Source organism: Polyangiaceae bacterium (assembly GCA_020633205.1).
Classification (GTDB): domain Bacteria; phylum Myxococcota_A; class Polyangia; order Polyangiales; family Polyangiaceae; genus JAHBVY01.
In genome coordinates, this window is the sequence record JACKEB010000010.1 from 115,344 (window position 1) to 230,686 (window position 115,343).

General features: G+C 64.7%; 82 protein-coding genes and 3 tRNA genes. 38 read left to right on the top strand and 47 right to left on the bottom strand.

What is annotated here, in order from left to right:
* Positions 1-94 precede the first annotated feature (94 nt).
* Positions 95-1,822, top strand: a complete 1,728-nt coding sequence (locus H6718_00620; GenBank protein MCB9583866.1) for a serine/threonine protein kinase — start codon at positions 95-97, stop codon at positions 1,820-1,822.
* 140 nt (positions 1,823-1,962) lie between these two features.
* Here the strand turns inward: H6718_00620 and thiL are convergent, their stop codons facing one another.
* Genes thiL through H6718_00635 form a run of 3 tightly spaced genes read right to left on the bottom strand, consistent with a single transcriptional unit; the run spans position 1,963 to position 5,155 of the window.
* Positions 1,963-3,003, bottom strand: coding sequence for a thiamine-phosphate kinase (gene thiL, locus H6718_00625; protein ID MCB9583867.1), 1,041 nt, complete (start codon positions 3,001-3,003; stop codon positions 1,963-1,965).
* On the bottom strand, positions 3,000-4,427 hold the full coding sequence (locus H6718_00630) for a PocR ligand-binding domain-containing protein (protein MCB9583868.1): 1,428 nt from the start codon (positions 4,425-4,427) through the stop codon (positions 3,000-3,002). Before H6718_00630 ends, thiL begins: the two co-directional genes overlap by 4 nt.
* The gene (locus H6718_00635; GenBank protein ID MCB9583869.1) at positions 4,424-5,155 is read right to left on the bottom strand and encodes a gliding motility protein; all 732 of its coding nucleotides are present in this window, start codon (positions 5,153-5,155) and stop codon (positions 4,424-4,426) included. The genes H6718_00630 and H6718_00635 overlap by 4 nt, the downstream gene beginning before the upstream one ends.
* Before the next feature lie 452 nt (positions 5,156-5,607).
* Between H6718_00635 and H6718_00640 the strand changes: the two genes are divergently transcribed.
* Positions 5,608-6,645: a hypothetical protein gene (locus tag H6718_00640; protein MCB9583870.1), complete on the top strand. Its 1,038-nt coding sequence runs from the start codon at positions 5,608-5,610 to the stop codon at positions 6,643-6,645.
* 36 nt (positions 6,646-6,681) lie between these two features.
* Here H6718_00640 and argH read toward each other — a convergent pair whose 3' ends face one another.
* From argH to H6718_00655, 3 genes are all read right to left on the bottom strand, one after another.
* Positions 6,682-8,055 (bottom strand): argininosuccinate lyase, encoded by a 1,374-nt coding sequence (gene argH, locus H6718_00645; protein ID MCB9583871.1) that lies wholly within the window; start codon positions 8,053-8,055, stop codon positions 6,682-6,684.
* Positions 8,056-8,121: 66 nt separating this feature from the next.
* Positions 8,122-9,903, bottom strand: a complete 1,782-nt coding sequence (locus H6718_00650; GenBank protein MCB9583872.1) for a dynamin family protein — start codon at positions 9,901-9,903, stop codon at positions 8,122-8,124.
* Entirely contained in the window at positions 9,900-10,850 is a 951-nt protein-coding gene (locus H6718_00655; protein MCB9583873.1) for a M48 family metallopeptidase, read from the bottom strand. Before H6718_00655 ends, H6718_00650 begins: the two co-directional genes overlap by 4 nt.
* Positions 10,851-11,267: 417 nt before the next feature.
* Between H6718_00655 and H6718_00660 the strand changes: the two genes are divergently transcribed.
* Positions 11,268-13,850 carry a c-type cytochrome gene (locus H6718_00660; GenBank protein ID MCB9583874.1) on the top strand — a complete coding sequence of 861 codons (2,583 nt, stop codon included), beginning with the start codon at positions 11,268-11,270 and terminating at the stop codon, positions 13,848-13,850.
* 64 nt (positions 13,851-13,914) lie between these two features.
* On the opposite strand, the gene H6718_00665 is transcribed toward H6718_00660, so the two are convergent.
* Positions 13,915-14,871 (bottom strand): homoserine kinase, encoded by a 957-nt coding sequence (locus H6718_00665; GenBank protein ID MCB9583875.1) that lies wholly within the window; start codon positions 14,869-14,871, stop codon positions 13,915-13,917.
* A 123-nt stretch (positions 14,872-14,994) separates the two neighbouring features.
* Between H6718_00665 and H6718_00670 the strand changes: the two genes are divergently transcribed.
* Both H6718_00670 and H6718_00675 read left to right on the top strand, forming a co-directional pair.
* Positions 14,995-15,264, top strand: a complete 270-nt coding sequence (locus tag H6718_00670) for a hypothetical protein (protein MCB9583876.1) — start codon at positions 14,995-14,997, stop codon at positions 15,262-15,264.
* Positions 15,265-15,414: 150 nt separating this feature from the next.
* Positions 15,415-15,996, top strand: coding sequence for a DUF4352 domain-containing protein (locus tag H6718_00675; GenBank protein MCB9583877.1), 582 nt, complete (start codon positions 15,415-15,417; stop codon positions 15,994-15,996).
* A 75-nt stretch (positions 15,997-16,071) separates the two neighbouring features.
* On the opposite strand, the gene H6718_00680 is transcribed toward H6718_00675, so the two are convergent.
* The gene (locus H6718_00680) at positions 16,072-16,905 is read right to left on the bottom strand and encodes a slipin family protein (GenBank protein ID MCB9583878.1); all 834 of its coding nucleotides are present in this window, start codon (positions 16,903-16,905) and stop codon (positions 16,072-16,074) included.
* A 266-nt stretch (positions 16,906-17,171) separates the two neighbouring features.
* Here H6718_00680 and H6718_00685 point away from each other — a divergent pair, with 266 nt between their 5' ends.
* Entirely contained in the window at positions 17,172-18,083 is a 912-nt protein-coding gene (locus H6718_00685; GenBank protein ID MCB9583879.1) for a GGDEF domain-containing protein, read from the top strand.
* 74 nt (positions 18,084-18,157) lie between these two features.
* A complete protein-coding gene (hflX, locus tag H6718_00690) occupies positions 18,158-19,930 on the top strand; it encodes a GTPase HflX (protein ID MCB9583880.1) in 1,773 nt (590 codons plus the stop codon).
* Between the two features lie 62 nt (positions 19,931-19,992).
* Here the strand turns inward: hflX and H6718_00695 are convergent, their stop codons facing one another.
* Positions 19,993-20,610 (bottom strand): helix-turn-helix transcriptional regulator, encoded by a 618-nt coding sequence (locus tag H6718_00695; GenBank protein ID MCB9583881.1) that lies wholly within the window; start codon positions 20,608-20,610, stop codon positions 19,993-19,995.
* A 93-nt stretch (positions 20,611-20,703) separates the two neighbouring features.
* Between H6718_00695 and H6718_00700 the strand changes: the two genes are divergently transcribed.
* From H6718_00700 to H6718_00715, 4 genes are all read left to right on the top strand, one after another.
* Positions 20,704-21,465, top strand: coding sequence for an SDR family oxidoreductase (locus tag H6718_00700; protein ID MCB9583882.1), 762 nt, complete (start codon positions 20,704-20,706; stop codon positions 21,463-21,465).
* Positions 21,462-22,547 (top strand): S-adenosylmethionine:tRNA ribosyltransferase-isomerase, encoded by a 1,086-nt coding sequence (locus H6718_00705; GenBank protein MCB9583883.1) that lies wholly within the window; start codon positions 21,462-21,464, stop codon positions 22,545-22,547. The genes H6718_00700 and H6718_00705 overlap by 4 nt, the downstream gene beginning before the upstream one ends.
* A 95-nt stretch (positions 22,548-22,642) precedes the next feature.
* The gene (locus tag H6718_00710; protein MCB9583884.1) at positions 22,643-23,041 is read left to right on the top strand and encodes a hypothetical protein; all 399 of its coding nucleotides are present in this window, start codon (positions 22,643-22,645) and stop codon (positions 23,039-23,041) included.
* Positions 23,042-23,167: 126 nt separating this feature from the next.
* Entirely contained in the window at positions 23,168-23,608 is a 441-nt protein-coding gene (locus H6718_00715) for a hypothetical protein (protein ID MCB9583885.1), read from the top strand.
* A gap of 35 nt (positions 23,609-23,643) precedes the next feature.
* Here H6718_00715 and H6718_00720 read toward each other — a convergent pair whose 3' ends face one another.
* The 3 genes from H6718_00720 to H6718_00730 all read right to left on the bottom strand — a co-directional run bounded on the left by H6718_00720 (position 23,644) and on the right by H6718_00730 (position 27,519).
* Positions 23,644-24,705: a DUF4243 domain-containing protein gene (locus tag H6718_00720; protein ID MCB9583886.1), complete on the bottom strand. Its 1,062-nt coding sequence runs from the start codon at positions 24,703-24,705 to the stop codon at positions 23,644-23,646.
* Positions 24,706-24,814: 109 nt separating this feature from the next.
* The gene (locus H6718_00725; GenBank protein MCB9583887.1) at positions 24,815-25,369 is read right to left on the bottom strand and encodes a hypothetical protein; all 555 of its coding nucleotides are present in this window, start codon (positions 25,367-25,369) and stop codon (positions 24,815-24,817) included.
* Positions 25,370-25,590: 221 nt separating this feature from the next.
* Complete coding sequence (locus H6718_00730) at positions 25,591-27,519, bottom strand: right-handed parallel beta-helix repeat-containing protein (GenBank protein MCB9583888.1); 1,929 nt, start codon at positions 27,517-27,519, stop codon at positions 25,591-25,593.
* Between the two features lie 193 nt (positions 27,520-27,712).
* On the opposite strand from H6718_00730, the gene H6718_00735 reads away from it, so the two are divergent.
* The 4 genes from H6718_00735 to H6718_00750 are packed head-to-tail and all read left to right on the top strand — an operon-like array spanning position 27,713 to position 31,632.
* Entirely contained in the window at positions 27,713-28,351 is a 639-nt protein-coding gene (locus H6718_00735; protein MCB9583889.1) for an RNA polymerase sigma factor, read from the top strand.
* Complete coding sequence (locus tag H6718_00740) at positions 28,341-29,387, top strand: FecR domain-containing protein (protein ID MCB9583890.1); 1,047 nt, start codon at positions 28,341-28,343, stop codon at positions 29,385-29,387. The genes H6718_00735 and H6718_00740 overlap by 11 nt, the downstream gene beginning before the upstream one ends.
* Positions 29,387-30,412 carry a hypothetical protein gene (locus tag H6718_00745; GenBank protein MCB9583891.1) on the top strand — a complete coding sequence of 342 codons (1,026 nt, stop codon included), beginning with the start codon at positions 29,387-29,389 and terminating at the stop codon, positions 30,410-30,412. Before H6718_00740 ends, H6718_00745 begins: the two co-directional genes overlap by 1 nt.
* Complete coding sequence (locus H6718_00750) at positions 30,412-31,632, top strand: hypothetical protein (protein MCB9583892.1); 1,221 nt, start codon at positions 30,412-30,414, stop codon at positions 31,630-31,632. The genes H6718_00745 and H6718_00750 overlap by 1 nt, the downstream gene beginning before the upstream one ends.
* 9 nt (positions 31,633-31,641) lie before the next feature.
* Here the strand turns inward: H6718_00750 and H6718_00755 are convergent, their stop codons facing one another.
* The 3 genes from H6718_00755 to nadB are packed head-to-tail and all read right to left on the bottom strand — an operon-like array spanning position 31,642 to position 34,919.
* A complete protein-coding gene (locus tag H6718_00755; protein ID MCB9583893.1) occupies positions 31,642-32,172 on the bottom strand; it encodes a hypothetical protein in 531 nt (176 codons plus the stop codon).
* A complete protein-coding gene (locus H6718_00760) occupies positions 32,169-33,290 on the bottom strand; it encodes a patatin-like phospholipase family protein (GenBank protein ID MCB9583894.1) in 1,122 nt (373 codons plus the stop codon). The genes H6718_00755 and H6718_00760 overlap by 4 nt, the downstream gene beginning before the upstream one ends.
* Before the next feature lie 21 nt (positions 33,291-33,311).
* Entirely contained in the window at positions 33,312-34,919 is a 1,608-nt protein-coding gene (nadB, locus tag H6718_00765; protein ID MCB9583895.1) for an L-aspartate oxidase, read from the bottom strand.
* 438 nt (positions 34,920-35,357) lie between these two features.
* Between nadB and H6718_00770 the strand changes: the two genes are divergently transcribed.
* The 3 genes from H6718_00770 to H6718_00780 all read left to right on the top strand — a co-directional run bounded on the left by H6718_00770 (position 35,358) and on the right by H6718_00780 (position 37,935).
* Positions 35,358-36,185 carry an electron transfer flavoprotein subunit beta/FixA family protein gene (locus H6718_00770; protein MCB9583896.1) on the top strand — a complete coding sequence of 276 codons (828 nt, stop codon included), beginning with the start codon at positions 35,358-35,360 and terminating at the stop codon, positions 36,183-36,185.
* A gap of 13 nt (positions 36,186-36,198) precedes the next feature.
* A complete protein-coding gene (locus H6718_00775) occupies positions 36,199-37,167 on the top strand; it encodes an electron transfer flavoprotein subunit alpha/FixB family protein (GenBank protein MCB9583897.1) in 969 nt (322 codons plus the stop codon).
* 210 nt (positions 37,168-37,377) lie between these two features.
* Entirely contained in the window at positions 37,378-37,935 is a 558-nt protein-coding gene (locus tag H6718_00780) for a hypothetical protein (protein MCB9583898.1), read from the top strand.
* 7 nt (positions 37,936-37,942) lie between these two features.
* Here H6718_00780 and H6718_00785 read toward each other — a convergent pair whose 3' ends face one another.
* The 8 genes from H6718_00785 to H6718_00820 form a co-directional block, all read right to left on the bottom strand.
* A complete protein-coding gene (locus tag H6718_00785) occupies positions 37,943-38,425 on the bottom strand; it encodes a hypothetical protein (GenBank protein ID MCB9583899.1) in 483 nt (160 codons plus the stop codon).
* Positions 38,422-38,910 (bottom strand): hypothetical protein, encoded by a 489-nt coding sequence (locus H6718_00790; GenBank protein ID MCB9583900.1) that lies wholly within the window; start codon positions 38,908-38,910, stop codon positions 38,422-38,424. The genes H6718_00785 and H6718_00790 overlap by 4 nt, the downstream gene beginning before the upstream one ends.
* Positions 38,911-38,962: 52 nt before the next feature.
* Positions 38,963-39,598, bottom strand: coding sequence for a TIGR02646 family protein (locus H6718_00795; protein ID MCB9583901.1), 636 nt, complete (start codon positions 39,596-39,598; stop codon positions 38,963-38,965).
* Position 39,599: 1 nt separating this feature from the next.
* A complete protein-coding gene (locus tag H6718_00800; protein ID MCB9583902.1) occupies positions 39,600-40,718 on the bottom strand; it encodes an AAA family ATPase in 1,119 nt (372 codons plus the stop codon).
* A 95-nt stretch (positions 40,719-40,813) separates the two neighbouring features.
* Positions 40,814-41,476 (bottom strand): hypothetical protein, encoded by a 663-nt coding sequence (locus H6718_00805; protein MCB9583903.1) that lies wholly within the window; start codon positions 41,474-41,476, stop codon positions 40,814-40,816.
* 105 nt (positions 41,477-41,581) lie between these two features.
* Entirely contained in the window at positions 41,582-42,328 is a 747-nt protein-coding gene (locus tag H6718_00810; GenBank protein MCB9583904.1) for a hypothetical protein, read from the bottom strand.
* Between the two features lies 1 nt (position 42,329).
* A complete protein-coding gene (locus H6718_00815; GenBank protein ID MCB9583905.1) occupies positions 42,330-43,028 on the bottom strand; it encodes a hypothetical protein in 699 nt (232 codons plus the stop codon).
* 143 nt (positions 43,029-43,171) lie between these two features.
* On the bottom strand, positions 43,172-45,025 hold the full coding sequence (locus tag H6718_00820) for a hypothetical protein (GenBank protein ID MCB9583906.1): 1,854 nt from the start codon (positions 45,023-45,025) through the stop codon (positions 43,172-43,174).
* A gap of 553 nt (positions 45,026-45,578) precedes the next feature.
* Here H6718_00820 and H6718_00825 point away from each other — a divergent pair.
* The 3 genes from H6718_00825 to H6718_00835 all read left to right on the top strand — a co-directional run bounded on the left by H6718_00825 (position 45,579) and on the right by H6718_00835 (position 48,281).
* A tRNA-Pro gene (locus H6718_00825) sits at positions 45,579-45,652 on the top strand.
* Positions 45,653-45,851: 199 nt separating this feature from the next.
* Positions 45,852-47,084, top strand: coding sequence for a hypothetical protein (locus H6718_00830; GenBank protein MCB9583907.1), 1,233 nt, complete (start codon positions 45,852-45,854; stop codon positions 47,082-47,084).
* Between the two features lie 48 nt (positions 47,085-47,132).
* Positions 47,133-48,281 (top strand): hypothetical protein, encoded by a 1,149-nt coding sequence (locus tag H6718_00835; GenBank protein ID MCB9583908.1) that lies wholly within the window; start codon positions 47,133-47,135, stop codon positions 48,279-48,281.
* Between the two features lie 69 nt (positions 48,282-48,350).
* On the opposite strand, the gene H6718_00840 is transcribed toward H6718_00835, so the two are convergent.
* Together H6718_00840 and H6718_00845 are read right to left on the bottom strand one after the other, a co-directional pair.
* On the bottom strand, positions 48,351-48,764 hold the full coding sequence (locus H6718_00840; GenBank protein ID MCB9583909.1) for an HIT family protein: 414 nt from the start codon (positions 48,762-48,764) through the stop codon (positions 48,351-48,353).
* A 51-nt stretch (positions 48,765-48,815) separates the two neighbouring features.
* Positions 48,816-49,640, bottom strand: a complete 825-nt coding sequence (locus tag H6718_00845; GenBank protein ID MCB9583910.1) for a TrmB family transcriptional regulator — start codon at positions 49,638-49,640, stop codon at positions 48,816-48,818.
* 136 nt (positions 49,641-49,776) lie between these two features.
* Here H6718_00845 and H6718_00850 point away from each other — a divergent pair, with 136 nt between their 5' ends.
* On the top strand, positions 49,777-50,922 hold the full coding sequence (locus tag H6718_00850; protein MCB9583911.1) for an acyl-CoA dehydrogenase family protein: 1,146 nt from the start codon (positions 49,777-49,779) through the stop codon (positions 50,920-50,922).
* Positions 50,923-51,018: 96 nt separating this feature from the next.
* Here the strand turns inward: H6718_00850 and H6718_00855 are convergent, their stop codons facing one another.
* From H6718_00855 to rpoD, 7 genes are all read right to left on the bottom strand, one after another.
* Complete coding sequence (locus tag H6718_00855; GenBank protein MCB9583912.1) at positions 51,019-52,254, bottom strand: 6-phosphofructo-2-kinase/fructose-2,6-bisphosphatase; 1,236 nt, start codon at positions 52,252-52,254, stop codon at positions 51,019-51,021.
* Positions 52,255-52,471: 217 nt separating this feature from the next.
* On the bottom strand, positions 52,472-53,116 hold the full coding sequence (locus tag H6718_00860; GenBank protein MCB9583913.1) for a TetR/AcrR family transcriptional regulator: 645 nt from the start codon (positions 53,114-53,116) through the stop codon (positions 52,472-52,474).
* Positions 53,117-53,244: 128 nt separating this feature from the next.
* Positions 53,245-54,123: a hypothetical protein gene (locus H6718_00865; GenBank protein ID MCB9583914.1), complete on the bottom strand. Its 879-nt coding sequence runs from the start codon at positions 54,121-54,123 to the stop codon at positions 53,245-53,247.
* A 98-nt stretch (positions 54,124-54,221) separates the two neighbouring features.
* Positions 54,222-54,974: a hypothetical protein gene (locus H6718_00870; protein MCB9583915.1), complete on the bottom strand. Its 753-nt coding sequence runs from the start codon at positions 54,972-54,974 to the stop codon at positions 54,222-54,224.
* Positions 54,971-55,534 carry a sigma-70 family RNA polymerase sigma factor gene (locus H6718_00875; protein ID MCB9583916.1) on the bottom strand — a complete coding sequence of 188 codons (564 nt, stop codon included), beginning with the start codon at positions 55,532-55,534 and terminating at the stop codon, positions 54,971-54,973. Before H6718_00875 ends, H6718_00870 begins: the two co-directional genes overlap by 4 nt.
* A 30-nt stretch (positions 55,535-55,564) precedes the next feature.
* Positions 55,565-56,467, bottom strand: coding sequence for a hypothetical protein (locus H6718_00880; GenBank protein MCB9583917.1), 903 nt, complete (start codon positions 56,465-56,467; stop codon positions 55,565-55,567).
* Between the two features lie 402 nt (positions 56,468-56,869).
* Positions 56,870-58,963 (bottom strand): RNA polymerase sigma factor RpoD, encoded by a 2,094-nt coding sequence (gene rpoD, locus H6718_00885; GenBank protein ID MCB9583918.1) that lies wholly within the window; start codon positions 58,961-58,963, stop codon positions 56,870-56,872.
* A gap of 552 nt (positions 58,964-59,515) precedes the next feature.
* Here rpoD and H6718_00890 point away from each other — a divergent pair.
* The gene (locus H6718_00890; protein MCB9583919.1) at positions 59,516-60,112 is read left to right on the top strand and encodes a hypothetical protein; all 597 of its coding nucleotides are present in this window, start codon (positions 59,516-59,518) and stop codon (positions 60,110-60,112) included.
* A gap of 50 nt (positions 60,113-60,162) precedes the next feature.
* Complete coding sequence (locus H6718_00895) at positions 60,163-61,584, top strand: sensor histidine kinase (GenBank protein MCB9583920.1); 1,422 nt, start codon at positions 60,163-60,165, stop codon at positions 61,582-61,584.
* Here the strand turns inward: H6718_00895 and H6718_00900 are convergent.
* Positions 61,524-62,168: a response regulator transcription factor gene (locus tag H6718_00900; protein ID MCB9583921.1), complete on the bottom strand. Its 645-nt coding sequence runs from the start codon at positions 62,166-62,168 to the stop codon at positions 61,524-61,526. The genes H6718_00895 and H6718_00900 overlap by 61 nt on opposite strands.
* A gap of 246 nt (positions 62,169-62,414) precedes the next feature.
* On the opposite strand from H6718_00900, the gene H6718_00905 reads away from it, so the two are divergent.
* From H6718_00905 to H6718_00945, 9 genes are all read left to right on the top strand, one after another.
* Positions 62,415-64,109: a hypothetical protein gene (locus tag H6718_00905; protein MCB9583922.1), complete on the top strand. Its 1,695-nt coding sequence runs from the start codon at positions 62,415-62,417 to the stop codon at positions 64,107-64,109.
* A 325-nt stretch (positions 64,110-64,434) separates the two neighbouring features.
* Positions 64,435-65,043 carry a response regulator gene (locus tag H6718_00910; GenBank protein ID MCB9583923.1) on the top strand — a complete coding sequence of 203 codons (609 nt, stop codon included), beginning with the start codon at positions 64,435-64,437 and terminating at the stop codon, positions 65,041-65,043.
* Between the two features lie 426 nt (positions 65,044-65,469).
* Entirely contained in the window at positions 65,470-69,231 is a 3,762-nt protein-coding gene (locus H6718_00915) for a VCBS repeat-containing protein (protein ID MCB9583924.1), read from the top strand.
* Positions 69,232-69,278: 47 nt separating this feature from the next.
* Positions 69,279-69,812, top strand: a complete 534-nt coding sequence (locus tag H6718_00920; protein MCB9583925.1) for a hypothetical protein — start codon at positions 69,279-69,281, stop codon at positions 69,810-69,812.
* A 135-nt stretch (positions 69,813-69,947) separates the two neighbouring features.
* Entirely contained in the window at positions 69,948-72,152 is a 2,205-nt protein-coding gene (locus tag H6718_00925; protein MCB9583926.1) for a serine protein kinase PrkA, read from the top strand.
* Between the two features lie 24 nt (positions 72,153-72,176).
* Positions 72,177-73,478 (top strand): APC family permease, encoded by a 1,302-nt coding sequence (locus H6718_00930; protein MCB9583927.1) that lies wholly within the window; start codon positions 72,177-72,179, stop codon positions 73,476-73,478.
* A 42-nt stretch (positions 73,479-73,520) separates the two neighbouring features.
* The gene (locus H6718_00935) at positions 73,521-74,339 is read left to right on the top strand and encodes a TatD family hydrolase (GenBank protein MCB9583928.1); all 819 of its coding nucleotides are present in this window, start codon (positions 73,521-73,523) and stop codon (positions 74,337-74,339) included.
* A gap of 27 nt (positions 74,340-74,366) precedes the next feature.
* Positions 74,367-75,692 (top strand): TonB C-terminal domain-containing protein, encoded by a 1,326-nt coding sequence (locus H6718_00940; GenBank protein MCB9583929.1) that lies wholly within the window; start codon positions 74,367-74,369, stop codon positions 75,690-75,692.
* 77 nt (positions 75,693-75,769) lie between these two features.
* A tRNA-Met gene (locus H6718_00945) sits at positions 75,770-75,846 on the top strand.
* Positions 75,847-75,902: 56 nt separating this feature from the next.
* Here the strand turns inward: H6718_00945 and H6718_00950 are convergent.
* The 4 genes from H6718_00950 to H6718_00965 all read right to left on the bottom strand — a co-directional run bounded on the left by H6718_00950 (position 75,903) and on the right by H6718_00965 (position 79,013).
* Positions 75,903-77,234 carry a serine/threonine protein kinase gene (locus H6718_00950; GenBank protein ID MCB9583930.1) on the bottom strand — a complete coding sequence of 444 codons (1,332 nt, stop codon included), beginning with the start codon at positions 77,232-77,234 and terminating at the stop codon, positions 75,903-75,905.
* A 4-nt stretch (positions 77,235-77,238) separates the two neighbouring features.
* The gene (locus H6718_00955) at positions 77,239-77,994 is read right to left on the bottom strand and encodes a hypothetical protein (protein ID MCB9583931.1); all 756 of its coding nucleotides are present in this window, start codon (positions 77,992-77,994) and stop codon (positions 77,239-77,241) included.
* A 164-nt stretch (positions 77,995-78,158) separates the two neighbouring features.
* Positions 78,159-78,232: transfer RNA gene (locus H6718_00960), tRNA-Ile, on the bottom strand.
* Positions 78,233-78,449: 217 nt separating this feature from the next.
* Positions 78,450-79,013 carry an SUMF1/EgtB/PvdO family nonheme iron enzyme gene (locus tag H6718_00965; GenBank protein MCB9583932.1) on the bottom strand — a complete coding sequence of 188 codons (564 nt, stop codon included), beginning with the start codon at positions 79,011-79,013 and terminating at the stop codon, positions 78,450-78,452.
* Between the two features lie 115 nt (positions 79,014-79,128).
* On the opposite strand from H6718_00965, the gene uvrA reads away from it, so the two are divergent.
* The gene (gene uvrA / locus H6718_00970) at positions 79,129-82,536 is read left to right on the top strand and encodes an excinuclease ABC subunit UvrA (protein ID MCB9583933.1); all 3,408 of its coding nucleotides are present in this window, start codon (positions 79,129-79,131) and stop codon (positions 82,534-82,536) included.
* Between the two features lie 132 nt (positions 82,537-82,668).
* Here uvrA and H6718_00975 read toward each other — a convergent pair whose 3' ends face one another.
* Entirely contained in the window at positions 82,669-83,031 is a 363-nt protein-coding gene (locus H6718_00975; protein MCB9583934.1) for a TraR/DksA C4-type zinc finger protein, read from the bottom strand.
* A gap of 290 nt (positions 83,032-83,321) precedes the next feature.
* Here H6718_00975 and H6718_00980 point away from each other — a divergent pair, with 290 nt between their 5' ends.
* Positions 83,322-84,215, top strand: coding sequence for a hypothetical protein (locus H6718_00980; protein ID MCB9583935.1), 894 nt, complete (start codon positions 83,322-83,324; stop codon positions 84,213-84,215).
* Between the two features lie 28 nt (positions 84,216-84,243).
* Here the strand turns inward: H6718_00980 and H6718_00985 are convergent, their stop codons facing one another.
* Complete coding sequence (locus H6718_00985) at positions 84,244-85,890, bottom strand: N-acetylmuramoyl-L-alanine amidase (GenBank protein ID MCB9583936.1); 1,647 nt, start codon at positions 85,888-85,890, stop codon at positions 84,244-84,246.
* A gap of 200 nt (positions 85,891-86,090) precedes the next feature.
* Here H6718_00985 and H6718_00990 point away from each other — a divergent pair, with 200 nt between their 5' ends.
* The gene (locus H6718_00990) at positions 86,091-87,374 is read left to right on the top strand and encodes a hypothetical protein (GenBank protein ID MCB9583937.1); all 1,284 of its coding nucleotides are present in this window, start codon (positions 86,091-86,093) and stop codon (positions 87,372-87,374) included.
* Positions 87,375-87,523: 149 nt separating this feature from the next.
* Positions 87,524-88,684: a tetratricopeptide repeat protein gene (locus H6718_00995; protein ID MCB9583938.1), complete on the top strand. Its 1,161-nt coding sequence runs from the start codon at positions 87,524-87,526 to the stop codon at positions 88,682-88,684.
* A gap of 66 nt (positions 88,685-88,750) precedes the next feature.
* Here the strand turns inward: H6718_00995 and H6718_01000 are convergent, their stop codons facing one another.
* Positions 88,751-90,019 carry a sigma 54-interacting transcriptional regulator gene (locus H6718_01000; protein MCB9583939.1) on the bottom strand — a complete coding sequence of 423 codons (1,269 nt, stop codon included), beginning with the start codon at positions 90,017-90,019 and terminating at the stop codon, positions 88,751-88,753.
* A gap of 266 nt (positions 90,020-90,285) precedes the next feature.
* Between H6718_01000 and H6718_01005 the strand changes: the two genes are divergently transcribed.
* On the top strand, positions 90,286-91,086 hold the full coding sequence (locus H6718_01005) for an outer membrane beta-barrel protein (protein ID MCB9583940.1): 801 nt from the start codon (positions 90,286-90,288) through the stop codon (positions 91,084-91,086).
* A 195-nt stretch (positions 91,087-91,281) separates the two neighbouring features.
* Here H6718_01005 and H6718_01010 read toward each other — a convergent pair whose 3' ends face one another.
* The 7 genes from H6718_01010 to H6718_01040 all read right to left on the bottom strand — a co-directional run bounded on the left by H6718_01010 (position 91,282) and on the right by H6718_01040 (position 114,723).
* Complete coding sequence (locus tag H6718_01010) at positions 91,282-102,621, bottom strand: tetratricopeptide repeat protein (GenBank protein MCB9583941.1); 11,340 nt, start codon at positions 102,619-102,621, stop codon at positions 91,282-91,284.
* Between the two features lie 643 nt (positions 102,622-103,264).
* Positions 103,265-104,137, bottom strand: a complete 873-nt coding sequence (locus tag H6718_01015; protein MCB9583942.1) for a hypothetical protein — start codon at positions 104,135-104,137, stop codon at positions 103,265-103,267.
* Positions 104,138-104,850: 713 nt separating this feature from the next.
* A complete protein-coding gene (locus H6718_01020; GenBank protein ID MCB9583943.1) occupies positions 104,851-106,953 on the bottom strand; it encodes an AgmX/PglI C-terminal domain-containing protein in 2,103 nt (700 codons plus the stop codon).
* A 118-nt stretch (positions 106,954-107,071) separates the two neighbouring features.
* Positions 107,072-107,326 carry a hypothetical protein gene (locus H6718_01025; protein MCB9583944.1) on the bottom strand — a complete coding sequence of 85 codons (255 nt, stop codon included), beginning with the start codon at positions 107,324-107,326 and terminating at the stop codon, positions 107,072-107,074.
* A gap of 523 nt (positions 107,327-107,849) precedes the next feature.
* Positions 107,850-109,268 (bottom strand): hypothetical protein, encoded by a 1,419-nt coding sequence (locus tag H6718_01030; protein ID MCB9583945.1) that lies wholly within the window; start codon positions 109,266-109,268, stop codon positions 107,850-107,852.
* An 80-nt stretch (positions 109,269-109,348) separates the two neighbouring features.
* Positions 109,349-113,050, bottom strand: coding sequence for a hypothetical protein (locus H6718_01035; protein MCB9583946.1), 3,702 nt, complete (start codon positions 113,048-113,050; stop codon positions 109,349-109,351).
* 11 nt (positions 113,051-113,061) lie between these two features.
* Complete coding sequence (locus H6718_01040) at positions 113,062-114,723, bottom strand: hypothetical protein (GenBank protein MCB9583947.1); 1,662 nt, start codon at positions 114,721-114,723, stop codon at positions 113,062-113,064.
* Positions 114,724-115,343: the final 620 nt, after the last annotated feature.

Genomic DNA, 115,343 nt, shown 5'->3' on the forward strand with positions numbered 1-115,343 from the left:
TTGCCCATCGCACCTCTCCGGGCGCGAGACCTCAGATCGACGGTGCTCATCTTGTGCGACGGCCCGCCGTCTGCAACGCTGAGTCATTCAGCTGATGCAGACGCTTGGGGAAATCCAACCTGGTCAGACCCTCGGTCGCTACGAGTTCCTGGTGCCCATCGCACAAGGGGGCATGGCCGCCGTATGGGCAGCGCGCTTGCATGGGACGCGTGGTTTTTCGAAGACGGTCGCCATCAAGACCATGCTGCCGACGATCAGTGATGATCCGATGTTCGAGCAGATGTTCTTGGATGAAGCCACCATCGCTTCGAACATCCGTCACCCGAACGTCGTACAGATCCAGGACCTCGGTGAGCAGAACGACATCCTCTACCTCGTGATGGAGTGGGTCGACGGCGAACCGCTCAGTGCGATCCGGCGCGCCGCCGCAAAGGAAGGCGGAATCCCACGCAACATCGCGGTGCGTATCGTGGCGGACGCTTGCGCAGGGTTGCACGCGGCGCACGAGCTCAAGGACGAAACGGGCGAGCCTCTAGGCCTGGTTCATCGCGACATTTCCCCACAGAATATCCTGCTCACCTTCGACGGGCAGGTAAAGATCGTCGACTTCGGTGTTGCAAAGGCCGCTGGGCGCAGTGCCGCGGAGACCAACGCAGGTCAGATCAAGGGGAAGCCCCCCTACATGAGCCCGGAGCAGGCGCTGGGCGAGGAAATCGATCGTCGGACGGACCTGTTCGCCCTCGGCATCATCCTCTACCAGCTGACCACCGGCAAGCATCCTTTCCGCGGGGAAAGTGATGTGATCACGCTGCAGAACATCGTTTCCGATCGACCGATCGTCGCGCCCCGAGCGTTCGACAAGGACTACCCTCGCCCCCTCGAGACGGTAGTGATGAAGGCCCTCGCGCGGGACCCCAACGAGCGCTACCAGACGGCGGCAGAGTTCGAAGCCGCGCTCGACCGCGTTTTTCCGCCTAATATGCCGCGCGTGAGGGCCGACGATGTCGGCAAGTTCATCACCGGGCTCCTGGGGGAGCGCGGTGAAAAGCGCCGCGAGGCGCTGCGCGAAGCGATCAAGCAAGCGGACGAGCGAGCGCTGAACAACCAGGAGCGCCTCCAGATGCGCTCGATGCCCGATCTGCTCAGCCAGGTCTCCCTACCTCGTGTGAGTCGCCCTTCGGACGGCGACTCTGTCCCGCCATCGCAGGGCACCTTGGTCGATACGATGACCGTGCAGCTGTCGACACACGCCGGCCTGCAATCGAGCAGCGGGCTCGGCAGCGCACACCCAAGCAGCGGACACATCAGCAGCCTGCCTCCGCCTCCCAGCGGGGAGTATGGCCTCGCGCATGGTACTCCGTACGGAACCGAAACCGCCGCGCCCGCCATCAAGCCGAAGAAGTCTGGCGCGGGCTTGGTGCTCGGGCTGTTGCTCGGCCTTGCGGTGTTGGGCGGCGGCGCCGCGTTCGCCGTCATGAAGCTGCAGCCAAAGGCCGAGGCGCCGCAGACCGCAGTGGCTAACACCGCCGAGACGGCGCCCACCACCGCAGAAACGGGCACCGCTCCGGAAGCGGAGACGGTCGCTCCCGACCCGGCGGCGCCTCCGGGTGAGGACGCTGGCGCGACCCTGAGCGCTGACGAGCTGGAGAAAGAGACGAAACCAGCCAACGCGGGCGGCCAAGCGCCACACGCTGGTGGCGTGGGCAAGGTCAAGCCCGGTCCAGCCGCAACCGCCAGCGCAGCCCCGACTGCAACCACGAAGCCGAAGCCAACGAGCACCAACGGCTTCGTCCCGCCGCCGGTAACCGACCCAGGCTTCTAGCTTATCCGCGCGGATCTTCGAACCACGCTCTCGCAAAACCCCATAGAAGTGAGGGTTTTGCGAGAGCGAGATCTGTTCGAGTTGCGCGCGGGCGCGGTCGTTGTTGATTGGCAGGGTGTTCTTCAACAACCTGCTAGCGGTCACTGACCTGAGAAGTGATCAAAGCCGCCGGTGAGCGGCTTCGAACCACCTGCTTCCACCCAGTGAGCACCGTCACCTGCGCGAACTGCGCCGATGACTTTTGCTTCTGCGGGGCGACGCCGTGAGGGCCCGGCGGCGAGCAAGGCGTAGTCCTCTCCTCCTTCGCAGGCCAACCAAAGCGGGGACACACCCAGGGTTCGCGCAGCCTTCCCCAAGTCGATGCTCAGGGCGGCGCCCAGCGCTTCCGCGTGGATTTCAACACGGACCCCGCTCGCCACAGCCAGGTTGCGCGCGTCACGCGCCAAGCCATCGGACACGTCCAAGCACGCGTGGGCCTTGCCGACCAACCCGCGTCCGGCATCAAGCAGCGCCCGTGGACGACGCCAGGCGCTAACGGCTCGCCTCGTCGCCACAGAGCGGACCGGAGTGGACGCGCTCAACAGTTCCAACCCAGCACGCGCCAGACCGACTTCGCCCAAGAGCCAAAGCTCATCTCCCGGCCGAGCACCGCTGCGGCTCAAGCAACGAGTAGCCTTCCCCAGCACCGTCGTGACCACCGTCAGCTCTGGACCGCGGCTGAGATTGCCCCCAACCACCGGGCACGAAGTCGCCTGGGCGGCCTCTGCCTGGCCTCGCGTCAGGCGCCGCAGCTCCGCCGTCGAGAACCGCTCGGGAAGGGTCAAATGGGCGACGGCGGCCACCGGCGATGCTCCCATCGCAGCCAAGTCACTAATTGCCGCCTGGAAACTTCGATAGCCCACGTCGTCCAGACCGAGCCACTCGCGTCGGAAGTGTGTGCCCTCGATCTGCCCGTCGACGCTCACGACAAGGTTACCAGAGAACCTCACACAGGCGGCGTCGTCGCCGATCCCTAGGGCGACGTGAGCCGCGCCATCTACGCTGGCAAATTCGCGAGTCAGGACCCCGATGAGCTCGGCTTCGGTGGGCGTCGATCGGCTGCCGCGGGGTGCGCGCTCAGTGCCGCGTCGCCGGGTGCCTTGATGCTGGGAGCGCTGTCGCTCACCGCGCGGAACCTTCATCCCGAGAGACTGGCACGGCGCCGCGGTAACGTGACCACGAACTGGGCACCGTGGGGCTCGTTGTCGCGGATGTCGATGCGTCCATCGTGCGCGTCAACGAGGCGCTTGACGATCGAGAGTCCCAGGCCCGTGCCGCCTGCTTCCCGCGTCGAGCTGCCATCTACCTGATAGAAGGCGTCGAATACTCGCTGCTTCTCGTGATCTGGAATGCCGATGCCCGAGTCGGTCACGATCAGGTCCACCGCGGGCCGCTTGTTGCTGAAGAGCACCATGCCGCCACCATCGGCGTCGTCGTTGTCGACATCCATGAAGCTACCATCAGCCGAGAGCTCCACCGTGCCGCCCTCCGGCGTGAACTTGATGGCGTTCTCAGTCAGGTTCAGCAGAACCTGACGCAGGCGCTCTGGATCCGCCCAGATCCCAGGCAGCCCGAGGGAGTCTCGGGCGACGAGGTTCACGCCTTTTTTCCGCGCGGTAGGTTGCAAGGTGTTCGCAACGTCTTGCAGCAGCGGCTCGACATCAATCTCACGGCGGTTGAGGCTCATCGTGCCGCTCTCCAGCTTGGAGAGGTCGAGCAAGCCCATGATGAGCTCGAGCAGCTGTTCACCCTTGTCGTGGATCGTGGTGACGAACTCTTTCTGTTCGTCGGTCATGTCCCCCGCGATGCCCTCCGCGAGCATTTCGCTGTAGCCGATGATGGACGTCAGGGGTGTGCGGAGTTCATGGGACACGGTCGCGAGGAAGTTGCTTTTCAGGCGGTCGAGCTCCTTCAAGCGGTTGTACGCATCCTGCAGCTTCGCATTCTTCTCCTGCAGCTCACGGAAGCTCTCACGCACGCTCGCGAGGTGCATGTTGGTGGTGAGCAGCGCCTTGTGCCCGCTGAACAGGATCAGATCGAGTGCACCCTTCAGGTGACGCGCGATGTGGGCCACCGTGTCGTGCCCGGCGAGGGGCAGCTGACCGAGTAGCGGCTTGAGTTTCGCAAGCTCTAACCCCGGATCGAGCTCCAGGAGCTCCCGTGGAACCTCTCGGTGTTCCGGGGAGCGGAAGGGCCCGAGGATCAGCCGACCAATCTGGCGCCCATCATATTGGATGGCGAACACTTGGTAGACGGCGCCGGTGATGCAGGGTTGGGAGATCTCCCCTTCGACCTTCGGGTCGATGCCCTTGACCCGCTGAACCAGAGCGAGCAGCGCTTCGCGAGATCCCCGGAACTCGTTCAGGTAGGCGTAGATCGCGGGCTGCTCCGAGACGTCGCTGAGCATCACGCCGTCCTCGCTGTAGATGCGCAGCGGAATTCGGAAGAGCTCGTAGAAGCTGTGCACCATCTCGCGTAGGGCACCGCGATCGACGAGGTCCTCGAGGCTCAGCTTCGAATCCAGCGTGAGCTCGTCGAGAGTGCGCTCGGTGGTGCTAGCGCTCATCCCTCGTCCTCCACCGGGCGAAGCACGTCTAGAGCGCCTCCGACCGCGGCCGATAGCACCTCGCTGACGGGCTTTCGCATGCCGAGCTTCTGGTTGACCTCTTCAAGCAGCCCCTGAGTGCTGATGCCGAACTTACCTGTCAGATCGTGCTCGGCGTCGAGGTGGCTCATCGTGAGATGCAGCAGGCCGATGAAGCTCTCCACCACGCCCTCACCGCGAGTGGCTACCGCGAGGTAGACCGGTTCACGACCTTGTGCGGCGAGCTTCGCGATCTCTTCGTCGCTGCGGATGTTCCTCAGATCGCGTTTGTTGAACTGGATGATGAGCGGCATCTGCTTGAGCAGCAGACCGTTCGCCTTGAGGTTCTCTTTCAAGTCCATGAAGGACTCGGCATTGTGCTGAGTCTCGTTCTCTTGACTGTCCGCAATGAACGCGACGCCGTCCGCGCCCTGAACGACCAAGCGGCGGGTTGAAGCGTGAATCACCTGACCCGGGACGGTGAAGACCTTGAGCCGCACGCTCAGGCCCCCGGTACCCTTAAAGGTCAGCGGCAACAGATCGAAGAACAGCGTGCGGTCGTCCTTCGTCTCGAGGGTCATCAGACGCCCGGAACTCTCGGTGTCAGAAGCCTGATGCAACGCCTGCAGATTGGTGGTCTTACCGCTGAGCGCCGGCCCGTAGTACACGAGCTTGACGGTCAGCTCTCGCGCGGCGAAATCCAGTTGCACTCGACGTTCCTCCTACAGGTGCGCTGCGGCCACCTGACGTTACTGTCCAGCGTATCAGGACTCGACCCGGGCGGAAACACGAGCCAGCGGGTTCGGAAACCGTTCGGCGATAACGACCAGCGGATTTTTTGGGGGAGAGTTCATCGAAACACCTCGATAAGTGGAAGTGACGAAAGCGGGAACGCTGGGGGCATGCCGGTTTGCCTGCTGGCGCTGCGTTGCCTGCTGGCGCTGCGTTGCCTGTTAGCGCTGCGTTCAGCCTTTGAGGGTATGCTAGCGACGCTTGAGCGCAGCGAACCGCCGCGTTCTCGCCGCGTCCTCTCGCCGATCTGCCACGCTTTCCTGCTTTCCTAGGCCGCAGTGTTTTCCAATCTCCAAGCTCCCGGCGGGCCAAGCCGCCCCAAACGCTGGCTGCCCGAGCCACGCACCAGGACTTCTGGAGTCGAGGCCGTATGAGCGGAGCGTGGGTGCTGGTGTGGTTGGGAGCGAGCGCGCCGACGCTCGATCAACGCCTGGCCATCGAGAGCTACGAACTCACCCATGGCATAGCGACTCGCGCCCCAGCTGCGGCGCCGCAGTCGAGCGTCCCCTACCCGGCGGCGGTAGCCAAGCGGGTGGAGTCGGGGTTGGAGACCATCCGCACCCTGGTGGGCAGCCTCCAGGACGAAGAAGCCAAGCGCGCCTTGAAGCAAACCAAGTCGCTGTTGCGCAAGCACCCAGAGCTACCCCAGGCGCCTTGGCTGATGGCCGAGTGCCTGCGCCTCGAGGCCAGGTTGCAGTCTCGGACGCCCGACTCAACCGAAACCGTGTGGAAACTCCTGCTCGACGCAAACAACCTCGGAGGTGGCCGCGCGACGGGGTTCGATGAAGCAGGCATTGCCGAGGTGTCAGGTGAACTGCCGTGGAGTGCCCGTGTGCGCTTCGATGTTCCCCGAGGCACCCGTCTCGACATCGACGGAACGCGTGTGGAGGGGGATGCGCGAGGTAGCATCCTCTCGTCGGGCGCACATCATGTGCGGCTGAGCAGAGATGGCAGGCACCTCTACGCTGCGTGGCTGGAGGTCGACGACAAGACGCGACAGATCCCCCTCCCCGTCCCTGAAACGGAGCGCTGCACCCAGGCCGATTTCGTTTCCGCGCGCAATCAGCCAGAGGCGCGCAAGTTCGAGTCCGTGAGCTGCGACCGCTGGCTGATGGCCAGACCCGCTCCTGGTCCAACCCGTGCTGGGCAAATCCAGGTCAGGAGCTGCGAGGGCGAGCTCTGCAGCGGATGGCTGGTTTGGAAGGCGGATCTCCGCCCCGACTTCGCGGGCCCGCCTCAGGTCTTCGATCACGACGCGGGCTGGCCCGACTGGGCCACCTACGTGATCGTCGGGGCCAGCGCGCTGGCCGTCACCGGAGTCGTGCTGTGGCAACTCGGCACCTTCGACAGCGCCGAACCCGGCAAGCAGAAGTGGGTCTACGAGCCACCCGCTGCGCTGACGTTCTGATCCCCGCGGAACCAACCAATCACCTCGCCTATGTGACTAGGCCCAGCGCTGCCGCGCGTCGAAGATCGCCTCTTGCACTCGCGCCTTGGCAGGTCCACCGAAGAGCGCGCGGCGCTCGACAGCCGTTCGGGGATCCAGCGCCGCTGCCACTTCTGGCCCCTCGAGGCTTGGATGCGCCGCTTTCAGCTCGTCAGCTGACAGCGTGGCGAGCTCAACCCCCAACTCCGACGCTCGACGCACCAGCCCACCGACCACGTGGTGCGCCTCGCGAAAGGGCACCCCTTGAGTCACCAAGTAGTCCGCCAGATCCGTGGCCGTGAGGTGGCCGCGCTCCAGTGCACCCTCGAGGCGAGCCCCGTTGAAGCGGGCGGTCTCGATGGCGCCGGCCAACGCATTCAGCGCGATTCGCGCGTTGTCACAGGAGTCGAAGAGCGGCCGCTTGTCGTCTTGCAGCTCGCGCCCGTAGCCAAAACAAAGGCTCTTCTCCAGCACCATCAGGCTCGTGGTGGCTCCGATCAGGAGCGCCGCCTTCCCACGTACCAGCTCGGCGACGTCCGGGTTCTTCTTCTGCGGCATCATTGACGAGCTGGTGGAGAAACCATCGGAGAGCTCCATGAAGCCGAACTCGGAGCTGCTCCAGAGCACGATTTCCTCGCCAATGCGCGACAGGTGCACGCCGAGGATGGCGAGCGCCGCCACCAATTCCATGAGGAAATCACGGCTCGCGGTAGCATCCAGCGAGTTGCGCATCGGCGCACCAAAGCCCAAGCTTTGGGCCACGCCATGGCGGTCGAGCTTGAAGCCGGTGCCAGCTACCGCTCCCGCGCCGAGGGGGCTCTCGTCCATGCGCTGGATCGCGTCCTGCAGTCGACCTCGATCCCGCCACAGCATCTCCTGCCAGGCCATCAAGTGATGCGAGAGGCGGCTCGGCTGTCCGCGCTGCAGGTGGGTATAGGCAGGCATCAGCACGTCTATCTGCTCTTCCGCGCGCTGCAGGATCACTCCAGCCAAGCCATCGAGCGCCTCCAAGATCTCGAGGCCGCGGCGCTTCGCGAAGAGCCTCAAGTCCGTCGCGACCTGATCGTTGCGCGAGCGCGCGGTGTGGAGCTTGCCCCCAACCGGTCCGACGATCTCCACCAAGCGCGACTCGATATTCATATGCACGTCTTCTTTGATCGGGTCCCACTGCATCTGACCGGACTCGATCTCACGTGCCACTTGAGCCAAGCCGTCACGCAGTGCTTGGGCCTCGCTCGCGCTGAGGATCCCCGCGCCTTCCAGGCCGCCCACGTGGGCCAAGGAGCCGTCGATGTCCTCACGCCACAAGCGCTTGTCCACCTCCACGCTCTGGTTCAACTCCAGCATGGCCTGATCTGCCGCCGCCAGGCGGCCACCGCGCGCAACACTCATCGCTCGCGCATACGGGGCACGCCCGGGCGAGTCAATGCGAGACGCCCAGAGAGGCGCCTCGCAGGCTCAACCGGCAGCTACGGGCAGCTCGAGACGAAAGCCCGCTAGCGCCTGCTGCAGCCCGAGCAAGCGCTGAGCGAGGTCGGCGGCTTGCTGAGCCAGTGCCTCGCGATCCCGAGACTCCTCTAGGCGCTCGGCGCGTGTCTTGCGCAGCACCTCAACGAGCTCCACGTGCAGCTGGCGCATGGCACTGACGATCCACTCATCGAGCGCCTTGGTGAAGGCATCCACCATGCCATCCAAGGCTTGAGCTACTTCGTCCGCCGCGCCCTGCAACGCGGCGGGCAACAGCTCCTGCGCGCGGCGCTTGATCTCTCGTTCGGTGCGACCTCGCTGCCACAACGCGAGCGCCGGTGCAGCGACCAAGAGCGCGCCGCCGAGCAGCGCATTGGCGAACAGCGTCCCTAGCCCGACGGTCATTACCGCGAGGATCCCAAAATCATACGCAAAGGTGTCGACCTCCACGTTCGGCGCCCTCAACGATCCACCAAGTGCCTCCGCGAGCTCCGCGGCCTTCAGCGCCTGCTCTTCGCTGAGCAGTGCCACCATGCGATCCGCCAGCCCCTCGAGATCTTGCGCCATGCTGCGCGTCTCGCGCTCCAGAAAGTCGCGGAAGCCCTGCTCGACGAACGCCCCGAGATGCAGGCGCACCTCTTCTCCTGAGGCTTCTGCGAGCAGCACTGGCAAGCGAGCTAGCGTGTCGTCAACGAAATGCTGCAGGTCCTTGCGCGCCCCCGTCTTGATCGCGCCCGCCGCCTCACGGATTTCGAGGCGCCGGTCTTCGATGCTCCGGGCGTTGCCTTCGAGTTCTTGCTCCAGGGCCGTGATTCGTCGCTCGAGCTGCACCAGGCTGAGAGCGCTGCTGCGTCGGCGCGCCTCGACACCATGGCTCAACGCCCCAAGGGCGCGCTGGCCTTCGATCGCCGCGTTGTCCAGCAGGATCTTCCCGCGCTCTTCCGCGAGGAACCGCTTGAGGTAGCCAACCAGCTGCTCGACGTCGCCGCCCCTGCCCGCCAGCGCCTCCTGGGCGCTCACGGCGAAGAGCTTCGGATTCTTGACCAGCTTCTTCAGGCGCCCCTCGATGTAGCCGAGCGCCTGCTCGCGCTCTTCAGGGCTCCAAATATCCGCCTTGGTGACGACGAAGAGGATCTTGTCGCGAGAACGCTCGAGCAGCTGCTGTTCGAGGAAGCGGCGCTCGCTCTCCTTCAACGGTTGCCCCGCATCCAGCAAGAACAGCACGGCGTCCGAGCGTGGGATGTAGCCGTAGGTGATTTCCGCGCGGGTCAGCGACAGATCGTTGACCCCGGGGGTGTCCACCAGGGTGATGGAGCTCTCGAGCAGTGCCGATGGATAGCGAAGCTCGAGGTAGCTCGGCGGCCGATCGCGCACACCGCTGTTGCGAACGTCCTCCGATGTCTCTGTGTCCTGCGCGCTGAAGCGACTGAGCTCAGCGACGTCCAGGGCGCTCTCGCTCCCATCAGCGAATACGAGGCGCGCGCTCGGCTCCTCGCCATGCACCACGTGATGAATCACCGCTGTCGTGGGCGTCACGCCCACGGGCAACAGCTGCTTGCCAAGCAGCGCGTTCACGAAGCTGGTCTTGCCGTGGTTGAACTCACCGACGACCACCAAGTGGAAGCTGCCAGAGCGAAGGCGCTCCATCGCCTGGGCTTCCATCCGCTCCGCGAGGCTGTCCGACCCCACCTCTCGCGCGAGCTTCGCGCCCTCTTCTAGGACACCGAGCAGCTCACCACGGCGAGCCTCGAACTCCCTGAGTTCCTCGCTCATCCGAGCACCTTCACGATTTCTTCGACCTCGCGATCGACTTCTCCGAGGGGTGTGCCTTCGCTGCCGCCACCCTCAGCGGGCCGCATGTGGTTCTGGAAGTAGTCGCTGCCGGCGAACTTGCGCAGCGCGAGCACCCGCTTCGGTAACCATGGGTGGCTCGAGAAGATCTCACTGATGCGACCGACATTGCCCTGCATTTCGCCGTATTGCTCGAGGAACACTTCCACGTCGAGCTCTTCGTAGAGCTTCTTGGAGCCCAGCGCGAGCTTTGCCAAGGCCCGAGTTGCGACGTCCAGGTCCTGACAGCACAGCAGCGCCGCGCGATCGCAGGTTATTTCCGCGCGGCGAGACCAGGCTTGCAACGAGAGGCTCAGCCCGAGGCTGAACAGCGCGCTGAAGCGACCGCCGACGCTCTCGATCATGCGCAGCGCGGTCATGTAAGTCACGTGCTGGTTGTGAATGTGGCCGCACTCGTGGCCAATCACGCTCATCAGCTCGGCGTCGGATAGGTGATCCACGAGCGCCGAGTGCACCATGACGAACGAGTGCTGTTTCGTGCCGTAGGTCGCCGCGTTCAGGTACGGGCTATTCACCACGTACACGCTCGGTGCCGCGATACCGAGGATCCCGGCGCACTCCTGAGTGATGCGATCGACTCGCGGAAACTGCTTTGGGCCGACCTTGACGGCGCCACCGAGTAGACGCCCCAGCTCCAAGTGCCAGAACGCCCGCACCGCCGCCTCCACCGCGAGCTGCATGGGTACAAGCTTGTCGAACACCGCACGGGTCGCTCGATCCGAGACGTAGGCGTAGCCGGGTTCGCTCGGCCCGACTTCCTCTGCGCTCCCGCCGTTCGGTAGCTTTCCGCTGCGTGACGCGATGAACGCGCGAAAGTCGCGCGCTTGCCCGCGCTGGCCATTTGCTTCGCCGTGCTGAGTGTCGCTCACGCGTCCTCCCTCTCGCCGCGGACCCGAAACACCGGAGTCCGACTTGCGCAACGAGTCTAGCTTCGCAGCTGTTCCCACGCCCGCAGAATGGAATCGACGGACTTTCCCTGATGGACTGCGGAAACAAGCGGGTTTGGGGGGGAGGAGCAGCGGACTCTGCCAATGGGAGGCGGCGTGGCGCCCGTCACGCTTCCGCGTAGCCGGGGCGTGCGTGCCGTTCTGACTCTTGCGCTGCTGTGTGCTGCCTGCTCGGCGCCAGCCCTCAACCGTCCACCAGAGACTCGCTCTGCACCAACCGGCGCCGCCCGCACCAGAGAAGGCCAACACGCGTCGACCGCCGGAAAGCCAAACCTCGCTGCGTGCGCCCGGCGCGGAAGCCTGGAGGTTCGACGCCTGCCAGCAGACACAAGCTCGAGTGTGGCGATCGTGAAATCGAAGGGGCACACGCTGGCGCTGGTCGCCGATGCCGACCAACGCGCGCTCGCCACGTTTGACCTGGATGAACGACGACAGGTCGCCGTCACCCCGCTGGGCGTGACCCCGTCTCAGCTCTTGGTGCTCGCGGATGGTCGCGTCGCAGTCACACTCCAAGACGCGAATCGCGTCGCTGTGTTCGAGATCACCGCCATCGCCAGGCCCCTCGAGCTGCGCTGCTCCGCCAGGGTGCCGAGCGAGCCCTTCGGCCTCGCAGCAACCGGAGACACGCTCCTGGTAACCAGCAGCTGGGACCGCCAGCTGAGCGCTCTCGATCCAGATTCCTTGGACACCAAGTACCGCGTCGCCTTGGAGCGCGAGCCACGAGCGGTGCTGGCGCTCGGCGACCGCGCCTTCGTCTCCCACGCCGTTGGCAGTCGTGTCTCCGTGGTGGACCTGGCAGGCGACCTACATCAAGCGCGACGTATCTCCCTCGACACCGACGGAAATTTTTCCACCAGGAAACTAACTCAGGGATTCGCGCTGGCCCTGGCCCGCCTGGGCGAAGGCAAGCGGCTGTTCGCCCCCGGGGCAGCCGCCTTCTCGGGCAACCCAGTCATCAGCCACGGCTACGGCAGCCTCCGCGTGCGCGCACACCTGCCACTGGTCAGCGTGATCGACCCCGCCGCGGAAACTTCCCTCACTCGCTTCGCCCACGAAGGTGCAGCGTCCCCAGACCACTGGGACCACGTGGGCGGCTGGGGGGAAGAGTGCACCCTGCCACGCGCAGCGACCAGCGCCCGCGACAAGCTCTACGTGGCGTGCCAGGGCACCAACACGTTGCTCGAGCTCGACGCGCGCGCATCCGATCCAATCCGTGTGGAATCACGGCGCTTTCCACTTCCCGCCGGCCCGAGCGGCGTGGCGCTCGCGGGCACTCGCGCGGCAGTTTGGTCGCAGTTCGCAGGAGAGCTCGCCCTCGTCGACCTCGGGAGGTCGGGGCGCGAAGCCGTCACGCGAATCACCAGCTGGCGCGCACCGCAGGCGCGCTACACCGCCGAGCAGCTGCGCGGGCGCGAGCTCTTCCACAACACCTTTGATCTACGGTTCTCCCTCGATGGCCGCACCTGCGCGAGCTGTCACCCCGATGGGCGAGACGACGGCCTCACGTGGTCTACCCCAGACGGCCCGCGCCAGAGCATCATGCTCGCGGGTCGTATCCAAGGCACGGCGCCGCTTGGCTGGTTCGGCGACCACCGCGACTTGGATCATCACCTGGAGCTGACGTTTCGTGCCCTGGGAGGTCGCGGCTTGAACGCCCCCGAGTCCAAGCAAGACCTCGCGGCGCTCAAGGCCTGGCTAGCCGTGATGCCCGCACCTCACCGTACGGAAACAGACCGAGGCTCGGCGAAGTACCAGCGCGGCGCAGCCCTGTTCTTCAGTGAGGAGACCGGGTGCGCGAGGTGCCACGTGGCAGGTGGCAGCGACAATCAGCGCCACGACGTGAAGAGCGGCAGACCCGTCGAGAGCCACTTCGAGTTCGACACCCCATCGCTCAGCTTCGTCGGGGGCACCGCTCCCTATTTTCACGACGGTCGCTATCCGACGCTGCAAATCCTGCTGCGCGCAACCGACACCCAGATGGGCCACAGCGCCCAGCTCGACCGCGAAGACATCGAAGCGCTGAGCGCCTTCCTCCAGAGCCTGGACGGAGCCCCTGCCGTGAAGTTCAAGCCGTCATCCGTTGCGAACTGGACTCAAGAGAGCCACGCGCTCGCGATGCCCCCACCGCGCAAGCTGGGCAGGCGCAGCCTCGCTCGCCTCCAGCGCGACGTGCATCCGCCTCAGCTCCCGGTGAAGTCCGAGTCACTCGACCTCGAAGCGCTCCCGCTCTTCGAAGTCGGCCCCGAAGACAAGCGCTACCCACGGCCGCTCACCCGGCCGTCCGCAGTGGAGGCGGACGACTTGGTGCTCTCCTTCACGAACTTCAAACGTCGCGAAGACGCGCTAGCGCGCGGCGGTGACGACGTACGTCTCGCGGTGAAGGATGCGGCGTTTGGCTGGATCCAGGAGTCCCTGGACCGGCAACCCGTGCGCGCGGATCTGCGCGGCGGTGTGATGGCGCACTGCTCGCCGAGCTACGAGTTCTACTCGGGCGTCGCATGGAAGACTCTCAAGCTCGATCCCGACGGCAACATCCAGTTGGACGCAGCGACCGGCTGGCTCAGTCGTCGCGAGTGCCGAGTCTGGGTCACGAGTCGCGTGCGGGCCACGGCCAAGGCGATCATCCCTGGCTTGCTCTATGGCTTCCGCACTCGCTGCAAAGGCTGCAGCACCGACCAGCTCCACCTGCTCACCCCCGACGACAACTGGGGGAATGACGCCTTCGCCGAACACACGCTCGCTATCGAACGGAGCACGAGCCAGAACCTCGATCTGGCCATCGGTCGCGACAAGATGCGCCGCTGGAGAAAGCTCGGCGTAGTGACTGACTACAAGCGCCCAACGTTCGGAGTCCAGCTGAGCTGGGCCGCGAGCGAGCCAAAGCCCATCGCGATCTATTTCGTCGCAGAGCGCGAGCGCTAGCAGAGCGCGAGCGCTAGCAGAGCGCGAGCGCTAGCAGCGCGGCCAGAACCAACAGAGCGATGACTCAGCCGCGCTCGAGCAGCTCGCGGAGTTCAGGCTGCGCCAGTTCGTCGAGGCGCTGCAGGAAGCGGCGGTAGTCTCGGACTGGCGGCTTGCCCGGTGCTGCCCGCATCGAAAAGTCGGTGATCCGGGTGGTGGCGAAGCGCAGACACGCAAGGGCTCCCTCTCCCCCCAAACCCCTGCGCTCCTCGGCGCTCAGCGGACGCACGCGCTGGTAGCCCCGGAGCATCGCTCGTACGCGGTCGTGATCGAAATGATCGCGGAAGCACCAGGACAGGATGAGCACCATCAGGTCGAAAGCGAACACGCCTTGAGAAGCGCTCTCGAAGTCGATCAGCGCGGCGACCTCGTCGCCGCTCCAGAGCACGTTGTCTCGGAACAGATCCCCGTGGATCAAACCCTGGGGCAAGTCGGGAACCCGCGCCTGTTCGACCCCTGGCAGCAGCGCCTCGATCTCCTTTGCCGCACGGCAAAGCTCTGAGGAGGCGTCGCGCTGAATCAGGCTCAGGCGCTGCCGCAGAGCGTCCACGTCGAAGCGACTCGCTGGTTGCTGCGGCAAGCTCGCGCCGGCCAAATGCACGCGTGCCAGCGCTGCAGACACGGCTTCGCAGCGCTGTGCATCGGCTCGTTCCGTGCACACGATGTCTCCCTCGACCCATGGGTAGAGCGCGACGGGCTTGCCTTGGTGGTGCGACACGCTTGCCCCATCGAGGCGCAGCGGCGGCACCGTGGTCGGCACGCCCGCCGCCGCGAGCCCCCGCAACAGCTCCAGCTCACGCAGGGCCCCCGCCTCCGGCTGCTCCTCGTATATCCGCAAGAAAAAGCGCCCCTGGGCGGTATCGACGCGAAAATTCGAGTTGACGCTCCCAGCAGCGAGCGGCTCGAAGCCGGTGAGCTCCAGGCCGTAGCCCTGGACGATGGCAGCGGCAGCGGATCGATCGAGGGGGGTGAGGAGCGCCATGGGCCGGCGAGTGTGCCCGTGGCGCCGACGTTTGTCAGGTCCAGAAGCCGGATTGGCACAGAGCGTGTAAGCTCCGACGTGTGGCTAGCGTTCGCCGACGAACGCTCAACCCTGAGGAGATGTATGCGTCGAATCAAGAAACTCGCCCCCGCCTTCGTGCTGACCGCCGCGCTGCTGCCCGCTTGCGGTGGAAGTCAGCCCACGGCCAACCCCCCAGAAGTGGAGGAACACTCGAACCCTCCCGGTACGGTGGAGCACACGAGCAATCCGCCGCCCCCTGAAGAGCCCATCTCGGCCAACCCGCCGGGTCCCGATGGGGAGCCGGGGATCGGTGACGGCGCCGGCCCACCCGGAGACGATGATGGCGACGAGGGCGGTGACGAGGACGAATAGCGCCCGCCGCGCTTGCGTCTGGGAGGCCCGCTCTACGGAGCGGGCCTCTAGGCGTTTTGTGCTTCTGAAACCGTACGGCAACGCTTAGTGGAAGCTCTTCGAAGGTTTGCGAGTTGGGGCTCGGGCGTCGATCTGGCTAGGCTCCTAGCCATGCGTTCCTCCTCGATTCGCGCGGTGACTTCGTTAGTCGCCCTAGCTTCGGTGACAGCACAACTCGGCTGTTCCGCGAAACCCGCACATCCTGAGTCCGTGGTCATCGCCGCCCCCATTGCGACCTCGAGCGCCGACGAGCCGGCGGCCCCTGTTCCCCAGAGAGCCGACGCGAGGCGCCGGAAGGCTGGCAGCCTGAGGATCGGCGAGACGGCGCACCGACTTGGCTTCGATCTCACGCTCACCGCAATGGCCGAGTGTGAGGCTCGGTACTACGAAAAGAGCGCGCTCAAGAAGGCCGGGCAGCGGTTGGTGGGAATCGAGATGACCTTCGAAGCCACGAGCGACACGCCGTTCACTCCTGCACCGTACAACATGAGGCTCATCGACTCCGAAGGGCTGCCCCACACGTACAGCTTTCGCGGCACCTGCGAACCCCGGCTTCAGAGCTCCACTCTCGAGGAAACGGGCACGCGGTCTTCGGGTTGGGTCACCTTCGAAGTCGCCACCGGATCCACCGATCTCGAGTTTCGCTACGAGCTCGATTCGGACAAGGTCATCGAGTACGACCTCGGCACGTAGTCGCCAAACGCACGAAACCGCGCGCCGGCTCTCGCCAACGCGCGGTTTTCTTGATTCGCCTGATTCCTCGCGGATTCAGGCACCGCCGCTCATGCGCTTGGTGTTGGGTCCGGCACCTGGGTCCACGTTGGCACCCAAAGCTCCGAAGTTCTGCAAGCCCTTGAGTAGATCCATCGGGAGCGGGAACACCACGGTGGTGTTCTGCTCGACACCGATCTCGACCAGCGTCTGCAGGTAGCGGAGCTGAATCGCCGCCGGGTTCTGCGCCAGCACGCCAGCAGCCTCTTGCAGGCGCTGCGCCGCCTGAAATTCGCCTTCAGCGGCGATGATCTTGGCGCGACGTTCACGCTCAGCCTCGGCTTGCTTGGCCATCGCGCGACGCATGACCTCGGGCAGCTCGATGTCTTTGATTTCCACCGCGGTCACCTTGATGCCCCAAGCGTCCGTCGCCTGATCGATGATCTCTTGCAGCGCGCGGCCAATCTTCTCCCGCTCGGCGAGGATCTCATCAAGCTCGTGCTGACCCAGGATGTTCCGCAGCGTCGTCTGCGCGTAGAGCGAGGTCGCGGTGTAGTAGTTCGCGATCTTGATCACCGCGTCCGTCGCGTTCATCACGTGGAAGTAGATCACCGCGTTCACCTTGATGGTGACGTTGTCCTTGCTGATCACCTCTTGCGGCGGCACATCGAGAGTGACCGTGCGCATGTCGACCTTCACCATCTTGTCCATGAACGGCAAGAGCAAGCGCAGCCCGGGTTGCTTCACGTTGTCCGAGTTGACCCGACCCAGGCGAAACACGACGCCGCGCTCGAACTCGTTCACGATGCGCAGCGCCTTGAAAATCAAAACCAGAACGAAGAAGCCGAAGCCCATGACGGCAAACAGCGTCAGTCCAACCAAACCTTCCATCTGACTTCCTCCCGGCGGGACCATCGCGCCCGTGTGCGCCCGGGGCAACCGCAAAGCGGTGCGGGTACGCTACGTCCGCCCGAGTTGGGCGGGGCGGGACGCCGCCGAAGCCGCGCGGAGGTTCGGCCCGTTCGCCACCGAACAGGCCCCGAGCTGCACCGCGCGGCCACGCTTCTAGTTCTGCAAGCCCGTAATTGGGACAACCGTGCCTCATGGTCGGTTCTTCCAGGAATCGGTAGGCTCGAGTCCGATTCTAGAGGCCGATGGTGAGGGAGCTTGCATCCGCTGCGGAAAGCGCTGGGCGTCAGGTGGCCTGGGCCAAGGTCGTGTTGGCATCGGCTGCAGTCGCGGCGGTCGGCTACGTCGACTACGCGACCGGGCCGCGCTGGGGCTTCTCGCTGTTTTACCTGGGACCCGTCGCCTGGCTCGCGTGGCAGGTCGGCGCACGCTGGAGCGTGGCGCTGGCCCTCGCGGCGGCCGGCTCCTGGTACCTGGCGGAGGCCCCCTATTACACAGACACGTTGCCGACGCTCTGGAACGCATTCACGCGGCTCGTGATCTACGTCGGTGTGGCGCTCTTTCTCCGCCGCATCAAGAAGCAGCGTGACGACCTGCGGCTTCTGTTACGCGCGGAAACGGAGCTCGCGCGGACGGACCCGCTAACGGGTCTGGCCAATCGTTTGGCCTTTGAGCACCTGCTTGGCCGCGAGCTCTTGCGGGCAGAGCACCATCGCACGCACTTCGCCCTCGGCTACCTCGACCTGGACAACTTCAAACGACTCAACGATACCTACGGTCACGAAGCGGGTGATCAAGCGCTGAAGCACGCGGCAGAGTCACTGAAGGCTGCGCTCCGGCGGGACGACGTCGCCGCGCGCCTCGGCGGCGACGAGTTCGCGTTTATCTGCGTGGATACGCCCTTCGAGGCCCTCGGGCCAATCGCGGCGCGCATCCTGGCGAGCACCCAGGAGGTGGGCGAGGCGTTCCCCAAGGCCGAGCTGTCGGCCAGCGTGGGCATCGTGTGGGTCGAGTCAGCCCCGCCAGAGGCCGCGGCGCTGCTCGCCTTGGCCGACCGGGTGATGTACGGCGTGAAGCGCAGCGGCAAGGGCCGCGTGGCCATCGAGCGCTTCGGCGAGCGACCCTCTCGTCGGCCACCCGCCGCCTCGGGACTCCCCTGAAAAGCGTGCTAGCCTCCGCTCTACCCCCGGGGAATGTCGTGGCGCCCATTCAAGGCCGCCGCCGGGCGAGCTGAATGACGGAAATCTTCGGAAACACAAGCGGCCTCGGGCCGCGCGCACACAAGGCCCTCGAGCGCATCTATCGCCGCCGAGTGCCGCTGGAACAGATCGCAACCTTGGAGCTGGTGCGCTCCTTGGTGGAAGCGTCGCGGGAGACCAAGCGCCAGGTCGGCGCCTTGGTCCATCGCTCGGGCAGCGTGGAGTCGGTGATCGTCGGCAGCGCCACAGGCCTGATGCTGCCAGACATCGGTCGCTTGAGGGCCGCTCAAGGTCGTTTCCGCGCCTTGCGTCTGATCCACACCCATCTGTTCAACGAGCCGCTCACTCACGACGACCTCACCGACTTGACTCGGCTCCGGCTCGACCTGGTAGCTGCGGTGCTGCTGAGCCCGGAGGGTGAAGCAAAGAGCTTCACCTGGGCGTACAACATCCCACCGAGCCCCGGCGCAGAGGACGCGGACAGCGCACCCTACGAGGTGGTTGGGCCGGTTCCCTACGGAACACCCGGACCCAACTTCGGCGAGTTGATCGAGGGGCTGGAGGCGGAGTTCGCGCGGCGCGCGCGCACCCGCAAGGTCGAGGCCAAAGACGGCCGGGCGATCTTGGTGCACGTCGCGGAGAAGAAGAAGGGCGGCGCCGCACACGCGCGGGCGAGCCTGGCTGAGCTTGCGAGCCTCGCGGAGACCGCTGGCGTCGAAGTGGTGGATAGCATCCTTCAGCTGCGAGAGCGTGTGGACCCGAAGTTCGTGTTCGGCCGTGGCAAGCTCGAAGAGGTCGTGATGCGCGCGATCGACCTGGACGTCGAAAACCTGATCTTCGACTGCGACCTCACACCGGCTCAGGCGTCGGCGATCGCCGCGCGCACGGACCTCAAGGTGATCGATCGCTCCCAGCTGATCTTGGACATCTTCGCCCAGCGCGCGGAGACTCGAGACGGCAAGCTGCAGGTCGAGCTCGCTCAGCTGAAGTATCGCCTGCCCCGCTTGGGTCAGAAGGACGACGCCTTGAGCCGCCTCACGGGTGGCATCGGCGGTCGCGGACCGGGTGAAACGAAGCTAGAAATCGGGCGGCGCCGCGCGCGTGAGCGCGTCACCCGCCTCGAGAAGGAGCTGAAGCACCTCGAGCGGCAGCGCGCGGAGCGTCGTCGGCAGCGGGCGCGCAGCGACACTCCGGTGGTGGCCATCGTCGGCTACACGAACGCCGGCAAGAGCACGCTGTTGAACACCATCACCGGTGCCTCGGTGCTGGCGGAAGACAAGCTCTTCGCCACGCTGGACACTCGCGCGCGCCGCCTCAGGCTTCCGCAGGGCAATGAAATCGTACTGACAGACACCGTGGGTTTCATCCGCAACATGCCGAAGGATCTATTCGCGGCGTTTCGCGCGACCTTCGAAGAGGCGGCGGACGCGGATTTGTTGCTCGAGGTCGTGGACTCTTCGGACGCCGAGCACCAGACCCACATCGACACCACACAGAAGCTGTTGGAGGAGCTGGAGCTCGACCAGATCCCACGGCTCTTGGTCTACAACAAGCTCGACCGCTTGAGCCCCGACGAGGTCGCTGCGGTGAAGAACGAACCGGACGCGGTGGGACTATCGGCCCTCGATAAATCGACGACTCACGTCTTGCTCGAGCGTATCGCGGCGCTCTTGGATCAAGCCGAGCACGACCGCGAGAACCGGGCGCTCGCGGCGCAGATGCCCGAGGCTTGGGAGCGCGAGCTGATCGCTGCGGAGGAGGCCGCTCAGCAGAGCTCCGAGGGCGACGACTGGCATCCGCTGGCTTGAGCTAGCTAGGAGCTGTCCTCTCCCCCAAACCCTCGGCCATTCCCTGGGCCTGAACTGAGTGTTCAGACGGGAGCGGGGGCGAGGGCGACGACGCTATAGGCCACTGCGGTCTTGCGCCCGCGGTTGGTGTAGGAGTGATTCTGATCCCCACGGAAAGCGACCACGTCGCCGGGGTTCAGGCGAAACACATCGCCTGACGCCGCGAGCTCGATCTCCCCCGTCTCGCAGGTGAGGTACTCCCGCGTTCCCGGCGTGTGTGGGATGCCGGTCATCTTCGCGCCCACAGGTAGCTCGAAGCGCTCGATCTCGAGGCCAACAATCGGGTCTGGCAAGAGCTTCTGCACCTTCACCTTGCCTCGTGTGCGACTCGGCAGGCTTCCCGCCGGATACAACTTCGCAGAAGAGCGCGGCGCCAGAATCAGCTCCTCGATGCTCACGCCCAGGGCGGATGCGATCTTCACCAACACGCCGAGGGTTGGGTTCGCGCCGCCGGTCTCGAGGTTCGCAACCGTCGGGCGCGGCACGCCCGACAGCTGCGCGAGCTGCTGCTGAGTGAGCTTCCGCAGCTCGCGCAACGCACGGATGTTGTTCGCCAGGTTGGTCGCAGCGCGCTCCGCCGCCGCTTGGTCCACCCGGGGGGAGCCTGCCGGCTGCCCCTCGGCACCATTCGAGATCGCCATCGGCCAAGCTAGTATCAAGCTGTCAACGCAATAGCAACGCTGACGACACGTCGTCAGGGCGGCCGCATGGTTCCTGGCATGAGGAGGAAGCAAATGCCGCATGGAGATCCGCTCAACTGGGGCGTCAGTTCAGTATTGATCACTGGCGCCAGCCGTGGTTTGGGGCGCGCGCTGGCGCTCGAACTTTGCCGCCGAGGTGTCAACGTGGCCCTGGTTGCCCGCAACGCCGACGACCTGGAAGCAGCGACGGCTGAAGCAAGGAAGCTGGGCGAAGCGCGGGGCGCGAAGGCTGAGGCAATCGTCGCTGATGTCGCCAACTTGGCCGATGCGACGCGGGTCGCCGGCGTCGCCCAGGCGCTGGTGGGCCCCCTGGATGCCGTGGTCCACAACGCATCAGACCTCGGGGAAACACCCCTCGGGCCGTTGCTCGATGGTGACAGCGCCCGCCTGCAACAGGTGTTTCGCACCAACGTGTTTGGGCCACTCGCACTGACGCGAGCCGTGGCAGGGAACCTTCTGCTCCACGGGCGCGGCGTCGTCTTGGGGATCAGCTCCGACGCCGCGGTGGAACATTACCCAACCTGGGGAGCCTACGCGGCCTCCAAGGCGGCGTTCGATCACCTGCTCGGCACTCTCGCCGCGGAGCTTGGAGAAAGCCTGCGGGTGCTGAGCGTGGACCCCGGGGAAATGGACACCGAGATGCACCGCGCGGCCATCCCCGACGCAGACCCAGCGAGCTTGGCCCCTCCAAGCGCGGTCGCCGTCCAGCTCGCCAACCTGCTCGGCTCCCCGTACCGCGTCCCGAACGGCACCCGACTCTCGACGCGGGAGCTCAGCGCCTTGGAGGCAGCATGAACGCGATTCTAGAGCGACCGGTCTCAGGGCACTTGCCCGAACTCTTGACCCAGCGCCTACCACGCCCCAATGGCGAAGGCAGTGTGATCTACGTCAACACGGAGGGGGAGAGCCGCGTCTTGCCCAAGGGGCGCCTGGTCAGGCTGTTCCCCAAGGAAACTCTCTGGGTGCTCAACGACGCCGCGGTGCTCCCCGCGGCCCTGTGGGTCGAGGTGGAAGGCGGTGGCACGCGCATCGAGCTCCGAATAGCCAGCCTGAACGACGAGAGCGGCGACTTCAGCGCGATCGGGTTCGGGAGCGGGAACTACCAGGTGCAGACCGAGCAGCGTGGTCCGGTGCAGCAGCTACCCGTCGGGGCTCGACTGCGCTCCGCCGCCGGCGTGCGCTTTGAGGTGCTGGGTCAAAGCGGGCGCCTCTTCGAACTCCGCTGCGCTGGCGGCTATCGCAGGCTGCTTCACGCGCTCTACGCGAGCGGCGCGCCCATCCAGTACGCGTACACCTCGCGCGCCCACCAGCTCAGCGAAGTACAGAACAGCTACGTCGGCCGACCTTGGGCTATCGAGCCGGCGAGTGCTGGACGGCACCTCAGCGCGAGCGTGCTGAGCGCGCTGCAAGAAGCCGGACAACACCTCGCCTGGCTAACGCATGCCGCGGGGATCTCTTCCACGGGGGACGCCGCGCTCGACGCGCTGTTGCCCTTCCCTGAACGCTACGAGATCCCCGAGGCAACCATGGCCGCGGTCAGCGCGGCGCGGGAGCGGGGCAGCCTGATTGTGGCGGTGGGAAGCAGCACGACCCGTGCCCTCGAGGCCGCGGCGTTGCCTGGAGGTGCGCTGCAGCACGGCTCTGGGCTCGCCAGCTTGCGACTCCATGCGGACTATGAGCCGCAAGTCGTCGACGTGTTGCTCACCGGGATCCACGAGGCAGGCAGCAGTCACCGCGAGCTCACCCGTGCCTTCGCCTCGGACGGCGCACTCGATGCCGCCTGGCAGCTGGCCGCCGCGCACGATCTCAAATTGCATGAGTTCGGCGACGCGATGTTGATCGGGCGGCGCGATGTTGGTTCGGCGGCGCATGGTTGATTCGGCGGCGCGGCATGGATTCAGCGGCGCCGCTCTGAACCGCGCACGTTGAACTTGCGGCGCAACTCGGGCGTGGAGCGACCGACAAGGCCCCCATGTGGCGGAACCCGTTCACCCCTGCCCTCGTCCTCTGCCTGCTGGGCCTCGCTGGCTGCCGCAGCGGCTGGGAGCTGGGGCGCGACCACTACCGCGACGCGCGCTACCCCGACGCGCTGAACGAGTTCAGCGATGCCGAAGCGGACTATGCAGCGCTCTCCCGGGAAGATCAGGCGCACTACGCGTTGTACCGCGGCCTCTCCTACCTCGCCGTGGGCGACGCCGTGCGCGCCGATGCCTGGCTGTCCGTAGCGAAACGGGAGCTCGACACGCGGCCAGACACCTTCACGCCCGATGAGCGCGGCCAGCTAATTGCCGCATGGCAAAGCATGGGTCGCATGGCGGGCGTTGGCGCCTACGGTCAACCTTGGTTCGCCGGCGCGCCGAGCGAGCGCTGATTCTCAACTTCGAGAGCCGCATTCTCCCCAGCGACAGCGGCTAACGAGGTATCGCCGAGCGGACCTCGGCGTATATCGTCCCCACAAGCGGTGAAGGCCGCATGAATGGAGAGGACGAGAGACATGATGCACAAGTTGGGAACGCTGGCAGCGCTCGGGCTACTCGCGATGGCCTGCAACCAAGAAGCTGGCGACGCCAAAGGGAGCGCCAGCGCAACCACCGCACCCGCGGCGGCATCAGCACCTGTGGCGGCTGCGAGCGCTGCGGCAGAAGCACCAGCGGCGGAGGTCCCTACGACGGACCTCACCCCCAAGACCGTCAAAGAAAACGCCGCCAAGCTGATGGGCAAATCGCTGAGCGGCAGCGGCGTGATGTACTTCTTCGAGACCACGAAGCTGAACGGTCAAACCCACCACTGGGCCTACGTCGCAGATGACGAAGCCAAGACCAACTCCTTCAAGTGCGTGCTCGAAGGCGACCCGAAGATCGAGAAGAACAGCAAGGTGAAATTCGAGGGGGAGTGGCGCGGTGGCTGGCTCGACAAGTGCAAGCTCACCAAGGAGTGATCTGACAAAACATTAGCAGAACCGCTACTGAGGTATCAGGCGGCGCGTCGAGCGTTGGCGCGCCGCACCCACTTTTCAGCTCCGCGCACCAGCCAGCGGTCGTCCACGCGTCCCCGAGCTGAGATGCGGAGCGCAGCCTCGGTGACCTTCAGCGCGTGGTCGTCGCCGCTCTTTAGCGCCTGTTCGACCAGGATTTTGGGGGAGAGGTGCTCCTTGGGAGCGCACTGGCTGGCGCCGTCTGAAGCGCTCGCGGCGTGCACCGCGCCGAGGCCGAGCACCACGTGTCGCGCGAGAACGTCGAGTTGACCTTGCTCGACCCAGGGCCCAAACCACACGAGACTGCTCGGCACGGTCACCCCGTGCAGGTGCGCATTACTTCCCTCGGGATCCAGCACCAGGCGCTCCGCGGACCACGCTGCGATGGCGTGCAGCGCGGACTCATCGGCGACCACCGACCCCAGGCGCCGCAAGTGTTCGAGCCACGGTTCGTGGCTAGCCAGCGGACTGACGATCTCGTGCAGCAGCCCCGAGAGGCGCTCCGCCTGGGGCAAGAGCGGTCCCTGCGCGAGCCACTCGAGGGGCGACAAGCGTTGGCTCGCCAGCAACGTCGGACGCTCGAGCCCCGGCAGCAGCTGATAGCAAGCCGCCCAGGTCCCGAGCCCGTGGGCAAGCTCAGCGAGGCGCACCGGAGTGCGGGCTCGTGACAGCGCACGCAGCGCGTGAGCCGTGCGGAGCACGCCGTGGAGCGACGCCGCCATCACCCCGGGTGTGAGCAACGGCAGGGCGACGCGCAGCGTGCGCTCGACACCTTGTGCTTCGAGTTCAGCGGTGAACGTCGCGATCCAGTCTGCAGCGCGTGAGGTGTCGCCGAGCGCCGATGCGCGCTCACGCAGCCCGAGCACGTTCCCATGCGGTAATCTTGCGAGATCCGGAGTGCTCTCGGAGAGCCACGTCTTCGCATGGGAGTCGGCTCCCAGCTCCCACAGTGCATCCAGTACCATGGGCGCGTGATTCGCGAGGTTGAAACCGAACTTGGGGTACAGCGGCGCGTAAGCGTGCAGCTCTCCCAATAGGGCATCGTAGCGATCGGCGTGCATGGGCTCCTCCTTGGGGCCCCATGTGGACCCACAGGCTGAGCAGAGCACGGACTCGAAGGGCGATCGTCTCCGCTGCTAATCCTTTGACAGCGAGCTATCAAAGGAGCCGTCAGTCGGTGATCGCGTCGGGTACGCGGCGGAGCGCGCTGTGGACGGCTCCTTGCAGCGCCGAGAGCTCGATCTCCCGCGCGTCCACGTGGGAATCCACCGCAGTCGCCTTGCCACGCAGGATCGCGTGCAACGTGCCGCCCTTCCGCTTTCGCAGCACCGCGGAGATCACCGCCGTGCTCTCGGCTTCACCGTGCTTCGGATCGCGCCCTTCGCGTTGCTTGGTGAAGAGCTGCGTCAGGTTCACGCTGAGCACGTACTGTTCGCGGGCCCCTTTCGGTACCTCCATGCGCCCGAGCTCTGCCTTGAGCGCCTTCTTCAGCTCTCGCTGCAGCCAGCGCTCGTCTCGCCTCACCTTGCTCTCCACCTCGCCGAGCGCCACGACTCGCGTCGCCGCGCTCGCGCCGCTGGTGTAGCCCACGCCAGTCAAGGCGCCGAGGATGGCGGCGCCAGTCTGAAGCCAACGACGTCGTGAGACCGGTGAAGCCTCCTGCCGTGAGTCGGCCGACAGGTCGTTTTCGCGCGGTAACAATTCGACGGTGAGCGGGATGGACAAGCAGAACCTCCAGTGGGGCCGCACCTACGGCGGTCCCTCAGCCGTTCGCGCCACCCAACTTGCACGAAGCAAGTGTCAGGGGCGCGTGAAGGATGGCTATCGGAACGGGCCGCCGAGGGACAACTTTCGTCCCGTCGCTGGCCGTTTCTGGTGGTCGCTGCACCTACACTCTCGAGGTGCTGTCCTAGCAAGTTACGGAAGCGCTTCGTGGAGTGGATCGCTCAGTTGAAGCCGGCGCGGATGTAGTCGTTGACCGCCGCGGCTTGCAGATCCGTGCGCCAGTTCAAGCGGCTCTGTTTGAGCGCGGCGTCCAGGAAGCCTTCGATGGTGGCCGGCAGGCCGACGGTCCCGGAGTAGCTGCCGAGCGTGCGATCCGGATCGCTGAACGAGCCACTCCACGCCGCAGCGGTGGACTCCCCCGAGGCCGACTTCCACGCCGCCAAATCGCGGTCGCTGCCATCGACGCAGAAGCGCTGACCGCTACCCGAGCTGTACTCGTTGTCCGCGTAGCTCACTGCCGCGAAGGAGCCTTCATGCTTGATCAGACACGATCCGTTGGTCGGATCGATGATGCGGTTCTTGGTGACGGCGACGTTGGACCACCCGCTCTGCGGCTTGAGGATGATGCCGTTGCCCTTGAGGTCGTAGAACAGATTGTCGTTGATCGTGATGTTGCTGGCAGAGCCGCTGCCGATGCTGATGCCGTAGCCGTTGTTGTGCCAGGGCTGATGCAGGAAGTAGTTGCCCTCGATGGTTGCCGTTGCGTTGTCGGCGACGTCCAAGAGCCAAGCAAAAGGACGATTCGTCGGCTGACTCAGGCCAATCTGCGTGAACACGTTGTCCTTGATCTGCACGTTGGAGAAGCGGTCTGGCAGGTCCGAGTTGCCTCCGATCCCGATGCCGATCTCTCCGTCGACGATCAGGTTGTTCTCGAAGACGAGGTCATCGGCGCCCCCGGTATCGTCAGCGCGCATCTTGATGCCCATGCTGGAGGCCCGCGCGATGATATTGCCGCGAATAACCAGGTGATCCGCGTTCAAGTACATGTCGTGGTTGTAGATGGTGGCGCACGCGGAGCTGACCTGATCTTCGTTCCACCCGTTGTGATCCAGGAGGTTCTCTTCGATCAGCAGGTTGTCGACGTGGCTCGAGTAGATACCGGAGGGACGATAGGCCGAGTTGTTGCCGCATGTATCCGCGTGGTAATTTCTCTCGATCACGTTCCTACGCACTTCGATGCCGTCGTAGTGCTCGACGTCGTACGACTGAAACACGAGCTCGCCATAGAGGAAGTGACAACCTTCGATGAGCAGGCCGCTGCCTCCGCCGACGTAGCGGAGGCCGCCACCGCTTGCGCCATCAAACGCTGAATCCCCAGGGATCTTTGGATAGGAAACGATCTCGAGCCCTACGAGGTGCACGAAGCTGCGCGCCTTGCCGTTGTGATCGATGAAGTTCCGGTCCACCTCGATGCGCGGCAGCGCCGTCGATTCCCCATAGCCGGCGATCACCAACGGGTGCGCTGCGTCTTTACCTGACTTGAAGCGCCCGAGGTTCTCCCCACGCCAGGTGTCCCCGCGCTTGAGTAACAAGAAGTCGTTCTCGCCGTCCCGCACCAGCGAGGCACCCTTGGTGAGCGTCTTCACGGCGGTCGCCGGCGTGCTGCCGTCGTTGTTGTCGTCGCCTTCGCTGTCGCTGACGTAGACGAGCTGGCTATCGACCGCGACGTCGTAGGTGGTGAAGCCGTCTTCTTCCCCACGGGTGCCAGAGGTCTCATCGTCGTCAGCGTTCGCGCAGCCGAGATCACTCCCCCAGTCGGTGAAGCCATCTCCGTCGTTGTCGATGCCGTCGTTGCAGTCCCCGATGGTGACGTTCCCGCCGGAGCCACCACTGCCCGAGACGCCTGCAGTGCCCCCCTGCGCGGAGCCACCTTGAGCAGACCCTCCCTGCGACGATCCTCCCTGTGCGGATCCCGCGCTGCCGCCAATCGCGCCAGTGCCCCCGGTCGCGCCGTTGCCCCCTGCGTTCGAGCCCCCGTTGCCGCCTCCACCGGAGCCGCCGCTCCCATCGCTCGAGCCGTCACTCCCGCACGCGACGAGCCCCGCCGCAGCCAGAGTCGAGACCAAGAACCAAGGGAACACTTTGCGCATACTGGAATCCTCCACACTCGTTCGAGACGCTGCAGGGCAACGCCGGTGTCGGAGCTAAGTCACCCCGCGCCCCACAAGCGGTCCAAAAAAAACTGGGGTCGCGAGTCAATCCATACAGAAACGCACCATTCGGCGCTTTCCCAGGCGAAAAGCGGGTGAATCGAGAAAAGATGAACCGCTTCTCTCGCTTCGTGTGACCAAGTTCCTAGGCCCCGTGCACGCAAAAGTCCTCCGTCTCCCCCAACCGACGCCCCCGGCTGCCGAGCGCAGCCTGGCGGAGCTGGTCGCGCGCGCCCGCGCTGGAGAAGAGCCCGCGCAGTCCGAGCTGTTCCGGCTTCACGTGGAACGCGTGTATGGCTTCGTGCGTCGCCTGCTGCCGGATGCCGCCGACCACGACGACATCGTGCAAGACGTGTTCGTGCAAGCCATGGAGAGTCTCCACCGCCTACGCGAAGCGGAGGCCTTCGGAGGCTGGCTACGAGGCATCGCGATTCACATCGTGAAGAACCGCCTTCGGAAACAACGACTGCTGAACCGCTTGGGGTTTCGCCGCTCCCGCTCGGCACCGCCAGACGACCTCGCGATCGCGGAGCTCGTGAGTCCCAGCGCTCCTCCAGACGTCCTCGTGGAGCTGCGAGCCATTTACCGCACGGTAGCGAAGCTCGATCCAAACTTGCGCACGGCATTGATCCTGCGCCGCGTCGAAGGGCTCAGCGTGCCAGCAGTGGCCGAACAGCTTGGCCGCTCGTTGTCGACAACCAAGCGCTGGCTGGCAGCAGCGGAGAGTCAGCTCGAGCTGCAGCTCGACCGTGGAGGCACCCGTGGCGCTTGAAGGTCACCTGCAAGAGCCTGAGCTCTCGAGCGCCGAGCGCGAGACTTTGTGGAGCGGCGTGCACCACAAACGGCGTGGCCTGCGGCGGAAGCGACGCGCGATCCGTAGCGCGCTGTTCGTCGCCAGCTTGGCGGTCGTCGGTGTTGGCGTGCACCAGTGGCAGGCGTACACCCACCGCACGGAGTTGGCGCAGCCGACGCGTCTGAAGCTACCCGACGGGTCCTCTGTGGTTTCCCAGCCCGGGACCGACCTGGAGGTCGTCGAAGGCACGCCGCTCAGTGTGCGCATCGACCTGCGCTCGGGCAGCGCCTACTTCGAGGTCGTTCCAAACCCCGACCGGCGTTTCTCCGTGATGCTCGCGCACCATGAGGTAAAGGTCGTGGGCACCCGCTTCGTGGTGAAGGTAGATCCCGACGGAAATGTGAGTCAGGTCGATGTGAGTGAGGGCACCGTCGAGGTCGTGAGCCGCGAGGACCAAGGGCTGCTCACCCGGGTGCATGCCGGGGGTCACTGGTCCAGCACCTTGCCCCCGCCACTGACGAGCACCACGCCACCCCCCACGCCGACGCCGAGTGTGGCGGCAGCGCCTGAAGCGCCAGCCCCAGGCGCGAACACGAGCTCGCCCCCGAGCCCGAGTGCGGCCCGCCCCAGCGAGGAAGCCCAGGCGGCAGCGCTCTTCGACCAAGCCACCTTGGCGCGCCGGCGGGGCGACTACAAGGCGGCCATCGCAGGCTACGAGAGCTTGCTCAAGCGTTTCCCCAAGGATCGCCATGCAAGTCTCGCTGCGCTAGAGCTTGGGAGGCTCAAGCGCACCCGCGAGGCGGATCCCGAAGGCGCCGCCGACGCCCTGGAGCAGGCCGCGAAAGACCGTGAGTTGAACGACGACGCCCTCGCTCAGCTGGTGTTGAGCTATGATCAAGCGGGAGATCAGAAACGCTGCCTCGCCGCTCAAAGTCGCTACCTAGCTCGGCACCCGAAAGGGGTACACGTGAACGAAGTGCGAGCGAGCTGCAAGGGCTCGCCCGCCAAGCCGTGATGAAGTCACTGGTCCAAGTGGCCTTCATAGCGGCCCTGCTCTGTTTTCCCGTCAGTGCCTTTGCCAAGGCTCCCAGCCCGAGCTGCAGCGAGGGCCCGTGGATCGCGCTGAGCTGGGGTGACGACTGGAGCGCCGAGCAGCGCCGCGCCGTACTCGAGCATCTGCGGCGTGGCTTCGAGGTCTACGGCGTCGCCGTGTGCGAGCGGGAGGCAGCACCGGCGAGGCAACCGCTGGCCGAGGTGCGCTTCGCCGCAACAGACGCTGACAGCGTGAGCTTGAGCGTCGATGTGAAGGACCGCGTCACCCAGAAGCGCGTGGGCCGCGACGTCGACGTGCGCGGCTATTCCCGCGAAGCGCAAGCCTTGGCCATCGCAATCGCGACGGAAGAACTCGTGCGAGCGAGCTGGGTGGAGCTGGAGCTGGAGTCGCCTCGAGAGCAGCAAACGGCGGCGCCTCGAGCCAGCACGCCAGCCCCCGACGTCGTGCACCGAGTCAACCAGGACTCCATCGGCACGGCCGCGGCGGGACTACGCATCGACGTTCGCGGCGCCTTCGAGTTCTACGCTGGGGGTCAGACACACTTGGGCGGCGATCTCACGCTGCGCCAGAACCTGACTGGTGACCTCGGCTTGGGCTTTGCGTTGGGCCCGCGCTTGGCGCTCCGCGACACGTCGCGACTCGGGAGCGTCGACGCCAAGCTCATGGCGGGAGAGACCTTCTTGTTCTTGGATTTGCTCCACGGGGAAATGCTGCGCCTCGGCTGGGAAGTTGGCGTGCGTGGTGGCCTCGTGCGCTTCGAGAGCGACCCGACGTCAGGCGCCGAAGTCACCCGCAGCGCTGGACTCCTCGTGGCGAAGACGTCCATCGGGCTCGACCTCGCCCTCGACACCACCTGGTACCTCGCGCTGAACGCGGGCGTGGGCCATACCCTCGTTGGAGCTACGGCGACGGGGCGCGGGCGCGAGTTGACGGGCGTGAGCGGCCTCGAACTCCACAGCAGCTTGGGACTCGGGGGACGCTGGTGATGGGGCGACGTCGCGGGTGCGCCGGACTGGGCGGCGTTGGACTGGACGGCGTCGCACTTTGGCTCTGCTTGTGCACCGCCTTCGGTTGCACCGAGCGCTACGAGCTGTTCCCCGGGGCAACCAACACGGAGACGCCCGGGTCACCAAGCGGCTCAGGCCTGGGCGCTCATCAGGTGCACTCCTGCGTGAAGCGAAGCGCTGACTCGACAGGCGCGATGGGTGTGTGGTGCTGGGGCAACAACTCCGGCTTTGCCCTGGCCCAGAGCGACCCGACGTTGCTCACGGGGCCAGTGCTGGTGCCCGGCCTCGACGACAGCGTGGCGCTGAGCCTAGGGGGTGAATACGGCTGCGCCCTGAGCGAGGTCGGCGGCGTGCAGTGCTGGGGCCGCAACGATGAGGGGCAGCTCGGCGTTGGCGAGTTCGGAGATCGTCAGCTGCCAAGCGCCGCGCTGCTGAACGACAGCGTCGATCGACTGAGCGCCGGCTCCGGGCACGCCTGCGCCGTGACGCGCTTTGGGGAGCTCTACTGTTGGGGACGCAACGCGGAGCGCCAGCTCGGCCACGAAGATACGCGGGAGAACCAAGCGACGCCGTGGCTCGTCGACGAGCGCCATGATTGGACCGCCGTGTCCGCCGGTGACGGCCACACCTGCGGCATCGCCGCGGGCGGCGCCCTCTACTGCTGGGGACGCAACACCCAGGGCCAGCTTGGCTTGGGCGACGGCTCCGACGTACAGTACGGCGCGCCGACCTTGGTCGATGACATCGGCATCTGGAGTGATGTTACCGCAGGGCAACGCATCGCGTGTGGCATTCAGACGCCGGGCAGCATCTACTGCTGGGGCGACAACGGCGAGGGGCAGCTCGGCACGGGAGACACCACCGCGCGCTGGACACCGACCCGGGTGAGCGACAAGAGCGACTTCCGCAAGCTATCCCTGAAGGCGTTCCATGTGTGTGCCATCGACGCCGACGCGCGCCTGTGGTGCTGGGGGCGCAACGCCGAAGGCCAGCTCGGCACCGGCGACACGCAGTTTCGCCCCTCTCCGACGCAAATCGAGCCCGCGCAGCAGTTCCGGGATGTCGCGGTGGGTCGCTTTCACACCTGCGTGCGCCGATCCGACGGCGCGGTGCTGTGCAGCGGACAGAACGCGGACCGGCAACTCGGAGTGGACACGCCGGATCGGAGTTCGAGCTTCATCGAGGTGCCGCTCCCGTAGCGCTTGAACCTAACGTCGGCCTTCTATGCGGGTGGTATCGACGACCTCGTCCCAAGCGTCTTCGTGGCCGTCGTAGTGGACCTTGCACTTGTCCGGTCCAAGCACCTCGACAACCGTGGCTGGGTAGATGCTGTCCCGCCACTTCACGCGGATCTTGTCGCCTTTTTGGTAGGGGCTCACGAGGGACGCGCTGCTCGCCGAGGGGCGCGGCTTGAGACCGAGCACCCGCGCGACCTTCTCCGGCGGCGGCGGCGCGCTGACTGACTTGCCATCCTCGATGCGCCCCTTGATGCGATCGAGGGTGACGTCCTCGTCCCAGCGATCGTCGTAACCATCGAAGTGCACGCGGAAGCGCGTCTTGCTTTTCTGGTCGATGATGTACGCCGGGTAGTTCTTGCCGTCCCACTCGACCCACACGAACTCACCGACCCGATACGGCTCCTGGCATGCGGTGAGCCACAAGCTGAGAACAACGGCGCCGAGCAGCTTGGCACGAACTGGTTTGGTGCTGCCCCGCTTGGTTGCCCTTCCGGCGCTCACGCTTCGTCCTCGAGCGGCGGCGGAGGCATGCGGGAGACGGGGGGCCGCGTCTGCCACCCGGCGCGCTCCACCGCTGCCTCTCTGCCCACGAGCCAACCGTTCACGCGCTCTCGCGTGGTGCGATAGGCGTACTCCAAGATCGCTCTCCGCGCGGAAAAGCTCGTGGGATTGTGCATGAACAGGATACCATCCGTCGGCTCCGGTTCGATCAAGATCACTTCGCAGTCTCCGCTGGCGCGGATCCGCGCGACAGCCTCGACGAGCAACGCGTGCATGGCGATGCGCATCGCTTGGTTTGCGACCCACAGGTAGCCCTTGTCGCGTACGCTGTTTTGCTGACCGTGCCCCGTCGGAACCTGCTCCGCGGCGACGGGCACCATGGGGTTCACCACCACCAGCACATCAGCGCCGCGCTCGACGGCCACGTTCAACTGCGCGAGCTGCGCGGCCCCCGCGTCGATGTAGTGGCGATCCCCGATGCGCACCGGGCTGAAGAACGGCGGCAACGCCATGCTCGCGATACACGCACGGCTGACAGGCACGTGATCGAAGCCGGGTGCGCCAAACAGCACCTGCTCGCCAGAGTCCAGGTCATGGCTCAGGATGAACAGCTCCTTCGGCATGCCGTGGAAGGTATTGGGCACGCTGCGGCGATAGAAAAAATCCGCAAGGAAACGCTCGTAGCCCTCGAGGGAGAAGACACCTGCAGGCAGCGAGTCATAGAGCCGGTCTAGCTCCTCCCAGAGCGCCGTGCGGCTGGGCTCCGGAGCACGCTTGAGCAGGCTCCGAGTGCCCTTGCCAACAGCGCGTAGCGCCGTGGTCGCCGTGCGCTGCCACTCGGCGAAGTCCATGCGCAGGATGTGCTTGCGTTCCAGCGGAAAGTAGGTGTCCGCCGGATCGAGGAAGGCGCGATACATCCGCTGCACGGGGCGTCCGCCAGCGAGCGCAGCAGCGATGCTCGCGCCGCTCGAGGTGCCGATGTAGAAGTCGAAGTCGTTCGCGTCCAGGCCATCGACGGCGTCTTCTAGCGCTGCCAGCGCGCCCATCTGGAACATCGCGCCGGTGGCGCCTCCACCAGGCAGGCACAACGCAACTCGCGGCTCGTTTCCGTAAGGCATCGTTTGACCTCTCCCCCAACCTCAGCGTCCGCGTAGGTGCGGCATCACTCCGCGCTTGACCACGGTGTCCGCCAACCAGCTGTCGGAAGAGTCTTTGTAGTCGAGGGTGAAGTGCAGGCCGCGGCTCTCGTGCCGGCTCGCGGCGGAGCCGATGATCAACTCGGCGATGCACTGGATGTTGCGAAGCTCCAGCAAGTCGCGAGTGACCAGGTGCTTCCAGTAGTACTCGCGGATTTCCTCTTCGAGCAGCGAGACACGGCGGGCGGCGCGACGCAGGCGCGCGTTCGTGCGCACGATGCCGACGTAGTTCCACATCAGGCGGCGGAGCTCTTCCCAGTTTTGGCTCACGACGACGGCCTCGTCGCTGGCCACCGCGGAGCCGATTTCCCAGTCGGGGACGCTGGCCCACGGCTCCTGGCGGAGCATTTCGATTTCGGTTCCGAGTTTGTCCGCCGCGCGGCGCCCGAACACCAAGCCTTCGAGCAGCGAGTTCGAGGCCAGGCGATTCGCGCCGTGCAGACCCGTGCAAGAGGTCTCCCCGATCACCCACAGCCCGGGCAGGCTCGAGCGGCCGTGCAGGTTGCTGGTGACGCCGCCACACATGAAATGCGCCGCGGGCACCACCGGGATCGGTTCCGCGGTGATATCGAGCCCGAACTTCAGGCAACGCTCGTAGATCGTGGGAAAGCGGTCCTTCACGTAGCTCGCGGGCTTGTGAGTGATGTCGAGGTGCACGAACTCGTAGCCACCGCGCTTCATCTCGAAGTCGATGGCGCGGGCCACCACGTCACGCGGAGCGAGGTCGCCCATCTCGTGGTGCTTGAGCATGAACGCTTCTCCACCGGGGACGCGCAGGGTGGCGCCCTCGCCGCGCAGCGTCTCGCTGATCAAGAAGTTCTTCGCCTGGGGGTGAAACAGGCAAGTTGGGTGAAACTGGTAGAACTCCATGTTGGCGACTTCGGCGCCCGCTCGGTACGCCATCGCGACGCCGTCCCCTGTCGCGACGTCGGGGTTCGAGGTGTAGAGGTAGACCTTGCCCGCGCCGCCCGTCGCCAAGATCGTGGCCCGAGCCAGTACCGTGTGGATCTGCCCGGCGTTCTCGTCCAACACGTAGGCGCCCACGCAGCGATCGGGGCCGCCGAAGTCGCTCAGGGTGATCAGGTCGACCCCCATGTGCCAGTCGAGGAAGCGAATGTTCGGGTGCGCCTTGGCGCGCTCCCAGAGCGCGCGCTGGATCTCCTTACCCGTGGCGTCCTTGGAGTGAACGACGCGGCGCTCGGTGTGCCCGCCTTCACGGCCCAGATCGAGCTCGCCATCGTCGCCCTCGTCGAAGGTCGCGCCGAGATCCATCAGCCAGCGCATGGCGTCGGGCGCCTCTTCCACGCACAGGTCGACGACCACCTGGTGGCAGAGCCCCGCGCCGGCCACGAGTGTGTCGTCCACGTGGCGCTCGAAGGAGTCTTCCGGGGAGAGCACGGCAGCCACGCCGCCTTGCGCCCAACTGGTCGCGGTATCGCTGACGTTGCGCTTGGTGACCACCAGCACCTCGCCGTGCTCCGCGGCTCGCAACGCAAAGCTCAAGCCGGCCACGCCACTGCCCAACACCAGGAAGTCGGTTTTCATCGTCATGGGGAGGCCTCTGCCTACCACCAATCGCCGCCGCCGCCGAAGTGCTGAAAGGCGACGAAGGCGCCGGATCGAGCCCACCGCCAGCGCGCCTCGCGCGCACTGTGGAGTCAAACTCCACAAGCCTTGGAGTGCTCCACCGCAAAGGCGCCCGCGGTTGCGCCCGGAGTGGAACACGTTTCAAAAATTTGCAGTTGATATCGGAACTTTATAGCTGCCAGTTCCCAGGTTGGGGGTGAGGGTGCGCCCGCGACACGCTGGCAATTGACGGGGCGACCTGCGAACGGTACGCATCCTCGCGCCCCTGCCTGCCTGACGGCCGCGGACTCTTCGGAGCCACGAGCCGCCCAGCCAACAGGAGCGTCTCTCGCCGCCTCGGCGAACCCAACCCATCCCAATCGTTCCGCCATTCGGCGCGAACCTCATGAGGAGGTCTCTGTCGTGAAGATCCTCGTCGCGATCAAGCGGGTCGCGGACCCCGATAACGCCAACAAGGTGAAGCCTGCGGGCGACAAGGTGGATACCACCGGCCTCGAGTGGAAGCTCAATCCCTTCGATGAGTACGCCCTCGAAACTGCGCTGCGCCTGACTGAAGACGGCAAGAACAACAAGGTGCGCAAGGGCGAGGTCGTGGTCGTGACCATCGGACCCAAGGACACGGAGACGCAGCTGCGCTCCGCTCTCGCCACGGGTGCCGACCGGGCCATCCGCATCGACGCCGAAGACGCAAACCTGGACGGCCGCTTGGTCGCGAAGGCGCTGAAGAGCGTCGTCGACGCCGAGAAGCCCGACGTGGTGCTGCTGGGCAAGCAGGTCGTCGACGGTGACAGCAACTCCGTAGGTCAGATGCTCGCCGAGCTCCTGGATTTCCCCATGGCAACCTTCGCTGCTACCATCAAGGAAGAGGCTGACGGCAAGCTGCTCGTCGGTCGTGAGGTGGACGGCGGCGTCTTGACGCTGCGCCTCACCCCCCCTTGCTTGGTCACCGTGGACTTGCGCATCGTGGCTCCCACCAGCGTGTTCTCGAAGCACACGGCGGATAGCTTCAAGTACGCCCACGAGGGTGTGCGCTTCGCGCCGCTGCCCGCGATCATGAAGGCAAAGAAGAAGCCCCTCGACGTCAAGGCGCTGGCCGACGTCGCTGGTGGCGTCGAAAACGCCTCGAGCTACGGAGGCTTCGAGCCGCCGCCCGCGCGCGCTGCCGGTGTAAAGGTAGCCGACGTCGCTGAACTCGTAACCAAGCTGGCCACCGAGGCCAAGGCGATCTGAGAGGAGCCCCACGATGACTGATGTTCTCGTTGTTGCAGAAATCGAGGGCGGCAAGGTCAAGAAGACCACGCTCAGCGCGATCACCATGGCCAAGCAGGCCGGTAGCTCCTTCAGCATCCTGGCCATCGGTGGCCCGGGGACGAAGGCAGCCGCTGCGGACCTGACCGGCTACGGCGCCACCAAGGTGCTGGTGTGTGAAGACGCATCCCTCGCGAACTACGTCGCAGAGCAGTACGCGCCCACCGTCGCTGAGGTGGGTAAGGCCTTCGGTTTGGTGTGCGCCACGGCGTCCACCTACGGCAAGGACCTGATCCCGCGCGTCGCAGCCAAGCTCGACGCGAGCTACGCGGGTGACTGCTCGGGCGTGAAGCAAGACGGTGGCAAGATCGTCTACAAGCGCCCGATGTTCGCTGGCAACGCCTTCGGCTACGCCACCCTCAGCACCCCGATTCAAACCGCTACCGCGCGGCAATCGGAGTTCGAGGCGGCAGCAGCCAGCGGCGGCTCTTCCCCCGTGGAGGACGTGGCCAAGGTGGCGCCCGGCGCCGCCGCAGGCCGCGTGGAGTTCGTCTCGCTGGACGCCGTGAAGAGCGACCGCCCCGAGCTGACGGACGCCTCGGTCATCGTCTCCGGTGGCCGCGCCTTGAAGGAGAAGTTCTTCGAGGTGCTGGAGCCCCTGGCGGACGTGCTCGGCAGCGCCCTGGGCGCCAGCCGCGCGGCGTGCGACGCGGGCTACTGCCCCGGCGACTTCCAGGTCGGTCAGACCGGCAAGATCGTCGCTCCCAAGCTGTACTTCGCGATCGGTATCTCCGGCGCCATCCAGCACATCGCTGGCATGAAGGGCAGCAAGACGATCGTCGCCATCAACAAGGACCCCGACGCGCCGATCTTCCAGATCGCCGACTACGGCTTGGTCGCTGACCTGTTCCAGGCGGTGCCCGAGCTAGTGGAGAAGCTCAAGGCTCACAAGGCCGCGGGCTGATCCGAGTCAGGTCCTGAATGCGCAGCCTTCGAGCTGCCGCTGACGGGCGTTGCCGCAAGGCAACGCCCGTTTGGCTTTTTGTGCTGACTTTCTGGCAGTCAGCGTCAGAGTCGGCGCTCCGGGTCGAAAGATTTCGATGGAACGTTTCCTCTAGGCAACGCGACAGCTTGTCGCTATCCCGCGTTAGCCGCAAATGGCAGAAGCCCGAGCGTGAAGCATCGACTCGTGTCCGTCCCTAGCGCTACTGGCCCATTGCTGTTGCTCATCAGCCTGCTCGCCTGCAAGCAAACACCCGCAGCCGGAGACCCGGCAGCCGGGGACCCACCAGCGGCTTCCGCCACCACCGCCGCTGCTCCCAGCGGCACCTTCCCGAGCTATCCCGCAACGAAGTCGGGCGGCGTCTTGTGGCTGAAGTCCGAAGGAGGGCCCCTCGGCGAACAGGTCTACAGCGCGAGCCCAACCGAGGTAAGCAGCGCGGAGTACTACTACTCCCAGTCCCTGTTTCAGGGAAAGACCGGCGAACAGATCACCTACACCCTGAAGCTTCAGGACCTGGCGCGTGGCGAGCATGACCTCGAGGAAGGCAAGATCCACTTCTACACCGGTACCGGGAGCGATGGCACGTATCGTTTTTCCGGACGGATCCGCATCGACGAGAACGACCCCAAGCGTGGGGCGCTGAAATGTGTGTTTGCGGGCAACGCGCGCAACGAGGACACGGGTAAGGTGTCGAAGGTAGAAGCCGCGGTCGTCTTGCTACCCAAGTAGGTGTCCCCTAGTGCGGGGTGTCACAGCGACGCTTGAACTCCGTTGGGCTAAGAGTGCTCCGCTCGAAGTGCTGCAGTTCGCTGAAGAACCCCCACAGCGGCTGCTCGTCGGGGTCTTCGACTCGCGTGACGGAAGCGTAGATGTAGTAGCCGCCAACCTCGATGCAGTAGTCCCCCGCCTCCTCCACCTTGCAGACACGCACCCCGCCTTCGGAGTCGGTGACCCCGGTGACGAGCTGGTCGTGCGCCAGAAGGAGCGCAAACGGCAGATCCGCGAGAGGCACTTGTCGCGGCCCAAGGAACTTGAAGGAAAACTGCAGATCCCCGACATCGCAGGGTCCGGAGCCCGGGCGATGCACGACGTTGGTCTGGGGAACCGTGGAGGCGTGGGGCGCGTCGACTATCGGCGAGGCGACACGGATCTCCCGCGCTTGGGGCGGTGCCCCGCACGCCCACAAGCAGACGGCGGTGACGCAGACCAGACGGTTCACTCTTGCGCCTCGCCATCACCCCGAACGATGCCTCCGCAGCGCAGCTTGAACTGATGCACGTCGAGGGTGTGCTCTGGCTGGTACTTCGGGACATCGCCCACCTCGAAGGTGAGCTGCTCTTCGCTGGGGGCCTTCACTTGGGTGACGTAGGCGTGGGTGTAGTAGCCGCCCACGCTGATGCAGTAATCGCCAGCCTCCTGCACGTTGCATACTCGCATGCCACCGTGGGCGTCCGTCACTCCGCTCACGATGCGATCGCCGCTGAGCAGCAGCGTGAAGCGCTCGTTCGCCAAGGGCTGAGTATCTCCCCGCTGAAACTTGAACGCGAACTGCAGCTCACCCACTGCGCAGGCACCGGCGCCCGGTGGCCGCACGACGTTGATCGGCGGCGTCTCGGGTGATGCGGGCGCAGGACAGGCAGGCGGAGCACAGGCGGAAAGCACAGCGGCGAAGGTAAACGCCGAGACTAAGTTTCCGCGCAGCATTTAGTCTTCTTCTCCTCTCTTTTTTTTGGGGGGGGAGGACCAACGCCAGGATTCAGCTTGCCCCATGTTTGCGGATCGCCACTTCCAGCCAGTGCTCAATGTATCCAGCGTACTCAGGCAACTCTGACTGACCTCGCAAGTTGGCAAGTTCACTCAGGAGCGCGTGCACCGACCAAGTTCCCGTGCCCAGCCGTCTCCTCAAGAGCTGGACGTAGCGAACCAGCGCGGCCTTGCGATTGTCGACCAAACGCTTCTGATTCAGGCCCAACACAGACTCGAGTTCCCGCAGAACGGCATTGTCATTGCTCTGAAGCTTTCCCGTGGCGGAGTAGGAGATCCTGGCCAACAGGGCGGCGTCCCTCGGGTCTACGCCTATTTGCTCACTGCCTTTGCGGGTATCACACCGTCGGAACGCCTCCGGTTCGTCCTGCCCGCCAAGGCATGCGCCGAGGAGGTTACCCCAATCAGTCGACTGCTCTGGAAACGCAGACTGCGGATGGAAATGCTCCACCTTCATACGATCCACACGGATACGCGCCATGCAGTAGCAGCAGAGCCCCTGCTGGTCGGCGACAAGCTGTTTCCTTACTTCCTCTGGGCAGGGAGGTTTCACGTCCTCCCACGAGCTGCCGCGCGGATACGAGATCAGACACTGAGGCCCCGGCTTCGTCTTGCCGACCGTCCGCATCTCACCCAGCCAATAGCTGAATCAGGCTCGTAAGATGATGAACGTCTTCATCTTCCTCACCCAGCTTCTCGGTCAATGCCTGCAGGCGTAGCTTCGCATCGTCGAGCTTGTCCTGGTCGATCAAGGCGGCAACTTCACGCAGCTCTTTCTGAATGGCATCGGGACGAGGAGAGACACCGAATAGCTCCTCCAGAATCGCATTGGGATCGCGATCCTGAGTCTTCACGGCGTCGACCAGCTTGAAGTCCTGCAACGCGCGAATCGACTCGGAAGGCACGCTCGCGACCACGATGGGCGAGTGGGTCGTGGTGATGAACTGGATGTTGGGGAACGTCTTGGTGAGGCGAGGCAAGACTTCGCGCTGCCAGCCCGGGTGCAGGTGGAGATCGATTTCGTCGATCAGTACGACGCCGGGAGCTTCGAGGGGCGGGTCATGACCTGTCAGAGCGGCACGGCGGGCGATGTCTGCAGCGAGCGCGATGAGCATGCGCTCACCCTCGGAGAACTGACCGAAACCGAGTTGCTCTTCGCCTTTATCCACAGAGAAAACGGCGGGCTCAATGTGTGGGGCGCGGGATCGCTGAACCCTTGGATTGTGATACCCCGGTAGAACCGCTTCAACGGAAGTACGCACGGCGGCTAGCTGCGGGTCGGAGTAGTTCGCGTCCTTGAGGCGCTCCTGATTCTCGAAATCCTCTAGTGACTTAAACCAGCGAAAGAACTCGCCAAAACTAACCGGATCCAGGAAGCCATCGTCTTGGAACGGGTTCTTGGGGAGCGGTATGGCGTTCGTTTCGTCGGTAGCTCGCCGGTTAACGGAGTAGTGAACGTAGACGCTATCAGAGGATTTCGGGATCTTGCCCAAGTCCCCGAAGAGCTGTCGATTGGCAACCTCGAACGGCCTCCCCCCGGACAGCCCTTCGCAATCGAACTTCGACGTTCCTGCTCGCCGCTCGGAAGGTGACGGCTGAGTCCCGACGAAACAGTGCACAATGGCGTCCAGGACCGTCGTCTTTCCCGAGCCATTGATGCCGACCAGCACGATCACCGGCTGATCCAAATCCAGCTCCAGCTGCTCGAAGCCGCGGAAATTCTCGATGATCAGTCGCGTGAGGCGCATCGCGTTTCAGTATACCTCACCCCCAAACCCGGACGCGAAGAAGCCTCCAAGGCGCCATTCCGGCCCCTCGGAGGCTTCGGTTGCGTTCGCCGGCCTCAGTTGTTCCCGAGCAGCCACTGCACGCTGCAACGCCCGGCGTCGCACACGGCTTCCGCGTAGTCTGGCGGTGGCGGCGCGCACTCGGGGCAACCGGCACCCGGGTCGCACACCAGCTGCTCGATGGAGTAGTCGCTGACGGCAACCAAGTGCTCGGGGTCTGTCGAGCCACCGCACTCGCAGCACTCGTTCGTGCGCAGGCGGCAGTCGCTGTTCTCTGTGCACTCGGTAGCCGACGTCTGCTGCAGGTCCACCAATGCGCATTTCCCTGCGGTACAGGTCGCGATCAGGTTTGGATCGGTCGCCATGTAGCAGTCCGGGCAACCCGTTCCGTCACAGGTCCAGGTTCGCTGGATGGCCACGTCGTTCTTGTGGAGCGCCTGAGCGTCGCCGCGGGTTGCGGCGCCACACTGGCCACAGCAGCTGATTGGCACCACCACACAGTCGCTCGGGCCAGCGCACGGCGTTGGAGCGTCGCCCCCTTGCCCAGAGCCAGAGCTGCCCGCGTTCCCGGAGCTACCGCCGCTGCCACCACTGGCACCGGTCCCGCCGCTACCGGCGTTGCCGCCGTCGCCCGCCGCGCCACCATTGCTGCCGCCATTGGAGGTGGACCCACCGCACGCGACACACATCACCAAACCGACTAGCCAAAATCCTCGCACGCTTCGTTCTCCTATCGCACTACGCTCAGGTAGCAGCTCACACGTTCACCGCAATCAAGTATCAGGAACAGCCGCTCCGGCGGATTTTAGTTCCGCGGGGCACACTCACTTGAGGGAGTACCAGACGAAACAACGACCCTCTTCACACAAAGCCGCTGTGCGTTCAGGAAACGTTGGAAGGCACTCGTCGCAGGCGTACCCCGGATCGCAGACGATGTCCTCGATGCTCCCCTGCTGACCGACCGCCATCAGGTGCCCCGGATCCGTCGGGCCGCCGCACTCGCAGCACGCGTTGGTGCGCAGCCGGCAGTCAGCGGCCGTCGCGCACTCGGTGAGCGGCTCGAGGGATAGGTCGACGACGGCGCACCGCTTGTCCTCGCAGGTTGCGACGAGAGCTGGACGCGGGAAGCTTGCGCACTTGGGACACGGCTGAGGCTCTGGACACACGGCCTGCGTCACCTGGTCCACGCGGTTCCTGTTCACCGCCAGTCGATCCGCGGCAGTGGGCTCGCCGCATGTGTCACAGCAACCGCTGGGCACTAGCACGCAGTCCGATGGCACATCGCAAGCAACATCCGCTGAAGTGAGGCTCGCGCCCCCGCTCCCCGCCGCGCCTGCGTTGCCGGCGCCTCCACTCGCTGCTCCGCCATTCGCCGCGCCGCCCGTGGTGCTGCTGCTGCCGCCTTGGCTCGTCCCACCCTCGCCAGCAGCAGCTCCGTTACCCGCGTTCCCAGCGCCTGCGCCACCTGAGCCACCGGTACTCGAGCCACCGCAGCCCGCGCCGAAGCCAGCGCCGAGCGCGACGCTCAACGCAGCCAGGATTATCCGCGAGGTAACTTTGGGATTGGCCATATCAGTCCGCTGGATAGTACCACTGTGCGCTGCACCGTCCCTTGATGCACTCGGCTTGGACAAAGCCGCTGGTGCCGTAGTCTGGAATGCAGTCGTCGCAGCCGGTATTCGGATCGCAGACCAGGGACTCGAAGTTGCCGTCCTTGCGGATCGCGATCAGGTGTCCCTCGTCCGTTGGGCCACCGCACTCGCAGCAGGTATCCGTGCGAATGCGACAGTCTTCGCCCGTCATGCACTCGGTGATCGGGTCCTCTTGCAGGTCGACCAAGGTGCACTGGCCCGCTTCACACGTCGCGAGCAGCGTCGGATCGGGCGGCGCGGCACAGGCGGGGCAGCCGGAGCCTTCACCGCACGCCGCCTGGCTCACGGCTTGGGCCTGATCTTTGCGAACAGCTTGCGCGTCGCCGCGGCTCGGCACGCCACAACTGCCGCAACAGCTGATCGGCATGACGACGCAGTCAGAGGGCACCTGGCAGTCGTTGGGCACGCCTGCGGTGCCGCCGCTTCCAGAAGTCCCAGCGTTACCCGCGCCGCCAGCATTACCAGCACTGCCGCCGTTACCAGCGCTACCGGCGCTGCCTCCGCTACCGCCGCTCCCTGCACCACCCCCGCTGTTCGCGGAGCCGCCACAGCCAGCACTCAGCGCAACGCCGAGCAGCGCCACACTCACCCCCAAACCCAAGACACGCAACGAAGCCATGTCCAACGCTTAAGCACTAGCTGTGCCAGGTGGGCCGGGCTGGCGCACACGGGATTTGCGGGGGTAATTCGCTGGAGTATCCACCGGCGCTGAGTGCCGAAGCTGGCCCAATCTGGGCCAACTCCGGTCGACCCAGTCGCACCTCACCAGCTGACGCTGGAGGCGGCGTCGCTCTGCGGGAGCTTGATCCAGAGGTAAGTTCCGTCGGTCGCGAAGCCCGAGGCGCTGGCGAGCAGCGCGCTCAGATCGCTCGCTTGATTCAGTGCGGAACCGCCGAGGCTAACACTGGTGGGCAGCGTCTCGAGGCGGACCCGCAAGATCGCCGTGCGCAGCGTGCGGCTGAGGTCGACGCCGTTCGCTGTCAGCTGCACGGTCGTGGTGGCGTCGTCCGTATCATGAGCCTTGAAGGTCGTCGCGCTGCTGCCTGGGTAGAGCAACCAGGTATCCGACCCAGCGAATGCTGCGCTGCCGATCCCGGTGGCGTCGTTGTCGATATCCATAGGGATAATCGCGCCCTCACGCACGAACAGTGGAATGCGTGCCGGATCCGTCGAGTCGTAGGCGGTGAGGGTTTGACCGCCGTCTAGCGGTGCGGCGCTCGGGTTCCACCAGTCGTAGTAGCGTGCCCCCGCGGGGAGGACGACGTCACGTGTGCCCGTCGCATCCAAGATGGGGGCGACGAAGAACGCCTCACCCAAGTGGTAGCGGTAGTCACCCGCCCAGTTCGCGAGCTCACCTTCGGGGCGGATAATTTGTTCTGCCCCGGCGTACGCCTCCTCTGCCAGGCTGTAGTAGAAGGGCACCAGCTCGTGATGCAGCGTCGCCCAGTAGCGGTAGATCGCCGTCGTCTCGTCGGGCTTGTCCTCGACCGCCCAGGGCTCGAGGTTCGCGCGGCCGTGGAGCTGCATGAACGGCGTCATCGCGCTCACAGCGGTCCAGCGCACGAAGTTCAGCTGATCGAAGGGCACCAGCTCGAAGGTCTTGTCGTCGCGGTCCAGGTAGCCGCCGAGGTCCGACCCGACCACCACATAACCCGCGTCCGCGGAGCGGAAGATGTGGTCGAGGGCGTCTTCTAGCCCCACCCAGTCACGCCGGTTGTCGCCGACCCACGCGACGGGCGCGTGCTCTTTCCGCGCGAAAAAACGCCCAGAGAAACCGTAGCTCTCGTCCCACGGGCGCACCATGGTGATGAAGTCTTTGCGCCCCGTGGCGTACTGCCCGTACGACCAATAGTCGCGGTAATACTCCTCGGAATACTCTTGGCGGCTCTTCTCGCCGGCCGCCGTCGTCATCGGATCGTCGAGGATGTAGTTCTCACCGAAGTCGAGCTTCCAGCCGTCGATGCCCATGTCGAGGAGTGGCTTTTGCCAGGTGTGGAACCACGCGGTGGCCTTGGGGTTGAAGAAGTCGACGCCGGAACCGATGCCCTTCCACCAGTTGTAGGTGTAGGAGTCCTCAACGAAGAACTTGCACTGGTCACCCTCGTCCCAGTTCTCGCTCTTGCCCTCGTAGGTGTCCCCGGTCGGCTCGTAGTCGAAGGAGGAGTAGTTCACCATCTGGGTGACCCACATCACGACCTTCACGTCTTGGGCGTGCATGTCGGAGATGAACTGGGGAAACTCCGGATAGCGGCTCGGGTTCGGGATGAAGTTGTTGTAGTTCGTCTCCCAGGGGCTATCGATCACCAGCACGCCCACCGGAATGTCGCGCTGCTTGAAGCCAGCGACGAAGTCTCGACTATCTTGCCCCGTGGAAATGTCTTTCGAGATCCACGGCTCGAACGCCCAGCGCGGCGTGTAGATCTTGGGTGTCGGGATCTCGACCACCTCCGGCTCGCACGGGTTGGCTCCGCCACTCCCGGCAGCACCCGCTGTGCCTCCAGCGCCACCCGCAGCACCAGACCCACCAGAGCCCGCCGTCTCAGAGTCCTCCCCGCAACCAGTGCTCACCAAAGCAGCCAGCCCGAAGCAACACACACCCAAAGCTAGTCCACGCATCTCCCCAAGCCTGCCACGGGGAGCGCGTGAGCCAGCGCAGATTCAGGCGCCTGGCCGAGATGCCTCACGGTTCGAGTCCTCAGAACGAGAAAACGAAAATTCGACGGAGCCGGGGAATGACTGCCCCGGACCTTGCGTTGCCCCCCACGCTACGGGAGTCACGAAGCGCAGGGAGCAGCGACTTCGTGGCAGGGACAAGAGCAGGGGAGAGCTTGCGTCCCAGTCACACTCGGGGTCGGCTTGCGTGAGGGAAACCAAGCGCAGGCCGGCCTCAAGTGTGAGTTTTTCCGGTGCCCACCCCGCTGCACTCGAGTGCGGGTTTGGGGGTGAGGCGCACCAGGTGCCTCCTCAGACTCGCCCAAGCCAGCGCAGCTCCGGGCTCAGCGCCGAGAGCGCGAACGGGAAACGTCTCGCTGCGGGCGAGCTCGCGGAACCTGGCTGGTTTTCATCTCGCGAAAGAGCGGCAGCAATTCGACTCGGAGCGCTTGACAGATGTGCGGTCTGCAATCATTCTGCGCCGCCCGCTGGCAGGAAATCCTTGCCAAAAAGCCCTCGGGGCGTAGCGCAGTTTGGTAGCGCGCATGGTTCGGGTCCATGAGGTCGGCAGTTCGAATCTGCCCGCCCCGACAACACAAACACCCGATTGGCCCGGTCGACCTCAGGTTGGCCGGGCTGAAGTGTTTCTGGCCCTCCGAAACGCCTGTGAAGCAGAGCGCCCGACCGATCGGTTCCACTCAGGTCGTAGCGGGAACACCATTCCAGATCACCCGAGTATGGCGCCGCTGGTCGCTTGCGGGCTGGGGGGCAGAATGGGACAAGCCCGAGCATGCGAAGCTTGCTTGGATTGGCACTGGGACTCTGCCTTGGCGCGACGACGTGGGGCTGCTCTGACGACTCCACGAGCGGTGGAGCCGGCGGCAGCGGAGGCACCGCTGGGAGCGCTGGCCAAGGCGGCAGCGCGGCAGGTGGAAGCGCTGGGAGCACCGCGGGCACGGCGGGCTCCACCAGCGGAGGCAGCGCGGGCACGGCAGGCAGCGCGGGCACCGGCGGCAACCCGAACACCTTCGAGATCCAGGCCTTCGATCACGAGCGCATCACCTCCGACGGTTCTCAGCCGAACTTCCAGCACATCGAAACAGACGTCGACTTCAAGCAAGGCCCGTTCGAGAAGGTGACGCTGATCGTCGATCTCGAGAGCACCTGCTACCCCTTCGATACCTGGCTCGGGCCGAATCCAACCAACCCACCGCCAGCGGGCCACAACTGGCCAGCGGACTGCGACGCCTTCGACCGCAACTTCGAGTTCACGCTGGACGAGCCGACCCAGGATGGTGAGCCACCTGCCATCGAGCTCGTGCGAGCGATCACCCCCTTCGGCGGACCAGAGCACTTCGAGATCGACATCACTGACGTCGCGAACGGCATAGCTCCTGGCACACACCGTCTGCGCAGCCACATCTCCACGTGGTCCGATGGCGCCGGACAGGTCAGTGGCTCGAACGGCGGCTGGTTCGTTTCCGCGAAGATTCAAGTGAGCCCTGGGCCGGCGCCGCGCAACGTGCTCGCCGTGATCCCGCTCTACAACGGAAGTCACGGCGCGATGAGCCCCGACGCGATCGACTTCGACGTGCCGGCGGGGACCACCTCCACGCGCGTCGAGTATCGCGCCACGGGGCATGGTGGCGTGTTCCCATCCCCGGGCTGCACCCAACCTGGCGAGGAGTTCTGCAGGCGCGATCATCGCTTCTTCGCGGATGGCACCCAGTTCGACCGTCAGACACCCTGGCGCGACGACTGCAAAGATCTGTGCACTCGCAAGACGTTCACCACTGCTGGTGGCGGAAGCTTTGAGTACTGCGAGGAAAATCCGTGCGGCGCCATCGCTAGCGTCGAGGCGCAGCGCGCAAACTGGTGCCCTGGCAGCGTGACCCCGCCGATCAACTTCGAGCGAGCGGAGTACAACACCGCGGGTCAGCACAACTTCGCGTGGACGATTACTCCCGTTGCCGATGGCGGAAGTTGGCGCGTTTCTGCCGTCTTGTTCGCGTTCGGCGATTGATCCGCGTTTCCCGCAACGACTAGCGCCGCTACGCGATACCCTGGCGCCATGCGTGTGGGGTTCTTGGGGTGCGCTGCGTGCCTAGTGTACCTGGCAGGTTGCGGTAGCGATGACCGCCCAGCCCGCCTGGGTGGGGGGAACGGCGGAAGTTCGAGCTTTGGCGGAAACGGGGCGAAAGGCGGGAGCGCTGGAACAAGCACCGCTGGCGCCGCCGGTAGCGCAACTGGAGGCGCGGCGGGCAGCTCGGGCGCTGCAGGCAGCGCTGTCGGAGGCAGCAGCGCCGGGGGCGCCGGAGCGAGCGGCGGCGCTGGTAACGCCGGTGGTACAGGCGGAACGATCCCGAGCGGGCCCCTCGACGGCAACGTCGTTTACCGCGTGAGCCAGCTCCGCGGCGCTCCGCCTGGTTCAACCGTGATTTGCCCAACGCGCAGCGAGGGTCCGATAACGGCCGCGCCCGGCGTCGAATCCGCGACCCGCGCCTGGGTCCACCCAGGCAACGGCAACCTCTACTACCTGAGGGGTGGTAGTATCCGCGTGGTAACACCCAACCCGCTCACCGACGACGGCAATGGGAACTACATCTATCCCGACCTCTTGCAAGCCCTGGACGACGACCTCGAACTGCCGTTCAGCTGCCCGCGCGGAACCCTCGTCGACTTCGTGCTCGATCAAGGCGGTAATGCTTACCTCGCCTGCACGGATTCCACTGAGACCAACTGGTACACCGAGGGCGGGTCGCCTTATACAGCTTGTGTGCACGACGCCGCGAGTCGACCCGTGGCCTTCGGGACGGACGGTAGCGTGCACTGCAACTCCCGTCTCATCTCGGGCGCCGGAGCGCTCGGCATCAGCGACTACTGGAGCGAGGAACAGGCGCTGGCCATCCGCGCGAATCCAGCGGACGGTGGTTTCCGCACGGGTAATCAAGCGCCTGGCAACACAACCGTGGTGGAACTCTACCAGCTCAACTTGAGCGGTACGGCGCTACTCAACGCGATCGACTTGGGCGTCGCCTACCCTCAGCTCGGAAGCTGTGCGTTGACCCGCAATGGCAACTTGGAGTGCATAGCGATCCCAGTCTCGGCTCCGGCGCGCCTCCTGACGTTTGGCCCAACCGGCGACGAGAGCCCACTCTCGGATGACGCAGACCAGCCCCCGTGCACGATCACGGATGCATTCTTGGTAACCGGTCCCTGAGCACAACGGTCCTGCGCCTCCGCCGAGCGCGCGTTTCTCGGAGTGCGCGATTCTCGGAGCGCCCTGCGCTCAGAGCTGCGCGCGGATCCGCTCAGCGACGTCCTGCGCGGCCTCGGGTTCGAGTTTCTGCGCGGGCCAGCCGATACCGAGCCCCTCATCCGGGTTGGGCTTCGGAATGATGTGGAAGTGCACGTGGAAGACCGCCTGATGCGCCGGAGCGCCGTTGTTCTGCAGGATGTTGTAGTCCTCGCAGCCGACGGCCTTCATCACCGCGCGACAGAGGCGCGGTAGCACCCGACCGATGGCGGCGGCGGACTCGTCGGTCAGCTCATCGACCCGTGCGACGGCCTGCTTGGGGATGACCAGGGTGTGCCCAGCGCTCAGGGGGTTGATGTCGAGGAACGCCAGCACCAGGTCGTCTTCATACAGCTTGTGGCAAGGGATCTCGCCGCGAATGATCTTGGAGAATATGGTCTCGCCCATCGGTCTACCTCTCGTATCCTCGTGGATTCCAAATGCGATTCGAAACACGCTTCATGACTCGAGGATGTGCGCCAACTCCTCGACCGGCGCGAGCATCTTCGTGAGGTGCGTCACCACCTCGGACACGTCGAGCCCCTTGCGCTGACCGAGTAGCGTGATGTCGAGCACCAGGTTCGAGACAGCCATCTCCACCAGCGCTGGCTCATCCGTCACCACAGCGCGATTGTTGTCCATATCCTCGGCACCGCCGACCAGCGCGCGTTGCTGATCAGCAACGAGGATGACCTTGTGCTGCCAGTACGACTCGAGCTCTGCCTCGGCGATCTCGTAGCTCAGCACCTGACCATAGCTCGGGTCGAGTGCGTTGAAGGAGAACAGCACCACCTTCACGTCGCGCGCCTGGGCTTCCACGAGTTGGGGAGCGAGGCGCTCGGCTTCCCTACCCCACATCGACGCGTACACGCTCGACTTGGCGTTGACGATCAGCCCTTCTGCTTGCTCGAGCATCGCGCTGTAGCCATGCACCGTCCACGTGACCGCTTGCTTGCGTTGGCCAGCGAGGTGCTCGAGGCCGCCCTTCAGCTCGTCCAAGCTGCGGCGAAAGCGCGTGCTCAACAGGTGATGCAGGCGCTCCGGCGCGAGGGGCACGTAGCGCACCGGCTTGTCCTGGATCGGATTCACCAGGCCGAGCGCCTCGAGCCGCTTGAGGACGCCGTAGATCGCGGAGCGGGGTACCCCCGAGCGCGTCGCCAACTCGTAGCCTGTGGCTGGGCTGTTCTTTACGAGCGCCAGGTACGCCTTTGCGTCGGTCGCGGTGAAGCCCAGCGCCTTCATGTTCTCGACGAGTTGGTCTTCTGCTTCGGGTGTGCGTGCCACTCTGGTCCTCGTTGCGCGCCGCTCGGGTCAGTGCGAGGCGGCGAAGGCGCCGGACACAATACAGAATGTTGGCGGCTGCCGTCACCTGGCAGGCAACGACTTGACCGACAACCCCCGGCTCCCTTCAGATGTCGGCATGAGCCTGAGTGATGAAGCCATCGAGCAGCTGCTCGGCACCGTGTCTCGCTTCGTGGCGGAGCGCCTGGTGCCCCTCGAAGAGCAGGTGGCCGAGACCGATCATGTCCCCGAGGCGATCGTGGACGAGATGCGGCAACTTGGCCTGTTTGGGCTGTCGATCCCCGAGAGCTACGGGGGGCTCGGCCTGAACATGGAAGAGGAGGTCCGCGTCGCCTTCGAGCTCGGCCAGACCTCCCCTGCTTTTCGTTCGGTGCTCGGTACGAACAACGGCATCGGCTCCCAGGGCATCGTGATGGCGGGGTCCGAAGCGCAGAAGGGCCACTACTTGCCGAAGCTCGCATCGGGCGAGCTGATTGGTTCCTTCGCGCTGACCGAGCCCGAAGCGGGCAGTGACGCGGGGTCGCTCCGAACCCGGGCGGTGCTTGACGGCGACGTCTATGTGCTCAACGGGACCAAGCGCTTCATCACCAACGCGCCGGAGGCGGGCGTGTTCACTGTATTCGCTCGCACCAGCGACGCGCCGGGGGCTGCTGGGGTAAGTGCCTTCTTGGTGGACGCTGGTCTACCCGGAATCGTGATCGGGAAGAACGACATAAAAATGGGCCAGCGCGGCGCCCACACCGCCGACGTCAGCTTCGAGGACTGCCGCATCCCCAAGACCGCAATGCTCGGGGCGCCCGAAACAGGCTTCCGCACGGCAATGAAGGTACTGGACCGCGGACGCCTGCATATCTCCGCCGTGTGCGTCGGGGTGGCGGAACGCCTGATTCGAGACAGCCTGAAGTATGCCCTCGAGCGCAAGCAATTCGGCAAGCCAATCGCTGACTTTCAGTTGATTCAAGCGATGCTCGCCGACAGCCAAACGGAGGCCTATGCCGCGCGCTGCATGGTGCTTGAGACGGCACGCAAGCGCGATCGCGGTGAGGTGGTCAGCACCGAAGCAGCCTGCTCGAAGTACTTCGCGTCAGAGATGGTGGGCCGCGTCGCTGACCGCGCGGTGCAAATCCACGGCGGAGCAGGCTACATCGCGGACTACGGGGTGGAGCGCTTTTATCGAGACGTGCGCTTGTTCCGCATCTACGAGGGGACGAGCCAGATCCAACAGCTAGTGATCGCGAAGAACCTGATCCGGGCGGCACGTTGACGCTCAGAACACCCGCGCAGCGCCTGCAGGCGCGGTGCCGCCTCCCCCCCAAGAAATGCTCCCGCACAACGTTGCGAGCGGCTCGATGCCCAGATTTCAGCCGAGCTCGGGACCAAGCTTGATGCGACGCTCCTCGTAGCCGTAAGCAGTAGGCGTCATCTCGATCAGCGTGTGCAACGGGATCTGGATGTGGGGGCACTCTTCTTGTGGGCGCCCGATCAAGTAGCCGTAGAGGCCACGGATGATGCCTTGATGGCTGACCACCAGCACCGGCTGCTTCTGCCGCTCGAGCTCCACGATCACCGGCTCCAGACGCTGAATCACGTCTGAGTACGATTCTCCGCGCGGATACCGGTAGCGTAGCTTGTCTTCTGCGCGCGCCCGGAATTCCTCGGGCCGTTCACGGCGGATCTCGTCGTAGGTCATGCCATCACACTCGCCGGCGTCGATTTCGTCCAGTACCCGCCACTGGGTCACCTCACGCCCGATGGGCTCCGCGGTGTGCCAGGTGCGGCGCAGGGTGCTGGTCCAGAGCACGAACTCTTGCTGCGTGGGGACACGCTCCTGAATGTAGGCGGCGAGGTTCTTCGCATAGCCCTTCCCCAGGGCCGTGAGCTCCGGGTCGCCGCCGATGCGATTCTCTACGTTGTACTCGCTCTCGCCATGCCGAGTGAGCCAGATCGTGCGCCTATCCGTGTGGATATTCATCAAGAAGAACACCAGGCGCGCACACAAGTAGCCTTCCACACCGTTGACGACCACCTGGCGCCCAACGTCGATCAGCTTCACATAGGCGAGTTCAGGGTCGTCGAGGGGCTCGTAGCTGCGCTCGTAGTGGGCAATGCGCGCCCGAAAGTCCTCGGCCGCCTCCTCGGGTGTCATATCGACGTAGTCTGGCGACCCTAGCTTTACCTCGCGGATATTCGCCTCAACCACAGCGGAGTCGCAGATCGACTCGACGAAGACCACCTGGACGCCGGCCTTGTCACACTCCTCCAGCACCAAGCGGCGGCGACCGCGCGTGGTGTTGGTCGCGTCGTAAATGCCAACCTGGCCGCCGCCCTTGAGCCACTTGAGCATGTCGCGCAGCGCAGCCATCGCAAGTTGACGCCGCGCCTCGACTCCCTCGGCGTTCGTGGGGTCAAAGAACGCGTGAGCCTGCGCCGCGCCGAGGCGAGCGCGCCGATAGTTACCCACGTTGAAGACCCGCGTCTGGTACCCAAGCCAGCTGAGGTAACGAGAGATCTTGCGCGAGATGTACGTCTTGCCGCGAGCCGGGAGGCCCACCATCACGAGCGCGATGGGCGGCGTATGAGGATCCTGGGGGGGCATGCGCTGGGGAGGATACGAGCCCACGCAAAAGCGCCAACCCCTTGGGAGAGTTGGCGCTCTTGATTTCGCGCTCGACTGCGCGACCTAACGCGATTTTCGCTTTCCCGCGTCGCGCCCTGGACGGAGGCGCGATGGCGCGGTGACTCAATGACGCATCACGGGAGCCTGATCGGCGCTCGCGGGCGGCGCCTAGGGCTCAGGGCTCCCGGCCGACAGTTCAAGCGGACTGCGCGTGACCAACCGCCGGTCGCACGCCGGACTCATTGGCCGAGTCGCGCACCAGGTAGCGCACCAGGAGCTCAACCAATTCGCGGCGCAGCGCCCCGCCTTCCAGGAGCTCTGGGCGGCCCGCGACTGCCGAGTCCGCCGCGGCCTCGATGCTGGAGATCACCAGAAACGCGGCAAGCTCCAGGTTCTGGGGCTGCAAACGGTGACGATGCGCGGTGAAGCTCCGCGTGAGCAGAGCCTGCACCTCACGCAAGTGGTTGGGAGCCGCGCTGCTACGCCCGCTAGCCGACAACGCGGACGCCAGCTCGCGGTCGAGGCGACGGCTGTCCAGGATCACGTCGACCATCGTGCGGATGCTCTCCTCTAGGACGAGCTCACGGCCACAGACACGCGCCTCATAGTCCTGAAGCATCGCCTCAGAGCGGCGCTCGATCAGCTCCTCAATCAGCTCGTGCTTGGAGCTGAAGTACTGGTAGAGAGAGCCAACACTGACTCCGGCCACCCTCGCTACCCGGTTCGTGGACAGCTTCTCGAAGCCGTCTTTGACCAGTACCCGCGCGGTCGCCACCAAGATGGCTTCGACGGTGTCGCGTGAACGGCTCTGCTGGGGGCTGCGTCGTGATCGTTTGTCCATGAGTCTGTTCCTGTGTTTGTTGAAAGCTGAAAGGCTCGGGTCAGGCTAAGAGGTCGGGGCGTCGAACAGGTGTTTGCTTTGCAGAGCTTGGGTGCCGTTGCCGCCCGGTAACTGCTGGTTCGAAGGTCTCAGCGGCGCCACTTGTCGCCGTACAGAAACAATCGAGCAGCATCGAGGTCGTAGTAGAACTCTTGGTCCGGTCTGGCGCCCGACTTGACCGCGGGGGCTTGATTGCCTCCCGCCTGCACGCAGCCAGTGCGCCCGATCGTTTCCTCGGTATACGCAGCGAGGAAACGCTGATTTCCCAAATCCGAGTAGTTGCCCAAAGCCTCGTAGGTTTCGGTGCACCCTTCGCGATACGGATCCGGGTAACCCAGCGGAAATTCGGTCACCCGTGACTCGAAATAGTCGCCGTTTGGTGACCAGCGGTGAATGTAATGGTTCACCTTTCCGTCGCGCTCGGCTTCGGTCCCGCGCCAGGTACCGTACAGTTCCGGGGGGCACCCTTCGTCGCGCAAGAAGCCAGTTCCGCGCATCAGGTAGCCATCGCTGGTCATGTACAATCCGCGATCCCAGTCGTCCGTTTGGTAGGTGTCGACTTGGTCGGCGGTGAGTTCATGATCCGCGACGTTGTTCTCCGGATCGTCGCACGTTTCCGTGCGAGAGTTTCCGCCACCCAGCTCGATCGCGACGCGGTCCTGGTCGATGGTGTACCAGCCCCACATCGTGTCCAGGCGGACGCAACCGGCGAGTGCCTCGGGGGTGCGGACCTCCCAGTAGAAAGAGACTCCGTCGTCCTTCAAGAACACGGTCGCCGGGCCGTTCTTGTGGCTCCAACCGTGCCACTCCCCTTTGACGTCGTAGATCGACAGCTCGCACGCGATCTGTGTCGTGCCGCCAGCCCCAGCGCTGCCCGCAGTGCCCGCGGCGCCGCCGCTGGAGCTGCCCGCCGCACCGCCTGAAGCGACGCCCCCCGTGCCGCCGCCTCCGGTTCCCGCACCAGACACGGGTCCCTTGGAAACGCCGCCCAAGGAAGCTTCCTGCGTTGAACAGGCAACCAGGCAAGCGGCGCTCAGAGCGAGCAGCAGACTGGCAGAACCAAATTTCAAGGCTTGTCCCCCAACTTGCCTTGAACCCGATCCTTGTGCGCCGAGTCCGGGTAGTCCTTCCCAAACTGATCGGCGCGCTGATCGGCATCCTTCTTGTTGCCGAGCTTGCCGAGGGCCTGGATCGCAATCACCTCGCGCTCCTGGGCCAGCGTTCCCTGCGGAAACTTAGCTCGGTGCTGCTCGGTCAGCGCCAGCGCTTTCTTGGGATCCGTCGCGAGGGCGGCACGCGCCGCGGACAGCAGACGGGACTCCTCGAGCAGCTGCGCCTTCGCACTAGGCGCCTCTACGGCGCTACGCGCCTCTAGCGAACTAGGTGCGTCTACCTTCGGCGCAGCGGGCGCTGCAGGCGTCACGACGCGGGGCTTAGGCGCCTCCTCGACTGCTGCACTCGCAGCGGGCGCCTCCACCGGGGCGACGCTGGCCACCGGCTCCGCCGGCGGCGCGACGACGGCTGGGCTACTCACACGCTCCGCGGGAGCTGGCCCACGCTGCAGGCCGAGGTACGCGCCACCGCCAATCAAACCCACGATCACCGCTCCGCCAAGCCACTTGAAGAACGACCCGCCACCGGTCTTCAGCGCGACCGGCGCCAGGCTGGCACCAGCCGTGGCGCGGGACACGGCGCTCGCGATCGCCAGCACCTGCGCCTGGGAGAGCACGTCCTTGTGCGAGTCCTCCATCAGGTTCTTCAGGCCTGCGGGCACGTCTTCAGCCTCCGCCAGGCGAGGCGGGTCTTGTAGGGCGCTCATAGCTCTTCCTCCGCGGCCATGCGCTGGTAGGCCTCGATAACCTTTTTCCGCGCGGTCTGATGCCGGTAGTAGGCGGTTTGCAGCGGGCACTCGAGCAGCTCGGCGACGTCCTTCATCGCCAAGCGCTCAATCTCGTACAGCACGAACACCTCACGCTGCTCCTCATCCAAGTCCTGAAGCACGAGCAGCATTCGGCGCCTCGCCTCCGCACGCTCGAGAGCGCTCTGTTGGCCGCCACTTACCGGTTCCTCTGGCGCCTCGGCCAGGCCCGCTTCACGGCGACGCTCCACACGGCGGCGATGGGAGGACGCGACCTTGAGGCAAATCCCGTAGAGCCAGGTGCGCAGCGTGCTGCGCCCCTCGAAATCGACGAGACGCCGGTGGACCACCAAGAACACCTCTTGGGCCACATCGTCCAGGTCCGCCTCCGACACCCCCAGGTAACGCAGGCTGCGACCGACGTACGGTCCGTGGGCGCGGATCACCTCGTGAACGCTCACTTGCGTGGTCGCTCTAGCTTCGAGGCTCACGGCTGCCAAGAGGCTGGGTCCAGCTGTCACGTAAAGTAGGTGCCCTCGGCACCCGACCTTTTATGGAGCGATCGGAAAAAAAACTCCCAGACTCATACCCGCCGCCAAATCAGGCGTTTCGTGCACCAAAATCGGGGCCTGGCTGGCGCTTTCGTAGACGAACCGGGCGCGAGTGAACGCGACTCCAGCGTGACCTTCGATCCGGACGCCCAGCCAAGAACTGAGCCTCGGCGCCCACGCAAACCCGAGCCTTCCCCAGCTCGCGCTCAAATCACTCGAGCCACCAAAATCCAATCCCACGGGTTCACCGGTCAGCTCTAGGCGCTCGACGCCGGGGCACAACGCAAACTCGGCGCGCCCGATGCAGACCTCACCCACGAACGACCAGCCACGGAAACGCCCTCCGCGGCCGTCATCGACGCTCTCTTGAGGAAACCAATACGCGAGCCCGGGTCGCGCTTCGATGAAGCCCGCACTACTGGCAACGCCCAACCCCAGCTCTACGCTGCCAGCACCGGCGGCCTTGGGCAGGTAGCCGAAACCAAGGCGCCCACCGGCCCCGAGCTCGAACCTGAGTCGTGAAGGATCCGCTGCCGGCGCGCGTTCTTTCGGGGGTGAGGGTGGACGCCGTTCGGGCGGTGGACGCGACGGCGGCGGCGCAGCCGACGAATCTTGCTTCCCTGCGGCACCAGGTTCCTGCTCGAGAGCCGCCTGATTCAGCTCGGCGTCCACCATCAGAGTGAGCACCAACGTAAGCGGTTCCCGAAGCTCGCTGCAGTCGGCGCCGTCGCTGAGGAGCTCCCGACGTCCTCGCCGCGCGCCGCCCGGAGTCTCTACCTCCAGCACCGCGCGGTAGCGCGATGGCTTGCCCCCCCGAAAAGACTCTGGGGAGAGCGCCACGTAGACCACGCGGTCCGCCTTGAGTCGCTCCCCAAACACCTTGCGCTCAAGCGCGCGTTCCACTGGCGCACGTACCGCAGACTCAGCGGGGCACTCGCTCGGAGCTTGCCAGCTCAAGTGCACAACCAACGGACGCGTCGTCGTTTCCGCGTGGGCTGGCCGCGCCCAGACAAACCAGAGCGTACCGAGTGTGACGCAAAGCGCACGAACGAGGTTCGGAGGAATGCGCACCGTGCGCGCTGGCAGTAGCCCCCGAGTCCCCAACACTTGCGGCTTTGCTAGCACACTCAGCGCGATCAGGGGGTGTCGCGTCTGCCGGGAGACGCTCAAATGTGCTGCGACGAAGCCAAACAACCCGGCGCCGCGCGAAAACGCGGGCGACTGCACGCAACACGCCCGCAAAGCGGGCTGCTGATACGAAAGCGCCCCCGATGAAGGGGGCGCTTTTCAGTGCGGGAAACGGACTCAGTTCTCGATGAAGCTCTTCAGCTGCTTGCTGCGGCTCGGGTGCTTCAGCTTGTGGAGCGCCTTGGCCTCGATCTGGCGGATGCGCTCACGGGTCACCTGGAAGTCCTGACCCACTTCTTCCAGCGTGTGGTCGCTCTTCTCGCCGATGCCGAAGCGCATGCGAAGCACCTTCTCCTCGCGGGGCGTCAGGGTCTTGAGCACCGCGCGGGTCTGCTCCGCCAAGCTGGTGTTGATCGCGGCTTCAGCCGGGCTCACCGCGTTCTTGTCCTCGATGAAGTCACCGAGAGAGCTATCGCCCTCTTCGCCGATCGGAGTCTCCAAGCTGATCGGCTCCTTGGCGATCTTCAGGACCTTGCGCACCTGCTCGAGCGGCAGCTCCATCTTGGCTGCGATCTCTTCGGGCGTCGGTTCGCGGCCGAGCTCTTGGACCAAGTAGCGAGAGGTGCGGATGAGCTTGTTCGTGGTCTCGATCATGTGGACCGGGATACGAATCGTGCGCGCCTGGTCGGCGATGGCGCGGGTGATCGCCTGACGGATCCACCACGTGCCGTACGTGCTGAACTTGTAGCCGCGCTTGTACTCGAACTTGTCGACGGCCTTCATCAGGCCGATGTTCCCTTCCTGGATGAGGTCGAGGAACTGAAGACCACGGTTCGTGTATTTCTTGGCGATCGACACCACCAAGCGCAGGTTGGCCTCGACGAGCTTGGCCTTTGCGCGCTCCGCGATGCGCTCTCCGCGGCGGATCGAGTCGTACGCGCCCATGAGCGCGCTGACGTTGACGTTCATGTCCTCGCCACCGTCTTCGGTCCCGGCGCGCAGCGACTGCTCGATCTCATCGAGCTTCTCCGGCGGAACGTTGAGCTTGCGCGCGAGGTCACGAGCTACGTCCACGTCTTCACGCGCGTCGCGGAGGGCCTTCTTGAGCTGGGGACGGCTAACGCCCTCGCGCTCTTCGAAGCTCACAGCCTTGGCCTCGGCGTTCTTGATGCGCTGAATCAGCGTCTTGAGCTTACCGACGATGCCATCGATGGTCTTCTTGTTGAGGCGCATGTCCTGCAGCGCGCGAATCAGTTCCTTCCGCGCGGAATCGACGTCCTTATCGATCTGCTTCTTGCGAGCCTCTGCTGCCTGGGGACGCTCTGCGTTCAGGTCGTCGATTTTCTTGCCGAGGCGCTTGGCGCGGTCGATGAGGCGCAGGATCCGGCGATCCGCTTCTTCCTCGTCGAACTCCTGGTCCTCCCCTTCGGCGTCCTTGACGATGTCCTTGACGCGGATCTTGTGCGTCTTGAGCTTCTCGCCGATGCGGCTAATTTCCCGCGTGGCAATCGGGCTCTTGAGGATCGCCTCGAGCACCTGCCGTTCGCCCTCTTCGATCTGCTTGGCGAGTTCGACCTCGCCCTCACGGGTGAGCAGCGCCACGCTGCCCATCTTGCGCAGGTACATGCGCACGGGGTCGTTGGAGCGGCCGAACGCGGGATCATCGCTGCTCGAGGCCTTCGCAGGCTCCTTCTCCGTGCGGCGCTTGCGGCGCTCTTCGGGCTGCGGGGGCAAGTCGCTGGGGCTGCTCTCACCGCCCTCGGAGTCGAGGCTCATGGGCTCTTCGTCTCCACCGTCGGCGTCGTCAGGTAGCGAGTCACTGACCTCGTCGTAGGTCATGAAGCCAGCCGACTTGCCGCCCTTAGGAGGTGCGTCGAAGTCGTCGTCATCGTCGCCCCCGGGCTCAGCGGCTTCGACCTTTGCCTTGCCGTTTGCCTTGGATTTGTTTCCGCGCGGAGGTGCCGGTTCGGAATCGGCAAAGTCGTCATCCGCGGACACATCATCCCCAGCTGCATCCAGTGCAGCGCCCTCAGCCTCACCGAAGCCATCGTCGTCATCGGCCCCAGCGGCCTTTGCAGGCTTCTTTTCGGCTTTTTCAGCCTTGGGTTTCGCGGCCTTGGCCTTCTTCGGCGCGTCGTCGTCAGCGGTGTCTTCTGCGTCGGCCTTGACGCGACTCGCTGCCTTCTTCTTTGCGCCGGTGGTTGAGGTAGCCTTCGACTTCGTCGCTTTGCTCGGGGCCTTGCTCTTGGTCGAAGTACTCTTGGTTGCCACGTGCGAACCTCTCGTTGGTTTGATGCGTGCTGCCGATCCAGTCCTCCGCGAGCCAGCGAGGACGAGCCCACTATTCCTCAGAGCTAGCGCGGATCGACGATCCAGGCGGAACTCGAAGAGTGGGGGAAGCGGATCATTCGGAGTGTGGGGTCGGGACGAATCTAGACGATGCTCACGTCGCTTCGGAGGTGAATCCGCGGGTGAATCTCATCCTGAGAGTACCCGAAGCGCGACGCCCCGTTTGGTGAACGGGCAGCGGAGTGTGCACTACCCTCTCCCAGACGCCACAGGAATCAACCAGGATTCCGACCGGTCGGCCCACAGCAGCCGCCAGATCCCCGCATCTTCTAGGGTTTCTTCTACGAGCTTCCGCTTCGAGCGCAACTTTTTGACCAATTTGGCAGCTTTTTTTGTTTCGGCGCTGCCTCAACTCCGCCCATGGAACCTCCGGTTTGGCGGCCCGGACCCAAACATTTCTTGAGCCTCGGCCAGCTTGTAGGCCGCGCGGCGAACCTCCTACGCTGGCTGTTTCATTGTCGCCAAGGAGGCCCCATGAGCCGGTCGATCCACGGTCCGAGTAAGACGCGCGTCCAACCCTGGACGCGCTACGCCTGTGCGCTGCTGATGAGCCTCGGAGTTGGCAGCAGCGCCTCTGGTTGCAGCAGCTTGGCCGAAGAACTGGGCCTCGACACCATCGCCTGGGGTCGAGATCCGACGACCGGAGGCTGCCCAAGCTCGCTACCCGGCGGAGCTGCTGCCGGCGAAGAGTGTGGGAACGCGAAAGACTGCGCTGGAGTGTGTTGCTCATGCGATGGCGGAACCGACCTGCCCTACGTCGGCGCCGCGTGCATCGACGGCAAATGCGCAGACATGGCAGCCGCCTGCGCAGCGATCCAGGACAACGAAGATCAGGTGTGTGACGACCAACTCGTCATCAACCAGGACTCGGGCCAGTGCCCTGATGATCTGGAGAACGGTGGGAACCCAGGCGACGAGTGCAAGTCTGCCAGCGACTGTCAGGGAATTTGCTGCACCTGCGACGACGGCACCACCAGCTACGAGGTGGTTCAGTGTTTCGGGGTGGAGTGCGCGGCAGAGGAGGCGGCCTGTGCGACAGCGCTGAGCAAAGACCCTTCCCTGTGCCCCTGATGTCCGGTCCTCGGCATATTTTCCACACAGCAACACGCTCCAAGGCTCCAATGACGCTGATCGAACAGCTGCGTTCCCGATGCAGCGCGCTCCCGCGGGTGGACGAGTCAGGAGGAACTCGAGGTGAACGCGCCTTCCTGCGCTACCGCATCGCTTGGGTCACGCAGCTGTCGGTGGTCGGGGCGGGACTACTACTGGTAGCGACCGTACTCTGGTGGCCGCTCGACAGCTTCGTGCTACCCGATCCGGGGCACGTCCAAGGCTTCTTCTGGCTTCGGGTGCGTGCCATCGGGATCGAGCTCGGAGTGCTGCTCGGTTTGGTCTTTTCACGCAGCCTGCGAAGGCACGCGCTGCTCGTGGGTCCTTTGGGCCTGACGCTGCTACTCGGAACCTTCGGCTACTCACTAGGGCAAATCCCAGCGCGGGATCACAACGCGTTCTCCGACGCATTGCTCGGCATTGTTCCGTTCGCGCTGACGCCCGTCGCTTTCAAGCCGCGCCTGGCGTGGACACTCAGCGCCGCGGGAGCGCTGATTGGCGGGTACTTTCTACTGAATCCAGCGCGCTGGTCGGTGCCTGGTGCTGCCATGCAGACGAGCTTCGCGTGCTTCGCGGCGGTGCTCACGGCGGTGATCGGTGAGGTTGGCTATCGAGTCACTCGGCGTTCCTTCTTTCAACGCCGCGAGCTGGACGCAGCGAACGCCCGGCTAGCTGCCATGAGTAACTCGTTGGCCGAGACGGTCGAAGCGCGCACCAAGCGGCTGCGAGATCTGGCGATTCATCTGGCGACCGTGCAAGAGAACGAGCGCCGGCGGATCGCGCGGGATCTCCACGACGACGTCGGGCAGAGCCTGACCGCGATGCGCTACACCATGGCTCGCCTCGTGGACCGCCTGCCAGAGCCCGACGGCGCGACCCAGGACTTGGTCGAGGACATGGGCACGTTGCTCGACGGCACCTTCACGACGGTGCGCACGTTTCTGTCACAGCTGCACCCGCGGGTGCTCGATGATCACGGCCTGGTTGCTGCCGCGGAGTGGCACGTCCGGCGCACTCGAGACGCGAGCGGAATCGGCCTCGAGCTGACCGCGGACGCCACAGCGAAGAGCCTGGCGGAGCGCTTGGACCCAGGCCCCGCGCTCGCACTGTTTCGGGTGCTCCAGGAAGCGACGACGAACGCGCTTCGCCACGGCAAGCCATCGCGCATCCACATCGAGCTGCGGGCTGAAGGCCGCATGCTCGAGGTCCGAGTGAGGGACGACGGTCGGGGTTTCGACACCGCGTCCACGCCCTCCGGGCTCGGTTTGTTAGGTCTGAGAGAGCGGCTCGCCGCGTTGGGCGGGCAGCTCACGCTCGAGTCCGAGGCGGGGCGTGGAACCACGGTCATTGCCAGCGCGCCGCTCGAGGTCCCTCAATCCTCGCGGACAGGCTCGCCAGCGTCAGGCGGCGAAACCAATATCCCCACGGAATAGGCATACTTCACCATATCCGCCGCCGTCTGCAGGCCAAGCTTGTCTCGAACCTTGGCGAGGTGGTTCGACACCGTGCAAGACTGAACGTCCAGCTCGGCGGCGATCTCCGCGACGGAACGTCCCGACACCACCAACGTGAGGACTTGGTGTTCGCGGCGAGACAACTTCTGACGCGCTTCTCGTCTATTACCCGGCGGCGTTGGCGTGCGTGAGGCGCGGCGGCCGTCGGCCGCGTCACGGATAGCCTGCACGAGCACGCTCGGCGGCTTCTCCTTGGAGACGTAGAAGGCAGCGCCATCAGCCAAGGCGCGATCCGCAAACTGATCCTCGGGGTGGCTCGAGAGGATCACGACCGCCAGGCTTGGGCGCGAGACACGCAAGCGGCGCAGTACTTCGGATCCGCTCATGCGGGGCAACGAAAGGTCCAAAACCAGGACGTCGGCCTCCGCGAGCGTCGGTGCATTCAACAGCCGCAGGCCATCATCCGCCTCCCCCACGATCTCGATTCCCTGCGTGCTTCGCAGCACCTCGACCACGCCGTGGCGCACCAGAGGGTGGTCGTCGGCCACAAACACGCGAATCACGGGCGAAATCTGTCACACCGCGCGCCACAGCGTCAAAGTCGACCGCAGCCGACAGGTTGGCGTGGGAAAACCCTGGGCGCTTCAGCGGCGCCTCCAGTTGCCAAAGCAGCGCTTCGGTCCGCCCGGGGTGTAGCCCACGTGCTAGAACCCCCGCCCCCCGTCGGTTCGGTCCAACTTCCAGCCGTGGCCGAACTGCGTGGGGAAGCGCCGAGCGAACGGCGCGCCCGTTGAGAGATCCATACGAACATGCAGCGAGCTGAAACCAAGAAGCTCTGCGACATGATGGCGAGCGAAGTCGACCGCGCGCTCAGCCATCTCCGCCGCCACACCGAGCCCAAACCCTACTACATCTCCTACCTGGTCCGTGACGAGCGCATCTGGCGCATCCAGGCCCGCTACGGCGCCCTGCACACTCAGGGGTCGTACCGCCGTCGCGACTGCCTCGCCGATGTGCGCGTCGGAGGCTACCGCTACGATCAGGTGCAAGAAGGCGGGCTCAACGACAACTCGACAGAGGAGGAGTCGTATAGTTATGTCGACCTGCCTTTTGGCGGCGATCTCGACGGCGTGCGGCACGCGCTGTGGCGCCTCACCGACGCGCGTTACCGCGAGGCAATGGAAGCTTTCCTGCGCAAGAAGGCTGACGAGCTGACCTACCTCAACACCAGTCGCCATCTGCCCGCCTTCGAGAAGCGGGAGCCGCGCGTCGATCTGCAGTGGCGAGCGCTGCCGGAGGTCGACTCGGAATACTGGACGCGCTTCGTGAAGAAGGCCTCTGAGACCCAGCGCGCCTACGCCGACGTGAAGACGAGCCACGTCGAGTTTCAGTGCCGCCAGTCGGTGCGCACCTTCGTGTCGAGCGAAGGAGCGCGGGTCGTGCAGTGTCAAGGCTACTACTCCCTCGACGCCTACCTATGGCTGCTCAGCGACAGTGGCGACGCCTTCCCCTGGACGGTGACTCGCTACGTCACGGACCCGAGCGAGCTACCGGACCTGAAGTCCTTCTGCGACGAGATCAAGCAGACGGTGAAGCTGCTTCGAGAGCTGGCGAAAGCGCCTGTGGTTCGCAGCTTTTCGGGCCCTGTCTTGCTCGAGCCGGGTCCCGCGGGGCTGCTCATCCACGAGGCGCTGGGGCACCGCTTGGAAGGCAATCGCCTGCTCTCCCCAGGGGAAGGTCAAACGTTCCGCGATACCGTGGGGCAACGGGTATTGCCCGAGTTCCTCTCGATGTACGACGACGCGAGCCTGGACCGCTTCGAGCAGCAGTCCCTGGTGGGGCACTACCGCTTCGACGACGAAGGGGTGCCAGCGCAACGCGCCACGCTCATCGACCATGGGGTACTGAAGGGCTTTCTTACCTCCAGGGCGGGTATCGACAAGCGCCACAAGAGCAACGGCCACGGGCGTAGCCGCTTCAACCAACGCGCGATCAGCCGCATGGCGGTCACCGTCGTCGAGAGCCACCAGGGCTTGTCCAAGGAGGATCTGCGCGCGCGTCTGGTCGAAGAGATCAAGCGCCAGGGCGTGCCCTACGGGATCCGCATCGTGCGCGCCGACGGCGGGGAGACCGCCACCGAAGGCTACAACTTCCAGGCGTTTCTCGGGGACATCAACCTGGCAACCCGGGTGTTCCCAGACGGTCGCGAAGAGCTCATCCGGGGCGTCAACTTCGTCGGCACTCCGCTCAACGCCGTGCGCTCGATCGTAGCCGCCGGTAATGACTACTACGTAGACAACGCCCAGTGCGGCGCAGAGTCTGGGTACCTTCCGGTCAGCACCATCAGCCCCTCGCTGCTCGTCGGGCACCTGGAGCTACAGAGCAAGTCCGAGCACCCGTACACCCAGTACACCTACCCAATTCCGTGGGCGGACCATAAAAAATCCCCAGGGAAATCCAAGCCAGGCAAGCGCGCGGCACGCGGCGGCAAGCGAGCTAGCTGAGGAGGCCTGGCCCGACGGGCCACACTTGGAGCTTCGGTGGAGCCCTGAAGCGCGCTTGACCCTGCCCGTTCCGGGCGCGCCAATCCCCAAAACGGCCGGCTGGTCAGGCGACGGTACGGTGCCCCTGGAGCTGGCTAACCGCCTGTAACAATTGCAGTTTATTCTTGCACCTGGGACCTCGAGCCTTGCCCCTGGCGAAGGATCGAATCTAGTACCACTGCAACCTGGTTTCGTTTATAGTCTCACTGCAATCCCTCAGGGCGTGCAGTATTGCCACACGGAACCCGCGCCGGAGCGCGGCCCAGAGGGTGCGAGGAGTTCTATCGTGCCGATCGAAGTACCCGCCGTTCGCATCCTCATCGTCGACGATGACCGCGCCATCTGCGAATACATGCAGACCCTGCTGGAGAAGGACGGCTTCGCGGTCAAGACCTGCTCCGATCCGACTCTGGTCGAGGATGAGGTCCGCCAGGGCGACTACCACGTCATCATCCTCGATCTGATGATGCCGAAGCTCGACGGGATCGAGGTCTTGCGGCGGATCCGCGGCATCGACACCGACATCGCGGTGGTGATCTTCACGGCTCACCCGAACCTCGACTCGGCGGTCGCGTCGATGAAGCTCGATGCGGTCGACTACATCAAGAAGCCGTTCAACGTGGACGAGTTCCGCGAGGTGCTCGGGCGCGTGATGCGCAAGAAGGGCCTCGCGCGCACGCCGGAGGAGCAACTCCATAAGATCATCGGCGACACGATTCGCGGCATGCGCAAAGAGAAGGAGCTCACGCTCAAGCAGATGAGCCGTCGCACCGGCCTTAGCATCTCACTGCTCAGTCAGATCGAGCGCGCGGAGTCGAGCCCCTCGATTTCCAGCTTGTACAAGATCGCGATCGCCCTCGACACGCGCATCCAAGATCTCTTCGGCAAATACTGAGTCTCACCAAGCCGCGGAGGCGGCCTGGACGACGAACTCAGCAGCAACGCCCGGCGCCATCCAAGCGTCCGGGCGCCTCTCATTTTGGGGGGAGGAGCGGCGTTCTTTCGGCTCGGCTGACTGCGCGTCGACGCTTCGCGGCAGCGCTGGGAGATTGCACCCTCACCCCCTGATCGAGCCGCGGCTCACGGCGGTGGTCCGCTGACTCGCAGAAAACCAGCGACCCGCGCTCTGACGCAGCGCACAATTTCAATGCAATCTCAAGGGCTTGCGGTACTAGCGGGAAGCGCCACTTTCGCCAAACGGTCGTTCGGTTAGAGGCGCCAACGTGTTACCCTCCGGAGCGACGAACGCTCGAGCCGCTCACGCTCGGGTCGCTTAGCCACCCCCCGCCTCGGGGTCGTCAGTGAACGAGGTCTTTGTCTCATGCGCTCGAACTCTGTGAAGCCCGGTCCCTCTTCTTCTCCCCGCGGATCCAACCGACGCAGCCTACGCCGACCGTTGACCATCTTGAGTGGTGTCGCTTTGGCCGTGCTGCTCCAGGGCGTCGACAACACCGCGACCGCGGCCTGGCCCCCGCCACCGTCGGCCACCAAAGCCGACATGAAGGACCCGCAGAACTGGCCAAATGATCCGGGCTATGGCTACGTCGCCGCGCAGAAGCCGGCGGACCGCAAGAAGGGCATGTGGCAATACTACTCCTTCATCCCAGATCGCTCGCCGGGCGCCCCGCCAATCCGCGCGGAAGAAACCGCGAGCGGAATGAGCGTGGACTTGGCGTGGCGCCACACGATCGGTCGCGACGATGTGCTGATCGCGGTGCTCGACTCGGGCATCAAGTGGGACGAGCGTGATCTGATCGAGAAGGCGTACTTGAATCTGGGCGAGCTCGCCTCCCACAAGCCTCTCGACGCACAAGGCCAGGCTTGCGGAGGCACAGGCTCCATCGCCGGCTTCGACTGCAACGGCGACGGCATCGTGACCGTGGCTGACTACGCCGACGACCCGACCCTGACCCCGGACGCAGCGGATGGCCGCCCCAAAGGCGACGCCAACCTCAACGGTGTGCTCGATGCCGGTGACTTGATCCTGAACTTCTCCGATGGCATCGACGACGACGGCAACGGCTACACCGACGACATCTCCGGATGGGACTTCCTGAAGGACGACAACGACCCCTACGACGACACCCGCTACGGCCACGGCACGGGCGAAGCGCGGGATTCCACTGCCGCGGGGAATAACGGGCAGGGCGACATCGGCGTCTGCCCGCTGTGTCGCTTCGTGCCTCTGCGAGTCGGCGACAGCTTCATCGCGGACGTTCAAGACTTCGGTCAGGCGGTGGTCTACGCGACGGACAACGGCGCCAAGGTCGTCCAGGAGGCGCTCGGTACGATCAACATGAGCGGCTACGCTCAAAGCGCGCTCGACTACGCCTGGGGCAAGGGCGTGGTGGTGGTCGCGTCGATGGCCGACGAGAACTCACGTCACCACAACGTGCCCGCGGCGGCGAACCACACGATGCCGGTGCACGCGATCACGATGCTCGGCAGCGGTGAGCAAAGCACCACGGCAGAGAGCTTCCTGGCGTTCAACACCTGCACCAACTTCGGGGCGCAGAACTACCTCTCAGCCTCGGGCACCGGGTGCTCCAGCGAAGCCACGGGTCGCACCTCGGGCATCGCCGGGTTGATGCACTCGATGGCCCTCGAAGCAGGAACGGCGCCCCTTGCGCCAGGAGAGCTCCAGCAGATCCTGTTTGCGACGGCGGACGACATCGACATCCCAGAGTCCCGCGAACCGGGCTCCCGGCACTTCTGGTCTCAGCCTGGCTTCGACCAGCGCTTCGGCTACGGACGTATCAACGTCAACGCGGCGGTGGAAGCCGTGCGCGACGGCAAGATCCCACCAGATGTCGACATCGTGCGTCCGTTCTGGTTCGAGACGCTGTACGAGGACCAGCTGAGCGCCCCGGTCGCGATCAAAGGCACGATCAAGACCCGCGCGCCGAGCTTCGACTACGTGGCGGAGTGGGCCCCCGGCGTCCAGCCTCTAGACAGCGAGTTCAAGCAGTTCGGCGGCATGGACAATGTCAGCGGACCCGCTTTCCCCACGGATGGCAGCCCGTTGGCCGAGCTCGACGTGCGTGGCCTCGACATCACCCACGAGCGCGACGTGGACAGTCCCCTGGGGGAGAACGACCGCACGATTACCGTACGGATCCGCGCCACGGCCCACTATGGTGGCGCCATTGGTGACATCACGGGTGAGCTGCGTCGCGCCTACCAGATCCACTCAGACCCGGATTTGCTCCCCGGCTTCCCGATCTACATGGGGGCTTCGGGTGAGTCGTCACCCAAGGCCGCCGACCTGAACGGGGACGGTGTCCGCGACCTGGTGCTCGCCACCGCCGACGGCAAGATTTACGCCTGGGACCTGAGCGGCGCGGCGCCGAGCATGCTCTCCGGGTTCCCCGTCGCCGTGAAGCCACTCGATGGCCTGGACGGCGTCGCCGGCAGGCCCGATTACCGCGCGGCACCGGCTTACGCGAACGCAAACTCCGGCATCAACATGGATGCGGCCCGAGAGTCTATCGTGGGGTCACCGGCGATCGGCGACTTGGACGGCGATGGCAGCTTGGAAATCGTGGTCTCGACCTGGTCCGGTACCGTGTTCGCGTTCCACGCGGATGGCAGCGCGGTGAGTGGCTGGCCGGTGCGCATGCCCGACATCCCTTCCTGCCCCTTGGACGGCTCGCAGCCGCCCGGACCTTGTATGGACACGGTGACGCGCATCGCGCGCGGCGCGTTTGGTTCGCCCGTGCTCGAGGACATGGACAAGGACGGGAAGCTCGACGTGGTTCAGTCGGGCTTCGACGGGAAGATCTACATCTTCAAGCCCGATGGCAGCATGCTGCCTGGCTGGCCCGTCGCGTTGCACGACGATCGCTCTCCCGAATACAACCGCGTGTTCACCACCCCAGCCGTGGCGGACTTCACGGGTGATGGGATCCCTGATGTGCTCACCGGCTCGAATGAGCGCATCGGCAACGGCAGCAACGCGGGCAACTTCTACCTGATCGACGGCCGAGGCACGGCGATTGGCGAGAAGCCCTGGCTCAGCAACTGGCCCATCTCCCTCACTTCATTCAACCTCTTCCCCGTCATCGCCGAGGGCACCACGAACTCTCCGGTCGCGGCGGACTTCGATGGCGACGGCAAACCCGAGGGCGTGATGCACGGAAACGTGAGCGCGCCGCTGATCTTGCCGACGGATCCTGGTGCCCAAGCGAACCTCGCGGATACGCCCGGCAACGCGCTGCCAATCCGCAACGAGGATGGAACCGAGAAACGGGGCCTGGCCCCAACGAGCATCTTCGGCGCCAACAGCGACGCCGTCGCTCCAGACACCATGTTCCCGCTGTTTGCTCAGCCGTCTCTGGGCGACTTGAATCAAGACGGCGTGCCCGACGTGGTCAGCTCTGGCGGCTCCCTCAGCCTCGCGCAGACGCTGCTCGCCTCGCAGCCGAATGGTGCCAAGGCTCAGCAGCTGCTCTCGATGTGGGACGGCAAGACCGGGCGCATGCTGCCGGCGAGCCCGCGCATCCTGGAGGACTTCACGTTCTTCAACAGTCAGGCCATCGCGGATCTGACCGGCGACGGTTACCCCGAGGTCATCACGGGTAGCGCGGGCTACTTCCTCCACGCTTGGGACGCCTGCGGGCGCTCCCCCGAGGGCTGGCCGAAGTTCACGGGCCAATGGATCATGACGACGCCTTTGGTAGCGGATCTCACTGGCGACGGCGGCCTCGAAGTCACGGCGAGCACCCGCGACGGCTGGCTCTACGTCTGGAAGACCCAGGGCCGCTCCGACGGCGTGGTGCAGTGGGAGAGCTTCCACCACGACAATCGCAACACCGGTAACCTCGACGTCCCGCTCGAGCAGGGCAAGATGCTCGGTGCTGCGGAGCCACTGCCCGTGGACGCCGACGGCGCGTGCATCATCGAGGGTGACATGCCCGATGCGGGTGTAGATGGCGGCAACGAAGGCAGCGGTGGCGGTGGCAACGTCGATCCAGGCGGTGGCGGCTGTGGCTGCAGCGTGCCTGGTAAGGACTCGGCACCCAGCGCGCCGTGGTTGCTCGCGCTCGCGGCACCCCTCGTGTGGTTCCGCCGCCGCCGCAGGTGAGCAAGGCTCGCGGGCTCGCAAGGCTGACGTAGTCTACACTCGGCAACATGCGAGCCTCTCCGCGTCTCTCCCTCTCATTGACTCCGCTGACTCGGGCCCATTGGCTATGCGGCGCGCTGCTGCTCGCTGCGTGTGGGGGCGCGCCGGCTGAGCCGCACGCGCCCCAAGCCAATCCCACTGGCGCAGAGGCGCCACCGCAGTCGCTGGCTTCGACTTCCGAGACGCCAGTGGACCACGTCGAGGACGCCGGCTTCGATCTCTCGATCCGCACGGGCGAAGTCGCCGTTGGCAGTGAAGCGACGGCGGAGGTCGAACTCTTGAGCAAGCAACCGTTCAAGTGCAACGACAAGTACCCCTACAAGTTCACGAGCGCCGCCAGCGAGGGCCTCGAGTTCAGCACTCCCGAGGTAACGAGCGACCAAGCAACGATTGGCCACGACCGGGTAGTGATGAAGATCCCCTTCAAGGCGACCACGCCGGGTGTTCACACGTTGAGCGGTAAGTTCGCGTTCTCGATCTGCACGAGCGACCAATGCCGCATCGAGAAGCGCGATCTGAGCCTAAAATTCGAGGCAAAGTAGCCCCGTCTCCAACCAGGGCGCCCGCCTCGCGGGGGTCTCCGCGATCATCGATCGACTTCCCCATGCGCGGGCCCTAACCTGAAGCGTATGTCCGAGGGGAACATTCTGGAGCAGCTGGAGCGCATCAGCGCCGACATGGAGGCGGGCTTCAAGCAGGCCCGCCGTATCTTGTCCTTTGGCGAGTTCGTCGAGCTGTTCGCCAGCGACCCGCTGAGGCACTCGCGAGGCGCGGCGGGCTACATGCGAGACATGTTCGACCACTACGGCGCGCAGCAAATCGACAAACCGTGGGGTCAGCAGACCCGCTATTCACTCTTCGACCTCCCTTTCCTAGAGGATACTGAAGAGCGGCGAGAGGCCCTGGTTGGCCAAGAGGCGGTGCAGCTCGAGGTGTACCGCTCGTTGTCGAACTTCGTGCGCGAGGAGCGCCCGAACCGCGTCGTGCTGCTCCACGGGCCAAACGGCTCCGCGAAGAGCACCGTCGCCGCCTGCCTGATGCGGGCGCTCGAGCACTACTCCACCCTGGACGAAGGCGCACTCTATCGCTTCCACTGGGTGTTCCCGAGTCAGAGCCGCATCAAAGGCTCCATCGGGTTCTCCGGGCGGAAGCGCAGCAACGAGCGCGGCCCTCAGGACAGTTTCGCGCACTTGGCAGACGACGAGGTCGACGCGCGGCTGTACATGGAAGTGCGGGACCATCCACTCTTGCTCCTGCCGGAGACCTATCGCCGCCGCATCCTCGAGCACTGTTTCGCGAAGACCGATCAGAAGCCGCCGCGCTGGCTCCTGAGCGGCAGCGCGTCACACAAGGCGCGGCTGGTGTTCGAAGCATTGCTGGCGAGCTACGATGGCGATCTGGCTGAAGTGCTCCGTCACGTGCAGATCGAGCGCTACTTCATCTCCCGGCGCTACCGGGTCGGAGCCGTGACCCTCGGGCCGCAGCTGTCGGTCGACGCCGGGGAGCGCCAGCTCACGGCGGATCGCTCCCTGGCGGCGCTGCCGCCGTCGCTCCAGAGCATCCCGTTGTTCCAGGCCTTCGGTGAGCTGATCGACGCCGCGGGGGGACTGCTCGAGTTCTCCGATCTCTTGAAGCGCCCAATCGACGCCTTCAAGTACCTGCAGATCACCGCGGAAACAGGCGAGGTTGCGCTGAATAGCCAAAACGTCGCGCTCAATTGCGTGATGATGGCGAGCGGAAACGAGCTGCATTTGCGTGCGTTCCGTGAGCACCCGGAGTTCGAGAGCTTCCGTGGGCGCTTCGAGCTGATCAAGGCTCCGTACTTGATGAGCTGGCATGACGAGCAGTCGATCTACGACGACCAAATCGTACCTCGCATCAAATGCCACGTAGCTCCCCACGCGACCCAGGTCGCGGCGATGTTCGCGGTGCTCACCCGCCTGCGGAAACCGGATCGGGACCGCTACCACGACCAGCTGGCCAACCTGATCGGCGACCTCAAGGCCGCTGAGAAGCTCGATTTGTACGCCGATGGCATCTCCCCTGAGCGACTCAGCGGGGAGTCGGCCAAGCTCCTGAAGTCCGCCATCTCGAGTATCTACGCGGAAACGGAGAACGATATCGAGTACGAGGGCAGCTTTGGCGCCAGCCCGCGGGAGATGCGCACCGTGCTGCTCGACGCGGCCCAGAGCCCGCACTACAGCTGCCTCTCCCCGTTCGCGGTCTTGGACGAACTGGACGAGCTGTGCAAGCGCGCGAGCGAGTTCGCCTGGCTACAGGTGGATCGCGAATCCGGCGGCTACCACGATCATCAGCAGTTTCGTGCCTACCTGAAGGACCGGCTGCTCGACACGCTGGAAGACGAAGTGCGCATCGCCAGCGGGCTCGTCGATCAGCAGCGCTACAACGACCTCTTCGACCGCTACGTGACGCATGTGTCTTACTGGGTGAAGGGCGAAAAGCTCCGTAACCCGCTCACCGGCAACTACGAAGAGCCCGATGAGCGACTGATGGCCGAGGTGGAGGCCTTGCTCGACAGCAAGGACACCAAGGAAGCGCAACGCCACGCATTGATCAACCGCATCGCGGCCTTTGCCATCGACCACCCAGGCGACGCAATCGACAACGCCATTGTGTTCCCTGCGGAACTAAAGCGAATGCAAGACGCCGTGTTCAACGATCGCCGAGTGGCGGTCGCCAAACTGGCGCGCGATATGCTGGTGTATTTGAAGGACGGCGGCGCCGGGCTCGACAGCGCGCGCTCGGAAGCCGCGCTCCAAGCCATCGATCGTATGAAGAAGCTGTACGGCTACCAGGACAGCTCCATCACCGACGCGTGCGCCGCGCTCGCGCGGGCGCGCTTCGCTGAGCTCTTGGCCTAAGCGGCCATCCAAGCCGTCCCACGTATGACCCAGCGCGCACCGGAGCTCGGCTTTTGGAGCCTGTGCGCCCTGGGCATCAACGGCATGGTTGGCGTCGGGATCTTCTTCGCGCCCGCTGAGGTTGCGGGGTTGGTCCCTGGCTCCGCCGGTACCTGGGTGTACGCACTGACCACGCTGTCCATCGCGCCGGTCGCCGCGTGCTACGCCCTGCTCGGCGCTCGCTTCGAGAAGGACGGCGGGCCCTTCGTGTGGGCCGAAGCGGCGTTCGGCAACCAGGTTGCTTATGCCGTCGGCTGGATCAGCTTCGTTTCCGCGTTGTTCAGCACCGCGGCGGTCGTGAGTGGCCTGGGGCAATACCTCGGGCCTTACTTGGGTTTCGTTGGTCCCACGAGCGCCCGGGTGTTTTCGAGCCTCTCCATCGTGGTCCTGGGCGCGCTCGTCGCCGCTGGGCTGCGCCTCAGCGCCTTCGTCTGGAACGGCCTCACGATCGCCAAGCTATTGCCCCTCGTGGCCTTGCTCGGCCTGGGCGCCGCGTTGGTGTGGCGCGGAGCGGCAGCGTCAGCCTCCCCCCCGAACCCGAGTGAGGTAGCCACGGGGGCCGCGCCGACGATTTCTTGGCTGCGAGCGATGCTTGTGGCGCTCTTCGCGACTCAGGGCTTCGAGATCTTGCCGGTTCCGTCCGGAAGCATTCGCAATCGCACGCGCACCTTACCCCTCGCGATGGTCGCGTCCCTCGGCTTCGTCACGCTGCTCTACATGGGGTTGCACGCCACGGCAGTCGCCGCGCTGCCCGATGTGTCGAAGGCCGAGGCGCCGCTCGTCGCCGCGGCCCGGGCTCTGGGTGGCCCACGCCTTGACTACGTGGTGTCCCTCGGCACCCAGGTTTCCGCGGTGGGCATCGCGTTCGGCATGTTCGCGATGACACCGCGTTACCTCGCGGCACTGGCGGGTCCAAAGGGACTCGGCGCTTGGGTGGGCAAGCACTCCGCACGTAACGTGCCGCTACCCGCGCTGCTGGTCACTTTGGTGGTGAGCTTTGCCCTGGTGCTCAGTGGCCGCCTGGAGAGCCTGTTCGTGCTGGCGAGCCTCGCGGTGCTGGGTCAGTTCGCGGTGAGCTTGCTCGCTTTGTGTCGCCTGGCCTGGCAACGCGCCCGTGGGCTACGCCGAGCGCACCTCTGGCTCGCGCTACCTGCGCTGATTTCTCTGCTCTTCGTGGCCCACGGCGCTCAGCGCCGGGAGTTCTTGATGCTGTTTGCCTCGCTGGCACTGGGCCTGGTGCTCCGCTACCTTCCCCGCCGACCCGCGCCAGATCCGAAGCCCGACTGAAACTGAAGTCTGAGCCTCGATCGGCCGTCGTACGGAGGACACGTGCTCATCGATACTCACTGCCACCTCGACCAACACGCAAGCCAAGGTCAACCCGACGAGCTGATTGCCCGCGCCAAGAGCGCTGGAGTCGCAGCCTTCGTCGTGATCGGGGTTGGGGGTGAGGAAGCGCTGGAGGAGGCGCTAGCGCTCGCCAACGAGCGCAGCGAAATCGTTGCCACCGCTGGCGTCCACCCCCACGACGCGGCAAAGACGAGCGAGCGCCTCGAGGCGCGCATCGAAGAGGTGCTCGCGCGGCCGGAGGTCGTCGCCGTGGGTGAGGTGGGACTCGACTTCCACTACGACCTGTCGCCACGGGAGCAGCAGGCGGAGGTCTTCCGTCGCTTCATTCAGCTGGCCAAGCGCGTGAAGAAGCCGCTCGTGCTCCACACCCGCAGCGCTCCAGAAGAAACCCTCGAGATCTTGGAGAGTGAAGGTGCGCGAGACGTGGGCGGCATCATCCACTGTTTCAGCGAGGATCTGGCATTTGCCAAACGCGCGCTGGATCTGGACTTCGACGTCTCATTTTCAGGCATCGTCACCTTCAAGAGCGCCAAGAGCGTGCAGGAGGTCGCGGCGTGGGCTCCGTCTTCGCGGATCCTCGTGGAGACCGACAGCCCGTACCTCGCGCCAGTGCCCCTGCGCGGCAAGCGCTGCGAACCGGCGTTCGTGGTGCACACAGCGCGACGGGTGGCGGAGCTCCGCGGTGTAAGCGAGCAGCAAATCGCCGAAGAAACCACGCAAAACGCCTGTAGGCGCCTGGGCCCCGCCCTCGCACACGCCGCAGGCCTGTCGCCGCTCGGAGGCGCTGCCCTGGCCTAGGGGCCTCTATCGGGGCACGCTTGAAGCATGGGGGCGCCGACGGAGAAGCAGCCGCGCTGGCGACTGACCGGGGCGCTGTCGACGTCGCTCTTGCTTCACGCTGCGCTGCTCGGCAGCGGAGCCTGGCTCGTCCTGAGTGGGCTAGACGACGACGAAAAGCCGCCTCCCCCGGCTCCGCTGCAAGTCGAGCTCGAAGACTCCCCCCTCGAGCTGCCGAGCATGAGCGGCATCGGAGATCCTCGCGGCAAAGAGCAACAGATCCCGAAGGAAACGACTCCTGAGCTGAACGGCGGCGCTAGGCAGGCGCACGTCGCCGGGGAGCGTGCGGGCAAGGCGGGCAGCGCCGAGTCCGACCCGGCGGTGAACCTCTCTGATAGCGACGATGGTATCAGCCTAGACCGCGACCCCATCAATCGCCTCGACCGCTCCCAGGTGCAGCGCTTGGACACCAGCAAGAAGCGCCGCTCCGAGGACGACCGCCGGGCCACTCCGAACCCTATGCAGCTGTCGTTCGTGGTCACAGGCAAAGGCGGGCGCCTGGAGCGGCGCCCGCCGAGCCCGTACGACCCAGCTCGCGGCGACCTGCGGGGCGCTACGTCCAGCGTCGCAGGGGGCGCCCTGGGTGTCGATTTAGATCCATACGGAAACTTATCTCAGCAAGGCGGTGAGGTCGAAGGCAGCGATAAAGCGCGCACAGCGCTGGGTGTCGGCGATGGCAGCCAGCGCCAGGACTACCGCCTGAGCGCGCGCGTCGCCTTGGCGCGCCCCGCGGTGCCTCGCGCGCGCGCTGCGGTACCAGCGCGCGTCCCAGGGCGGCCCCAAGACACTCAGGACAGCCAGCAAGAGGTGGCAAGCGCCGTGCGTTCGCTGATTCAGGCGACCACCGCCGGTGGCCCTGTGGGCCACGGGCCCGGCGGGCAAGCCGGGCCCGGCCGCCCGGGAAGTGGCGGCGACCAGGGCCCTGGATCGCGATCCCGGGCGGCCGGCGGCGGTGGGGCGTATCAAGGTGGAACCCCGGTGGGCCTCACCCCCTACTTCCGCAACCTAGAGCGCAAGATCGACTGGCGCGACGCGTTCCCTGACTGGGCCATTGCGGAGGGGCGAAGCGGCGTGGCCATCATCCGTTTCAGTCTCGGGCCCCAAGGCGAGGTCAGCCAGATCCGGGTCGAGCGCCCTAGCGGCGTGCCAGAGTTCGATGCTGGGGTGATTCGCGCGATTCGCCGCGCGTCGCCGTTTGGGAAGCCGCCGAAGGGCCTCGCTGCGCCGTTGCCTATCCGCATGAGCTTCGATGCGCTGAACCCGATTGTTGGGCGCGATGGGCCAGGGCGCGGTGGACGACCGCGGGTTCGCTGACTCCGAGCGCTGTCGCGCCGGCGCCGCGCCAACTCGCTTGACAGACTTGGCTTCGCCGCGCATATACGCGGGCCCTCGCTGAAGTAGCTCAGTTGGTTAGAGCAGGCGTTTCATACGCGCCGGGTCGGGGGTTCAACTCCCTCCTTCAGCACCAAAAGCCGCGAGTTCACCTCGCGGCTTTTTTCGTGTCCACCGACGGGGACGCTAGCGCTAGCTCGCCAGCACGACGACGAGCACGACGCCGAGCAGCAGGGCCACCACCCCGACAATCGCGGGCACGAGCCAGGTGTTCTTCGGCACGCCTAGGGGCACGTCGTCGTAGCCGCCCTGCATGTAGCCCCCAACCGGGCCTCCCATGGGTTGAGGCGGCAGATTGACCATGGGACCGCCCGGCGCGGCCTGCGCCATCGCTTCGTCCATCAGGCCGAGGGAATCCGAATCGCCAAAGAAGCCGTCCGCTATGCCATCCGCCGGTCCTGCGACCTGCGCCTGCAACAGCTCCGGCATCCGCGCGGAAATCTCTTGTTCGAGGTCGTCCTGGGTGCGCTTGGCCCAGTCGAGGTGGGTTCCGCTGAGGCCGTACGCTTGGCCCACAGCGTCTGCCAGCGCGCCCATGCTGGGAGTGCGCATCGACGCTTGCTTCTTGAAGGCCTTGAGCATCACCGGATCGAGCGTCGGCGGCACCTGGTACTTCTTGCCTTGAGCCGCAACGCTCGGCGGCGGGGGCTCTTTGGTCAGGATCTCGAGCAAGATGCTTGGACCGTTGTTGCCCTTGAAGGGCACCGAGCCCGAGAGGCACTCGTAGAGAATCGCCGCCATCGCCCAGACGTCAGCACGCTGATCCAGGGTGTCGAGTCCCTGCGCCTGCTCCGGAGCCATGTAGTAAGGCGAGCCAATCGTGGTGCCCATCACCGTGAGCTTCTTCGCGTTATCCGCCTTGTCCTTCACGGAACCGAAGTCGAGGATCTTCACCACGTCTCCCTCTGGCGTCTGACAGAGGAAGATGTTGTCCGGCTTCAAGTCGCGATGGACGAGCTTGCGCGCGTGGGCTTCGTCGAGGCCAATCGCCACCTGACTGATCATGCGCACGATGCGCGCTGGCGGCAGTACGCCTTCACGCTTCAGCGTTGCGCGGAGTTCCTCACCGTAGAGGAACTCCATCATCAGGGCGTAGCTGCCGTCGGGCGTCGCTTGGAAGTCGATGACCTCGACGATGTGGTCGTGAGGCAAAAGATCGGAGACTTCGAACTCGCGCTTGAAGCGCTCCACAGACACGTCGTCCCGAACGATGTCCTGGTGCAGCACCTTGAGGGCGACGCTCCGCCGCTGCTGCATGTCCAGCGCCTCGTACACGCGCCCCATGCCACCATCAGCGACGACACGGCGCACTTGGTAGCGCTGGAACATCATCTGCCCGATGCGCGGATCCTGATCGTCGGACGCGACAGGCGCCTGGGTGGCACTCACCAGCTGGGAGCCGTCATCCGGGCAAAACCCCGCATCCAACGGATACAGGCGACCGCAAACGGGACAGGCCTTCACGGAATCAGGCCTCGGTTTCCGCTTCTCCGTCGCCCTCTCCTCCGGGGGCGCTCGGCGGCTTGAAGTAGATGATGCGCAGACAGCTCGGGCATTGGTCGAAGCTCTCACCACGACGCAGCGTCTGGAACATCATGGGCAAGAGCATGATGTGACACTCCGAGCATTTGCCGTTGGTGGTGTGGGCGATGCCGCTACCCCGGCGCTGACGGATCATCTCGTACTTGCGGTACATCTGAGGCTTCACGGCTTTGATCACCGTCTCGCGCTCGATCTTCTTTTCCGCCTGGACTTTCTCGAGTTCAGCGAGCTTGGTGGTCACCTCACCTTCGCTGGCTCCGAGCTCGCCAGCGATCTCCGCCAGCTGCTTCTCCGTTTCAGCGATGTCGGCCGCGGCTTGGTCGTGCAGCCCATCCAGCTTCTGGATCTCGATTTCGCGGTCTCGCTGCAGCTTCCGCAACTCTTCCAGCTCGCGCTGCACGGCGTTGGCTTCCCGCTCCGTACGGCAACGCGCGAGCTTTTCGCGTGAGCGCTCCACCTGCACGGTCATCTGCCGCATCTCCTGCAGGCTCTCGCCGCGCTGACGCTCCATGTCGCTCATCACGCCGCGATCCCGCTCGATGCGAGCTTCCAGCTCCTGCTGGCGACCGCGCTTCTCTTCCAGGGCGCCGCGCTCGACGCCGAGCTGCTCCCCAACTTCCGCCAGGATGGCGTCCAGAGCAGCGAGTCGTTCTAACGCTTCGATCTCCGATTGAATCTTCACAGGGGGTCCTGGCTCCTTGTAACTCGGCGATGCCTATACAGGCTGTTTGTGGCGACGCCTAGCGGGCTGTGTTCCAGCCCTCCGTGCCGGGGCCGCAGTGGGGCGGCGTCGCCTGCCCCGTGGCTGCAACTCGGCGGCGCCCGCCAACGGGAAGGCGCACTCGGTAGGCCCACCTGGGTTCGAACCAGGAACCACCCGTTTATGAGACGGACGCTCTGACCGATTGAGCTATGGGCCCGGGCTGGGAATGACAGCGCCACGTTGCGCGACAGGCGTCGCGAGCGAAGGGGATGCAGCGCGCTCCGAAGATCAGCAAACTCGTATTCGAGTAAGGATCGGGGGCGGGTCTTCTTGCATCCTCCGCACCCAACCAGCTTATGGGCCGGCGGGAGCTCCACGGGGCAGAACCTACTCGAACGGCTCAACCCGGGCAACCGCCAGCGAGGCAGATTGCGCTACGGCGCGTTCACTGCGGGACCCGGCCCAGCGCTCGTAGCGGCGACGTCGGAGCAGCAACGGAAGCCGACCTGATAGAACCGAAACCACTGATTGTGGAAGGTGGTCATGGGCCGACAGCGCGCCCGAATCGGTCCCCAGTAGCCTCCCTTCAGGCCGCTCGGGTAGGGCTTGCCGCTCTCGTTGACCACCCACTCGTCGACGTTTCCGGTGAGGTCGTGGACACCAAACGGGCTCAGGCACTCGAGCTCGCCGCTCAGTACGCGCTGGTCGAGACGCAGCACTTCGTCGGTGACCGCGCGATCCGAGTCGAACGCTGCGAAATCTGGGAAACGATATTTGCGGTCGATGTTGCACGCCTTGGCGTCCCGTTCGTAGCCATAGGGGTACGGAAGTCGCGCTTCGCCTTCACAGGCGAAGTTCCACTCACTCTCGGTGCACAGCCGCTTGCCCAACTGCCGGCACGTCGCCTCGGCATCGAACCAGCTCACCATCACGACGGGCAGCGCGCCGGCTTGGTTGGGAAACTCATAGCGATCCATGCAGAAATGGCGCTTGCTCACGCGCCCTTCACAAATCGCCCGCTGCTCGAAGCGCGCACAACGTCCCTGCGCCCGGTTTGCCCATTCGAGGCAGCGGTGGCCCACGAACGGGCAATAGTCGCCGTTGATTTCCTGCATGTCGCTAGGGCACGCCGCGGCGGCGGGTTTGGGGGTGAGGGTCGAGTCAACGGGCGGTGCTGCGGAGTTCACGCTCACAGGCACGCTTGCAGTGGGCGCCGCTGGGGGATCCGGCCGCGCCAAGGGGTCCGCTTCGGTCTCACAACCGAACGTGATCCCCACGGCTGCAATCAGAAACCAACGTGACACGCCTGAGGCGTGCCCCAGATGTGAGGTTGAACGCAAACCTTCCGCGCCAGCGGCCCACTCTCGACGCAGAAATCGGGGCTCCTCCCCCCTGATCCCACTCCCGGAGAGCGAACCCGAGGAAGCTGTTCCGGCACGAAAGAACTCCACGCGCTCGCCTGAATCTTTGGGAGGGTCGCCCAACGCGCGAGGAGCGGGTTATGTTAGGTGCCCTTTGAAAGCCCCCTCGGATCCCCTGCAGTACCTCAGCGTGCGCGGTGCGGAGCAGCACAACCTGACTCGGGTGGACTGCGACCTGCCTCGCAATCGCTTGGTCGTGATCACCGGTCCCAGTGGTTCCGGCAAGTCATCCCTCGCCTTTGACACGATCTACGCTGAGGGACAGCGACGCTATGTGGAGTCACTGAGCGCCTATGCACGCCAGTTTCTCGAGCAGCTGCCCAAGCCGAAGGTGGAGAGCATCGAAGGGCTCAGTCCGTCGATCGCCATCGAGCAAAAGGCGCTCGGCAAGAGTCCGCGCTCAACGGTCGGCACCGTCACCGAAATCGCGGATTACCTGCGGCTCTTGTTCGCGCGCATCGGCGTTCCTCACTGCCCAATTTCCGGACGCGTACTCCACGCCTACACCGTGCAGGAGATGGTCGACGCGATCCTCGCACGGGGCGACGGCAGCCGACTCGCGATCTTGGCGCCGATTCTCCGCCAAGCGACTGGAGACCTCGAAGAAGAGCTCGAGAGCCTGCGTCGTGAAGGCTTCGTGCGAGCCCGCTTGGACGGTGAGGCGGTGGACTTGGGCGACGACGTCCCACTGGATCCCAAAACGCCTCACGATCTCGACGTCGTCGTCGACCGCATCGTGGTCAAGGACAGCTCGAAGGGCCGCATCACCGACTCTGTAGAGCTAGCGCTCGACCTTGGAGACGGCACGCTCCTGATCGACGCCCTGGACGATAGCGAGCCGGAGGTGATGAGCGAGCGCTTGGTGAGCTGGGAGCACGGGATCACGCTGCCCCCACTCGAACCACGGTTGTTTAGTTTCAACAGCCCCCACGGAGCATGCCCCACCTGTGATGGGCTCGGCATGCGCTCGCGCATCGATCCCGCGCGCATCGTCATCGACGGAGCGCGGTCCCTGCGGGAAGGCGCGGTCACGGCCTTCGGTCGTCGAGGCAGTGTCGCGGCGGCCACCGAAGTGGACCGGGTAGTGAAAATGTTCGGCATCGACGCCGACGCAGAGTGGGATGCGCTCCCAGAGCAAGATCGCAACGCGATCCTGTTCGGCGGACCCGGTCGCGGTAAGCGCAAGGCGCAGCAATACGACGGTATCGTCCCACGACTGGAGGCGTGGCTCGAGAACGAAGACGACGCTCCGGACACCGACGACGAGCTCGACGAAGGCGCGCTGCGTCCCGAGGACGTGGGTCGCTACGTGGTTACTCGCATCTGTGACGAGTGCCACGGGAGCCGGCTCCGCAAAGAGGCGCTCGCGGTCAAGGTCCAGGAGCGAACACTAGCGGACCTGGGCTCGATGTCCCTGGGGGAGCTGCGGAGCTTCCTCAAAGAGCTGCGCGCGGACTTGAGCACCCGCGACATCGCCATCGCCGACCCACTTATCCGCGCGGTAACGGACCGACTTGGGTTCTTGATCGATGTCGGTCTTGGCTATCTATCGTTGGACCGCTCCGCGCGCACTCTCTCGGGGGGTGAGGGCCAGCGTATTCGCCTCGCGACCCAAATCGGGGCGAGCCTGATCGGCGTGCTCTACGTGCTCGACGAGCCAAGCGTCGGCCTACACGCACGTGACAACGAGCGGCTGCTCGAAGCGCTCCGGCGCCTGGTGGACAAAGGGAACAGCGTGCTGGTCGTGGAGCACGACCGAGAGGCGATCCTCGCCGCAGACTACGTGCTCGACATGGGGCCAGGCGCGGGCACGCTGGGCGGAAAGGTCGTCGCCGAGGGCACTCCGAGCGACCTGATGAAGGACCCGGACTCAGTTACCGGGCCCTACTTGTCGGGGGAAAAGCGGCTCCCGATCCCAAGCCAGCGTAAGCCTCGGGGCAAGCAGCAGCTCGAAGTGCGTGGCGCGCGCGCGCACAACCTGCAGGACGTTTCCGTGGAGATCCCGCTCGGGCTCATCACGGCGGTCACCGGAGTCAGCGGTTCGGGGAAGAGCAGCTTGATCGTGGACACGTTGCTCGCGGCTGCACGCTCCAAGCTCTACGGCGCGCGCAACTGGGTCGGGCCCTGCGACGACATCCTGGGCCTCGAACTCATCGACAAGGTGATCAGCATCGATCAAGCCCCGATCGGTCGCACTCCGCGCTCAAACCCCGCGACCTACACGGGGATCTTCACCCACCTGCGCGAACTCTACGCCACGCTGCCCGACGCGCGCGCGCGAGGCTACCGCGCCGGTCGCTTCTCCTTCAACGTGAAGGGCGGCCGCTGTGAGGCGTGCCAAGGCGATGGCGTTCTCCGCGTGGAAATGCACTTCCTGCCGGATGTGTACGTCACCTGCGACGCCTGCAACGGCAAGCGCTACAATCGGGAGACGCTTGAAATCCGCTACCGCGGCCTGTCCATCGCCGACGCTCTCGAGTTGACCGTGGACGACGCCTTCGAGCTCTTCGACGCCATCCCGAGGATCCGCCAGCGGCTGGCGGCGCTGAGGGAAGTTGGCCTCGGCTACATCCGCTTGGGGCAGCCGGCCACGACGCTGAGCGGTGGCGAGGCCCAACGCGTGAAGCTCGCCACGGAGCTCGCCCGCACCGCAACGGGCAGCACGCTCTACGTGCTCGACGAACCCACTACCGGCCTACACTTCCAGGACATCGAGCTCTTGAGCCACGCGTTGCTCGGGCTCAGGGACGCCGGGAACTCCATCCTGGTCATCGAGCACAACCTGGATCTGGTTGCCTGCGCGGACTGGGTCATCGACCTGGGCCCCGAGGGAGGCTCTGGCGGCGGACGTATCGTGGCGGCTGGCACGCCCGAAGACGTTGCCGCCACGGAAGGCAGTCACACCGGTCGCTTCCTCACCCAGGCGCTGGCCGAGCCCACGCCCTCCAAAGCAGCGAACGGCAAGCGTGGGAAGGCGGCACCGAAAACGCCATCGGCGGCGAAGACACCCCGCAGCAAGCCAGCGCCGAAAGAGAAACCTGCGGCGAAGACCGCAAAGAAGGCGAAGGCCAAGCCCAAGGCGCGGGTCGCCAAGGGCTGATCAGGGCGACGACAAAGCACGAAACGGCAGCACACCTCAGGTGCCTGCCGTTTGCGTTTTTTCAGGACGGCTGCGCTGCGCCGAGTCCTAGCGTGGAATTCGCGCCCGGGAGGCGCGAACAAGCAAACCAGTTCAGCCGAAGTCGCGCTCGACGCGCTCTTGGTCTTCCTTGCAGCGGATGCACAGCGTGGTCTCCGGGCGAGCCTCGAGGCGCTTTTCGCTGATGGGTTCCCCGCACTCCTCGCAATCGCCGAAGCTGCCGTCGTCGATTCGCTCCAGCGCCTTCTGGATCTTCTCCAAGAAGGTCTTCTCGCGACCACGCAGGCGGAACGTGAATGACTGCAGGTACTCGCTCGACGCGAGGTCCATCTCGTCCGGCAGGTCGTCCGCGTCCAGGGTCATGTCCTGGTCCAACGTCTGCCGAGCGCGCTGAACGATCTCATTGCGCTTGTCCTCGAGGAGCTGCTGGAACTTCTTCAGCTTGGCTTTGTTCATCTGTGTGACGACCCCTCCCCCTGCCCGTTCGTGGACTTGGGGGCCAGGCAAGATAGGGAGCGTATTCGCTTCCGTCAACGGTCGGTGGCGCTCGCCATCCCCCGACGGCTGATTCCAGAGTGTTTGCGGCACAGTTGCCCCGCCGGGTCGAGTGATCTGACCGCCCGACCTATGCCCGGACGGCGCGGATCTTGAAAGTTCGCGCCCGTGTGGCGCTGTGGAGCTGACCGCTGGTGAACGTGTGCTCGTTTCACGCCCGGGGGCGCTGGCGGCTGGTATAGCCACCTACCATGCTCGATCTCGACCCAAACCGAGAAGGCGTCATCCCTGTTCCCGCTGCGACGGTGATCATCGGCCGCCCCGCGCCGGGGGAGGAGCCCGGGGTGGAGGTGTTTTGCGTCAAGCGTCACCACAAGTCCGGCTTCCTCGGCGGCGCTATCGTCTTCCCGGGCGGCAAGGTGGACGCCGGAGATCTCAGTGCGGACTGGCGATCGAGTCTCACGCCCCTAGCGGCGCGCGCGGAGGCCCTGGGCGAAGCTGCTCTGGGATTCGCTGTGGCAGCCCTGCGCGAGACGCTGGAAGAGGCAGCGATCTTGCCGGTGGTCGGTGACTCGCTGAGCGCGAGCGACGCGCTCGAGCTGAGAGCGGAGCTCGCGAGGCGGGGCAAGGAGTCGGATGTGCCGGCCGGCGACATTTTCCGCACGCTAATCCAGGCTCGCGGTTGGGTATTGGATACCGCCCGCCTGACACCGCTCTGGCGTTGGACGACCCCCAAAGCGGAGAAGCGCCGTTTCGAGACTCCGTTCTACTGGCTCGACCTACCCGCTGGCCAAATCGGAGAAAGTGACCAGCACGAGACCACCCAGGGGTTCTGGTCAACGCCGGGGCGCCTGCTCGAGCGCTGGGCGGCCGGAGAAGTCTTTCTGGCGCCCCCCACCAGCCGCAGTCTCGAGCTCTTGGCTGAGCTATCGTCACCGGCAGAGGTCGCATCCCTGGCGGAGCGTCACTCACTGGACGCGATCTGCCCGGAGTTGGTGTTCGAAGGTGAAGCCACGATTCTGGCGCTACCCGGAGATCCACTGCATTCCCGCGCGGAACCGATTGGTGGTAGCGAGGAAGGCCCCACCCGCTTCGTGCTCGAGAGCGGGCGCTTCGTCGGTAAGCACGTACCGCGAGGCGCTTGAGCCCCGGCTCGAAGCTCCGCTCTCGAACCTACACGCCGTCACGATAGGCACGGATCGCGTTGACGATCGCGTCCGCCAGCTTCTGGCGGTAGTCGGCGCTATCGAGTCGTGCTTCTTCGGTGGGATTCGAGATGAACGAAGTCTCAAAGAGCACCGCGGGCATCTCGGCCCCAGCAAGCACGTAGAAGCCCGCGCTCTTGACACCCCGGTCGACCAGCCCTGGGTACTTACTCCCCAACGAGCTGAGCGCGGAACGCTGCAGCAGCCCCGCGAAGTGCTGGGACTCGAGGCGCGTCGCGCTTTGGATCCCACTCAAGACCCGAGCCAATTCGCTCGATGCGGCCACGCTAGCCGAGTTCTCGCGCGCGGCGATCGAGGACGCCAGCTTATCGTTGCTCGACGCGAGCACGAAAGACATCACCCCGTGACCAGTCGAGGACTCGGAGGAGTTGCAGTGCACACTCACAAACAAATCCGCACGGAATGCGTTCGCACGCGCCGTGCGTTCCGCGAGCGGGACATAGACATCCGAGTCGCGCGTGAGCAGTGTAGAAATCCCCAGCTCCCGCGCGATGAGCGGAGCGGCGCGGTGGGCGATGTCCAGGGTGACGTCCTTCTCCGCGAGGCCCATGCCACCGATCGCGCCGGGGTCGTTGCCACCGTGGCCAGGATCGATCACCACGCGTCGAACCGCGACGGGCCCGCGCGCGACGTCTCGCTGGGCGACGCGAGGGGCGTGCTTCGAGATATCGATGACCAGGCGAAAGGGCTCCGGAAGGTAGAACACCCGACGGTGAGCAGACTGAGCCAAATCGAGGACGACGCGCGTCCCGTTCTCCTGCTTTCCTAGGCGGACACGTTGAACGATCCCACCAACGTCGTAGCTACTCTTGCCCGAGTAGCTGGCCTTCGAGATATCGATGAAGAAGCGCGGTCCCTGGCTGCCTTCACCCGGGATGAAGCCGGTCTTGAACACCGCCGGTGCGCTGACCTGGACGACCACGCGCGCTGCGTCCTCAGAGCCGTAGCTCTCGATGGTACCGAGCTTGACCGGACCCGAGGCGCGAGGGGAGATCTCGGGCTGAACCTCCTGGGCGTTCGCAGGATCGCCAGGCTCGTGAGTCGCTGTCCGACTGCCGCCACCTTGAAGCTCCGCCAACGCTGCGTCCGCCGGTTTGAACGCTGCGAGCAGTCCCTGAGCGCGCTCGATGACCTTACGACACTCGGCTTGCTTGTGCGCGAGGCCCGCGGTGTAGAGACCACGATACCCCGTCGAAGGATCCCGAATCAGCTCCGCGTCCAGAACCGCGAGTTGCAGTGCCGCCTCGCACGCACCGTCCCACTCCTTTTCCGCACTGATACGCCACAGCTCGAGCGCTTCAAGCGCATCGACCCGCCGTCCCCAACGGCGCCACACGTCTCGCCGCAGCCGCGCGGCTTGATCGAGCTTCTTGGCTCCCTGGGGGCCGTCTTCTCGCTCGCCCTCCACCGCCAAACGATCTGCTTCGGCAACGAGCTCTGAGCGCGTGCGTGGGGGAGCAGCCAGCGTCGCAGAGCCTGACGCGCTGGGTTGCTGACCGCTCGGTTGCTTCGTCGAGCAGGCCACGACCCCAGCCAGCACGCAGCAAACCAGCGCGCTACGCCGGCGAATGCAGGGGGTGGCAGCGGGCCTCACAGCGCTGGGATAGCGGCCTAACGAGGGTTCACGCAAGGAAACCACGAGAACAGGGCATCCCGTGCCATCGAATTGTTTCAACCTCAACGAAAGTTGCCCCGACAACCAGCTGGCTCCCCGCGCCAACACACAGCTGGAGCGCGTCGCGAGCGGCCGAACTTCGGTAGAAAGATCGGCCGCGCGGTACTAGCCTCGATTGTATGGGCGAAAGTACTGGGACAGGCGGACCGGACTCGAAGTCCGACTGGGTCGGCGTAGATGGCCTCACTGCGGAGGAAGCCGAGCGGATGTCCGGAGACTTCCGCGCCGTCTGGGACGACGAGGGAGGCGATGACGCCCCAGCTGCCCCAGCCCCTAAGCAAACGCTCGTTGGCCTAAAGCCTTCCACGGTGACTCGGGACGAACCGAGCGCGGCCCCGCGTGTGGCCACTCTTGAGCGACCCGAGGAGTCAGCCAAAGCCGAGGCCCCGTCGGCTGCTCCCCCCGCGCCCAAGCAGACCATGTTGGGGCTCGGCGCTGTCAAACTTCCGCAGGGAGACGACAAGCCCAGGGAGGCCGAGCGCGATCCACGCAAGGACACCGCCAAGCACACGCCCCTCTCCAAGCAGACGCTGCTCGGGGTGGCGCCGCCCAGCGCGGGCAGCACCGCCCCCAAGGACGACGCAAAGGCCGACGCGCCCAGCGACACCGCCAGCGAGCCCAAAGAGGCCGAAGACGCGAAACCCGAGTCCCTCGCAGCGCCGGTGGTCACACCCAAAGCCGACCCGGATACCGCGGAAACAGCCCCTGAAGCAGAGGCCAAGCCCGAACCCAAGCCGGCCGAGGCGAGCGCACCCGCGGACGGCTCTGCTGACGACGAGGACGAAGACGAGGACGAAGACGAAGACGAGGCGGTCGCAGAGGCCCCCGCCGCAAAGCCCGCAGCCGCGAAGCCCGTCGCTGCAAAGCCAACCGAGGCCAAACCCAGCCCCGCCGCGGCAAGACCGGCGCCAGTCGCCGCGGAAGACAACGACGTCTTCGTTCCTCCGACGCAGTCCGCGGGCTCAGGCAGCAAGTTCGCGCTGATTGCGGTTGCGGCGGTGGTCGTGCTCGGGGCGGGCTACTTCCTGACGCGCGGCGGTGATGATAGCCCTGCGGAAAAACCAGCGACCACCAAAACCTCCACGCCAGAGCCGACGCAGACCGCCGCGGCCAGCACCGCGACCGCAGCCGAGCCTGCAGCAACCCAAGCTGAGCCAGCCGCGAAGCCCGATGAGCCTGCGACCCCGGAGCCGACCGCGACGGCGGAACCAGAGCCCCAGCCAGTCGCAGCACCCCAACCGACGGTAAAGACGCTGCCCCCCAAGCCGACTTCAGCCCCCAAGCCCAAACCGACCAGCACTCCGGCGGCGACCGCAAAACCCAAGCCCAAACCCACCACGGCCCCCGCTCCGAAACCCACCGCGCCCCCCGCCGGCAAGATCGTCCGCGACGCGCCGTTCTAAGGCTCACCCGCGGCAGCGAAGCCGCGAGGAATCCAAGGGAAGCTTGCAATTTTTGGCGCTCACGCCTATCGCCCGAAACCCGAGCCTTCAGCCTTCCATGCCTGAGGAAGTGTTCGCACCTACCCCACGCCGAACTGATTGAGGATCCGATGAGAACCCGCGCTTATACCCTCGCCTTCGCCCTTTCCTTGAGCGCCGCCAGTCCCCTATTGGTCGCTGGCTCCGCACAAGCGCAGTCGGCCGACGCCATGACGGAGATGGCGCGTCAGCGCTTTCAGGAAGGCGTCCAGTACTACGACGCCAAGGACTACGAGAAGGCGCGCGCCGCATTCCTTCAAGCCTATGCGTTGAAGAAGCACCCCTCGGTACTCCTCAATCTCGCGCAGAGCGAGCTAAGGTCCGGTCACGAAGCGGACGCGGCCCAGCACTTCGAGCAGTTCCTACGCGAGAACCCCGCCGTTTCGGCCGCCGAGAAGAGCGAGGCACAGAAGGGTTTCGAAGCCGCAAAGGCAAAGGTGGGCGAATTCCCGGTGACGGCGCCCTCCGGTGCGCAGGTGTTCGTCGACGGAGAGCCCGTTGGCACGGCTCCACTCCCCGCTCCGGTGTACCTTTCCCCGGGGAACCACAAGTTCGAGGCGCGCAAGGGCACGGACAGCGCGGTCGAAGACGTCAGCGCCGCGGCCGGCGCCTCCTCTCCGGTGAGCCTGAGCTTCGGTGGAGCGGGTGCAGTGGGCCCAGGGCCCGTCGTTGGTCCGGATCAGCCCCCCCCCGGAGAGGGCAACCCGGGCACCACGCCTCCCGGGGACACTGGGGGCGGGTTTCAAGTGAGCACCGACGGCGACCGTGAGCCATTCCTCGACTGGGCGCTGCAGAGCCCGGTCGCCTACGTGGGCGGTGGCTTGTTTGGGCTCGGCCTAATTGGCGGTGTCGCGTTCGCGTTGTCATCCAGCGCCAGCTACAGCGACGCGGACAACGTGCGCTCCGCGATCCTCGCGGAAGCTCAGAAGCCCCAGTTCAAGACCAGCGCGCCCTGTAATTCGTCGGACGGACAATACGAACACTTCCGGGATGCGTGCGCAACCTGGCAGGACCACGTCGACTCGGGCGATACGAAAAAGACGGTCTCGACCGTCAGCTTCGTCCTCGCCGCAGTTGGCGCTGGCGTGGTGGTTGGCGGGTATTTCCTCACGGCAGAGAAATCGCCGAGCGGAACCGCCAAGCAAGACAAGGGCAAGCGCGCACCCCGTACCTACGCGAGCCCCGTGGTCACCGACGACTTCAAGGGCTTCGCATTCGGCGGCAGCTTCTGAGCTGGCAACGCTCCCACTAGCGCTGAGGCCGCGCCCCGAAGGCGCGGCCTCTTGCATTTGGTCCCCTCAAGCGGCGCTGTGCTCTGCGCGCTCGAGCCAGGCGCGGAAGGTGCTCCGCGGTACTCTCAGGGCACGCGCGGCTGCGCTGACGTTGCCGCCGTGTTGCTTGAGGATCTGGACCGCGTCGACGGGCGAGGCAACCGGTTTGGCACGCTGGGAGGCTGAGCCGATCGCTTGGGCGACGTCGTCCGCCTCAATCATTCCTGCTTGTGCCATCAGCGCCGCCCGATAGAGCACACTGCCCAGTTGACGCACGTTCCCAGGCCAGTCGTAGCGCATCAAGCACGAGAGCGCGGCGTCGCTGAGGCAGAGTTCGCCGAACTCCCCGGAGTAGCGGGCGAGGAGCGATCGACTGAGCCCAGCGATATCCGACTTCCGCTGCCTGAGCGGCGGCAGCCGAACCACCAGGGTGGAGATCCGGTGCAGCAAATCCTCCCGGAACCGACCCTGGGTGGCTCGCTCGTTCAAGTCTGCCCAGGTCGCCGAGACCACCCGCACATCGACCTCGCGATACTCCGTCGATCCGAGCGCCCGTACCCGGCCGTCCTCGACCACGCGCAGCAACTTCACTTGAAGCGCTGGCGTGAGGTCCGCAATCTCGTCCAGAAAGAGCGTTCCCCCGTGAGCCAATGCGAACGCGCCGCTGCGCTGGGTGATGGCCCCGGTGAAAGCCCCTCGCGTGTGCCCAAACAAATCAGCGTCGGCGAGACCCTCGCTCAGTGTGCCCATGTTGAGGGGAACCAGCATCCCGGCTCGCCCCGAGAGCTGATGCAGCGCGGTCGCGACCAGGTCCTTACCCGTGCCCGTCTCACCCACCACCAGCACCGGCGCCCTGAGCGGCGCCGCGCGATGTATCTCCCCTGCCACGCGGCGCATCGCCGATGACCTGCCAACGAGACCCGGCACTTCGACCTGGGGCTCCTCCGTCTCTCGAGGGTCAGCGCCACGCAGCACGACGAGGGTACGCCCGAGCTGGAAGTGACTTCCCGACGCGACGAGCTTCGCGGCTCGAACCCGCGCGGAATCGAGATAGAGCCCATTCTTCGACTCGAGGTCGCACACCTCCAGGCCGTCCTCCGTCCAGCGCACTTCGGCGTGCCGCCCACTAACGGTGGGATCGGGAATCGACACCTCGCACGCCCCGGCGCTGCCCAATCGCAGGCGTTGGCCCTTCTCGATGCGCACCACGAAGGACTCGCTCGGCGCGGTCACTTCCATCAACCAAGCGCCGCTGGGGGCGCGGCACATCAGCTCCTGGGTCTCGTCCTGACTCATGCATGGACTGCTCGGACAAGGAGCCGTTCGGTTGCTTACAGACCGCACATTGCGCCGGACCTTCTCTGATGACTCTCAGAGCAGCGTGTGGTGCTCCGCGCTGCGGTGCCGCCTCCCCCCGAAAAACCCCGTCCAGAGGCGATCCGGAGCCACAAACGCCGCCCTCGGGCGCCAATCAGCGCGCGCCTTTCCAGGCTCCGTCAGGGCACATTCGGGCAAAAAGCGGTTGTCGCCCCGTGTCGCTCACGTGCTAACTGTGCCGCCTCATGACCGCCTTGGTACCCGCTCGCCAGTTCGTCCCCGCGCGTCCCCGTTTCGCGCTCGGCCTGCTGGCTTGCCTCGTTTGCTCGCTACCAGGCGCGGCGCTTGGGCAAGAGCCTGCAGCCCCAGCCAGCGACGTCGAAGAGCTCGACGGCTCGGCGAGCCTCGATCCGGGCTTGAACCGCGGCGGCGGTGAGGTCACCGAAGCACCCGCCGAAGACATCGAGGACGACGACGAACCCCCGCCACCAGACATTCCTCCTGCCGCTGATCAGCGCAGCGGGCACATCCTGGCCGGCGTGGGCGGCTTCTTGAGCTTGCCCTTCGGCAGCATCGAGTCTGGCGTCTACAGCAACGATCTCCTCAGCTCGGGTTGGGGGTTAGACGCGCAGCTTGCCTACGGGGTCCACCGGAACCTCGCCGTTGGTGTGTGGGGGCAGTGGAGCTCGTTCGGCGGCGACGACCCTGACTGCCCGGACTGCAAGCTCTCAGGCTACGCCGTTGGCGCATCCGCCAGCTACTTCCTGGTGCAAGGTCTGCGCTTCGATCCCTACGCGACCGCGGGGCTCGGCTATCGCAGCTCGAAGCTCGAGCTCGGCGATTCTTCAGTCTCGTACAGCGGCGTCGTCGCGCACTTGATGCTTGGCGGCGACTGGATGTTGGCCAAGCCCTTTGGCCTCGGACCATTCCTCGGCTTCGACATCACGCGCAACTTCAGCCGCTCCGACGGCGAGACCCCCGGTGGCGCCCTCGAGTGGCAGGCCATCTTCGGCTTCCGCGCGCGGCTCGACTTCCCCGGCCACTGAATCCTCGCGGTAACGTTCCGCGTGAGCGCTGGTGTCGGCCACGTGCTTGCACGCGCACGCTTGCGCCCAGATGCTCGGGCTCTGGGTGAGTGCAAGGCGCGTGGCTCGTCTCCAGACGCCAGCCACAAAAAGCCGAGGGCCGCGAGCTCCCGCTCGCGGCCCAGTGCCTTCACTTCGACTCTACACCGCCGCGACTCACCCGATCGCGATCCCCAGCGCGCTGCGCAGCTGGGCGTATTCCGCGCTCACACTGAAGAGCAGGAGCTCCTTGATCTTCTCCTCCGGGGAGAGATCCCCGGGTAGCGACGGCTCCATAGTGACGATCTTGCGGGCGATGCTCAGATCGCCGCAGACCAGGAGACCCGCGCGAAGCTGAGTCAACTCGGCCGCCTGCACCCAGCGCTTGATGTTCGCCTTGGCGCCCTCCTCGATGAAGCGCTTCACGACAGCGCGCAGGTGCTCCATCTGGACCGGATCCATGTACTTCGCCAGCTCCTGAGCCGTGTTGCGGATCTGAGTGGCGCCGTCCGGAGGCATCGGCGTGTTGGGTGCCGCGATCATCACACCCGCGAAGAGCATGATGGTGAGCTCGGCCTGCGTCGGGAAGAGATTCCGCATGTAAATCTCAGGCCGATACGAAGCCAGATGCTTGCCGCAGATGAACGTCAGCTCCTGAGGCTGGAACCCGGAGAGCACCGCCTTGCCCGCGACAGATGACGGAGGCAGATGCGGTACCGCGCGGATTGCGTCGTTCATGTCGCTGCGGACGTAGAGCTCCGGAGTGGAGAGCCCCAGCACCTGACCAGCCCAACCAAAGGTCTTGGCGAAGGTCACCGTCGAGGTCGCCGGATCCTGCTTGAAGCGAGGATCAATGGGCGACTGCTGACGGGCCATCATCGCGACCTTGGCCTTCAACGCGGCAGGCACGATCATCTCGAAGATCTTCGAGATGTAGAGGTTCAAGTCGGGGTGGAAGAGCTGGCGCGTCCAGAGGTCATTGGACAGCCGTCCCTTCACCTGCAGCATCCCCTGAGGACGGTAGTCCTCGTAGAACTGCATCTCTTCCTGATCCGCCTTGCCCATGAATGAGATCGCGGCGGCGAGGGTCCACGCCTCGTCGTAGCTGTGCTTGTGCAGGTACAGCCGGTAGAGAGCGCGGTAAGGATCGATGTCGAGCGGGTTGTGATCCAGGATCTTCCGCTGCTCTTCTATCGCCTCGTCGAAGCGCTCCGTGCTCTCGTAGAGCTCGCTCAGGATCTGGCGATCCAGGAGCGACTCAGGCTTCGTCGTTGACGCCATCTTGAAGGCGTCGACGGCGGACTCCATCTCCTGCAAGCGGTCGCGGTAGATGAGACCGAGCTGGTGCCACAAGGTGTACTCGAGATCCGCCTTATTCTTGTTGGTGATGCGGTGGATCATCTTGCGGTACTGGCGCTCGAGCTGCTTCCAGTTCTTCTCGCGGGTCAGGATCTTGTTGATGCGCTCGAAGGCCTTGAGGAAGTCAGGGTTGAGATCCAGTGCCTCGTTGAAGAGCTCAACGGCGCGATCCGGATCCTCGAGTTTGTCGCGGTAGAGCTGCGCCATGGTGTTGAAGCAGCGCGACTTGACCAGCGGGTTGTCGCTGATATCCGCGATGGCCTGGAGCGTATCGACCATCTTCGACCAGTCTTCGGCCTTCTGATACAGCTCGAGGATCTTGTGCAGGAGCGACGGATCTTGGGGCTTGAGCTCCAAGGCCTCTTCCAGGGCCTCGATGGCCTTGGGCGCGTTGTTCTCCTTGCCTGCCCAGACATCGGCGATGTCGTTGAGCATCACGAAGCGCTCTTCGCCGTCGAAGATGCCATCGAGGATCTGCCGCTTGTAGGCGGCGACTTGCTTGAAGTCGTTCGCTTGAGCGTAGACGTCGACCAGCGCTTCGAGCGTTGGGCGATGCTCCGAGTTTAGCGCGAGCGCCTTCTCGAAGTTGTTGATCGCTTGCTTTACCTGGCCCTGCTCACGCTTGATGCAACCCAAGCGGTAGTAGACGTCGGTGCGCTGATCAACTTCGTCCTCGCTGAGGGAAGTCAGCACCTTCTGGTAGTTCGTGAGCGCGCTGGGCCAGTCTTGCAGGCGGAACGACACGTCAGCGATGCCGCGAATCGTCTCCTGATCCGTCAGGTCGAGCTGGTGCGCGGCGTGGTACGCCTTGAGCGCCTTCTCGTCCTTGCCGACCGCTGACAGCACCTTGCCGAGCAAGTTGTTCAGCATGTGCTGCTCGTGACGCTCACGGTTGCGCCCCTTGCGCACCAAGAGCTCAGCCAGTGGCTCAGCCTCGGTGAAGCGATCGGTGCGCATGTACTCTTCGACCAACGGCAGCGCCGCCTCTTCGCAGTCGTCATCGCACTGCATCGCGAGCTGGTAGGCTTCGATGGCAGCGTCGTGCTCTCCGAGCATTTCGTCGCGCAACTTGCCGAGCTCCACGAGCAGCTTGGCGCGCTGACGAGGCATCTCGGTGTTGAGCTGCTCCTGGTCAAGGTAGCGAGCGGCACGATCCCAGTCCGCCTCGTCCATCGCGATGGTGCGCAGGGCAGCCAGCGACGGCAAGTGAGCCGGGTTGAGATCGAGAGCCATCTCGAAACGCTCTTGCGCCGTGATGCGATCCCCCAGCTGCTGCTCGAGTGCCGTACCGATGCGGTAGTACATCTCGACGCGCTGGGTGCCGTCCGTCGTCAGGTCGGCGACGCGGGTCATGTTCTCGATGGCCCGCGCCGGGTCCTCTTGCTTCTCGTACAGCCGGCTCAGAGCCTCGAGCGCCGGGATGTTGGTGTCATCCAGGTCAACGATGTTCTGGTAGGCATCGATGGCGCGATCCGTGTCACCGACTTCCTCGGCGTAGACCTGAGCGATCTGGCCGTAGAGCTCGATCTTGTCGTCGGTGGACGCCGCCTCACTGATGTGGCGCTCGTAGGTGTTGATGAGATCCAGCCACTGCTTGAGGCGCCGGTAGCAACGCTCGAGTGCGACGTAGGCGCGTGCATCCGCCGGGTCGATCTCGAGGGCCTGCTCCAAGCGCTGAGCCGCGACGTCGGCCTTGAGGAACTGCTCCTCTTGAATCAACGCCAGCTTGAGCAGCACGCTGACGCGCTCGCGCTCGGTCTCCACCACGTCCAGCTGACGCTCCAGAACGTCGACTAGCTCGTTCCAGTTCTGCGTCGCTTCGTAGATGCGCTCGAGTCCGCGCATGGCGAGCAAGTTGCCCCCATCGAGCTCCATTACCTCGCGGTACTGACGGCCTGCCTTGTTCAGGTCGCTCAGCGAAGACTCGTAGAGACCACCCATGCGCAGCTTGTGCTGTGCGATGCGGTCGGAGTCCTCCAGGGCTTGCACCTTGCGAGTCAGGATCTCCACCAGGTCCTGGTGATTGCCGCGCTCGTCGTAGATGCGCTCGAGTGCCTCGAGGGCAGGCATGCAGAGCGGATCGACTTCGAGTGCCCGCTTGTAGAAGGAGATGCCCTTGTCGGTCTCTCCCATGTGGCGCTCGAGCAACTCACCCAAGTCGCACAGGATGGCCTTACGGTCATCGCTGCTCACCGCGACATCCAGCGCGCGGGTCAGCATCTCACCCATCTTTTGCCACTGGGCACCAATGCGGTGGATGTTGGCCATCTGCCGCAAGACCTGAACGTTGTTCGGGTCGAGCTGCATGATCTGCGCGTAATAGGGCTTCGCGTAATCGAAGTGGCCGAGGTCTTCGCCGTACCACTTGCCGAGGCGCAGGCAGAGCAAGATCTTCTGCTGCGGGTCCTCGGTCTCTTGCAACCACTGGTTCGCGTTCTGGATCAGCTCGGGCCAGCGGTTGGTCTGCTGGGCCATGCGCTCGAGGTAACGCACCGTCTCGTCGTCGCCGTAGTTCTCTCCAAACGCCTCGAGCAAGCCGACGAAGGCCTGGTCGGGGTCGTGAAGCTGAACCTCGCAAACGTTGGCGATGCGACGCAGTAGCTCGCCGCGCTCGTCGACGTCTTCGCGAGTCTCTAGGCGGTTCAGGTAGAGCTCGATCAGAGGCTCCCAGCGGCCCGCTGCCGTGTGGAGACGCTCGAGCGCCTCGAAGGCCTCGGTGTGCGCGGGATCGATGCCGAGGATCTTCTCGAAGGCAGCCGTCGCTTGGTCGTAGTCGTTGACTTCCTTCTTCCAGATCTGGGTGACCTCGAGCAGCTCGCGGATCTTCTCCTCGGGCTCCTGCAACGCTTCGGCGCGCTGCATCTTGACGTCGACCACCTCTGGCCACTTCTCGTCCAGGCGGTGGATCTTCTCGAGTTCCGCCATCGCCTCGAAGTCGAAGGGATCGACCTCGAGCAGCTGACGCCAAGCGTCCGCAGCGTCGTACGGTTGCTCGAGCTTCACGCCGTAGGTCTGGCCGAGCTCGCGGTAGACCTCCTTGAGCTCTGCCGCCTCGAGGAGCGCCGCCGCGCGATCGATCATCGCGTGCAGGGAACTCACGAGTTCTTGAGCGTCTTCCCGAGTGCGCCAGATCTGAGCCACCGCCCGCAGAGCAGGCAGGTTCGCGTAGTCGATATCGAGCACGCGCTGCCAGGTCTCCAGCGCTTCGTCGTCGCGGCCGAGCTGCTCGATGAACAGCCGGGCGCGATTCGTGAGCACATTGACGCGCTCTTCGTCGTCGTCGGCGATATCGAACTGGCGCTCGAGCACATCCGTGAGCTCCGCCCACTGTCCGAGGTGCTGGTAGAGGCCCGCGAGTGCGCCAAGCGCCTCGGGATCTTCACCGCGCAGATCGAGCACGCGCTTCCAACCCTCAACGGCGTCGTCGATTCGGCCCAGGCGGTTTGCCGCCAGATGCGCCATCTTGGCGCGGATTTCGGCCTCGGCGACGTCGCCCACCGCGGTCTCCATCTCGCGCTCGTAGACCTTGTTCAGGGCTTCCCAGTCTTCGGTCTGCTCGTAGATGCGACCCAGGGCGGCGATCGCTTCCTCGTTACTGGGCTCGAGCTCGTCGAAGATCTTCCGGTAGGCTCGGATCGCGTCCGGGATGCGCTGGAGCGCCTCCTCGTAGACCTGACCCAGGCGACCCCAGAGCTCGACCTTCTCGTGCTCTTCAGCACCGACAGCGCGCTGCTCCAGAACGCCTGCAAGCTCCGCGTACTGCTCGAGCGACGAGTAGATGCGGTCGAGGTTGGCGAGCGAGTCTTGGTCACCCGGAGCGACCGACAGCACGTAGCGGTAGGTCTCTTCGGCCTTCGTGACGTCTGCGAGCTCCTCCTCGAAGACGCGCGCCAACCGCTTACCAACGGCTGCCTGCGTTTCCACAGGGAGCCCTTCGATGCCAAGCACGTCGGCATAGGCGTTCGCTAGCTGCTCCCAGCCACCGTCGATCATCGCCGCGAGGCGCTCGATCTCTTCGCCAGTGCGCTCGTCCAGCGGACGCTCCTTGATCGCACGCACGTAGACATTGAACGCCTGATAGGGATCCATCAGTCGCTCTTCCGCATCTTCCGCGATGCGGTAGTACATGTTCATGCGCTCATCGGCGTCTTGGGTGTGCGCCAGCTGCGCCTCGTGAACCCGGATCAACTTCTCCCACTCGGCCGTGGACTGGTAGAGCGGTTCGAGGATCTCGGCGACCTCGAGCTGCTTGGTACCCATCGCGAACAACGACTCAAGCGCTTCGAGTGTCTCCACGTGTTCCGGAGCCGCACCGATCACCTCGCGATAGGCGTCGATGGCGCGATCCAGATCGTTCAGACGAAGCTGGTACACCTGGCCCAAGCGATACTTGAACTCGAGGATTTCGTCCGGCGTCTGGCCAATCTCAGCTTCCCGCGTCAGCACGTCGGCCAAGTCAGCCCAGCGCTCCGCCTGGGAGAACAGCCGATCTAGGGAGCGCACCGCGCTCTGATTCTCGGGGTCCGCCTCCAGTACCTTGCGGTAACGGGAGATCGCGTTCTCCAGGTCCTCGAGCTGAACTTCATAGACCTGAGCGACGCGCAGTCCGAGCTCGACCAGGCGCTCTGGCTCATCGGTCAGCGTCGCGAGTTGACGATCGTAGAGTTCGGCAACTGCTGGCCAGCGCTCAATCGTCATCGCCAAGCGCTCGAGGGAACCGAGCGACTCTTCGTTCTGATTGTCAGCCGCAACGGCGCGGGCGTAGGTCTCGAACGCGTCGGCGTGTTGCCCGAGGTTCTCCTCGTACAAGCGCGCGATGCGGTGGAGTAGATCGACCTTGCTGAAGGGGTCCTCAGCAAAGCGCACCTGAACCTCGAGCACGCTGATCAGGCGAGCCCACTCACCCATCGCGTCGTACACGGGCTCAAGGACGCTGGACGCCAGGAGCGCCTCTTTGTCCCCGTTCTTGATGCCTTCCAAGGCGGCCAGGGTCGGCTCGTGATCCGGCTGAATGCCCAGGATGTCGCGGTAGAGTTCTACCGCCCGCGCCACGTCATCCAGGTGCTTTTCGTAAAGCTCGGCGATCCGGTACTGGTAGCTGATGGCTTCCGCTGGATCCGCCGTGAGTTCGCTCTCGTGGGTGAGCACGCTGAGCAACTCGGACCAGTTCTGCGTGCTCTGGTAGAGCACGTCCAAGCGACCGAGGGCGGTGAGATCGTCGGGGTCCAGTTCCAGCACCCGCTGATAGGTGTCGATCGCCCGCGTCACGTCTGAGAGCTCACGCTCGTAGACAGCACCAACCTGATAGTAGATGAGCTTGCGCTCCTCTGTATCCATGACCAGGTCGGCCTTCTTGCTGTAGACGCCGAGGAGTTCTTCCCAACGCGACAGCCCGAGGAACAGGTTGATCAGCGCATCGACGCTGCGCAGGTCTTCGGGGTCGATCTCGAGGATCTTTTGGTAAACGCCGATCGCGTTCTCTTTGCGGTCGAGCACTTCCTCTTCGAGGGTCGCCGACTGATAGAGCGCCTCCTTCTGCGCGTCCAGATCCTCGAGGATCTGCGCTTTGCGCTGAAGAATGAGCGACATATCAGAGTAGCGCTCGGTGCTGTGGAACAGCGTCTGGAGCGACTCCGCGGCCGCCAAGTTCATGGGATCGATGCTGAGTACCTTGCGGAATAGCTCGATACCGCGGTCGACGTCGCCGACGTCGTTCACGAACACGCGTGCAGCAAACGTGTACAGTTGGCTGCCAAGCTCCGGATCCTCTTGATTGGAGCCGAGTTCTTCGAACACTCGAGCCAGATCCGTGAAGCGCCCCGTGGTGCGCGCTAGGCGGTCGAGGCCTTCTTGGGTGAACTCGTGAGCGGGGTCCGCGGCGAGAGCACGCGCCAAGGTGTCAAAGGCCGCGTTGGAGTCCCCCGCGGCGTCCTCATACAGCTCGGCGATTTGATGCAGCAGCTCCACCCGACGGTTCACGTCGTCTGCGCGCCGCACCTGAACTTCGTGAACACCGATCAGCTTTTGGAAGTCGCCTTGCTGACGGTAGAGCGGTTCGAGGATCTCCGCGATCATCAGCTCGTGCGCCTGGTCACGCCCAAGCCGCTCGAGAGAGCTCAGCGCAGCCTGGTTCGACGGGTCACGCTCGAGCACCTCACGGTAGCCCTCGATAGCTGACTCGACGAGTCCCATCTGCTGCTCACGCAGTGCGGACAGCCGCAGCATGAGCGCGAGCTGCTCCTCCTCCGTTTCCGCGAGGCCAAGCTGAGTCTCGAGGTTCTCTGCGAGCTCGGGCCACATGCTCTGGCGGCTGAACAAGCCATCCAGAGCCCGCAGCGCTACATGGCTAGCGGGATCGAGCGCGAGCACCTCACGGTAGGCCCCGATCGCGTCTGCGGGCTGGCCGAGTCGCTCTTCATACACCTGAGCCATTTGCGCATACAGCGCCTCGCGCTCGCCGCCGTCCTGAGTCAGCTCGATGCGGCGACGGTAGACGCCGATCAGCTCACTCCACTTCTCGTGGCCGCGGTACAGGGCGTCCATTGCTTGGAGCGCCTCGGCGTCGCCGGGATCCAGCGCGAGCACGCGCTCGTATCCCTTGGCAGCCTCATCCACCTTGCCAAGCTGTTCCTCGATCGATGCGAGGCGCATCCAGTAGCTTCGAGCCAGATCCGAATCGGAGAGGCCGTCTGCCACTTCCGAGTAGATGGTCAGCAGCTGCTCCCAGGCATTCGCCTGCTGAGCCAAGCTCTCGAACTCGTAGCGCGCGTCTCCGTGCGCCGGGTCCGCCTTCACTGCTCGAGCTTGAGCGTCGAACGCCTTTTCGAGGTCGCCGAGCTGGTTCGCCGAAGTCTGAGCGATCCGTCGCAGTAGCTCGACCTGCCGATCGACGTCGGACGCCGCGAGCACGAGGATCTCAAGCGCATGAATGAGCTTGGTCCAGTCTCCGCGGGCTTCGTAGATCGCCTCGAGAATCGACGCGGCCTCACCTCGCAGGGTCTCGTGCTCGAGCAAGCCTTCGAGAGCGGCACGTGCGCCTTCATGATCCTGATTCAGGAACAGAATCTCTCGATAGTTCTCGAGCGCGGCCGCCGGATCCTCCAGCTGCTCGAGCTGGGTCTTTGCCAGGCGGAATTTGAGGTCGATAAGTTCGACCTCACCCACATCGAGTTCGATGCGGCGCGACAGGATCTCTGCGTAGGGACCCCAGTTCTCAGTTTGGCTGAAGAGGCGATCCAACGCTTCGAGAGCGGTGGTATCGACGGGATCATCCTCGAGCACTGCCTGGTAGGTCTCAATCGCAGAGTCCAGGGCGCTCAAGCGTTCCTCGTGAAGCCGAGCGATCCCGTACAGGATCTGCTTTCGCTCTTCGGGCTCGACGGCAAGATCACGCTTCTTGTTGTAGACCTCGAGCAGGTCGGACCAGCGCTCCGTTTGAGCGTAGAGGCCCTCGAGCGCGCTCAGAGCCTGAGCGTTCTCCGGCTCCAGCTCGTAAACGGCGCGGTACTCGACCAGGGCTTCATCGATGCGTTGGACCTCATCCACGAGCACGCGGCCGAGGCGTAGGCGCAGGTTGATCGCGCCCATCGCGTCGCCACTTTCGCTGAGGCTCTCGATTGCCGTGCGGTAACTGGTGATCAGCCCGTCCCAGCTACCAATGGCCTGCGCCGCGCGTTCAACATCGGCTTGGCACTGTTCGTCGGAAGGCTCGAGCTCGAAGGCTGCCAAGTAGCGCTCGAAAGCCTTGGCCTTGTCGTTGATCCGACCCTCGTACAGAGCCGCGACCTGGCGGAGCAAATCGAGGCGCTCCGCGGGGTTCTGCTCGTGAACGAGCTTGACCTCAATCGCTCCGCTCAAGCCCTTCGGGTTGTTTGCAGACTCGTAGATCGGGATCAGGCGCTGGGCTGCCTCCAGGTTCTGCTCATCGAGAGACAGAATCTTCTCGTAGGCGCGGGCGGCGCGATCGGGCTTGCCCTTTTGAGTCATCCAGAGCTCCGCGATCTTGATCAACATCGCGATGCTCTCTTGCGGGTCCTTCGTCTTGGACTCGTTGCTCTCTAGAACGCGGATGAACTCATCCCACTTGCCGCTCTCTTGATAGAACGTCTCGAGGTCGTCCCATCTCCCCAGGGAAACGTAACGCTTCTTGAGCTGCTCCTGAGCGCGACGGTCGTCGGGCTGCAAAGTGAGCAAGGTGCGGTAAGCTTCGACCGCGCGCTCGTCATCCTTGAGACGGTCACCCGTCACCTGGCCCAGCTTCGTCAGGATGTCGATCTTCTCCTTCGTGTCGAAGGTCAGATCGGCCTGCTTTTCCAGCACATCGGCGAGCTTCTCGTAGTCGCGGGCGCGCTCGTAGAGCTGGGCAAGCGACCCTAGTGCGTCGAGATCGTCAGCGTCGTTCTCGAGCACCACTGCCCACAGATCGATGCAGACGTCGGGCTTCTTTACGCGCTCGGTAGCGAGCTGCGCCATCTCCTTGAACGCTGCTGTACGCTCTGGTCCCGCGGGAAGGAAATCCGCTTGAGACTTCTGCAACGCGATGAGTTTCTCCCAGTCGCGACGCTTCTCGTACATGCCTCGGAGGTACTCGATGGCCCCGTCGTTCTGAGGGTCGACCTCGAGCACCTTCTCGTAGGTCCGTACCGCCTCCGCTTGGTTCACGAACTTGTTGACGTAGAGGTCCGCTGCTTCGGTGAACAGCTGCACCTTCTCCGCGGGGTCCGGAACTTCGTCACCCAGCTCGATGAGGGTCTTCACGTACTCGTGATAGCGCTTGGCCTCCTCCTGCTGGGCGAGCTGCTCGCGCAGCTCGGCGATCTTGGCGTCATTTGCTTCAGCCGGAGGGGCCGGTTCAGCCGCTTCAGCTTCCGGCTCGGCCTCGGCCGCTTCCGCGGGGATATCCTCGACGTCATCGACTACGGCTAGCTCCTCGCTAGACTCCTCCTCGATCTCGACGTCTGCGTCAGCCGCAGCCTCCTCGACTTCGATTTCCGCCGCAGGCGCCTCTGCCTCGGCAGACTCCTCAGCAGCGGGCGCATCACCAGGCGTGAGCGCCTCGCCGATCTGTGCCTCGAATGCCTTGAGCGCGGGATGGGTCGGCGAGACCCCGGCGAGCTGCTCGAAGTAGCCTCGAGCGCGAATCAGGTCACCCTGTTGCCGCCAGGCAATGCTACCGGCCGCGGCCAGTGCTGCGGCGTGGCTCACTCCGTTGGTGCTGGACGCGATCTGCTCTGCTAGCTCCAGATTGCGCGCCCAATTGCCCTCGGCGCCGTAGATCTCGCGCAAGCAGTTGAAGGCGTCATCACGCGTCGGGTCGGCCTTCAGCGCCTCCTCGAAGAGCTTTTTGGCCAGATCAAGGTTCTGGTGGCGAGTCGCCCAGCGCACGCCGAAGCGATACGCGATGCCCGCCTTGGTCGCCGCGTCCAGGTCAGCGTCCAACACCTTGCGCTGCGCCTCGACGATCGAATCGGTGCGCTCTTGGGAGACGAGGTACCCCTCGAACAGCGCTCCCGTTACGGTTCCGGACGGATCCGAGGCGTAGGCCTGACCGAGGATGCCCTCGACTTCTTCAGGCGCGAAGCGGTTCGCCACCCGAGATGCGCGAAGGAAGGCCATGGCCTTGCCTTCCGCGTCCGCCGCACCATGAGCTCCGCGCAACAACGATCCGATGTGGTCTTGCCACTGATCGGGTGCCACCTGAACGTCTTCCAGCATCTGGCTGGCGCGGCTCGGTTGCCCCGCGGCAAGCTGAAGCGCCTTGGCGTATGCTTCCGTTGCCCGATCGTAGTCGCCCTGATCCGTGAGCACGTCGCCCAGGAGCACGCAGAGTTCGGAACCCGCGGCGCCGTCTGAGGTGTTCTTCAGCTGCAGTTCGAGCAGCTTCTGCACCATGTTCAGCTTGCCGAGCTCCCAGTACACCGAACGCGCTTCTTCGAGCGCCTCGGTCAGGGTGTTGTTCAGCTTGAAAGCGTCCTGGAAATGCTTGAGCGCCTTCACGCCTTGCAAAAAGCGATCGCGCAACAAGCGACCCAACTTCAAGTGAAGCTGAGCTTTGACCCCATCGTCTTGGGCACTGGCGATTCCCTGTTCAAGGGCCTCGACCATGGCATGCCACTCGTGGGTGTTCTCCAGGTTATTGAGACGCGCCTCTAGATCCATGCTTCCTCGGGGGCACTATGCGGGAACGGAGCGATCGCGGGTTCCGCGTGCAGGGTGTTGGTGACAGCACAACTGTCGCACGAGACTACATCGAGCCTCGCGCCAAAAATACCGAACTTGTTTGGTTTGTTGGAGCTGGACCCAATCTGGCCCAATCTCCGCGTCCAAGCGCTCTGCTGGCTGGCCGGGGAGGCATGGCCAGATGGGCGCTCAGCGGGACGTTTCGCGAGGGAACAGCTCACAGCGACCGTGTGTGATGCCTGATCGGGCCGGCCCGACACACGCCGGACCCAAAGCGACGCGCCAACTTGGGGCGCACCGCCGCATCCGCCGAGCGCGTCAGCAGAGCCGCTGCAGTCAGCAGGGCCGCTGCAGTCAGCAGAGCCGCTGCAGTCAGCAGAGCCGCTGCAGTCAGCAGAGCCGCTGCAGTCAGCAGAGCCGCTGCAGCCGTGAGCGCGGGAGCGCGGGAAGTCGACGGCAACGCAAGAGCCGGACACGCTGGCTGCAACGAACTCCGGCGCCTGAATGGACGAGCGCCGGACGACGTCTGCGGCCCGGTTTGATCGGGATTTCAGACTTCGCCCGGCGGTCGCAACACGCAGTACGCCAGACTCGGGAGGTAATTCACACACGGAAAAACGTGTCAGTTGGTTCCCCCGAGCTTCTGGATGAGGTCCTGAGCTGCGGTGCACTGTTCCTTGAACTGCTTCGCCTTGGCGCCACGACACGAGGTCTTGCTGAAACTGTTCAGCAAACGCACCGCCTTCTCTTTGTCCGGCGGATCCTTGGTGGCGTACGCGGAGCCAAGGAAGAACTTGTCCTCGGGATGCTTGTCTCCACCGATCTCGCTTCCCTTCTCCAGCGAGGAGATCATGCCAGCCGTGTCGCCCTTGGCCTGAGCAACCTTCGCCAAAAGCACGTAGGAGGCGTGGAGGTAGTTCGCGTTCTGCTCCGTCGGTTGCAGGATGCGCGTCGCTTCCTTCAGCACCTTGTCCGCCTCGTCGTACAAGCGCAGCGTCACGTACACGTCGGCGAGAGGCGCGTAAAAGTAGCCAACCGTGGGGTCGTGCTCGATGGCCTTGGAGTAGTTCTCCACCGCGCCTTGCAGGTCATCGGTCCAGAGATCCGCCTCAGCGAGCTCGTGGTAGCACTCGGCGTAGTTCGGGTCCTTCTCGATGCACTTCTTCAGCGGCTCCTTCGCCTCGTCGTAGCGATCCTTGTCGCCGGCGCGCGCAAGCTGCATCAGCGCATAGCCGCGCTTGTACCAGTAGTTGGCGTGGTCGGGCGCGATCTGCACCGCGCGAGACGCAGTGGAAGCGACCTTGTCCCAGTCTTCCTTCTTCTCGTACGCACGCATCAAGCGCCACAGGATCCGGTGATTCGTCGGGTCCAGCTGAGTCGCCTGCTCGTACTTCGAGATCGCCCCTTCGACGTTGACCTTGAAAGCCTTGTCGCCTTCGTTGGAGAGGTTGATCGCCTCGATGTTGTCACGGTTGCAACCCAAACCCCCGAGCATGAGGCTGAGGCCCAACGCTCCCGCCGAGAACTTCGACACCAGTTTCATCGCAAGCTCACCCTTCTCTCTGTTCTTTCCCCACGCTTACCAACCAGCGAGGCCGAAGAGCAATACCCCGGCCTTGGAGCAACGCTGCACACGAACTTGTTGATCTGCGTGCGCGACACGCCGGCAGCGGCGTGAATCAAACCGATTCGCCTCCGCGAGGAGGCAACTCCCTCGGGCACTGACACGCTGGCTTCACGCCCTGTTATGGCGCTCATTCCCGCTCCAAGAGGGCCGAAGCATAGGCAGACGGCAGGAACGAAGTAAAGCCGGATCCGTCTAGGATCTCTGCAGGATCACAGGCTCAAACGGACTCTCGAGTAGCCTCGATCACACTTCAATTCCGCCCGGAGTAAGCTCTTCTGAGCACACTACCCAACACGCGTGATCCACACCTAACGCTGACCCCCGCCAGCGTGTTTCGATCCCACGTAGCGCGCGCGCTCGCACGCTGATCGACGCCTTGGATCGAGCAAGCAAATCACGGTCAACAGGGCGCTACGTCGAATCCTCCTCGCGCTTGTTTTGGGGGTGAGGAGCAACGTCTGTCAGGCGCTCCCTCTCCCCCAACCCCGTCCTCGATCACGCACCACAAAGCAAAAGCGGCGCGAGCTCTCGCTCACGCCGCCTTCGCTGTGTCCTATCAGAAGGGCAGCCCCGTCGAGGAATCAGCCGGGGCTGAACATGATGGGATACACGACGGTAACGATACCGCCTTCGGGCTGCGGGAAGGACAGACCGTAGTAGGCACGAACCACGCAACCCACGACGCCGCTGTCCGGAATATCCGAGCCACCGTTCGACACGTTCGACACAGCGCCGTCGCGGCCGATGACGAAGCGCACCGTTACGCGCCCCTCGAGGTTCGGGTTGTTACGTAGGCCGTTCTCGTAGCACATACGGAAACGACCATAGTTCTGACGCACGATACGCTGGATGACCTCTGGCGGAAGGCGACCCGACACGCTGGTGGCGCCCATGCGAACCTTGGGAGCGCGGGTGCTGTGAGAACCGCCGAGGCGTCCGTGACCCGAGCCGAAGCCCTGACCAGTGCCGGTGCCTGCGCCGTGACCAATGGTACCGATGGATCCGAGGCCGATACCCTCTCCGCGACCACCACCGCCCTCGCCGATACCTGAGAGGCCGAGGCCGCCAGCGCCGTAGGCGTCGCCGATCTCATCACCCCACATGTTACCCATCGCGCTGACTTCGTCGTTACCGAGCGACGTGTCGCGGCCCCACTCTGCGGTGGGGGCGTTGGGATCACCCGCGGCGCCGGTGTTGAGGAGACCGATGAGACCGAACTCCTGAGCCTCGCGCAGCGCCGCCTGACGGGCGATGTGCGGGTCCGGGTTGTCCTTGGGACCCTGAACTGCGTAGCGCTTGTTGGTGTCCTTACTGGTCTGCTTACCCATCGAGCCCTCTTCGCCCTTGGCGCGAGTGCCCGTGCCGCCTTCCTTGTTGTCGGCGTCTTGCTCGGTGACCTGCTCGGTCTCCTTCTCCTCTTCCTCGCGCTCTGCAGCCGCCTTGAGGTACTGCTGCATGAGGAAGAGCTGGTCCTTGTCGATGCCTTCGTCATCGAGCAAGCCCATGGGCGGGACGAAGAACGCCATCGCCGCGATCAGGCTGCCAACGGTGAAGAACGAGAGCGCGAAGTACATGAGCACCGCGACCTCGAGGCCAACCAGAATGCCTACGGGCATGGGCTTGCCAGCATTGACGGCCGCGACCTGGAAGACGAAGTCGCCCACCTCGACGCGAGCCTTGGCACCTCCGGGAAGCGCGAGCTGGTGCGCACCACTGAGTTCCGCACAAGGCTGAGCCTTGGCGCGGGCCTCGTCGAGGGTCATGCGAGGCTGGCCAGGGATCTCGACGAAGCCCTTCGCGCCTTGGGGCAGGACCACGCTGATCCCGCCGCCGCCCGCGAGTACCACCGGCATACGAGCAACCGACAGCGATTCCGCAGGGATGAAGAAGTCGCAGCCGATCGCCTTCCCTGCCTCTTCGCCGACGTAGAAGCTACGAGGCGGGGTCAGGTGCGAGACGTGGAGAACGTTGGTTCCCCAAAGAACCATCACCTCGACTGCCGCCGCGTGCGTCTCCACCTCGTCGGCGGGAACATCGGGGGCGCTCTTCACCAGCGTGTAGGTGTAGGTGCCGGGGGGCGCGTCGTCTGGTACCGCGAGCGCGGCGCGACGGGCAGCCTCGGATGCACCAGCGGCGAACGGGTTGGCAGGCGCGATGTCGAAGGGATTCGCTGCCGACGCGAACGGGTTCGAAGCTGCCGCGGAAGCAAACGGATTGGAGGAGCCGCCGCTTGCGAAGGGGTTATCCACCGCTGGGGCGGGAGCCGCTGGGGCCGCCGCTGGCGCGGGAGGCGGTGCCGCGACCGCGGGTGCGGGGGGCGCAGGAGCCGCCACCGCCGGCGCGGGAGCTGCCGCTGCCGGCTGAGCCTCCGCGGCCGCTGCCTCGGCGCTCTCGAGCACGATGCGCGTTCCACCGACCTCGATCTGGTCGCCGACGTAGATCTTGCACTTGTTCACCCGCGCTCCGTTCACCTGCGTGCCTGGGTCGTTGCCCAGGTCGATCAAGGTGATGTCGTCCGGGCCCCCAACCTCGATCACCGCGTGCATGCGGGACGCGAGCTCGTCGTCGACCTGCAGGTGACTCTTGGGGTCCTTGCCAACCTTGACGATGTCCTGGGTCACGGTCTCGCGACGCAGCAGCTCATCGCCTTTGTAGAGCGCAAATGTGAGAACAGCTTTCGACATATCGGGCGTTTCCTTGGTGCGGCGGCGCCGCGTGCAGCCCAAGTTTCCCTGGGCTGCGCTGAGGTCGTTCTCGCTATCGATGAGCGCTAGCGAGGGGCTGGTTTTCCGTGCGAAAAACTTAGAGGTTCTCGACCGACTTCAACATCTCCGGCACGAATGACGTGCGGGGACGAATCAGCGTGGTGCGAGCAGCACGCGGACGAACACGAATCGTCGCGTCGTTGGGTCCAAAGCCACCGGCGTTGAGCGGATCATCGTCGAACTCGTAGCCGTAGCCCTTGTCGTCATCTTTCTTGTCTTGAGCGAACACGTTGGGAGCGGTCAGAGCGATCGCAGCGCCTACGAGCACGGCAAAACGGATCTTCTTCGACATTCCAGCCTCCTCAGAACTTTGCGTTCGAATTACAGTGTCATTGTACTTGGCTCAGGGTCGAGCCGTCAACCGACTTCGGCCTGATCCCATCAACTCCGAAGAGCTGGTGAGGAGCGAAACCGTCATCGCCGCCCCCGGGGTTAGTCCCTGGGGCACCCTACTAACTACCACTGGGGCGCCCGGACGCGAATCACGATCCGTCGTCCGGAGCATCTCCATTGACGTGCTCACCACATCGCTCGCCGCGTCCGAAGCACTGGCGCCACGGAACACATCGAGCTCTGGAGTCAGCTGGGCGGAGTGTCGAAGCACGGCGAGCTAAGACAGCTCCTGAACACTCAGGTTCCGCGAGGAGTGATTTCCTTGGGAAGTTTCTTCCTCGAGGATCTTTCCGCGCGGGTTGGACTTCCTGCGCACACACTCGCACAGTGAAGGCCAAGCAGCGGGTCGCAGAAAGCAGCGGACAAAGCGCAACGGGCGACCCAGTTGGGTCGCCCGTGCATGTGGCGAAACGATGGCTCGCTTACTTCTTCTCTTCCGGGGGCGGAGGCGGGGGCGGCTCAGCCGCTGCCTTTTGCCCTTCCTCGATGAACTTGATCGTATCCGTGATGTCCGTCGAGCGGTCCTTGGCGATCTTCACCGCGGGCGCGAACGCCGCGTCGGCGCCAGCCTTGGCTACGAAGGTGTCGTAAATCGACGCAGCCTTCTTCAGCATCGGGATGGAGTTCTTCTCGTCCCCCTTTGCCTTGTACTCCTGCGTCAGGATCGCCTCGTTGTAGTAGGTCTCTGGACGGTTCGGCTCGAGCTTGCGGGCCGCATCCAGCTCCTTCTGCGCCTCAGCGATGTTCTTGTCGTAGTTCGCGTCGTTGATCTGACCGCGCAACGCCAGCGCGAGACCCAAATGAGCCTCATAGGTGTTGGGCTGCAGCTTGAGCGCCTCGCGGTACGCCTGCTCAGCCTCCCCGAAGCCGCGGAAGCCGAGGTTCACCGCCGCGTAGTTCATGTGGGCTTCGAAGAACTTGGGGTCGAGCGAGCGAGCTCGTTTGAAGCTCTGCACGGCACCGTTGTAGTTCTTCAACTGCACCTGGATCAGACCAGCGGTGTTGTGAATCGGCGCGTACTTGGGATTCTTGCGAATCGCTTGAGCCGCCACCAACGCCGCGAGATCGAGTTGCTGCTTGTTCACCTCGAGGCCTTGGTCCGACGCGACGACGAGGCCACCGCGCTTCTTGCCCTTGGCGGACTTCTTGTCCTTCTTTTCGGCGTCTCGCTTGGCGAGCTCGAGGTAGTACAGCGACAGCTGGTTGAACGCCGGCATGAAGCTGTCGTCGATGGCCAGGGCGCGCTGGATGTTCAGCTTCGCGCGCTCGAGATCGTTCGCACCGTCAGCGTTCTTGACGTCGTTTCCGCGTTCCATCTGCAACGCGGCGACGCTGACCAGGGCCTCTACGTTCTGGAACTTTGCGTCACGAATGATCTGCTCGAGCTTCTCAATCGTGGCGTCGAGGTTCTTAGAGGACTGGTACTCGTAGAGCGCGAGCTGGGCGCGGGCGCGGTGGAAGTCTTTCGACGCGTTCGCTGCAGCTTGGAACTGCGCCTTGGCCTTGTCGTCCTGACCGCAGCGCGCGTAGGCGAGACCTGCGTTGTACAGTGCCTCGGGGAAAGGCTTGCCTGAAGCGCCTTGCTGCTCCTTGGCCGAATTCAGGAACTCCCCAGCGACGCTGCCGCAGCTGGACTCGGACCAACTGCCCTTTTGGTCGTTGGAGACGAACTGATCAAGCGCGCGCTGAAAGCCCGCTGCCGCGGCTTTCGTGACGGCTTGGCCGCCCTTCGTGCGCTGACCGCTGTCGTCCTTAGGGCTGATGGCGCCCGGGCCGTTGCTTCCGCCACCGCAGGCCACACACACCAGCACGCCTAGAACTGAGAGATTAGTCAATTTCATGATGATTCTCCGTGAGATCTTCGAGGTCGGCTGGGCCAGCGGCAGTCTTACTCGGACGCTGCTGGCCCAGCCTGTTGACCTCACTCCTTGGAAGCTCCTGGCTTGTCAGCTTCCTCGGTTGCCGGCGGTGCGGTGACGAAGGGCTCACCCCCGATCGAGATCGGATAGGGGCGCTCCTTCAAGGTGCTGTTCACGAGGTTCGGAGAACCGCGGAACTCGTCGATGAGGTGGTACTCGTTCTTGTAGTTGTCAGCGAGCCACTCCTCGCAGGTACGCGAGAACTCGTCGAAGTACTGGTACTTGACCGAGTAGTCGAGGCAGGTGCGGTAGGCACCCTTGGCCATCTGCTTCTGAGGCTCGGAAGCGTCGTCGAGAGCACCGTAGTACGCCGTGCGCAGCTCGTAGTCCTGCTTCATCCAGGTCGGGATGGGTGCCGCGCGGAACTCCTTCACGAAGGTGCCCCACATGTCTCCCACTCGCGAACCGGCAGCGATGACCCACTTCGGCGGGGGGGCGGGAACCAAGTCGATGATCTTCTTGTACTCCGCCGTTGCGTCCTCGATCAGGGGGCGCTTCTTGGTGATCCAGGCCTTGACCTTGGTGTTGATGTGGTCCTTCACCGCCTGGGTGGTGCCAGCGCCCTTGTACTCAGGGAACTTCACCGCTTCGACCTTCGCACGCTTCTTCTCGGCGAAGTAGAACATCGCCTCGCCGACCGCCTCGAGGGCTCGACCGAGCTTACGAGCATCGCCGCCTTCCTTCTGGATTGACTCAGCCGCCTTGGCCGGGTCTTTCCATGTGGCAACGACTTTGCCGTACTCAGTATCGGCGTTGCGACCGCGATTCAGTTCCATGAAGGCGCGGCCCGCAAGAGCATGCGCCTGCACCTTCACGTCGAGGGCTGCCTTGCTGTCGATCAAGCGCATGGCTCCCTGCAGGCGCTTGGCAACCTGGCCCCAGTCCTTCTTTTCCGCGTAGTAAGCAGCAACCGCGAAGGCGACCTGCGCAGCCTGTTCGGCCTTACGTGCCCCGTAGTAGCGGTTGAACTTGTTCGCGTCGTCGATGGCCTGGTCTTCCTGACCAAGTCCCAAGCGAAGCACGACGGCGTCGCTGAGTGCCTGGTCGGCGAACTCGCCCTTGTACTTCGTGTCAGCTGCGTACTTCTCGTAGAAGTCCGCCGCCTTGTCGTACACAGCGATAGCCTGGTAGTTGCCGCCTATCTCGTAGGTGGCCTTCTGTGCGAGGTCGGTCTTGTTCATCCCGTAGCGCGGGTTGAGCAAGATCAAGCGAGCCTGAATCGACTTCGCCAACAGACGACCTGCCTGATAGGCCTTCGCCATGTTGTAGACGATCTCGTCCATCTGGCCGCACTGCGACTTCTGCCCGTCCTCTAGCTGCTTCTCACCGTAGGTGCGCCACAGCTCCAGGTAGGCGTCGCCGCCTTCCTTGTAGAGTTCGAGAGACTTACCCACGTCGCCCTTGCTCTGAGTCGAGTCCGCCAGTTCGACGGTCTTCTGAGCCTTGAGGCGCTGGATATCGCACTGGATGCGATTGAGGGTCTCGCACTGCTCCGCGTTGTCTTCAGCCTTCTTGCCGGAACAGAACGACTCGATGAACAGCGGAACGTCGGAGCCCATCGCGTCGAAGCACGAGGGACGCGGCGGATCTGCCTTGGCACCAAGCACGTTCACCGACTCGAGGTAGAGCTGAGCAGCGAACACTGATGACTCGTGATCCGCGTGGTTGATCGCGATGTCACGGAACGCCAGCGCTGCTTCCTCCCAGTGCTGAGACTCGAAGTAGGTACGAGCGCGGGCAAACTTGACGTCGACGTAGTTGTCGTACGCCTTGGCGTCACCCTTCGGTGGCTTGACGTAGCAGACGTAGCGATTGAAGGCGGTGACCATACCCTTCTGGGTCTCGGTGAACTCCTTCGGCTTCAGCTTCTCCCACTCGCTCTTGTCCTTGTCCTTGTCGGCAGTGCCGCCCTTCGGACCGAGACCCTTGCCCTTGCGGTCTGCGTCGCCCTTGTAAATCTGGTCGTACATCTTCTGGTAGCAGAGCACCGAAGCGAACGCGGCTTCTGCCGCATCGGGTCCGGTGGGGTTCTCTGCAACCACCGCGTCGAACGCAGGGCCACACTTGTCCCAGCGCTCCTGGAAGTAGAGCAAGTCCGCCATCGCGTACTTGATCTTGTACAGGTTCGGCCAGTCCTCCTTCACGATGCGCGGGAACTCGAACTTGGAGAACTCCTGCGAGGTGAAGTTGTCGGCGATCTTCTGGTAGAGGTACGCCGCAAGGTCCATCGTCTTCTTGTCGCCAGTACCACGCACGCCGCCGGAACCGACGGCTTCGAGGTGCCAGGACATCGCAGTTTCCGCGAGGAGACCAGCGGTGACGTTGGAGCACTCGAGCTTCGACTTGTCGCTATGGCTCTCCTTGACGTAGCCATTGCGCACCGTCAGCTGGCGATCCAGCTCCTTCTTGACGGAGTCCTTGTCCTTGCCGCTCAGCGCCATGACGGCACCGGTGATCTGTCCCTGGTAGAAGCACAGACGGTCACCCTTGTCGCGGCTCATCAAGTCTTTGTAGAGCGTGATTGCCTCGCGGTAATGACCGGTATCGAGGTACGCCAAGCCGAGCTCGTTGAGCATCTCGATGGTCTTGGTGTTCTCGCCGGCACCGTCACCGCTCAACCCCTTGAAGAAGTTGTAGGCGGTCTCCGGACGACCGCTCGCTGCGTAGACAGGGATCATGTCGCGGCGGGCGGACTTCGAGAGCTGCTTTGCGTTCGGGAGGCTGGCGTACTTGTCGCCGTACTGGATGACCTCCTTGAACTCCTGCAACGCCTTCGCGTACTCGCCCTGGTTCCAGTACACGTAGCCCAGCTTGTAGTGGGCGTAGCCGAACACCTTGTTGGTGGGCGGCGGGTACTCGGTCACCTTGCGGTACGACTGCTCCGCAAGCTCCCAAGCGCTCGGATCGGCTTGGGCCTCGAGGAAGAACAACTCACCGAAGGCCAAGTAGGCGTTCGGGATGTAGGGCGACTTGGGAGCCTTCTGGATCAGCTCGTAGTACACCGCACGGGCGTTCTTCAGGTCCTTCGCCTGCTCGTACTCGTAAGCGAGGTAGTAGAGCACCTCGTCGATCTTCGAGTAGCTCGGGTAGGCTGTCTTCATCAGCTTGTAGTAAGCGATGGCCTTTTTCCGCGCGGCATCGACGATCTTGCGAGCCTGGGCAGCTTCCTTGCGCGCCTTGTTGATTGCGGCGACCTTGCCCTTGCTTCGGCTGGACTTGAGGTCCTGAGCCTTGACCTCCGCCTCGATCTTGTCGCGGTTCGCCGCGCTCTCGAGCTCGACGTACGCTTCCGCGAGGCGACGGATCAGCTGGGGACGGTCAGGAGAACGCTTGCCCGTGCGCTTGAACAAGCGCTCGAGACCCTGGATCTCCGTGATGAGCAGGGCTCGGCCGCGCGCTTGTAGACGCGTCTTACGTGCGTCGCGCTGACCAGCCGCCATCTCCGTGTCCGGATTCTTCGGCTTGGCGTCTTTTTGCGCGTTCACTTCGCGCGGCGGAGGCGCGCTCTTGAACGCGGTACCGCGCTTCTGCTTGATTTCGAACGTCTTAGGCCCGCCAGGGCAAGCGTTGACTGCCTTCTCCGCCTCGGGGGCGACGCAGGAATTCGGCATCGGCTTTGCCGACTGCGCAGCCGAGCCACTGGCGCTGCTAAGCAGCAACCCCAGCAGCGCGGCCAGAACGGGAACGACTCGTGAAGAGTTCATGAGTTACCTTCTTACCTCCCACACGCGGACTCAACGACCTGGCGATAGAAGCCAAGCTCGTCGCGCCAATACTCACCGTCGAATGGCCAGAGGACGTGCTCCTCATCTGGCTTAACAACGCCGAAGATCTTCGCGTCCGCCTTCGACACCTGCCCACCCTTGAGCTTTTCGTCGAGCTTGTTGCGGAGCGCGTTCGTGATGTCGATGAGGATCTTCTCACCGTTACGAAGATGCTCGTCGAGCTCGTCCAGGTTACGCTGGTAGCGCTCCATGGCGAGTTCGCCTGCATTCTTCACCGCCTGCTGACGGGCGAACTTGACGACGTCCTGAACCTGCTGTCCGAGCTTGGAGCTCTTGAAGCTCGGCGGTGCCTGGCCGTAGCGAGAAAGCTCGTCGTCCAGCACACGCACGTACTGGATGTTGCGGAGCAGCGAGCGGTCGCTCAGCGCGTTCTTCACGATCGGCTGAATCTTCGGGCTCAGGTCTGCCTTGTCGTCCTGCACCTGCTTCAGAAACTTGAAGAAGGGCTCTTCTTGGTTCGGACCCTTGAAACGCTTCAGGGTCTTGTCCAGCTCGTCCTTGATGGGCTGGTACTTCTTGTTGAATCTCGCGACGATCGTCGTCGCACCCTCGTAGTTGCAGTTGGCGAAGTAAATGACCGCCTTGAGGATGTCCGCCTCCGGATAGAAGGAGTTCGGGAAGTACGGCGACTGGATCGTATGGATGTTGCCGAGGGCGCGCGGGTAGTCACCGGCCATGAAGTAGGCCCAGGACTGCTCGAACAGTGCGTCGAGCCAGTACTCACTGGAGGTCTCGATCAAGTTCCAGTACTTCACCGCCGCGCTCAGCTTGGTGCTGTTGACCGACGGGGTGTTGGTCTCAGCGTCGAGCTTGATGGATGCAGAGTAGTAGGTACGCGCCATCGACAGGTACGCCAGGTCGCGCATACGCGTCTCGTCCTCGACGCCCGCTGCACCGTCGTCGATTGCCTTCTCGACGCGCTGGAAGGACTTCACCGCGGGCACCGACTTGCGGAGCTGCACGTACGAGACGCCGCTGAAGAACTGCGACTTCACGTAGTACTCGCTGGTTGGATCCACCTTCTGGAACAGGCTGATCGCCTCAGCGAACTGGCGGTTGCGGTACTTGTAGCGGCCCAACATGTAGTTGAGCTGCCAGTACAGGTCGCGCTGCTGCGGGTTGTTGAAGCGCTCGAGCTCGGCGTTCGAGTACTTACCAACGCGCTCGATGATGTCCGCGGGCTCAGGTAGCTGCGTCGCTAGCTTCGCGAGCCAGAGCAGCGTCTCCTTGAACTTGAGGTGCGTCTTCTTGTCGGCGATCAAGCTGAAGATTGCGTAGCTCGACTGATAGAACTTCAGTCGGTACAGCGAAATCGCCAGGTAGTACTCGCCCAGCTCCCGGTTGCCCGGATCGTCGCCCGTCTCGCCATTCCATACGCGAAAGAGCGCGAGTGCCGCTTCGCTCCAGCGCTCCTTGTCGAACAGCTTCTTCGCCTGCGCTGCCTCTTCCGTCATCTGCCCAGCGACGGCGGGTCCAGTAGGCGCCTGTTCGCCACCTTCTTCATCGAGGTCGATGTCGACGTCGCCGTCTTTCTTGCCGGCCTTGGCGTCCTTCTTCTTGTCCTTGGCAGGAGTATCCTCATCCAGGTCGATGACCTCCTGCGCTCGCGCGTCGGAGCTGTAGACGCTACCGAACAAAAACACGGAGCTGAGAATGCAGGCTGCGGCAAAGCGCTTTCTCGACATCGGTCCTCTTTTCTTGAGTGGGCTGAGCACGCGCGTTCGATTGGGGGGAGCGGGACGACAGATCGCGACGTGCGAGCTGCGTTTGACCAGGTGCAATCGCCTAGGATTGCCCTAGAAAACTCTCATTCTGTCGCTGGCACCTGGAGCGCTTTCCCCCTCGGCGCCAAAAACGTAATGAGAATCAATAGATACCGGACGCGGCGTGGGCGATGTTAGAAAGGGGCGCCAAGCGTTGTCAAGCGCCTCCCCTTGCCCATCATCCCCAAAGTTTCCGGCTTCTATCTGCGTTTGATTAATCCTCTCACGCAGTAACAATCCCCCGACCGAATGCTTGGGTTTGGGGGGGAGGAGAAACGTCGTGACGACGTCCTCAATCGGGTGCGACGTGCGGCTGAGTTACCGCGCGGTGTCACCTCGCGCGCCAAACAAACCGCACCGTCCAACGAACTCGAGTGCAAGAGCGCTCAACTCGGCGTGTAGCGGCGACCCATCCATCATCCACCAGCACTCCAAGCGGTTGCTGGATG

Bases quoted from the DNA above. Each gene is read 5' to 3' on its own strand.
- H6718_00650 (MCB9583872.1), bottom strand. From the start codon at position 9,903: ATGAGCGAGGAACTCAGGGAGTTCGAGGCTCGCCGTGGTGAGCTGCTC.
- H6718_00700 (MCB9583882.1), top strand. From the start codon at position 20,704: ATGCCGCATGGAGATCCGCTCAACTGGGGCGTCAGTTCAGTATTGATC.
- H6718_01005 (MCB9583940.1), top strand. From the start codon at position 90,286: ATGACCGCCTTGGTACCCGCTCGCCAGTTCGTCCCCGCGCGTCCCCGT.
- H6718_00995 (MCB9583938.1), top strand. From the start codon at position 87,524: ATGAGAACCCGCGCTTATACCCTCGCCTTCGCCCTTTCCTTGAGCGCC.
- H6718_00680 (MCB9583878.1), bottom strand. From the start codon at position 16,905: ATGGAAGGTTTGGTTGGACTGACGCTGTTTGCCGTCATGGGCTTCGGC.
- H6718_00915 (MCB9583924.1), top strand. From the start codon at position 65,470: ATGCGCTCGAACTCTGTGAAGCCCGGTCCCTCTTCTTCTCCCCGCGGA.
- H6718_00855 (MCB9583912.1), bottom strand. From the start codon at position 52,254: ATGCCCCCCCAGGATCCTCATACGCCGCCCATCGCGCTCGTGATGGTG.
- H6718_00750 (MCB9583892.1), top strand. From the start codon at position 30,412: ATGGGGCGACGTCGCGGGTGCGCCGGACTGGGCGGCGTTGGACTGGAC.
- H6718_00890 (MCB9583919.1), top strand. From the start codon at position 59,516: ATGAGCCGGTCGATCCACGGTCCGAGTAAGACGCGCGTCCAACCCTGG.
- H6718_00815 (MCB9583905.1), bottom strand. From the start codon at position 43,028: ATGGCTTCGTTGCGTGTCTTGGGTTTGGGGGTGAGTGTGGCGCTGCTC.
- H6718_00665 (MCB9583875.1), bottom strand. From the start codon at position 14,871: ATGGCGCTCCTCACCCCCCTCGATCGATCCGCTGCCGCTGCCATCGTC.
- H6718_00710 (MCB9583884.1), top strand. From the start codon at position 22,643: ATGTGGCGGAACCCGTTCACCCCTGCCCTCGTCCTCTGCCTGCTGGGC.
- H6718_00795 (MCB9583901.1), bottom strand. From the start codon at position 39,598: ATGCGGACGGTCGGCAAGACGAAGCCGGGGCCTCAGTGTCTGATCTCG.
- H6718_00940 (MCB9583929.1), top strand. From the start codon at position 74,367: ATGGGGGCGCCGACGGAGAAGCAGCCGCGCTGGCGACTGACCGGGGCG.
- H6718_00980 (MCB9583935.1), top strand. From the start codon at position 83,322: ATGCTCGATCTCGACCCAAACCGAGAAGGCGTCATCCCTGTTCCCGCT.
- H6718_00920 (MCB9583925.1), top strand. From the start codon at position 69,279: ATGCGAGCCTCTCCGCGTCTCTCCCTCTCATTGACTCCGCTGACTCGG.
- H6718_01010 (MCB9583941.1), bottom strand. From the start codon at position 102,621: ATGGATCTAGAGGCGCGTCTCAATAACCTGGAGAACACCCACGAGTGG.
- H6718_00820 (MCB9583906.1), bottom strand. From the start codon at position 45,025: ATGCGTGGACTAGCTTTGGGTGTGTGTTGCTTCGGGCTGGCTGCTTTG.
- H6718_00930 (MCB9583927.1), top strand. From the start codon at position 72,177: ATGACCCAGCGCGCACCGGAGCTCGGCTTTTGGAGCCTGTGCGCCCTG.
- H6718_00895 (MCB9583920.1), top strand. From the start codon at position 60,163: ATGACGCTGATCGAACAGCTGCGTTCCCGATGCAGCGCGCTCCCGCGG.
- H6718_00675 (MCB9583877.1), top strand. From the start codon at position 15,415: ATGCGTTCCTCCTCGATTCGCGCGGTGACTTCGTTAGTCGCCCTAGCT.
- H6718_00695 (MCB9583881.1), bottom strand. From the start codon at position 20,610: ATGGCGATCTCGAATGGTGCCGAGGGGCAGCCGGCAGGCTCCCCCCGG.
- H6718_00730 (MCB9583888.1), bottom strand. From the start codon at position 27,519: ATGCGCAAAGTGTTCCCTTGGTTCTTGGTCTCGACTCTGGCTGCGGCG.
- H6718_00905 (MCB9583922.1), top strand. From the start codon at position 62,415: ATGCAGCGAGCTGAAACCAAGAAGCTCTGCGACATGATGGCGAGCGAA.
- H6718_01025 (MCB9583944.1), bottom strand. From the start codon at position 107,326: ATGTCGAAGAAGATCCGTTTTGCCGTGCTCGTAGGCGCTGCGATCGCT.
- H6718_00975 (MCB9583934.1), bottom strand. From the start codon at position 83,031: ATGAACAAAGCCAAGCTGAAGAAGTTCCAGCAGCTCCTCGAGGACAAG.
- H6718_00990 (MCB9583937.1), top strand. From the start codon at position 86,091: ATGGGCGAAAGTACTGGGACAGGCGGACCGGACTCGAAGTCCGACTGG.
- H6718_00715 (MCB9583885.1), top strand. From the start codon at position 23,168: ATGCACAAGTTGGGAACGCTGGCAGCGCTCGGGCTACTCGCGATGGCC.
- H6718_00840 (MCB9583909.1), bottom strand. From the start codon at position 48,764: ATGGGCGAGACCATATTCTCCAAGATCATTCGCGGCGAGATCCCTTGC.
- nadB (MCB9583895.1), bottom strand. From the start codon at position 34,919: ATGACGATGAAAACCGACTTCCTGGTGTTGGGCAGTGGCGTGGCCGGC.
- H6718_00745 (MCB9583891.1), top strand. From the start codon at position 29,387: ATGAAGTCACTGGTCCAAGTGGCCTTCATAGCGGCCCTGCTCTGTTTT.
- uvrA (MCB9583933.1), top strand. From the start codon at position 79,129: ATGTCGCTAGGGCACGCCGCGGCGGCGGGTTTGGGGGTGAGGGTCGAG.
- H6718_00760 (MCB9583894.1), bottom strand. From the start codon at position 33,290: ATGCCTTACGGAAACGAGCCGCGAGTTGCGTTGTGCCTGCCTGGTGGA.
- H6718_00830 (MCB9583907.1), top strand. From the start codon at position 45,852: ATGCGAAGCTTGCTTGGATTGGCACTGGGACTCTGCCTTGGCGCGACG.
- H6718_00860 (MCB9583913.1), bottom strand. From the start codon at position 53,116: ATGGACAAACGATCACGACGCAGCCCCCAGCAGAGCCGTTCACGCGAC.
- H6718_00870 (MCB9583915.1), bottom strand. From the start codon at position 54,974: ATGAGCGCCCTACAAGACCCGCCTCGCCTGGCGGAGGCTGAAGACGTG.
- H6718_00850 (MCB9583911.1), top strand. From the start codon at position 49,777: ATGAGCCTGAGTGATGAAGCCATCGAGCAGCTGCTCGGCACCGTGTCT.
- hflX (MCB9583880.1), top strand. From the start codon at position 18,158: ATGACGGAAATCTTCGGAAACACAAGCGGCCTCGGGCCGCGCGCACAC.
- H6718_01015 (MCB9583942.1), bottom strand. From the start codon at position 104,137: ATGCTCGGGGGTTTGGGTTGCAACCGTGACAACATCGAGGCGATCAAC.
- thiL (MCB9583867.1), bottom strand. From the start codon at position 3,003: ATGAAGGTTCCGCGCGGTGAGCGACAGCGCTCCCAGCATCAAGGCACC.
- H6718_00775 (MCB9583897.1), top strand. From the start codon at position 36,199: ATGACTGATGTTCTCGTTGTTGCAGAAATCGAGGGCGGCAAGGTCAAG.
- H6718_00790 (MCB9583900.1), bottom strand. From the start codon at position 38,910: ATGCTGCGCGGAAACTTAGTCTCGGCGTTTACCTTCGCCGCTGTGCTT.
- H6718_00925 (MCB9583926.1), top strand. From the start codon at position 69,948: ATGGAGGCGGGCTTCAAGCAGGCCCGCCGTATCTTGTCCTTTGGCGAG.
- argH (MCB9583871.1), bottom strand. From the start codon at position 8,055: ATGAGTGTTGCGCGCGGTGGCCGCCTGGCGGCGGCAGATCAGGCCATG.
- H6718_00705 (MCB9583883.1), top strand. From the start codon at position 21,462: ATGAACGCGATTCTAGAGCGACCGGTCTCAGGGCACTTGCCCGAACTC.
- H6718_00620 (MCB9583866.1), top strand. From the start codon at position 95: ATGCAGACGCTTGGGGAAATCCAACCTGGTCAGACCCTCGGTCGCTAC.
- H6718_00720 (MCB9583886.1), bottom strand. From the start codon at position 24,705: ATGCACGCCGATCGCTACGATGCCCTATTGGGAGAGCTGCACGCTTAC.
- H6718_01035 (MCB9583946.1), bottom strand. From the start codon at position 113,050: ATGAACTCTTCACGAGTCGTTCCCGTTCTGGCCGCGCTGCTGGGGTTG.
- H6718_00670 (MCB9583876.1), top strand. From the start codon at position 14,995: ATGCGTCGAATCAAGAAACTCGCCCCCGCCTTCGTGCTGACCGCCGCG.
- H6718_01020 (MCB9583943.1), bottom strand. From the start codon at position 106,953: ATGTCGAAAGCTGTTCTCACATTTGCGCTCTACAAAGGCGATGAGCTG.
- H6718_00810 (MCB9583904.1), bottom strand. From the start codon at position 42,328: ATGGCCAATCCCAAAGTTACCTCGCGGATAATCCTGGCTGCGTTGAGC.
- H6718_01030 (MCB9583945.1), bottom strand. From the start codon at position 109,268: ATGAAATTGACTAATCTCTCAGTTCTAGGCGTGCTGGTGTGTGTGGCC.
- H6718_00630 (MCB9583868.1), bottom strand. From the start codon at position 4,427: ATGAGCGCTAGCACCACCGAGCGCACTCTCGACGAGCTCACGCTGGAT.
- H6718_00835 (MCB9583908.1), top strand. From the start codon at position 47,133: ATGCGTGTGGGGTTCTTGGGGTGCGCTGCGTGCCTAGTGTACCTGGCA.
- H6718_00800 (MCB9583902.1), bottom strand. From the start codon at position 40,718: ATGCGCCTCACGCGACTGATCATCGAGAATTTCCGCGGCTTCGAGCAG.
- H6718_00640 (MCB9583870.1), top strand. From the start codon at position 5,608: ATGAGCGGAGCGTGGGTGCTGGTGTGGTTGGGAGCGAGCGCGCCGACG.
- H6718_01000 (MCB9583939.1), bottom strand. From the start codon at position 90,019: ATGAGTCAGGACGAGACCCAGGAGCTGATGTGCCGCGCCCCCAGCGGC.